Annotated in this window: 99 protein-coding genes and 3 tRNA genes (1 of these 102 cut by a window edge); 51 read left to right on the plus strand and 51 right to left on the minus strand. The window is 70.7% G+C overall.

Annotated features, from left to right (window positions below; translation table 11 throughout):
- Together OG714_RS32630 and hisG are read left to right on the plus strand one after the other, a co-directional pair.
- Positions 1–810, plus strand: partial view of a hypothetical protein gene (locus OG714_RS32630; RefSeq protein ID WP_406126390.1) — the 3' portion only. The gene continues 576 nt to the left of window position 1, outside the view; only the last 810 of its 1,386 coding nucleotides appear in the window; its start codon lies off the left edge, out of view; it ends in the stop codon at positions 808–810.
- Positions 811–874: 64 nt separating this feature from the next.
- Positions 875–1,723 (plus strand): ATP phosphoribosyltransferase, encoded by an 849-nt coding sequence (gene hisG, locus OG714_RS32635; RefSeq protein WP_406126392.1) that lies wholly within the window; start codon positions 875–877, stop codon positions 1,721–1,723.
- 486 nt (positions 1,724–2,209) lie between these two features.
- Here the strand turns inward: hisG and OG714_RS32640 are convergent.
- Positions 2,210–2,282: transfer RNA gene (locus OG714_RS32640), tRNA-Arg, on the minus strand.
- 322 nt (positions 2,283–2,604) lie between these two features.
- Here OG714_RS32640 and OG714_RS32645 point away from each other — a divergent pair.
- The 8 genes from OG714_RS32645 (at position 2,605) to OG714_RS32680 (ending at position 12,132) form a co-directional block, all read left to right on the plus strand.
- Entirely contained in the window at positions 2,605–4,212 is a 1,608-nt protein-coding gene (locus OG714_RS32645; RefSeq protein ID WP_406126394.1) for a dynamin family protein, read from the plus strand.
- A 3-nt stretch (positions 4,213–4,215) separates the two neighbouring features.
- The gene (locus tag OG714_RS32650; protein ID WP_406126395.1) at positions 4,216–6,213 is read left to right on the plus strand and encodes a GTPase; all 1,998 of its coding nucleotides are present in this window, start codon (positions 4,216–4,218) and stop codon (positions 6,211–6,213) included.
- A 176-nt stretch (positions 6,214–6,389) separates the two neighbouring features.
- Positions 6,390–6,881, plus strand: a complete 492-nt coding sequence (locus tag OG714_RS32655; RefSeq protein WP_406126397.1) for a single-stranded DNA-binding protein — start codon at positions 6,390–6,392, stop codon at positions 6,879–6,881.
- Between the two features lie 270 nt (positions 6,882–7,151).
- Entirely contained in the window at positions 7,152–8,564 is a 1,413-nt protein-coding gene (locus tag OG714_RS32660; RefSeq protein ID WP_406126398.1) for a Cys-Gln thioester bond-forming surface protein, read from the plus strand.
- Between the two features lie 74 nt (positions 8,565–8,638).
- Positions 8,639–9,256, plus strand: coding sequence for a hypothetical protein (locus tag OG714_RS32665; protein WP_406126400.1), 618 nt, complete (start codon positions 8,639–8,641; stop codon positions 9,254–9,256).
- 127 nt (positions 9,257–9,383) lie between these two features.
- Positions 9,384–11,048: an energy-dependent translational throttle protein EttA gene (gene ettA, locus OG714_RS32670; protein WP_406126402.1), complete on the plus strand. Its 1,665-nt coding sequence runs from the start codon at positions 9,384–9,386 to the stop codon at positions 11,046–11,048.
- 5 nt (positions 11,049–11,053) lie between these two features.
- On the plus strand, positions 11,054–11,467 hold the full coding sequence (locus OG714_RS32675; protein WP_406126404.1) for an acyl-CoA thioesterase: 414 nt from the start codon (positions 11,054–11,056) through the stop codon (positions 11,465–11,467).
- A complete protein-coding gene (locus tag OG714_RS32680) occupies positions 11,464–12,132 on the plus strand; it encodes a hypothetical protein (RefSeq protein ID WP_406126406.1) in 669 nt (222 codons plus the stop codon). The genes OG714_RS32675 and OG714_RS32680 overlap by 4 nt, the downstream gene beginning before the upstream one ends.
- 12 nt (positions 12,133–12,144) lie before the next feature.
- Here OG714_RS32680 and OG714_RS32685 read toward each other — a convergent pair whose 3' ends face one another.
- From OG714_RS32685 to OG714_RS32700, 4 genes are all read right to left on the minus strand, one after another.
- Complete coding sequence (locus OG714_RS32685; RefSeq protein ID WP_406126408.1) at positions 12,145–13,101, minus strand: ABC transporter ATP-binding protein; 957 nt, start codon at positions 13,099–13,101, stop codon at positions 12,145–12,147.
- Between the two features lie 61 nt (positions 13,102–13,162).
- Entirely contained in the window at positions 13,163–15,895 is a 2,733-nt protein-coding gene (locus tag OG714_RS32690; protein ID WP_406126409.1) for an FtsX-like permease family protein, read from the minus strand.
- A gap of 1 nt (position 15,896) precedes the next feature.
- On the minus strand, positions 15,897–19,124 hold the full coding sequence (locus tag OG714_RS32695; RefSeq protein ID WP_406126411.1) for an FtsX-like permease family protein: 3,228 nt from the start codon (positions 19,122–19,124) through the stop codon (positions 15,897–15,899).
- A gap of 175 nt (positions 19,125–19,299) precedes the next feature.
- A complete protein-coding gene (locus OG714_RS32700) occupies positions 19,300–19,704 on the minus strand; it encodes a globin (protein ID WP_406126413.1) in 405 nt (134 codons plus the stop codon).
- 85 nt (positions 19,705–19,789) lie between these two features.
- Here OG714_RS32700 and OG714_RS32705 point away from each other — a divergent pair, with 85 nt between their 5' ends.
- A complete protein-coding gene (locus tag OG714_RS32705) occupies positions 19,790–20,761 on the plus strand; it encodes a methyltransferase domain-containing protein (RefSeq protein ID WP_406126414.1) in 972 nt (323 codons plus the stop codon).
- Positions 20,762–20,788: 27 nt separating this feature from the next.
- Here the strand turns inward: OG714_RS32705 and OG714_RS32710 are convergent, their stop codons facing one another.
- From OG714_RS32710 to OG714_RS32775, 14 genes are all read right to left on the minus strand, one after another.
- Positions 20,789–22,798 carry an FHA domain-containing protein gene (locus OG714_RS32710; RefSeq protein ID WP_406126416.1) on the minus strand — a complete coding sequence of 670 codons (2,010 nt, stop codon included), beginning with the start codon at positions 22,796–22,798 and terminating at the stop codon, positions 20,789–20,791.
- Between the two features lie 61 nt (positions 22,799–22,859).
- Entirely contained in the window at positions 22,860–24,206 is a 1,347-nt protein-coding gene (locus OG714_RS32715; protein WP_406126417.1) for a vWA domain-containing protein, read from the minus strand.
- Between the two features lie 98 nt (positions 24,207–24,304).
- Positions 24,305–25,645: a protein phosphatase 2C domain-containing protein gene (locus OG714_RS32720; RefSeq protein WP_406126419.1), complete on the minus strand. Its 1,341-nt coding sequence runs from the start codon at positions 25,643–25,645 to the stop codon at positions 24,305–24,307.
- Complete coding sequence (locus tag OG714_RS32725) at positions 25,646–28,186, minus strand: tetratricopeptide repeat protein (RefSeq protein WP_406126421.1); 2,541 nt, start codon at positions 28,184–28,186, stop codon at positions 25,646–25,648.
- 26 nt (positions 28,187–28,212) lie between these two features.
- Positions 28,213–29,544 (minus strand): hypothetical protein, encoded by a 1,332-nt coding sequence (locus tag OG714_RS32730; RefSeq protein ID WP_406126422.1) that lies wholly within the window; start codon positions 29,542–29,544, stop codon positions 28,213–28,215.
- 66 nt (positions 29,545–29,610) lie between these two features.
- Complete coding sequence (locus tag OG714_RS32735; protein WP_406126423.1) at positions 29,611–30,672, minus strand: glutamate ABC transporter substrate-binding protein; 1,062 nt, start codon at positions 30,670–30,672, stop codon at positions 29,611–29,613.
- A gap of 14 nt (positions 30,673–30,686) precedes the next feature.
- The gene (locus OG714_RS32740) at positions 30,687–32,132 is read right to left on the minus strand and encodes a hypothetical protein (RefSeq protein ID WP_406126424.1); all 1,446 of its coding nucleotides are present in this window, start codon (positions 32,130–32,132) and stop codon (positions 30,687–30,689) included.
- Positions 32,133–32,317: 185 nt separating this feature from the next.
- Entirely contained in the window at positions 32,318–33,289 is a 972-nt protein-coding gene (locus OG714_RS32745; RefSeq protein ID WP_406126425.1) for an N-acetylglucosamine kinase, read from the minus strand.
- A complete protein-coding gene (locus OG714_RS32750) occupies positions 33,280–34,545 on the minus strand; it encodes a 6-phospho-beta-glucosidase (RefSeq protein WP_406126427.1) in 1,266 nt (421 codons plus the stop codon). Before OG714_RS32750 ends, OG714_RS32745 begins: the two co-directional genes overlap by 10 nt.
- Positions 34,546–34,551: 6 nt before the next feature.
- Positions 34,552–35,445 carry a carbohydrate ABC transporter permease gene (locus tag OG714_RS32755; RefSeq protein WP_406126428.1) on the minus strand — a complete coding sequence of 298 codons (894 nt, stop codon included), beginning with the start codon at positions 35,443–35,445 and terminating at the stop codon, positions 34,552–34,554.
- Between the two features lie 2 nt (positions 35,446–35,447).
- On the minus strand, positions 35,448–36,389 hold the full coding sequence (locus tag OG714_RS32760) for a carbohydrate ABC transporter permease (RefSeq protein ID WP_406126429.1): 942 nt from the start codon (positions 36,387–36,389) through the stop codon (positions 35,448–35,450).
- Between the two features lie 7 nt (positions 36,390–36,396).
- Positions 36,397–37,755 (minus strand): ABC transporter substrate-binding protein, encoded by a 1,359-nt coding sequence (locus OG714_RS32765; protein WP_406126430.1) that lies wholly within the window; start codon positions 37,753–37,755, stop codon positions 36,397–36,399.
- 105 nt (positions 37,756–37,860) lie between these two features.
- Positions 37,861–39,072, minus strand: a complete 1,212-nt coding sequence (locus OG714_RS32770) for an ROK family protein (RefSeq protein WP_406126432.1) — start codon at positions 39,070–39,072, stop codon at positions 37,861–37,863.
- A 223-nt stretch (positions 39,073–39,295) separates the two neighbouring features.
- Positions 39,296–40,129, minus strand: a complete 834-nt coding sequence (locus OG714_RS32775) for a hypothetical protein (RefSeq protein WP_406126434.1) — start codon at positions 40,127–40,129, stop codon at positions 39,296–39,298.
- Positions 40,130–40,513: 384 nt separating this feature from the next.
- Here OG714_RS32775 and OG714_RS32780 point away from each other — a divergent pair, with 384 nt between their 5' ends.
- Both OG714_RS32780 and OG714_RS32785 read left to right on the plus strand, forming a co-directional pair.
- Complete coding sequence (locus OG714_RS32780; protein ID WP_406126435.1) at positions 40,514–41,050, plus strand: hypothetical protein; 537 nt, start codon at positions 40,514–40,516, stop codon at positions 41,048–41,050.
- Positions 41,047–41,382: a hypothetical protein gene (locus OG714_RS32785; protein ID WP_406126437.1), complete on the plus strand. Its 336-nt coding sequence runs from the start codon at positions 41,047–41,049 to the stop codon at positions 41,380–41,382. The genes OG714_RS32780 and OG714_RS32785 overlap by 4 nt, the downstream gene beginning before the upstream one ends.
- Here the strand turns inward: OG714_RS32785 and OG714_RS32790 are convergent.
- Positions 41,363–41,539, minus strand: a complete 177-nt coding sequence (locus OG714_RS32790) for a DUF397 domain-containing protein (protein WP_406126439.1) — start codon at positions 41,537–41,539, stop codon at positions 41,363–41,365. The two genes, OG714_RS32785 and OG714_RS32790, sit on opposite strands and share 20 nt — an antisense overlap.
- Complete coding sequence (locus OG714_RS32795; RefSeq protein WP_406126441.1) at positions 41,536–42,417, minus strand: helix-turn-helix domain-containing protein; 882 nt, start codon at positions 42,415–42,417, stop codon at positions 41,536–41,538. Before OG714_RS32795 ends, OG714_RS32790 begins: the two co-directional genes overlap by 4 nt.
- Before the next feature lie 165 nt (positions 42,418–42,582).
- On the opposite strand from OG714_RS32795, the gene OG714_RS32800 reads away from it, so the two are divergent.
- From OG714_RS32800 to OG714_RS32815, 4 genes are all read left to right on the plus strand, one after another.
- The gene (locus OG714_RS32800; RefSeq protein ID WP_406126443.1) at positions 42,583–43,047 is read left to right on the plus strand and encodes an ATP-binding protein; all 465 of its coding nucleotides are present in this window, start codon (positions 42,583–42,585) and stop codon (positions 43,045–43,047) included.
- Between the two features lie 62 nt (positions 43,048–43,109).
- A complete protein-coding gene (locus tag OG714_RS32805; RefSeq protein ID WP_406126445.1) occupies positions 43,110–43,463 on the plus strand; it encodes a hypothetical protein in 354 nt (117 codons plus the stop codon).
- Entirely contained in the window at positions 43,456–43,707 is a 252-nt protein-coding gene (locus OG714_RS32810) for a hypothetical protein (RefSeq protein WP_406126447.1), read from the plus strand. Before OG714_RS32805 ends, OG714_RS32810 begins: the two co-directional genes overlap by 8 nt.
- A 41-nt stretch (positions 43,708–43,748) precedes the next feature.
- The gene (locus OG714_RS32815) at positions 43,749–44,060 is read left to right on the plus strand and encodes a hypothetical protein (protein ID WP_406126449.1); all 312 of its coding nucleotides are present in this window, start codon (positions 43,749–43,751) and stop codon (positions 44,058–44,060) included.
- 31 nt (positions 44,061–44,091) lie between these two features.
- Here OG714_RS32815 and OG714_RS32820 read toward each other — a convergent pair whose 3' ends face one another.
- A complete protein-coding gene (locus OG714_RS32820) occupies positions 44,092–45,186 on the minus strand; it encodes a mechanosensitive ion channel family protein (protein WP_406126451.1) in 1,095 nt (364 codons plus the stop codon).
- A gap of 348 nt (positions 45,187–45,534) precedes the next feature.
- Between OG714_RS32820 and OG714_RS32825 the strand changes: the two genes are divergently transcribed.
- Positions 45,535–46,071, plus strand: coding sequence for an HNH endonuclease (locus OG714_RS32825; RefSeq protein ID WP_033284586.1), 537 nt, complete (start codon positions 45,535–45,537; stop codon positions 46,069–46,071).
- A 92-nt stretch (positions 46,072–46,163) separates the two neighbouring features.
- Here the strand turns inward: OG714_RS32825 and OG714_RS32830 are convergent, their stop codons facing one another.
- Genes OG714_RS32830 through OG714_RS32840 form a run of 3 tightly spaced genes read right to left on the minus strand, consistent with a single transcriptional unit; the run spans position 46,164 to position 48,738 of the window.
- Positions 46,164–47,513: an ABC transporter permease gene (locus tag OG714_RS32830; RefSeq protein ID WP_406126453.1), complete on the minus strand. Its 1,350-nt coding sequence runs from the start codon at positions 47,511–47,513 to the stop codon at positions 46,164–46,166.
- Positions 47,510–48,208 (minus strand): ABC transporter ATP-binding protein, encoded by a 699-nt coding sequence (locus OG714_RS32835; protein ID WP_406126454.1) that lies wholly within the window; start codon positions 48,206–48,208, stop codon positions 47,510–47,512. The genes OG714_RS32830 and OG714_RS32835 overlap by 4 nt, the downstream gene beginning before the upstream one ends.
- Positions 48,205–48,738, minus strand: a complete 534-nt coding sequence (locus OG714_RS32840) for a PadR family transcriptional regulator (RefSeq protein WP_406126456.1) — start codon at positions 48,736–48,738, stop codon at positions 48,205–48,207. Before OG714_RS32840 ends, OG714_RS32835 begins: the two co-directional genes overlap by 4 nt.
- 184 nt (positions 48,739–48,922) lie before the next feature.
- On the opposite strand from OG714_RS32840, the gene OG714_RS32845 reads away from it, so the two are divergent.
- From OG714_RS32845 to OG714_RS32855, 3 genes are all read left to right on the plus strand, one after another.
- On the plus strand, positions 48,923–49,246 hold the full coding sequence (locus OG714_RS32845; protein WP_406126457.1) for a hypothetical protein: 324 nt from the start codon (positions 48,923–48,925) through the stop codon (positions 49,244–49,246).
- Positions 49,247–51,454, plus strand: coding sequence for a 4-alpha-glucanotransferase (gene malQ, locus OG714_RS32850; protein ID WP_406126458.1), 2,208 nt, complete (start codon positions 49,247–49,249; stop codon positions 51,452–51,454).
- 66 nt (positions 51,455–51,520) lie between these two features.
- On the plus strand, positions 51,521–51,799 hold the full coding sequence (locus tag OG714_RS32855) for a hypothetical protein (protein ID WP_406126459.1): 279 nt from the start codon (positions 51,521–51,523) through the stop codon (positions 51,797–51,799).
- Between the two features lie 91 nt (positions 51,800–51,890).
- On the opposite strand, the gene OG714_RS32860 is transcribed toward OG714_RS32855, so the two are convergent.
- Positions 51,891–52,460 carry a TetR family transcriptional regulator gene (locus tag OG714_RS32860; RefSeq protein ID WP_406126461.1) on the minus strand — a complete coding sequence of 190 codons (570 nt, stop codon included), beginning with the start codon at positions 52,458–52,460 and terminating at the stop codon, positions 51,891–51,893.
- A gap of 113 nt (positions 52,461–52,573) precedes the next feature.
- Between OG714_RS32860 and OG714_RS32865 the strand changes: the two genes are divergently transcribed.
- Entirely contained in the window at positions 52,574–54,007 is a 1,434-nt protein-coding gene (locus OG714_RS32865; protein WP_406126463.1) for an FAD-dependent monooxygenase, read from the plus strand.
- A gap of 45 nt (positions 54,008–54,052) precedes the next feature.
- On the opposite strand, the gene OG714_RS32870 is transcribed toward OG714_RS32865, so the two are convergent.
- Positions 54,053–54,547, minus strand: a complete 495-nt coding sequence (locus OG714_RS32870) for a MarR family winged helix-turn-helix transcriptional regulator (protein ID WP_406126464.1) — start codon at positions 54,545–54,547, stop codon at positions 54,053–54,055.
- A 144-nt stretch (positions 54,548–54,691) separates the two neighbouring features.
- Here OG714_RS32870 and OG714_RS32875 point away from each other — a divergent pair, with 144 nt between their 5' ends.
- The 3 genes from OG714_RS32875 (at position 54,692) to OG714_RS32885 (ending at position 57,876) form a co-directional block, all read left to right on the plus strand.
- Positions 54,692–55,636, plus strand: coding sequence for an EamA family transporter (locus tag OG714_RS32875; RefSeq protein ID WP_406126466.1), 945 nt, complete (start codon positions 54,692–54,694; stop codon positions 55,634–55,636).
- A gap of 19 nt (positions 55,637–55,655) precedes the next feature.
- The gene (locus tag OG714_RS32880) at positions 55,656–57,002 is read left to right on the plus strand and encodes a sigma-70 family RNA polymerase sigma factor (protein WP_406126468.1); all 1,347 of its coding nucleotides are present in this window, start codon (positions 55,656–55,658) and stop codon (positions 57,000–57,002) included.
- A 100-nt stretch (positions 57,003–57,102) separates the two neighbouring features.
- The gene (locus tag OG714_RS32885) at positions 57,103–57,876 is read left to right on the plus strand and encodes an SDR family NAD(P)-dependent oxidoreductase (protein ID WP_406132037.1); all 774 of its coding nucleotides are present in this window, start codon (positions 57,103–57,105) and stop codon (positions 57,874–57,876) included.
- A gap of 78 nt (positions 57,877–57,954) precedes the next feature.
- Here OG714_RS32885 and pepN (OG714_RS32890) read toward each other — a convergent pair whose 3' ends face one another.
- Positions 57,955–60,540 (minus strand): aminopeptidase N, encoded by a 2,586-nt coding sequence (gene pepN / locus OG714_RS32890; RefSeq protein WP_406126470.1) that lies wholly within the window; start codon positions 60,538–60,540, stop codon positions 57,955–57,957.
- A 112-nt stretch (positions 60,541–60,652) separates the two neighbouring features.
- On the opposite strand from pepN (OG714_RS32890), the gene OG714_RS32895 reads away from it, so the two are divergent.
- On the plus strand, positions 60,653–61,144 hold the full coding sequence (locus tag OG714_RS32895) for a DUF1203 domain-containing protein (protein ID WP_406126472.1): 492 nt from the start codon (positions 60,653–60,655) through the stop codon (positions 61,142–61,144).
- Positions 61,145–61,238: 94 nt separating this feature from the next.
- On the opposite strand, the gene OG714_RS32900 is transcribed toward OG714_RS32895, so the two are convergent.
- The gene (locus tag OG714_RS32900) at positions 61,239–62,255 is read right to left on the minus strand and encodes an aspartate-semialdehyde dehydrogenase (protein ID WP_406126474.1); all 1,017 of its coding nucleotides are present in this window, start codon (positions 62,253–62,255) and stop codon (positions 61,239–61,241) included.
- Positions 62,256–62,464: 209 nt separating this feature from the next.
- On the opposite strand from OG714_RS32900, the gene OG714_RS32905 reads away from it, so the two are divergent.
- Together OG714_RS32905 and OG714_RS32910 are read left to right on the plus strand one after the other, a co-directional pair.
- Positions 62,465–62,986 (plus strand): sigma-70 family RNA polymerase sigma factor, encoded by a 522-nt coding sequence (locus tag OG714_RS32905; RefSeq protein ID WP_406126476.1) that lies wholly within the window; start codon positions 62,465–62,467, stop codon positions 62,984–62,986.
- Between the two features lies 1 nt (position 62,987).
- Positions 62,988–63,812, plus strand: a complete 825-nt coding sequence (locus OG714_RS32910; RefSeq protein ID WP_406126478.1) for a hypothetical protein — start codon at positions 62,988–62,990, stop codon at positions 63,810–63,812.
- Between the two features lie 55 nt (positions 63,813–63,867).
- Here OG714_RS32910 and OG714_RS32915 read toward each other — a convergent pair whose 3' ends face one another.
- Together OG714_RS32915 and OG714_RS32920 are read right to left on the minus strand one after the other, a co-directional pair.
- The gene (locus tag OG714_RS32915) at positions 63,868–67,170 is read right to left on the minus strand and encodes a S8 family serine peptidase (RefSeq protein WP_406126480.1); all 3,303 of its coding nucleotides are present in this window, start codon (positions 67,168–67,170) and stop codon (positions 63,868–63,870) included.
- Positions 67,171–67,283: 113 nt separating this feature from the next.
- Positions 67,284–67,823, minus strand: coding sequence for a CGNR zinc finger domain-containing protein (locus tag OG714_RS32920; protein ID WP_406126482.1), 540 nt, complete (start codon positions 67,821–67,823; stop codon positions 67,284–67,286).
- 108 nt (positions 67,824–67,931) lie between these two features.
- Between OG714_RS32920 and OG714_RS32925 the strand changes: the two genes are divergently transcribed.
- The 6 genes from OG714_RS32925 (at position 67,932) to OG714_RS32950 (ending at position 74,182) form a co-directional block, all read left to right on the plus strand.
- The gene (locus OG714_RS32925; RefSeq protein ID WP_406126484.1) at positions 67,932–68,384 is read left to right on the plus strand and encodes a VOC family protein; all 453 of its coding nucleotides are present in this window, start codon (positions 67,932–67,934) and stop codon (positions 68,382–68,384) included.
- Between the two features lie 20 nt (positions 68,385–68,404).
- Complete coding sequence (locus OG714_RS32930) at positions 68,405–69,295, plus strand: pyridoxamine 5'-phosphate oxidase family protein (protein ID WP_406132039.1); 891 nt, start codon at positions 68,405–68,407, stop codon at positions 69,293–69,295.
- A gap of 10 nt (positions 69,296–69,305) precedes the next feature.
- A complete protein-coding gene (locus tag OG714_RS32935) occupies positions 69,306–69,764 on the plus strand; it encodes an NUDIX hydrolase (protein WP_406126485.1) in 459 nt (152 codons plus the stop codon).
- A 274-nt stretch (positions 69,765–70,038) separates the two neighbouring features.
- Positions 70,039–71,811, plus strand: coding sequence for a TIGR03767 family metallophosphoesterase (locus OG714_RS32940; protein ID WP_406126487.1), 1,773 nt, complete (start codon positions 70,039–70,041; stop codon positions 71,809–71,811).
- 98 nt (positions 71,812–71,909) lie between these two features.
- Complete coding sequence (locus OG714_RS32945; protein WP_406126489.1) at positions 71,910–73,058, plus strand: serine hydrolase domain-containing protein; 1,149 nt, start codon at positions 71,910–71,912, stop codon at positions 73,056–73,058.
- A 95-nt stretch (positions 73,059–73,153) separates the two neighbouring features.
- Complete coding sequence (locus tag OG714_RS32950) at positions 73,154–74,182, plus strand: aldo/keto reductase (RefSeq protein ID WP_406126491.1); 1,029 nt, start codon at positions 73,154–73,156, stop codon at positions 74,180–74,182.
- Between the two features lie 38 nt (positions 74,183–74,220).
- On the opposite strand, the gene OG714_RS32955 is transcribed toward OG714_RS32950, so the two are convergent.
- On the minus strand, positions 74,221–74,679 hold the full coding sequence (locus OG714_RS32955; protein WP_406126493.1) for a hypothetical protein: 459 nt from the start codon (positions 74,677–74,679) through the stop codon (positions 74,221–74,223).
- Between the two features lie 210 nt (positions 74,680–74,889).
- On the opposite strand from OG714_RS32955, the gene OG714_RS32960 reads away from it, so the two are divergent.
- Positions 74,890–76,098 (plus strand): glycosyltransferase, encoded by a 1,209-nt coding sequence (locus tag OG714_RS32960; RefSeq protein WP_406132040.1) that lies wholly within the window; start codon positions 74,890–74,892, stop codon positions 76,096–76,098.
- Between the two features lie 88 nt (positions 76,099–76,186).
- Here OG714_RS32960 and OG714_RS32965 read toward each other — a convergent pair whose 3' ends face one another.
- Positions 76,187–77,224 (minus strand): hypothetical protein, encoded by a 1,038-nt coding sequence (locus OG714_RS32965; protein WP_406126495.1) that lies wholly within the window; start codon positions 77,222–77,224, stop codon positions 76,187–76,189.
- A 206-nt stretch (positions 77,225–77,430) separates the two neighbouring features.
- Positions 77,431–80,043, minus strand: coding sequence for an aminopeptidase N (gene pepN / locus OG714_RS32970; protein WP_406126496.1), 2,613 nt, complete (start codon positions 80,041–80,043; stop codon positions 77,431–77,433).
- 136 nt (positions 80,044–80,179) lie between these two features.
- Here pepN (OG714_RS32970) and OG714_RS32975 point away from each other — a divergent pair, with 136 nt between their 5' ends.
- Complete coding sequence (locus OG714_RS32975; protein WP_406126498.1) at positions 80,180–80,830, plus strand: disulfide bond formation protein DsbA; 651 nt, start codon at positions 80,180–80,182, stop codon at positions 80,828–80,830.
- A 12-nt stretch (positions 80,831–80,842) separates the two neighbouring features.
- Here OG714_RS32975 and OG714_RS32980 read toward each other — a convergent pair whose 3' ends face one another.
- The 3 genes from OG714_RS32980 to OG714_RS32990 form a co-directional block, all read right to left on the minus strand.
- Positions 80,843–81,076 (minus strand): hypothetical protein, encoded by a 234-nt coding sequence (locus OG714_RS32980; protein WP_406126499.1) that lies wholly within the window; start codon positions 81,074–81,076, stop codon positions 80,843–80,845.
- A gap of 68 nt (positions 81,077–81,144) precedes the next feature.
- Positions 81,145–82,566, minus strand: coding sequence for an FGGY family carbohydrate kinase (locus tag OG714_RS32985; protein ID WP_406126500.1), 1,422 nt, complete (start codon positions 82,564–82,566; stop codon positions 81,145–81,147).
- Between the two features lie 310 nt (positions 82,567–82,876).
- Positions 82,877–83,917: a 2-hydroxyacid dehydrogenase gene (locus tag OG714_RS32990; protein ID WP_406126502.1), complete on the minus strand. Its 1,041-nt coding sequence runs from the start codon at positions 83,915–83,917 to the stop codon at positions 82,877–82,879.
- A 70-nt stretch (positions 83,918–83,987) separates the two neighbouring features.
- Here OG714_RS32990 and OG714_RS32995 point away from each other — a divergent pair, with 70 nt between their 5' ends.
- Complete coding sequence (locus OG714_RS32995; RefSeq protein ID WP_406126504.1) at positions 83,988–85,448, plus strand: FGGY-family carbohydrate kinase; 1,461 nt, start codon at positions 83,988–83,990, stop codon at positions 85,446–85,448.
- On the plus strand, positions 85,445–86,062 hold the full coding sequence (locus OG714_RS33000) for a histidine phosphatase family protein (RefSeq protein ID WP_406126506.1): 618 nt from the start codon (positions 85,445–85,447) through the stop codon (positions 86,060–86,062). The genes OG714_RS32995 and OG714_RS33000 overlap by 4 nt, the downstream gene beginning before the upstream one ends.
- Here the strand turns inward: OG714_RS33000 and OG714_RS33005 are convergent.
- The 8 genes from OG714_RS33005 to OG714_RS33040 form a co-directional block, all read right to left on the minus strand.
- Positions 86,034–86,198, minus strand: coding sequence for a hypothetical protein (locus OG714_RS33005; RefSeq protein ID WP_406126508.1), 165 nt, complete (start codon positions 86,196–86,198; stop codon positions 86,034–86,036). The two genes, OG714_RS33000 and OG714_RS33005, sit on opposite strands and share 29 nt — an antisense overlap.
- Positions 86,199–86,355: 157 nt before the next feature.
- A complete protein-coding gene (locus OG714_RS33010) occupies positions 86,356–86,991 on the minus strand; it encodes a superoxide dismutase (protein ID WP_406126510.1) in 636 nt (211 codons plus the stop codon).
- 77 nt (positions 86,992–87,068) lie between these two features.
- Positions 87,069–87,959 carry a TauD/TfdA dioxygenase family protein gene (locus tag OG714_RS33015; protein WP_406126512.1) on the minus strand — a complete coding sequence of 297 codons (891 nt, stop codon included), beginning with the start codon at positions 87,957–87,959 and terminating at the stop codon, positions 87,069–87,071.
- A 12-nt stretch (positions 87,960–87,971) separates the two neighbouring features.
- Complete coding sequence (locus OG714_RS33020) at positions 87,972–89,327, minus strand: LLM class flavin-dependent oxidoreductase (protein ID WP_406126514.1); 1,356 nt, start codon at positions 89,325–89,327, stop codon at positions 87,972–87,974.
- A 185-nt stretch (positions 89,328–89,512) separates the two neighbouring features.
- A complete protein-coding gene (locus tag OG714_RS33025) occupies positions 89,513–90,247 on the minus strand; it encodes an ABC transporter ATP-binding protein (RefSeq protein ID WP_406126516.1) in 735 nt (244 codons plus the stop codon).
- Complete coding sequence (locus tag OG714_RS33030) at positions 90,223–91,095, minus strand: ABC transporter permease (protein ID WP_406126518.1); 873 nt, start codon at positions 91,093–91,095, stop codon at positions 90,223–90,225. Before OG714_RS33030 ends, OG714_RS33025 begins: the two co-directional genes overlap by 25 nt.
- A gap of 5 nt (positions 91,096–91,100) precedes the next feature.
- Entirely contained in the window at positions 91,101–92,171 is a 1,071-nt protein-coding gene (locus OG714_RS33035) for an ABC transporter substrate-binding protein (RefSeq protein ID WP_406126520.1), read from the minus strand.
- A 275-nt stretch (positions 92,172–92,446) separates the two neighbouring features.
- Positions 92,447–93,646: an ROK family protein gene (locus tag OG714_RS33040; protein WP_406126522.1), complete on the minus strand. Its 1,200-nt coding sequence runs from the start codon at positions 93,644–93,646 to the stop codon at positions 92,447–92,449.
- 463 nt (positions 93,647–94,109) lie between these two features.
- Between OG714_RS33040 and OG714_RS33045 the strand changes: the two genes are divergently transcribed.
- Positions 94,110–94,691, plus strand: coding sequence for a biotin transporter BioY (locus tag OG714_RS33045; RefSeq protein ID WP_406126523.1), 582 nt, complete (start codon positions 94,110–94,112; stop codon positions 94,689–94,691).
- A gap of 210 nt (positions 94,692–94,901) precedes the next feature.
- Here OG714_RS33045 and OG714_RS33050 read toward each other — a convergent pair whose 3' ends face one another.
- Positions 94,902–95,642: an LPXTG cell wall anchor domain-containing protein gene (locus OG714_RS33050; RefSeq protein ID WP_406126525.1), complete on the minus strand. Its 741-nt coding sequence runs from the start codon at positions 95,640–95,642 to the stop codon at positions 94,902–94,904.
- A gap of 230 nt (positions 95,643–95,872) precedes the next feature.
- Here OG714_RS33050 and OG714_RS33055 point away from each other — a divergent pair, with 230 nt between their 5' ends.
- Positions 95,873–97,894: a serine/threonine-protein kinase gene (locus OG714_RS33055; RefSeq protein WP_406132041.1), complete on the plus strand. Its 2,022-nt coding sequence runs from the start codon at positions 95,873–95,875 to the stop codon at positions 97,892–97,894.
- A 32-nt stretch (positions 97,895–97,926) separates the two neighbouring features.
- Here the strand turns inward: OG714_RS33055 and OG714_RS33060 are convergent, their stop codons facing one another.
- Positions 97,927–99,363, minus strand: coding sequence for an amino acid permease (locus tag OG714_RS33060; RefSeq protein ID WP_406126527.1), 1,437 nt, complete (start codon positions 99,361–99,363; stop codon positions 97,927–97,929).
- 215 nt (positions 99,364–99,578) lie between these two features.
- Between OG714_RS33060 and OG714_RS33065 the strand changes: the two genes are divergently transcribed.
- Positions 99,579–100,064: a ribose-5-phosphate isomerase gene (locus OG714_RS33065; RefSeq protein WP_406126529.1), complete on the plus strand. Its 486-nt coding sequence runs from the start codon at positions 99,579–99,581 to the stop codon at positions 100,062–100,064.
- Between the two features lie 69 nt (positions 100,065–100,133).
- Positions 100,134–100,949: an Fpg/Nei family DNA glycosylase gene (locus tag OG714_RS33070; RefSeq protein WP_406126531.1), complete on the plus strand. Its 816-nt coding sequence runs from the start codon at positions 100,134–100,136 to the stop codon at positions 100,947–100,949.
- A 16-nt stretch (positions 100,950–100,965) separates the two neighbouring features.
- On the opposite strand, the gene OG714_RS33075 is transcribed toward OG714_RS33070, so the two are convergent.
- The gene (locus tag OG714_RS33075; protein WP_406126532.1) at positions 100,966–102,228 is read right to left on the minus strand and encodes a GNAT family N-acetyltransferase; all 1,263 of its coding nucleotides are present in this window, start codon (positions 102,226–102,228) and stop codon (positions 100,966–100,968) included.
- A gap of 162 nt (positions 102,229–102,390) precedes the next feature.
- Between OG714_RS33075 and OG714_RS33080 the strand changes: the two genes are divergently transcribed.
- Entirely contained in the window at positions 102,391–103,578 is a 1,188-nt protein-coding gene (locus OG714_RS33080; protein WP_406126533.1) for a PP2C family protein-serine/threonine phosphatase, read from the plus strand.
- On the plus strand, positions 103,575–104,030 hold the full coding sequence (locus OG714_RS33085) for an HD domain-containing protein (protein ID WP_406126535.1): 456 nt from the start codon (positions 103,575–103,577) through the stop codon (positions 104,028–104,030). The genes OG714_RS33080 and OG714_RS33085 overlap by 4 nt, the downstream gene beginning before the upstream one ends.
- A gap of 37 nt (positions 104,031–104,067) precedes the next feature.
- On the opposite strand, the gene OG714_RS33090 is transcribed toward OG714_RS33085, so the two are convergent.
- Complete coding sequence (locus OG714_RS33090; protein WP_406126537.1) at positions 104,068–105,210, minus strand: acyltransferase family protein; 1,143 nt, start codon at positions 105,208–105,210, stop codon at positions 104,068–104,070.
- A 303-nt stretch (positions 105,211–105,513) separates the two neighbouring features.
- Between OG714_RS33090 and OG714_RS33095 the strand changes: the two genes are divergently transcribed.
- On the plus strand, positions 105,514–105,708 hold the full coding sequence (locus OG714_RS33095) for a hypothetical protein (protein ID WP_026151384.1): 195 nt from the start codon (positions 105,514–105,516) through the stop codon (positions 105,706–105,708).
- 139 nt (positions 105,709–105,847) lie between these two features.
- Here OG714_RS33095 and OG714_RS33100 read toward each other — a convergent pair.
- Positions 105,848–105,921: transfer RNA gene (locus OG714_RS33100), tRNA-Gly, on the minus strand.
- Between the two features lie 176 nt (positions 105,922–106,097).
- Here OG714_RS33100 and OG714_RS33105 point away from each other — a divergent pair.
- The 5 genes from OG714_RS33105 to clpX all read left to right on the plus strand — a co-directional run bounded on the left by OG714_RS33105 (position 106,098) and on the right by clpX (position 110,881).
- Positions 106,098–106,174 (plus strand) — tRNA-Pro (locus OG714_RS33105).
- A gap of 217 nt (positions 106,175–106,391) precedes the next feature.
- The gene (tig, locus tag OG714_RS33110) at positions 106,392–107,759 is read left to right on the plus strand and encodes a trigger factor (protein WP_406126539.1); all 1,368 of its coding nucleotides are present in this window, start codon (positions 106,392–106,394) and stop codon (positions 107,757–107,759) included.
- A 341-nt stretch (positions 107,760–108,100) separates the two neighbouring features.
- Positions 108,101–108,703, plus strand: a complete 603-nt coding sequence (locus tag OG714_RS33115; protein WP_406132042.1) for an ATP-dependent Clp protease proteolytic subunit — start codon at positions 108,101–108,103, stop codon at positions 108,701–108,703.
- 49 nt (positions 108,704–108,752) lie between these two features.
- Positions 108,753–109,433, plus strand: a complete 681-nt coding sequence (locus tag OG714_RS33120) for an ATP-dependent Clp protease proteolytic subunit (protein WP_323185329.1) — start codon at positions 108,753–108,755, stop codon at positions 109,431–109,433.
- 161 nt (positions 109,434–109,594) lie between these two features.
- Complete coding sequence (clpX, locus tag OG714_RS33125; protein WP_033285988.1) at positions 109,595–110,881, plus strand: ATP-dependent Clp protease ATP-binding subunit ClpX; 1,287 nt, start codon at positions 109,595–109,597, stop codon at positions 110,879–110,881.
- 98 nt (positions 110,882–110,979) lie between these two features.
- Here clpX and OG714_RS33130 read toward each other — a convergent pair whose 3' ends face one another.
- A complete protein-coding gene (locus OG714_RS33130) occupies positions 110,980–111,978 on the minus strand; it encodes a hypothetical protein (protein WP_406126541.1) in 999 nt (332 codons plus the stop codon).
- A gap of 136 nt (positions 111,979–112,114) precedes the next feature.
- Here OG714_RS33130 and OG714_RS33135 point away from each other — a divergent pair, with 136 nt between their 5' ends.
- A complete protein-coding gene (locus OG714_RS33135) occupies positions 112,115–114,766 on the plus strand; it encodes a valine--tRNA ligase (protein WP_406126542.1) in 2,652 nt (883 codons plus the stop codon).
- The last annotated feature ends 136 nt before the right edge of the window (positions 114,767–114,902 follow it).

Genomic DNA, 114,902 nt, shown 5'->3' on the forward strand with positions numbered 1-114,902 from the left:
GACGTCTTCGCCGGGCTCACCCGGGCGCGCGGCGACGGGCCGCTGCACGTCTTCGAGGCCACCGCCAACCCGGCGGACCTCGACGGTGGCCGCCGGTTCTTCGTCGACATGATCCGCTCCGCGGGCCACGACATCAGCTGCGGGCTGATCACCGAGCTGGACCTCACCGACGACGGGGCCCACTTCCGGGGCACGCGGGTGGACGCCGTGTTCACCGCGTACACCTGGCACGAGACGAAGAACTTCGTGCCGCCCGCGCTGACCCGTGCGCTGATGGAGCTCGACACGGCCGGAAAGCTGGACTTCATCGGCTCGCCCGCCGCCGCGCTCCACGACAACAAGGCGAACCTGGCCCTGCTCCACGACCCCGATTTCCAGGGCCTGTTGACCGACGAGGAACAGGCCCTCGTCCGCGAGTACGTGCCGGTGACCTTCCGCTTGCGGCCGGAGACCCTCGACCGCGCGGTCGCCGCACGCGAGCGGCTGCTCTGCAAGCCCGCCTCGGCCTACGGCGGCAAGGACCTGGCCTTCGGCTTCCTGGCCGAGGACGACCGGTCCTGGGCGGCGGAGCTGCGGGAACGGCTCGCGGACCCGCGCGAGCGCCATGTGCTGCAGGAGCGGGTGCGGCCGTCCGTGGTCGGTCTGCCGGGCGTCGGGCCGTCCGGCGGGCGTGAAGTGGTGCTGGCACCGCTGGTGTTCGGCGGCCGCTTCGCCGGCGTCTTCATGCGCCAGGCTCCGGTGCGGCCCGGTTCGGCGATCAACGCGTCGAGCGGCGCGGAGTCGTCGGCGGTACTGACGCTGGGCGGTTAGCGCCCCTCGCCCTTGACCCCCGTTGTCCCTCGTCCGTCGTTTCTCACGAGAAGGAGACCGGCCCATGCTGCGCATCGCCGTCCCCAACAAGGGCTCCCTGTCCGGGCCCGCCGCCCAGATCCTGCACGAGGCCGGCTACCAACAGCGCAAGGACGGCAAACAACTGGTCCTCGTCGACCCCGAGAACGACGTCGAGTTCTTCTACCTCCGGCCCCGGGACATCGCGATCTACGTCTCGTCCGGCCGGCTGGACCTCGGCATCACCGGCCGCGACCTGCTGCTGGACTCGGGCACCAACGCCGAGGAGATCCTGCCGCTCGGCTTCGCCCGCTCGACCTTCCGGTACGCGGCCCGGCCGGGCACCGCGCGGGAGATCGCCGACTTCGACGGCCTGACCATCGCCACGTCGTACGAGGGCATCGTCGCCAAGCACCTGGCCGACCACGGGGTGGTCGCCTCCGTCGTCCATCTCGACGGAGCGGTGGAGACGGCGATCGAACTCGGTGTCGCCCAGGTGATCGCCGACGTCGTCGAGACCGGCGCCAGCCTGCGCAACGCGGGCCTGGCGGTCGTCGGCGAGCCGATCACGACGTCGGAGGCGATCGTCGTCCGCCGCGCCGGCGCGGACGCCTCCGACCCGGCTGTACGGCAGTTCGTCCGCCGCCTTCAGGGCGTCCTCATCGCCCGCGCCTACGTGATGATGGACTACCACTGCCGCGCCGGCCGGCTGGAGCAGGCGATCGCCCTCACCCCGGGGCTGGAGTCGCCGACCGTGTCACCGCTGCACACGGAGGGCTGGGTGGCCGTCCGCGCGATGGTCCCGGGCAAGGAGGCACAGCGGATCATGGACGGCCTGTACGAACTGGGAGCTCGGGCGATCCTCACCACCGCCATGCACGCCTGTCGGCTGTGATGCCCGAAGTCCGTTCGGCGGATGAGGAATCGACGACACGGGCCCAAGAACCGGGCGGCGAGGTGAACCGGCGTCGGGGCAGCCGGCCGGCCTGAGGTGACATGCGGTCGGGTAGCGCATGCCTACGGGGGCCGGATGGGGTACGTCGCCGGGTTCCTCGGCGGCAGCCGGTCCGGGCGGGACGGACGCTCGGGCGATAACTTCGCGTGCGCTCACGCCCCTTGGAGGGCGTGGCGCGTCGTCACCCCGGCCTGACGATCGCGGAGTTGCCGGACGGCCCGCGGACCTGGCCACTGACTCTGGCTGCTCCCAGCGCGGCGAGTGTCGCGGATGTCACCGTGTATGACGCGGATCGCGTCGATCAACCCGTGGTCCGTACGGGCCAGTTCGACGGGGGCTGCTCCGCCGCGCTCCCGCCGGCGTGCGCGAACTCGGCGCCGATTGGTGAAGGCCGCCTGAGCTGTGGAAACGCGGAATATGGCTGCGCGCCCCCGGCAGGACTCGAACCTGCGGCCAAGCGCTTAGAAGGCGCCTGCTCTATCCACTGAGCTACGGGGGCCGGGTGTGTGGCCTCGGTCGTGGTGTGCCCGGGTGTGGGCCGGTCCGTGACGTTGCCGGGGACAAGGATAGGGCTCCCGGGTCCTTGTCCCTGTTGCTTCACCTCCGTGGCTCGATGTGGAGGTTCAGTGAAGCGGTCCTGATAATCGCAGGCAGGTACGAATCGTGCATCGCTTTTGGTGCCCGGCGCCACGGGTGTTGTGCACTCGTTATGCCTGGACTGTGCCCATGCCCCAGTCATCCCTTCCGTCCGTTGTGTTCTGTCGGCGCGCAGACATGCTCATATGCTTCAGAATTACCCCAAAATTGGGCATTCTTCACATGTGGTGACCTTGGACGTACGGCCTCAGCTGCTCGACGCACTCTCCGCCCTGCGCGACCGTGTCGCCGCCGCACGCTTCCCGCTGCCCCTGGCGGGGGCTCCACGCGCGCGTGCCAATCGCGACGAACTGCTCGCCCAGCTCGACGACTATCTGGTGCCCCGCCTGAAAGAACCCGAAGCACCCCTGCTGGCCGTGGTCGGCGGCTCCACGGGTGCGGGGAAGTCGACGCTCGTCAACTCCCTTGTCGGGCGCCGGGTCAGCGAGGCCGGCGTGCTGCGGCCGACGACCCGTACACCGGTGCTCGTCTGCCACCCGGAGGACCATCACTGGTTCAGCGGCATGCGGGTGCTGCCCGACCTCACGCGCGTGTGGGTGCCCCATCAGGACCCGGGGGACGAGTTGCTCCTCCCCGGTGAGGACGGCATGCGTGTGCTGCGGATCGAGACCGCCGACACCCTCCCGCGCGGGGTCGCCCTCCTGGACGCGCCCGACATCGACTCCCTGGTGGCCGACAACCGGGTGCTGGCCGCCGAACTGATCTGCGCGGCCGACATCTGGGTCATGGTCACCACGGCCGCACGTTACGCCGACGCCGTGCCCTGGCATCTGCTGCGCACCGCCAAGGAGCACAACGCCACCCTGGTCACCGTCCTCGACCGGGTGCCCCACCAGGTGGTCTCCGAGGTGTCGCGACAGTACGGCGCCCTGCTCGCCAAGGCTGGCCTCGGCGACGTGCCCCGCTTCACGGTGCCCGAACTGCCCGAATCCGCCTGGGGTGGGGGGCTGCTTCCGGCCAGTGCCGTGGCGCCGCTGCGGAGTTGGCTCGTGCAGCAGGCCCAGGACCCGGGCGCCCGGCAGGAGTCGATGGCCCGTACGGCCTACGGCGTCCTCGACTCGCTCAAGTCGCGGATGCCCGAACTGGCCGGTGCCGCCGCCGCCCAGTACGCGGCCGCGCTACGGCTCACGGCCGCCGTCGACGGGGCGTACGACAGCGAGCACGCACGTGTGCGGGGGCGGTTGCAGGCCGGGGCCGTGCTCGCCGGGGACGCGCTGAAGCGCTGGCGCGCCTTCCCGCTCGACTGCTCGGCCGGCGAACTGCTCGACGCCCTCGCGGAGAGCCTCGCCGCACTCCTGCTGTGCGCCGTCACGGCCGCCGACGAGCGCGTGGACGACGCCTGGCGGCGCGAACCGGCCGCAGGCGCCCCCGAGCTCACCGACCGCGATCCGTCCCCGGAGAGCGCCGAACACCGCATCGGGATGGCCGTACGGCGGTGGCGGCGCGAGCTGGAGGAGTACGCCGAGGAGGAGATCGCCGACCTCGACCGGAGCATCGCGCCCGATCCCGAGGTGGTCGCCGCCCTGGTCGCCACCGCGCTGCTGGGCGGCCGCAGGGCACGGTCCGCGGGCGAAGGGCTCGCCGAACGGATCGGCGCCCACGGCGCGTTGCGGCTGCGCGACCGCGCCGGGCGGCTGCTCAACGACCACCTGGACCGGGTCGTGCACACCGAGCGCGAACGGCGGCTCGCCCCGCTCGACGCCCTCGACGTGCACCCCGAACCCCAGGCCGAACTCATCGCCGCGCTGTCCGTACTGCAGAAGGAGAGGTGACCGGTGACTGCCGTCACTGACCAGGACCACACGGACGAGATGGACCACACCGACCGCACCGCTCACGCCGATCACGGGGACGACGGCCGGGATGCCGACGCCCAGGACGAGCGCCCCGAAAACCCCTCTCCCGTAGAGGACGCGGAGGAAACGGGTGACCTGGAGGACGCCGACGACCACGCGCGTGTGCCGGCCGACGCCGACACCACAGGCCGTACGGAGTCCAAGGCGTCCGCGGACCCGGCGGACCCCGAGGAGTCGACCGGCTCCTGGGACGACGGGCTGATCGCGCGGCGGGTCAACGAGACCACGGCGGCACAGCAGGCCGCCGCCGTGGAGATCAGGGCCTCCCGGGCGCAGGCCGCGCACAGCGCGCACGCCGCACAAGCCGCCCACGTCCCGGCCCCGTTGGCGTACGACGGGCCGCTACGGTCCCGTCTCGACGCGTTGCGCGAACTCGTGGGGCTCTCCCGCACCCGGCTCGACAGCGGGACCCTCGCGGAGGCGGGCCGGGTGCTCGACGAGGCCGCCGCGCGGCGCAGGCTCTCCGGGCAGCACACCGTCGTCGCCATCGCGGGCGCCACCGGCAGCGGCAAGTCGCAGCTCTTCAACGCGCTCGCCGGAGTGGCCATTTCGGAGACGGGCGTACGACGGCCCACCACCGCCGCGCCCATCGCGTGCAGCTGGAGCGACGGCGCGGCCACCCTCATCGACCGGCTCGGCATCCCGGGGCGACTGCGCCGACGCCCCTTGCAGAGCGCCGAGATGGAGGCCCAGCTGCGCGGCCTCGTCCTGGTGGACCTGCCCGACCACGACTCGGCGGCCGTCGCGCACCGCGAGCAGGTCGACCGGGTACTGGCACTCGTGGACGCGGTCATCTGGGTCGTCGACCCGGAGAAGTACGCCGACGCGATCCTCCATGAGCGGTATCTGCGGCCGATGGCGGGCCACGCGGAGGTCATGTTCGTCGTCCTCAACCAGATCGACCGGCTCCCCGGGGAGGCGGCCGACCAGGTCCTCGACGATCTGCGGCGACTGCTCGACGAGGACGGGATCGCCCTGGGGGAGTACGGCGAACCCGGCGCGACCGTGCTCTCCCTGTCCGCGCTCACCGGGGACGGCATCCCGGAACTGCGCGAGGTTCTGGGCCAGTTCGTGGGGGATCGTGGAGCCGCCGCACGGCGAATTTCAGCCGATGTCGACGCGGCTGCGTGGCGGCTGCGGCCCGTCTACGCCACGGGGCGGCGCACCGGGCTCAGCGAGGAGGCGCGGGACGAGTTCGCCGCGCGGCTCGCGGACTCGGTGGGCGCCACCGCGGCGGGCGAGGCCGCCGAACGCGCCTGGCTGCGCAACGCCAACCGCGCCTGCGGCACACCCTGGCTGCGGCTGTGGCGCTGGTACAACGACCGGCGCGAACCCACCACCGGCCGGCTGCCGGTCCGCGCGCAGGCGGACGAGGAGGCCACGGCACGCCAGCGCGTCGAACAGGCGGTCCGTACGGTCGCCGACCGGGCCTCCGGCGGGCTCCCGGCGCCGTGGGCGCAGGCGGTGCGCGAGGCGGCCGTACGCGGGGCGCAGGGGCTGCCCGAGGCGCTGGACGAGCTCGCCGCGCGGGCCGGGCTGCCCGTGGGGCGGCCGCCGCGGCCGGGCTGGTGGCCGGCGGCCGTACTGGCGCAGGCGTCCATGACGATCCTCCAAGTCGTGGGCGGGCTCTGGCTGTTGGGCCAGATCATCGGGTTCATGGCACCGAACCTGGGCGTGCCGGTGCTGCTGATGGTGGCCGGCATCATCGGCGGCCCGCTCGTCGAGTGGAGCTGCCGGCTGGCGGCCCGCGGCCCCGCCCGGCGCTACGGCCTCGACGCCGAGCGGCGCTTGCGGGAGGCCGCGGCGGGATGCGGACGGGCGCGGGTGCTCGATCCGCTGGCCGCGGAGCTGCTGCGGTACCGGGAGGTGCGGGAGCAGTACGCGCGGGTCACGGGGGCGGGCGTCGGGGCCGGGTGAACCCCGGTCCGGACGTCGTTCCCTCGTCCGGGTGACGAGGTTTTCCACAGGTGGGCGGTGGTCCACAGCGCTCAGCGGGCCCGGCTCGGCGGAGGCAGTCTGACTGCAGCCGTACGGGACGGGCCCGTACGCGTTTCCGCCCGTCCCCGCGGGGCCGGGTCAGGGAGGGACACGCGATGAACGAGACGATGGTGTGCGCGGTGGGGAACGTGGCGACCCAGCCGATGTACCGGGATCTGGCGACGGGACCGTCGGCGCGCTTCCGGCTGGCGGTGACCGCGCGTTACTTCGACCGCGAGAAGAACGTGTGGACGGACGGCCACACCAACTTCTTCACGGTGTGGGCCAACCGCCAACTGGCCACGAACGTGGCGGCGTCGCTGTCGGTCGGTGACCCCGTCGTCGTCCAGGGACGGCTGAAGGTGCGGACGGAAGTACGCGAGGGACAGCCGAGCTGGTCCTCGGCGGACATCGACGCGGTGGCGATCGGCCACGACCTGGCGCGCGGCACCTCGGCCTTCCGCCGGGCCAACAAGCAGGAGACGGCGGCCTCTCCGCCCCGGCCCGAGCCCAACTGGGAGACACCGGGCGGGGATTCGGCCGCCGATTCCGCCACCGACGCCGATTCCGCCGACCAACACCAGGCGGAAACTCTTGTGGTGACGTGATGTCAGTGAATGCCCCGAGCTGATCGAACTGCGGCTTATCGATGAATGCGCTCCGAAAGACCCGGTGGATTTGTCGATAAGCCCTGCTCGCGAGCGATCTTGGGGATAACGATTCCGAGTCGGATCGGTTATCGGATGACCCGACCGGAGAAGGCGGTGCGCCCGCGTCCCTAGGATGCCGGGCATAGCTCGGGCACAGCTCCCGGCGCTTTGATTCTGCTGGTGGGACCGCGCCCCCACGTCGACGGGTCCTGCTCGAAGGGGAATTCCGTGTCATCTGCTTTGTCTGTGTTCTCCGCGCTGTCCCTGCGCGGCCGAGGCGCCGTGCGCTTCGTCGCCGCGACCTGGGCGTGCGGACTCGTCGCCGCCGGAGTGCTGGCCGCCGCCGGCCCGGCCGTCGCCGACGAGACACCGCAGACCCAGGGCGGGGCCACGGCGACCATAGGCGGGCTGAAGACGTACGGCGAGGCCGTGCTCCACGAGGACGGGGGCGACACGCGGGTCTCCGCGGGCCTGTTCGAGATGTCCGTGGACGGCGGCGGCACCCTCCAGACGTACTGCGTCGATCTCCGCAACCCCACCCAGCGGGACGCCAAGTACCACGAGACGGCGTGGAGCGGCACCTCGCTGGGCGCCAACAAGAGCGCGGGCAAGATCAGTTGGATCCTGCAGCACTCCTACCCGCAGGTGAACGACCTGGCGGCGCTCTCCGCGAAGGCCGGCACCAAGGGCCTGACCGAGAGTGACGCCGCGGCCGGTACCCAGGTGGCCATCTGGCGCTACTCGGACGGCGCCGACGTCGACGCGGTCGACCCGCAGGCCGAGAAGCTCGCGGACTACCTGGAGAAGAGCGCGCGGAACGTGGCGGAGCCGAAGGCCTCGCTGACCCTCGACCCGCCCGCCGTGTCCGGCCACCCCGGTGAGCGGCTCGGCCCGGTGACCGTGCACACCAACGCGAACGGGGTGACGGTCACGCCGCCCGCGGACGCCGCCACGACCGGGGTGCGGATCGTCGACAAGGACGGCAAGGTCGTCACGTCCGCGGCGGACGGCAGCCAGGTGTTCTTCGACGTGCCCGAGGACGCGGGGGCCGGGTCGGCCGACCTGACCGTGCAGGCCTCCACCACCGTGCCCGTCGGCCGGGCCTTCACCTCCGAGAGCAGAAGCCAGACGCAGATCCTCGCCGGTTCCAGCGAGTCGACGGTCGCCGCGGCCGTGAGCGCGAACTGGGCGGAGACCGGTGCCATACCGGCACTGTCGGCGCAGAAGAACTGTGCCGAGGGCGGCTTGGACATCACCGCGACCAACCAGGGCGACGCGACGTTCACCTTCGAGCTGATGGGCGTCGAGCACGGCATCGACGCCGGGAAGTCCGCGACGGTGACGGTCCCCCTCCAGGAGGACCAGGCGTACGACTTCACGATCACGGCGCCGAACGGATACGAGAAGCGGTTCACCGGGGTCCTCGACTGCCGGACGCAGAGCGACGCGGGCGGCGACGTGACGCAGACGCTCAGCGAACCGAGCCCCGCGACGGTGGGCGGCACCACCGTCGACACGAACCTCGCCGAGACGGGCGGCTCCGGCATCACCCCGATGATCACGGTCCTCGCCCTCGGCCTGGTCGGCATCGGCGCCACGACCCTCGTCCTGCTGCGGGACCGCAAGCCCGGCCAGGGCTGAGGAGACACCGGCCGGCGGCACTCCCGCCGGTTTCCCGGCGCAACTGTCGGCGCCCTCGGTGAGTCGTACCCGCCATGACCGAAGCACGGATACAGCACGGCGTGGGACTGTCGCCCGGCGCCTTCGCGGCGGCGGGCGTCGGGAGCCTGGCTCTCGCCGCCGTGGCGAGCTGGAGCGACCTCCTGCTGCTCGTGTGGGGGCGGGTGGTCCCCGGCTGGGAGGTGAGCGGTGTTCTCCTCGTGCTAGCGCTCGTTCTGTGGCGGACCTTCATCAGGGCGGCCCGCCGGGCGGAGGCCGTACGGCTCCCGGCGACGCGAGCCAGGTGGGTGCGGCCGGCGAGGAATCTGCTGATCGCCGTGGCGGTGTCCGGCATCGCGTGGGGAGCGCTGGGCGACCTGATCAACGAGGCGGAGTACCACGTGCTGCGCCCCACCGGACCCGGCGGCTGCACGGCCGTAGTACGGGAGACGTCGTTCCTCATGATCGGCGACGGCGAGGCGTACGCGGTGGGGCGCACCGGCCTGGCCTGGGGCGAGGCGGGCTCCTGGGTGGTCGACGACGGGTACCGGCCCGTCGCCGGCGGCACGTACGAAATGAAATGGGAGCGGGACGGGGGCCTGCTGCTGATCAGCGGTACGAGTACCGATCCGGTGATCCGAGGAGGTATGACCGACATCGACTGCGGGTGGTGAGACAGGGCGCCGACCGAAGCCCCAGCTCACAGCCCCCCGGCCAAACGAGTTACCACCCAAGCCGGGACCTCAGGCAGTATGGACTACATCTGCCCACTCCAGATTTCAAGCTGCCGGACGGTTTCTCTTGGCTGAGTACATCTACACCATGCGCAAGACGCGCAAGGCGCACGGCGACAAGGTCATCCTTGACGACGTGACGCTGAGCTTCCTGCCCGGCGCGAAGATCGGTGTGGTCGGGCCGAACGGTGCCGGTAAGTCCACCGTTCTCAAGATCATGGCGGGCCTTGAGCAGCCCTCGAACGGCGACGCGTTCCTGACGCCCGGTTTCAGCGTCGGCATCCTCATGCAGGAGCCGGAGCTGGACGAGACCAAGACGGTCCTGGAGAACGTCCAGGACGGCGCCGCCGAGATCATGGGCAAGCTCAACCGCTTCAACGAGGTCGCCGAGCTGATGGCGACCGACTACTCGGACGCCCTCCTCGACGAGATGGGCAAGCTCCAGGAAGACCTGGACCACGCCAACGCCTGGGACCTCGACGGGCAGCTGGAGCAGGCCATGGACGCGCTGGGCTGCCCGCCCGGCGACTGGCCGGTCGTCAACCTCTCCGGCGGTGAGAAGCGCCGCGTCGCGCTCTGCAAGCTGCTGATCGAAGCCCCGGACCTGCTCCTCCTCGACGAGCCCACCAACCACCTCGACGCCGAGTCGGTGAACTGGCTGGAGCAGCACCTCACGAAGTACGCGGGCGCCGTCGTCGCCGTAACTCACGACCGGTACTTCCTGAACAACGTCGCCGAGTGGATCCTCGAACTGGACCGCGGCCGTGCGATTCCCTACGAGGGCAACTACTCCACGTACCTCGACAAGAAGTCCACCCGCCTCAAGGTCGAGGGCCGCAAGGACGAGAAGCGCCAGAAGCGGCTCAAGGAGGAGTTGGAGTGGGTCCGCTCCAACGCCAAGGGCCGTCAGACCAAGTCCAAGGCGCGCCTCGCCCGTTACGAGGAGATGGCAGCCGAGGCCGACAAGATGCGGAAGCTGGACTTCGAGGAGATCCAGATCCCGCCGGGCCCGCGTCTGGGCTCCATCGTCGTCGAGGTCCAGAGCCTCTCCAAGGCGTTCGGCGACAAGGTCCTCATCGACGACCTGAGCTTCACGCTCCCGCGTAACGGCATCGTCGGGGTCATCGGTCCCAACGGCGCGGGCAAGACCACGCTGTTCAAGATGATCCAGGGCCTTGAGACCCCGGACTCCGGCTCCATCAAGGTCGGCGACACCGTCAAGATCAGTTACGTCGACCAGAGCCGCGCCAACATCGACCCCAAGAAGTCGCTGTGGGCCGTCGTCTCCGACGAGCTCGACTACATCAACGTCGGCCAGGTCGAGATGCCGTCGCGGGCCTATGTGTCCGCCTTCGGCTTCAAGGGCCCGGACCAGCAGAAGCCGGCCGGTGTCCTCTCCGGTGGTGAGCGCAACCGCCTGAACCTGGCGCTGACCCTCAAGGAGGGCGGCAACCTGCTGCTCCTCGACGAGCCCACCAACGACCTCGACGTGGAGACCCTGTCCTCGCTGGAGAACGCGCTGCTCGAGTTCCCCGGTGCGGCCGTGGTCATCTCCCACGACCGCTGGTTCCTTGACCGGGTCGCGACGCACATCCTCGCGTACGAGGGCGAGTCGAAGTGGTACTGGTTCGAGGGCAACTTCGAGTCGTACGAGAAGAACAAGGTCGAGCGACTCGGTGCCGACGCGGCGCGTCCGCACCGCGCCACCTACAAGAAGCTGACCCGGGGCTGATCTTCTTGCGCCACATCTACCGTTGCCCACTGCGCTGGGCGGACATGGACGCGTACGGCCACGTCAACAACGTGGTCTTCCTCCGCTACCTGGAGGAAGCCCGTATCGACTTCCTGTTCCGCCCGGAGAAGGACTTCCAGCAGGGGTCGGTGGTGTCGCGCCACGAGATCGACTACAAACGCCAGCTCGTCCACCGGCACACACCGGTGGACATCGAGCTGTGGATCACCGAGATCAGGGCGGCGTCCTTCACCATCACCTACGAGGTGAAGGACGGCGACCAGATCTATGTCCGGGCCTCCACGGTCGTCGTCCCGTTCGACTTCGAGACGCAGCGACCGCGCCGGATCACCGCCGAGGAACGGGAGTTCCTGGAGGAATACCGGGACGACGACGAGGACGAGGCCGTCGCGGCATGACGGTCCTGCACCTCGCCGACGAAGGGGAGGCGGCGGACTTCGCGGCCTTCCTCTCCCGGCTGCTCCACTACGACCGCGCCGCCGCGGTCCGCCTCCAGGCGGCCGGCACGGCCCTCGCGGTCTTCGGCCGGCCACCGTCCTTCGAGGTCCTCGCCGTCCGCGCGGTACGCCTCGCCAAGCCGTACGAGAACGGCCTCGACGTCACCCTCGACGTGACCGTCTCCGCCGGTGAACTCCTGGAATCCCTCGATGAGTTGGCGGCCACGGCCGGTGTACCGGCCGCGGTGACCGGCCCGCCGTGGGCCGGTGTCCTGCCCCCACGCGGCGGCTGGACGCCCGAGCCGGGCCTCCCGGGCCAGCAGGCGCTGCACGGGATGATCGCGGCCGGAGTCGCCGAATTCCGCTCCCGTACGCAGGAGTTGACCCCCGAGACCCGTACGCGCGCCGAACTCGACCGCGTCGGGCGGGAGATCTGGTCCCGCACGGTCGGCGACACCGCACTGCCGGTGCGCGCGGTCCACGCGGCACAGTCGCTCGGATTCCTGCGCCCCGGCGGGGAGTCGGGCCTCTTCTCGTCGGGCGCGTGGCTGCGCCTGCGCACGCCCTACGGCTCGATCGCCGTACGCAGGGCGGGACTTGGGGCACTGGGCGTCAGCGTGCGCTGAGCGCGCCGTCCGTCACTGCTGCTCGCTGTCGTCCGGCCAGACGCCGATGTGGTCCGCCTCCAGTTCCAGGGCCACCCGGTCGCGCATGGTCAGGGCTTCCGTGTATTCGGCCGGGAGTTGGAGCCGGCCCGCCCGGTCCAGCATGGCGTACTCCCTCGCCACGACGGTCTCGTGGCCCGTCGTCGCGTCGACCTGGCTGCGCCGGAGGACCTCCGTGGAGGTGCGGCCGTCGCGGATGGCGACCGTGCGGCGGACCTCGCCGGCGACCGCCTGGTCGTGGGTGACGATCACGATGGTGGTGCCCAACTGCTCGTTCGCGGTGCGGAACGCGGCGAAGACCTGCTCGGCGGTGTGGGAGTCGAGCTCGCCGGTGGGTTCGTCCGCGAGCAGCACGGCCGGGGCGTTGGCGAGGGCCACCCCGATCGCCACCCGCTGCTGCTGGCCGCCCGACATCTCCCGCGGGCGCCGGTCACGGCAGTCGGCGACCTCCAGCAACTCCAGGAGTTCCAGCGCGCGTTCGGCCTTCGCGCGGCGCCCGGAGCGGATGCCGGACAACTGCATCGGCAGGGCGATGTTCTGAGCGGCCGTCAGATAGGGGAGCAGATTGCGGGAGGTCTGCTGCCAGACGAACCCGACGACCTCGCGACGGTAGGCGAGCCGGTCCTTGGCGGTCATCGTGAGCAGATCCCGGCCGGCGACCCGGGCCGCACCGGCGGTGGGTGTGTCCAGCCCGGCGAGGATGTTCATCAGCGTGGACTTACCACTGCCCGAAGCCCCCACCAGCGCCATCAACTCGCCCTCCCTGACCAGGAGATCGAGCCCCTGCAACGCCTGGACCTCGACCCCGTCCGTGGTGAAGATACGGACCAGCCGGTCACAGGTGATGAGCGCGTCATGCCCGAAGGCGGGCCGGTTGCGGCTCTCGGTGGCGCGGGCGGCCAGGTCGGCGAGGGTGGGATTCGTGGTCATCGACGCTCTCCTAGGTCTTCTCCATATGAGCTGCCGCTCCCGCAGGAGACTCCGCTACGGCTCACCGCGCATCTCCCGCCCTCAACTCCCGTACGGAGCCCCGCCGTCCGGACCACCACGCCTGCACCACCGCGACGCCCACCGCCACCAGCAGCACCCCGATCGCGGGGACGGCCAGCGACACCGGATCGGTTCTCAACCGGGCCTCCCCGACCGGGCTCTGCGCCGAGGCCAGTGCCACCGACGTCAGGTCGAAGCCCGGGGCGAGCAGACGGATCGTCGCCCAGCCGGTGAGCGCGCCGCCCGCCGCCGCCAACAGGGCCTGGGGCAGGGACTCCAGCACCAGCAGACGGCGGCCCTGCGCTCGCGTGAGGCCCATCGTGCGGAGGCGGGCCAGCAGGGCGGCGCGTTCCGGGGCCGCGCGCAGCAGGGAGAGGAGCAGGGCCAGGACGGCATAACCGGCGCCCGCCAGCACCGCCGCCGTGTAGATGCGCTCGGCGCCGGACTGGAGGGGCGAGTCGACGTACCGGGCGCGTTCCTCGGCCCGTACCGTCACACCCGCCGAGGACCCGGCCGCCTTGCGCAGCGCGGCTCCGCTCACCTGGTCGCCGGTCACCAGCAGCGAGGTCGGCCGGGTCGCCGTACCGGACAGTCCGGCGCGGTCCACGACCAGGAAGTCGGCGCCGGCGACGGCCGGGGTCCCGTCCCGGACGAGCACGATCCGCACGGTGACGGCGCTGGTGTCCGGCAGCCGTACGAGGAAGGGGCGGGTGCCGTAGGCGGTCGCCACGGAGGGGGAGGCGAGGGCCGGGAGTACGGAGCCCGAGCCCGTGGGGCGCTTCAACTGGCTTTCGGAAAAGGCCCCCAGGCCTGTCCGGCCCGTCAACTCCGCGTAGCTGCCGGGGTCCACGCCCACGAGTGGCACCGCGTCCTGCCCGTCCCTCGGCTTCGCCTGGTCCGTGATGCTCACCTCGGTGAGCCCGCGCACCCCCGGCAACCGTCCTACCCTGCCGGGCAGTTCGGTGGGCAGGGGAGCGGTCGCGTCGAGGCGGGCGTCCGCCCCGACGGCGAGCAGCGCCGCATGGTCGCGTGCGTCGCTCACGCCCGCCAGTACCGAGCCGCCGAACGCGGCCGTGGTCAGCGCGGTGAGCAGGGCGAGCAGCGGCAGCACCGCGGAGGCGGAGGTGCGGCCCGCCCGGGCCAGCGACAGATGGCCCACCGCGCCCCGCAGTCGACCGGCCGGGCGGGCCAGTCGGCGCAGCAGCAGCGGATAGACCCGTACCAGGATCAGTGCGGCGATCACCCCGACCAACACCGGTGCCAGTGCGACCAGTTGATCGCCCGCCGGGCCCGACGTGCCGCGTCTGCGCAGGGCCTCCACCGCGCTGGACGCCACCACCAGCAGGGTGAGTTCGGCGACCGTGCGGCGCCGGGACGGACGTACGGTCGTCACGTCCTCGCGCGGGCCGTGGACGCGTACGGTCCGATGGGTCAGCGCGGCGCGTACGGGGAGTGCGGCGGACGCGGTGAGGGTGACCGCGAGGGCGGCGGCGACGGCGTAGGAGCGGCGGCCCTCGGGGATGGCGAGCAGCGCGGCGGTCAGGCCAAGTGCGCCTGCCGGTACGGCTGTTACGGCCGTCTCGGCGAGCAGGCGGGCGGTGAGGCCGCGCAGGGAGGCGCCCCGGGCGCGGAGCAGGGCGAGTTCGGTGCGGCGGCGGTCCGCGGTGAGGCCGCCCGCCATGAGCAGGACGACGACGGCGACCGTGCCGGTGCCGAAGGCCGCGACGGCGGTCAACGGGCGGATGCCGGAGCGGAGTTCGCCGAAGGTCGCGAACACGTCGTCGAGGCCGGTGCTCAGGTCGGTGTCGGGGGTGGTGAAGGTGCGGACCTGCTGGAGGCCGGGGCCCGACTCGAGTGCGGCGACGGCCCTCTTCAGGCCGGTCAGGTCGCGGGCGTGCAGGGTGGTCGGGTCGGGGGCCAACTGCCAGTACGGGCCCGGTTTCGCGCCGGTGCCGAGGAGGGCGGGGGCCGCGTCCTGGGCCAACAGCAGTGCGCCGAGCCAGTACTTCGGCTGCTCCGGCGTCGGCAGGACGACCAGGGTCGGGGTGCGCAGCAGCGGCTGGGCCGACCAGTAGGCGCCCGCGGGGTCGCGCGGGGTGAGGATGCCAGTGACGCGGACGGCGAGCGGGGCGCGGCCCTCGCCGGGTACGTGGATGACCGAACCCACCTTGATGTGCAGGCTGTTGGCGGTCGCGGCGGTGACGACGGCCTCGATCTCGGGGGTCTGTGAGGTGACTTGGCCCGACGTGCGCGGCAACCGGCCCTCCCGTACGGTCGCGTGGCCGGCGAGGTCGCTCTGGGTGGCGAGGTAGACCTGCGCGGGCAGGCCGTTCGGGCGCGGTATCCAAGGGTCCGGCACGGCGGGGTTGTCGGCGGGGCGCACGCCGTACGCGGACTGGGCGGGGTCGATGACGAGGGGACGGCCGACCACGCCGCGGACACGGTCGTACCGCGTGCGCAGCGCGTCGGGACGCAGGTCGGCCTCGCGCTGATCCTGCGGGAGCATCAAGTCCGGCTGTGTGTCCGAGAGTTGGATGGAGGTCCGGCCGGGTCCCGCCTGTCCGGCGGAGTTCCGCAGCCCGGCGTCCTCGTACCGGTCGAGCGCACGCGGGAACGCCGCGGCCAGACAGGCGGTCACCGCCACGAGCAACGCCAGCGCCCAGGCGGCACCGGGGGCGGCGCGCAGGCGGGTGCGGATCCAGGGGGCGGTCGCGGAGACGGGTGCGGCGTTCATGTCACTCACCTCCTTCCTCGCGGAGCGAGGTCGCCGGGTCGGTCCGCCGTAGTGCCAGCGCCGCTGTGACGACCAGTGGGGTCACCGTCACCGCCACGAGCAGCAACGTCACCCGTGCGACGGGCAGTTCGACCAGGACGCGCGGGACCGGGCGGGTGGCCTGGGCGGTGAGGACGATCAGCGGGATCACCGCCCGGGTCAGTACGGTCCCCAGCGCCACGCCCACCACGAGGGCCAGCGCGACCAGCACGCCCTGCTCGGCGGCGATCATCCGGGCCAACTGGCGGCGCGGGGCGCCCAGCGCGCGCAGCACGGCGAACTCGGCGCCGCGCTCCCGCAACGAGCCCGCCGCGCTCACCGCGAACCCGACCGCCGCGAGCGCCGCCGCCACCAGGGCCGCCGCGGCGAACGCGGCCTCGGGGCCGGCGCCGAACGGGTCGTCGCGCAGTTCCTGGGCGATCTCCTCCCGCACCACGACCTCCCCGGGATCGACGTCGGGCAGGGCGCGCACCGCCGCGGCCACATCCGTCGCGTCGCCCGGCGCCGTCCCCAGCCACCACTCGGTGGGCGTGACGCCGTCGACGAAGCGCGTCCCCAACACCCGGTCCACGGACCGGAGATCGACCAGCAGCGCACCGCCGTCGCCCTCCGCGGCATCACCCGTCGTCGGCAGTCCCCGCACCGCCGCCACGATCCGCACCGGCAGGTTCTCCCCGCCGAGCGTCACCTGCACCCGCTGCCCGGTGCGCGCGCCCGCCGAGGTAAGGAAGCGGTCGGTGGCGACGGCCGTGATCTCGGGTGCCGGGGGCTGCACGACCCGCAGCCGCACCGTGACGGCGGAGACCGTCCAGATGTCCTTGCCCGGGATGTATCCCGTGCCGTAGTCGACGGTCAGCGGCTTTGCCGAACTCACCTTCGGGGTGGGCGGGTTGGAGAGCGAGCCGTACGACTCGCTGGCCGAGGCCCGCCCCGTCCAGGCGGCCGGCAGCGGCAGCGGCCGGATCTTTCCCCCGGCGTCCGTGGCGCTCAACCCGCCGACCGTGAGCCGGTGTCGGGAGGAGTGCTCGCCGGGCTGGGGCATGTCGAGTTGCAGTCCGGTGAGGATCAGCGGGCCGGGTGACGCGGAGACGTCCGCCTTCAGGTCGTACTGCCGTCCGTCGGTGGGGAGTTGGCCGAGCGGTTCCTGGTACGGGGTGCCGTAGCGGTCCTCGACCGTGGCCGTGACGTCGACCGTGGTCCTCGGGCCCGTCCCGCCGATGCCCGCGCGCAGGGTGAACTCCGTTGTTCCCGCCGGGATTTCGGTGCCCGCCGTGGTTCCCCTCGGCCCCAGGCCGGCCAGCAGCGGGCCCACGGGACGGCCCGACGTCAGGTCCCGCCGCATCAGCACCGCGTCCGACACGTGGGCCGTGTCCAGGGCCAGCACGGTCGCCGTGCGGTCGCCCGAGAGGGACTGGGAGGTGCGGACGGCGGGGGCTGCCTCCCGTACGTGCGGGAGGTTCGCGTAGGTCTCCGTGCGGCCCAACCCGCCTTCCCCGGTGGCCAGTACGCGCACCGGCACCCCGGCCTGGAAGTCGGCCTGGTCGCTCTGCGAGCGGTTCCAGGAGGCGCTCTGCCCGATGGCGAGCATGCCCAGCGCCAGGGCGAGCACGAGCAGCAGGACCGGCCCGGCGCCGCGCATCGGGCGGCGGCTGAACTGCCAGCCCGCCAGCGCCAGCGGCAGCCCCCGCCCGGCGGTGGCCCGGCGCTCGGCGAGCCGTGCAACCGGCGGCAGCAGCCGTAGCGTCAGGACCGTGCCCGCGAGCAGGGCGAGCGCGGGGGCCGCGACCAGCAGGGGATCGATGCCCAGGGTCCCGGAGTTGTCGGCGCTGACGGCTCCCGAGGTCTGCCGGTTCAGCTGCCAGTAGGCGACCCCGGCCACGACCAGCAGGCCGATGTCCGCGCCCGCGCGCAGCGGAGCGGGCAGGGCGCGGGCCCGGCCGCCCTCGAAGGAGGACGTGAGCGCGGGGAGCGTCACCGCGAGCGCGCAGCCCAGGGCCACGGCCGCGGCGGCCGGCCACACCCCCGCCCGGCCGCTCGCCGGGGTGTCCAGGTGCAGGCCGATGCGCGCCAACGCGCCGTGCCCGGCCAGCAGTTCGGTGAGCGGCCCGGCCAGCAGCGGCGCAACTGCCGTCGCCGGTACGGCGAGCAGCAGCGCCTCCGCCGCCGACAGGCCCGCGATCCGCGCCCGTGAACCGCCGCGCGCTCGCAACAACCGGCTCTCGCCCGCCCGTTCGGCGCTCAGCAGCCGGGCCACGAGCAGGAGCGCGTAGCCCGCGAGCAGCGCGAGCTGGAGCGCGACGATCAGCAGCGTGGAGCGGGAGACGAGCAACGAGCGGTCGAGCCGGTCCAGTACGTCCGGCAGCGAGGTCGTCGCGGCGGTCGTCCCGCTCATCACGCTCGCCCCGCGCAGTGACGCGCCGCCCGTGCGGGCCGCCTCGCGCAGCGCGCCGATCCGCCCGGTCGTCACCGTGGAGAAGTCGGCCGACGCGAGCCACGCGGACGGCCCGGCGCTCAACCCGGCGAGGCTCGTGGAATCGGTGAGCAGCGGGCCGTAGGTCGTGAATCCGGCCGTGCTGAGGCCGCGGCCGCGCAGGTCGTCGAGGAGCCAGTAGGCGGCGCTCGCGACGGCGGGCCGGTAGACGCCGGTGACGAGGATGTGCGCCTCGGGGCCGCTGAGCCGGTTCGCGAGGGTGAGGCGGGTACCGGGTTTCACACCGAGGCCCTCGGCGGCGGTGCGCGGCAGCGCGACCTCGATGTCCCCCGAGCCGGCCGCACGCGGGAACCGCCCCGCCACCAGCCGCACCTGCGTCCGGTCCAGCGCCCCGAAGTAGGTGAGATCCGGGTCCCCGGACCGCTCGGCGCGCGGCTGGAGCGAACGCGGCAGCGCGTACGGCCCCGACCGCTTCAGCGTCCGCACGGTCACCGGCAGCCCGTCGAACGTCCGCCCGGCCGCCTTCCGTACGGCGGCGTCGGCGGCCGGACGGTCGGCCGGCGGGACGTCGGCCTTGACGATCAGGGCGGTGTCGGGGGCGTTGCGGGCGTCGTTCAGGGAGTGCTGGAGCGCCGCGTCGCCGATCGCGCCCGAGTAGGCGGTGAGCGTCGTGAGGACCGCCGTGGTCAGCAGGACGGTGAGCAGCGCGGCGGCCAGCAACAGGCGGTGCGCCCGCGCGCGCACCAGGACGAACCCCACCCGGCCCCCCGCCGTCGTCCGGATCTTCCCCGGCGATGCTGCCAGAGGGGACCGGCGGTGAGTAACCGTTTGCGACTACTGCTTGACCGGATTGTGACCGGATACCGGCGCCGTACGACCGGAATCCGACACTCAGTGAACGGCGGTCAGCCGACCGTGTCCGGTCCCGCCTTGTTCAGCCGGCCGTGTTCACCATCGAAGCGGCCGCGTACGTCAGGTAGTTCCACAACGTGTGCTCGTGCTCCTCGGACAGCCCGAGCTCGTCGACGGCGACGCGCATGTGCTTCAACCACGCGTCGTGCGCGGCCTGGTCGACCTGGAAGGGCGCGTGGCGCATCCGCAGCCGCGGGTGGCCGCGGTTGTCGCTGTACGTCGTCGGGCCGCCCCAGTACTGCATCAGGAAGAGGGCGAAGCGCTCCTCGGCCGGGCCCAGGTCGTCCTCCGGGTACATCGCCCTCAGCAGCGGGTCCCCGGCGACGCCCTCGTAGAAACGGTGGACGAGTCGGCGGAAGGTCTCCTCCCCGCCGACCTGCTCGTAGAAGGTCTGCTCCTGAAGCGTGCCGCGCCGAATCTCTTTCACGCTCCCATGGTCTCAGACCGGGTGACGGAGGACTTCGGACTTAGGACCGCTCGCCTCCCGGCCGCCGCCGCAGGACAGTGGACGTATGAGCGCACACGCTCTCGACAAGGACCTGGACGCCGTCGCCGTCTCCGCGCGGGCGGAACTGGTGCGGGCGATCGCGCTGAGCGGCGCCTGGGACGCGGACCCCGGGTGGCGGGCGGTCTTCGAGGCGGTGCCACGGCATCTGTTCGTGCCGTACTACTACGTCGGTGCCGTGGACGGAGACGGACAGGAGCGGGTGTGGCGGGACAGCCCCGACCCGCGCACCCGGGAACGCTGGCTGCGCGGGGCCTACGCCGACGTACCGCTCGCCACGCGGCTGCGGGACGGGGAGTTGGTGTCGTCCAGCAGTCAACCCTCGCTGATGGCGCGGATGTTGGTGGAGCTGCGGGTGACGGACGGCGACCGGGTCCTGGAGATCGGCGCGGGCACCGGCTACAACGCGGCGCTGCTCGCCCACCGTCTCGGCGACGACCTCGTGACCACCGTCGACCTGGAACCGGAGATCACCGACTCCGCCCGCACCCACCTCGCCGACGCCGGGTACCGCCCGACCGTCGTCACCGGCGACGGCACTCGCGGAGTCCCCGAACACGGCCCCTACGACCGCGTCATCGCGACCTGCGCCCTGACGACGATCCCGCCCGCCTGGCCCGCCCAGTGCACCCCCGGCGCCCGCATCCTGGCCCCACTGGCCACCGGCCTGATCGCCCTCACGGTCCGGGACGCGGACCACGCCGAGGGCACCTTCCTGCACACGGCCGCGTACTTCGTCCCCCTGCGCGGCACCGAACCCACCACACGGACCGAGATCCCCCACCGCCCCGGCGACCACGAACTGCTCCGCTTCCTGCTCACCCTCACCCACGGCGCGCTCGATCCGCGGGACGCCCGCGATCTGTGGGAGCAGGAAGGGAGGCCCGGGCGAGAGCGCTACGGCGTCACGGTCGCGGGTGGGCGGACGTGGGCATGGCTGGACGATCCGGAGAGCCCGCACACCTGGCCTCTCCGCTGACTACATCGCGGCACTTCCCAGCGGGGTTTAGCCCCGCCGAACCGTGATCGTCGTCCACGCCCCCACATGCACCCGGTCCCCGTCCTGCAACGGCACCGGAACGAACGGCTGGATCGGTTCCTCGCCGCCGTTGACCGTCGTACCGTTCGTCGAGTTCTGGTCGACGACCGCCCAGCTCCCGTCCGGCTGCTGGACCAGCACCGCGTGCTGGTGCGAGACACCCGGGTCCTCCGGCGGCACCGACAGGTCGATGTCGGGGGACTCGCCGGTGGAGTGCCGGCGGCGGCCGATGGTGATCTGGTTGCCGGTGAGCTGGCGTTGCTGCTCGGGGGAGTACGCGGGCAGGTTGAGCCCCGCGGCCTCCGGACCCGAGCGCTGCATCATCGCCATGAAGTACTCGCGGTCCGGGCCGATCGTCGCCAGCCACGTCGTCGGCTGCTGCTGGTACGCCTGACGGGGCGGGGGCGGGGCCTGGGTCGAACCGGGCTGCGGGTAGCCGTAGCCGCCACCGCCCTGACCGGGACCGCCACGGCCGCCGGGGCCACCAGGACCCCCCGGGCCACCGGGTCCGCCCGGGGAACCGGGGGTCGGCGGGGAGATCACCCAGTCGTCGTCACCGCCGCCGAAGGGCGAGCCGCCCTGCTGCGGACGGTTCGTCTCCTGCGGGAACCCGGGCGGGGCCGGCGGGGCGGACTGCTGGAAGGCCTGCGGAGCACCGCTGGTCGCACCGGGGCCCGCGGGGGGCGTCGGTCCGGGCGGCGGCGGGATCGGCCGCGAGGAGTCGGGGCCGAAGCCCGGAGGACCCTGCGGGTTCGAGGGCTCGTTGCCGAACGGTCCGGGCGGACCCTGCCGCTCGCCGCCGAAGACACCGGGACGACCGCCGCCGAACTCACCCTGGCCGGGCCGCTCGTTGCCGAACTGGCCGCCGGGACCGGGGGGTTGCTCGTTGCCGAACGGGCCGGGCCGGCCGGACGCCTCGTTGCCGAAGGGCGCGGGCGGGTTCGACGGTTCGTTGCCGAACGGCCGCGGCGGGCCGGACGGGTCGTTGTTGCCGAAGGGAGAGGGACCGCCGCCCTGCCGCTCGCCGCCGAAGGCCTGCGGGCCGGGTCCGCCAGGACCGCCGCCGGGTCCGCCTTGCCGCTCGTTGCCGAAGCCCTGCGGGCCGGGACCACCGGGGCCGCCCTGCCGCTCGCCGCCAAAGCCCTGCGAGCCCTGGCCACCAGGTCCACCGGGACCACCCTGGCGTTCACCGCCGAAGGCCTGCGAGCCGGGGCCGCCGGGCCCACCCTGCCGCTCGCCACCGAAGCCCTGCGAGCCGGGACCACCGGGGCCACCAGGCCCACCGGGTCCGCCTTGCCGCTCGCCGCCGAAGCCCTGCGGGCCAGGCCCGCCAGGACCGCCGCCGGGTCCGCCTTGCCGCTCATTGCCGAAGCCCTGCGAGCCGGGACCACCCGGTCCACCGGGCCCACCCTGCCGCTCGCCACCGAAGCCACCGGGACCGTTCGGCCCACCAGGACCACCGGATCCACCAGGTCCTCCGGGACCCCCGGGTCCACCGGAACCCACGGGCGCCCCAGGTCGCCCCGTCGGCTCGTTGCCGAACGGGGGTATGGGCTCCGCCGGCCGGTTCATCTGCGAGGGCCGCGATCCCTGGTACTCGTAGGGGTCACCGCCGTACGACTGACCGGGACCGGGACCAGGCGGCGGAGGCTGCTGCTGGAAGCGGGACGCCGGGCTCGGGCCGGGGCCGGGCGTCGTGGGGCGCGGCGCGGCCGGGGTGTACGACGTCGCCGTGTTCGTGAGGAAGTTCCACCGGCACTCCTCGCAGAACGGCGCACCGCCCTCGCGGGGCGTGCGGCACTGCGGGCAGAGCTCCGCCTCGGCGGACGGGCCGCGGCCGGGCGCGGGCGGCGGGAAGCCGTAGCCGCCGCCGGGGGGCGGGGGAGGGGGCGGGGGCACGGCACCGGCCATGCGGTGACCGCAGACCTCGCACCAGTCGTCGGAACCCGACTGGTGTCCGTTCGGGCAGGTCGGCATGTCGGCGCGTCCCCCTTTCGCACAGGGTTGTTCTGGGTCTCACGGAGTCGTGCTGGCTAAGTCACTTCTTTACACGAACAGTCTTTGTGGACCGTGTTTCGAGAGTCATCTCGTCGGCCTCCGCGACCTTCGCCTTCAGTCGCACAGTACCCGCCGCGGCATCGACCACGTCCACCACCTTCGCAAGCAGTTTCGCAGTATCCGCGTTTCCGGAGACGCTGGCGAGCTGAACGGCCCGTCCTAGTTTGGCCGTTGCTCCATCGACATCACCCGATTTGCGGAGATCCAGCCCTTGTTGGATGACTTGTGCCAGTTCGGCCTGGCCGGTGTAGTGCGCGACCTGCGGGTTGATGGACGTGGACGCCACCATGTCGTCGGTCCACACGGCCTTCACCAGGCCCTGGGCGCCCAGGTTTTGGGTACTTCCGTCGGGCTGCGGGACGACCAGCGAGACCCGGGCGGCGAGCATCTCCTGGCCGATGCCGGCCTCGGGGACCTCGACGCACACGTGGTAGTCACGGGACTCGTCTCCCCAGGACCCGGTGGGGTAGTCCCCGGCGCGGGGGCCCGCCTCGGTGCGGCGGTCGGTCAACTCCTCGACCCTGGGCGCGACTTGCTTGACGAACTTGATGGCCGTGCCCACCGGCGTCCACAGTCGCAGCGCGACGTCCGCGACCTCCTTGCCCATCGCCGTCTCCATCATCTTCGTGAAGTCGGTGGCGAGGTTGGCCGGGTCGGCGACGATGTCGGCGGTGCCGAGCAGCGCGGAGGCGATCCCTGTGACTTCTTTCACTTCCCAGTCGGTGCCGACGCCCCGCGCGTCACAGGTGAAACGCCCGGCGCAGGAACCGAGGGCCGCCTTCAGGTCCTCCGGCGCCTCGTGCTCGTTGCGGCCGTCGGTCAGCAGGATGCCGTGGCGTATGGACACGTCCGCCGACGACAGCAGCCGGTCGGCGAGGCGCAGCCAGGTGCCGATGGCCGTGCCGCCGCCCGCGCTCAGCTTGCGCAGCGCGTGCTTGGCCTGCTCGCGGGTGGTGGCATCGGCGACCGCGAGCCGCCCGCTGCCCGGATAGACCTCCTTGGCGACGTGCGTGCCGCCGATCACCGCGAAGTGCACCCCGTCGCGCAGGGTGTCGATCGCGGCGGCCGTGGCGTCCCGGGCGTTGCGCATCTTGGTCGGCGGGTAGTCCATCGACCCCGAGCAGTCGACCATGATCGCCACGGCCGCGTCCGGGCCCTGCCCGGCCGAGTACAGGTGAGGCGCCGCGACCGGGCTCCCGATGGTGCCACCGCCGGTCGAGGTCACCGTGACGATCGCGTTGACCTCACGCCCGCCCTCCGGCAGGTACTCGTTCTGGTACACGTCGACCGAGAACTGTGGCACGTTCGACTTCGAGAAATTGGCCATGCCTACTCTGATCCCCCTCAAGTACCCCACCTGGATGGGGCGATGACTATATGCGGACCGGTCCCCACCGGTCCGAGGCCGCCCCCGTTTGTACGGCCTCAGCCGTTTACTGCCCCTTGCGGCGGGGCGGGGAACGGCACGACGGCCACTGTTACGTTGTCGTGGCCCCCGCCGTCCAGCGCGTGGCCGACCAGGACCTGGGCGCTGTGCAGCGGACGGACCGCCGCGTCGACGGGAACGACCTCGGCCATCTCCTCGGCGGACTCCGCGTAGTTCCACAGTCCGTCCGTGCACACCACCACCACACCCGGCCGGTCGGGCTTGAAGGAAGCGGTGTGCGGCTCCAGTTCGTACGCGTCCGCGCCGAGCCAGCCGGTGATCGCGTGGGCGCGCTCGTCGGCGTAGGCCTCCGCCTCGCTCATCAGGCCCGCGGCGACCATCTGCGCCGCCCACGAGTCGTCCTCGGTGAGCCGGGCCGGCGGTGAACTGCGGTCCACCGGGATCCAGTAGGCGCGGCTGTCGCCGACCCAGCCGACGACGAGGAGGGTCGGGGTGACGACGGAACCGACCAGCGTGCAGGCCGGCGCGTTCTGGTGCGGGGCGTGCTCGCGGGCCGTCGCGGGCTCCTGGGCAAGGGAGTTGACCGCGTGCGAGGCCGCGACGATCGCCTCGTGCATCGCCGACTGCGGATGCGTGCCCTGCGGCAGCGCGGCCAGCAGCGACTCACCGGCCTTCTGCGAGGCGGCCAGCGAGGCCGCGTCGGGCCGCGTCGCCGACGACACCCCGTCACACACGACCGCGACCAGCGCCGGCGCCCCGTCGGGCAGCACACACTGTCCTACGGCGAAGGCGTCCTCGTTGCGATGGTGGCGCAGCCCGCGGTCGCTGACCGCCGCGAGCGGGCCCAACTCCTGCTCCATGTGGTCGCGTTCGCGGGGCTGGGCGTGCCCGCAGTTCTCGCAGTAGCCGTCCGGGTCCACCCGGCCCGAGCGGCAGGCCACGCACACCTTGGTGCCCTCGGCCGGCGTCGGCGGATCGGCGGCGACCCGCGGGTCCGGCGCCTGCAACGGGTACTCGTCGGGCTCCGGCGGCCGGTCGAACCGTACGCCCGTGGCCGGGGAGAGCGGCGAACCGGTGGGCTGCGGCGGGGCGTTGGACGGCAGGGGGATGCCGCCCGAGTCCGTGCCTGGCAGGTCGGTGGGCAGATGGACCGTCGGCGGGGTCTCGGCGCCTTCCGGCTGGGGTACCACGGGCCAGTCCACGTCCACGGCCTCCTCGGGCGGGTGCGCCGAGCCGTTCATGGTGAGCGTCGGGTGGTCGTCCGGCGGCGCGGGCACGGCGGACAGGTCGTAACCGCACGCACCGCAGAAGCGGTCACCCGACTCGAGCGGCTCTTCGCAGCTCGGGCAGGCGGCGAGCTGGGGCATCTGCGACATCAACTACACCCACGTCCGGGGGCGGTAACGGTTGGCACGTTCCACCAGGTCGATCCTCTCCTCGCCGTCCCGTGCCAGCCGGGCCAGCGTGCGGTACGAACGCTCCAGGCCGAAGCGGAGTCCCCGCTCGTCCAGTTCGCTGCCGAGGAGCTCCCGCCGCGTGAGCGGCACGGAACCCTGGCCTCCGGAGAGTATCCAGTCGAGGGCGCGGCCGAGGACCTCGGCCGACAACCGCTCGCGCCGGACCGCGTCCAGACCGTATCCCTCCAGCGCTTCCACCTGTCCGGCGGCCGCGGTCAGATCGTCCAGGAACGGCGTGTCGTCGGCCGTCGCGGCCCGCTCCCGCAGCCGCGCCCGTACGGCGGCCACGCGTGCGGCCGTGTAGTGGATCGACGCCTCGGGCACCGACTCCAGCGTCCGTACGGCGCCCGGCCGGTCGCCGGTCGCGAACTGGACGCGGGCCAGGCCGAAGGCCGCGCTGACATAGCTCGGGTCGGTCGACCACACCAGGCGGTAGTACTCGGCCGCGTTGTCCAACTGCCCCAGCACCTCGGCGCACAGGCCGAGCGCCAGCTTCGGCGCGGGCTCGCCCGGGAAGGCGTCGTAGATCGCGTCGAAGGACAGCGCGGCGGCTTCGTGGTCACGGGTCGCCAGCGCGGCCACGCCCGTGTACCAGACCACCCGCCAGTCGTCGGGCCGCTCGTCCTCCAGCTTCGCGAGGGCGTCCAGCGCGGTGTACGAGTCGCCGTTCTCAAGCCACGCGCGGATCTGGCGCAGCCGGGTCTCCACGGACGGCGACGGCGCGGACGCGAGGGCGCCCAGCAGTTCGGTCGCCGCGGTCGTCATCAGGCCCGCCAGGAAGCCCGCATTGGGGTCGGTCGGGTCGACGTGCGGCACCGGCAGGGCGAGCGCCATGACGGGGGAGTCGACCTCCTTGACGGTGCTCGGCGCGCTGCCGTTGAGCACCGTCAACGCCGCGCTGCCGCGGGGGCGTTCGGCAAGTGCCGTGCCGGGGCGGCCACTTGGGGTCCGCTTGGGCGGCTGCGCCGCTCTCGCCCCCAGCTGTGACACATCACCGACCAGGGTCGGGAACAACTCCGTGTCCGTGACCTGGAGTTCGGGGCCGAACAGGGTGGACAGGGACGGGCGGGCCCGCCCGGTCTGCAGCGAGACGACCTCGCGCAGCACACCCGTCAGCTGCTCGGCCATCTCCTGCGCGGAGGCGAACCGGCGGGCCGGGTCGGGGTCGGTGGCGCGGACCAGGAGCCGGTAGAACGACTCGTAGCGGCGGAAGACCTCGATGTTGTCCGGGTCGGGCAGGGAGTCCACGAAGACGTTCGTGTAGCCCTGGAAGTCGAAGGTCATCACCGCGAGCGTGCGGGCGACCGTGTACAGGTCGCTCGCCACCGACGGGCCGACCTCCGCGACCTCCGGCGCCTGATAGCCCACCGTGCCGTAGATGGCCGACTCGTCGTCGTCCATCCTGCGCACCGCGCCCATGTCGATCAGCTTGAGCTGGTCCTCGGTCTGGATCGCGTTGTCGACCTTGAAGTCGCAGTACAGCAGGTTGCGGCTGTGCAGGTGGCCGAGCGCCTCCAGGGCCTCGATGCCGTACGCGCAGGCCTGCTCCACCGGCAGCGGATCGCGCTTCCCGCCTTCTGTGCGGCGGTCGTTGGCGATCTCCTTGAGGGACTTCCCGCCGACGTACTCCATGACGATGTACCCGTCCAGCGAACCCGTCCGCTGGTCCAGGTGCTCCACGAAGTTGTAGATCCGCACGATGTTGGCGTGCTCGATCTCGGCGAGGAAGCGCCGCTCGGAGATCGCGGCCTCCATCGCGTCCTGGTCGCCGGTGTCGAGGAGACCCTTGAGGACCACCCAGCGGTCGGAGACCGCGCGGTCCACGGCGAGATAGACCCAGCCCAGGCCGCCGTGCGCCAGACAGCCCGCGACCTCGTACTGGCCGTGCACGACGTCGCCCTCGGCCAGCTTCGGCGAGAACGAGTACGGGTTGCCGCACTTGGTGCAGAAACCCTCCGTGCGCCCCGGGCTGTCACCGCGGGAACGCCCCACCGGCGCACCGCAGTCCGAGCGCGAGCAGAACCGCTTGCGCTCGGGCACCTCCGGGTTCTCCAGCACCATCCCGCGCGGGTCGGGCCGCGGCACCGCCGGCACCTGCACCAGGCCGACCCCGAGCCGGCCCCGGCTGGAGGTCCCGGACGACGAGCCGGAGCTGCGCACCGACACCGAACGGCCGGTGGACCGGCCCGACTCCGAGCGCGAGAGCCGTCCCGACACCGAGCGCCGTGACTTCGCCGACTGCGACGACGTACGCGAACTGCGGCTGCTGGTACGGGAACTGCCGCTCCCCGCCCCCCGCGAGCCCTTGCCGCTGGTCATCCCGGTGGGCGGTGAACTGATCGCGCCCTTCGCCGACACCACCGGCGCCAGACCGCACGTGTCGCAGTACAGCTCGCCGCCGCCGACGTCCTCGTACGACCCCTCGCAGCCCGGCCGTTGACACTTCTGCTGTGTCTCACCCATGACCGACCCCGCTTCTCCCTCGTCACTCACGCGCCCGGCCCCCTCAGGTCCTCGGGACCGCCCTGCGGCTGTGTCCGCGGAGCGTTGAACTGCTCGGCCGCCGCGTGCTGGTAGCGCAGCACGGCCTGTTCGGCGACGCGCAGGTCGCAGGGCGCGCTCCACAGCATGCGGCGCGCCGCGTCGTACCGCTCGATCAGCAGCGGGTCCTCCGCGAGGCCGTGCCGGGCGACCTTCGCCTTGTACGCGTCGAGGCGGCCGCGCAGCTCCGCGCGGACCGCGAGCGGCTGGGTGACCGCGGTCAACGACTCGCGGGCGCGCAGCAGTTCGTCCTCCGCCTTCTGCTCCAGGGACTCCAGGAGCGGGGACAGCCGGTGCCACTGGGCGTGTCTGCGGTACTCGGCGGCCGTCGACAGCTGCTCCTGCAGTACGGTCGGCGGGCCGCTGACGACCGGCACCTCCGTGGCGGCGATCTTCGCGAGGACTTCACCGCGCGCGTTGCGCGCCTCGGCGAGGGTGCGGTCCGCGCGGGACAGCACGTCCCGCAGCTTCACCAGCCGCGCCTCCGCGTCCTGCCGGACGGTCAGCACGGCGTCGATCTCGCGGCGTACGTCCTCCAGGGCGCGCGCCTCCCGGTCGTAGACCGTGGTGTCCGGGCGGCCGCCGCCGGGGGCCGAACTGCCCTGCGCCCGCACCCAGAAGGCCAGCGGGTCGGAGATCACGCGCTCGCGCAGCTCGGTCAGGACGCGCGTGATGCGCTCCAGGTCGTCCCCCGCCGGGTGTTCGCCCGGGCGGACGCCGACGGAGTGGGCGAGCTGGCGGGTGCGCTGCAACTCCGCGGCCAGTAAATCGATCCGGGCGGGCAGCGCCGACCACACCGCGTCGGAGGTGACGACCATGTCCAGCGAGTTCGCGTACAGGTCGTTCATCTCGTCGACGAGCGCGGTCAGCGAGAACTGGTGGCTCAGCTTGCTCGAACCACCGGTCAGCGTCGGCATGTTGGCCGTCGCCGTGGTGGAACCCGCGACCGTGACGGACTCGCCGCGCAGCAACTCGGTCAGCTCGACCAGGTCCTCACGGCTGGACCAGCGGCGCCGGGAGCGGATGCTCTGCGCGGCGCGGAACGCGTCCGTGTACGCGTCGAAGTACGCCCACAGCAGCGTGATCGCGGCGTCCGCGGACGCCCAGCGCTCCTTGGTCGTGCCGGTCAGCTCGGCGCCTTCGAGGAGTCTGCGGCCCGCGTGGTCCTGAAGGGCGAGGAGCGAGGTCTCGATGGCCTCGTGCTCCGCGCCGAGCCGCGCCAGCGCACGGTCCACCTCGTCCCGGTCCATTACCGGCCCGGGGGGTCCCGTGACGCCCATCGATCACCTCTCGCTGCGTTGTGTTCCGTGGAAAGTCCGTTGGGTGGTTCGGTGGTCGACGGTCCGTCACTTGTAGTGGGGGGTGGGCGGGTCGGCGGACGGCGAGTCCGCGTGCAGGGTGGGCAGCAGCCATTTCGTGTACGACGCCCGCCAGCCGGTGGGGCTGGTGCGGTAGGTCTCCAGTATTCGGTTGACCCGGCGCACCAGGTCGTCGGCGCTCTTGTTCATCGCCACGCCGTAGTACTCCTTGGTGAACGTGGTGCCCTTCAGCTCCACCGTCGGGTCCTGTGCGGCCTGGCTCGCGGCGAGCGCGCCGTCGGTCACCACCGCGTCCGCCTGGCCGAGCTGGAGCTGCACCAGGCAGTCCAGCTGGTTGGCGACGGGGGGCAGGATCTTCACGCTGGCGGGCAGCTTGCCGCTCGCCTTGTCGTCGGTCAGCCGGTCGTTCGCCGTGGAGCCCGACGCGGAGCAGACGCGCTTGCCGGCCAGGGTCTTGTCGTAGCCGGTGATCGTCGACGTCTTCGGGGCGAGGACCTGCTGGCCGGTGAGGAAGTACGGGGCGGAGAAGGCCACTTGACCGGCCCGGGTGCAGGTGATCGTCATGGTGCGGACCACCATGTCGACCTGCTTGTCCTGGACCGCCGGGATGCGCTGGTTGGTCGGGATGGCCAGGAACTGGACGCTGTTGGCGGTGTACGAGTCGCCGAAGATGTTCTTCGCGATCGCGGTGACCAGGTCGATGTCGAAGCCCTCCAGGTCACCGGAGGAGCTGTTGGGGTTGCGGTAGCCCCAGCGGTAGCTGTTCTGGTCGATGCCCACCTTCAGCACACCGCGTGCCTTGATGGCGTCGATGGTGGTGCCGTCGGCGTCCGACGGGGGCGGGCTCTGGTCCTGGACGGTGCTGTCGTCGCACTGGGGGGCCTTGGCCTGGATGCCCTGGACCGTCCGCTGTCCGCCGAGCTGCGCACCGCCCTCGCCGCGCGACTGCGTGAGCGGCAGCAGCAGGACGAAGGCGACCGCGAGGACGCAGACGACGGCCATCGCACCCACCCCGCCCCAGCCCCGCAGACCGGCCCGCACCCGTCGTACAGCGCTCAGCCGGCGAAAAAGGTCACTCCGTGCGCGCATCGTCACGCCCCCTTTCACCGGTACTCCGACAGCCTGCGGCCGATGCCCAGGACGGCCCCGGCCGCACCGAGCACCGCGAGCACCGCGGCCCCGACGGTGAGGCCGGTCATCGCGTCCAGGCCGTCACTCGCGGACTGCCTGAACTCCTTCGTCTCCTGCGTCAGTGCCTTGTTCAGCGAGTCGTCCACGGCCTTGAAGCACTCGCCCGTCGCGTCCTTCTTGCCGATGACGCCGTTGCGGGCTTCGTCGTAGCGGCCCAGCTCGTTGTACTCGCTGACCTTCTTGTGGCGGGCGATCCACACCGTCATGGAGCTGTTGGCGACGGCGACGGGCTCGCGGCCCGCGGAGTTGTCGGCGAGCGAGTCGGCCAACTTCAGGCCCTTGCCCAGCGCGGCGATCTCCTGGTCGTATCCCCAGTCGTAGGTGTCCACGACCTTCTTGTTCGGGAGCGTCGTGGTCTCCGCGCCGCGGCTGACCAGCGTGAGGTTCTCGTCGCTGCGTGCCTTCAGGGAGGCGATACGGGCGTCGTGCAGCACGTTGAGCGACTTGACCCCGTGGTCGTACGAGTCGTTGAGACCCGCGCGGGCGACGGTGTGGCCGACGACCACCCACAGCAGGACGACCGCGGTGGTGGCCGAGGCGGCGACCAGGCCGCCGTTCAGCACCCGGTTCGTGCGCTGGTAGTTGCGCCGCTGGGCCCAGGCCAGGCCGCCGAGCGCGAGGAGCCCGAGGGCGATCGCGAACCAGGGGTACGGCGTCGCGTTCCCGTAGTCCGCGCTCAGCCGCAGGTTCTCCGCCTTGTAGAGCTTCTCGGCCTTCGGGAGCATCTGGTTCTGCATGGTGTCGTTCGCGGCACGCAGATAGGCGCCGCCCACCGGGAAGCCCTGCCGGTTGTTGGCGCGGGCCGACTCGACCAGGCCCTTGTACTGCGGCAGCCGTTCGTTGAGCTCCTTGATGAGGGCCGCGGACGACGAGCCGGGGTCGGTGTTGGCGGCCGCGGTGACGAGCTTCTGGGCGGCCGTGCGGATGTCCAGTTCGTACTGGCTGCGGGTCGCCGTCGTCTCGTCCGGACCCGCCAGATAACCGCTGGCCGCCATCGTGTTGGCGTCGGCGAGCGAGCGGTATATGTCGGCCGCGTCGGAGCTGAGCGGCTGGCTGTGGTGGAGCACGTCGCCTGCCGCCGTCGCCCGGCTGTCGGTCTGCCAGGCGGCGACCGCGCCGAACGCGACCACCAGCAGGGCCAGCAGCGCGCCGATGGCCCGCAGCCGTCCCGGCTCGGTGGTGGCGGCCGCGCGCAGCCGGTCGACGGCCTCGGCGAAGGCCGTACGGCGCGCGGGTGTCGCGTCCGGCGTACGCCGGGGCGCGGGCGCCCCCGCCCGGCCCGGCTGCTGCGGCAACGCCGGCATCGTGGGCACGGCGGTGCCCGGTGGCGCCGCGCTGCTCTTCGGCGGTTGTGTCACTGCTGACCTCCCCCAGGGTCATCCCGTCGCCGCAAGTATCGCCGCCAGGACTGACATTCCGCACGGGCCTTCACTGGATCTTGATCGGATCGCAGCGCAGTCACCGGATTTCCGGCACCACACAACGCCCCGCACCGCCCCCTTGTCCATGAATACGCCGTGGGAATCTGTTCGGTTCCCGGGTGTCAGTGCTCGTAATGTGCCCTGGCCCGCGCGTGTGCCTCGGCCACGGCGCCCACGTGGTCCAGGCCCAGCAGGACGGCGCCGAGGACCGGCCGCGCGGTGACGACCGTCGCCACCGCCTTGGGCGCCTTGGCGGCCAGCAACTCCCTTATGCGGTCGTCCAGTTGGGGATGCCGGGCGGCGAGGACGCTGCCGCCGAGCAGCACCGGCGCCTCCTCGTCGAGCAGCTCCAGGCGGGTCAGCGCGACCGTGGCCATCGCCACGACCTCCTCCGCCATCCGGTCCACGATCGAGCGGGCGACCGGGTCGCCGTCCGCCGCCGTCGCGAACAGCACCGGTGTCAACTCGTGCCGGCGGTGGTGCGCGACGTGTTCGAGATGCAGGGCCTCGATGAGGTCGTACATGGAGTGCAGGCCGAAGTACGCCGGGAGCGTACGCGCCAGGGCCGTGGGACCACCGCGGCCGTCCTCCGCGCGGGCGGCGTGCCACAGGGCCTCCTCCGCCAGGCCCCAACCCCCGCCCCAGTCACCGGAGATACGGCCCAGCGCCGGAAAGCGGGCGGTGCGGCCGTCGGGGCGCATGCCGACGCAGTTGATGCCCGCCCCGCACACCACGGCGACACCGCGCGGCTCGGGGATGCCCGCGCGCAGGATCGCGAACGTGTCGTTGCGCACCTCCACACCCGTGCCCCACGCGCGTGCGTGCAGCGCGGCCGCCAACTGCTCCTCCTCCACGGGGAAGTCGGCGTTGGCGAGACAGGCCGACACATGGTCGACCGCGTTCACCCCGGCGTCCGCGAAGGCGCGGGCGACCGCTTCCCCGAGGGCGTCCAGGGCCGTCCCGATGCCCACGACCGGCGGCCGGAACCCGCCGCCGCGCGCGGTGGCGAGGACTTCCCCGTCGGCCGCCACGACCGCGACGTCGGTCTTGCTGTTGCCCGCGTCGATGGCGAGGACACTTGCGGTCAGGCCCACGCGAGGTGCTCCCGGTTGTGCGCGATCAGCTGGTCGGTCAGGGCTTCGGCGTACTCGTACTGCCCGATCAGGGGATGCGAGAGCAGCGCCCGGAACACCCGGTCCCGGCCCCCGCGCAGCGCGGCCTCCAGAGCGAGGTCCTCGTACGCCGTCACGTTGGCCATCAACCCGGCGTACAGGGGATCGACTTCCGCTACGGCGAGGGGCGTCGCGCCCTTGGCGCCGACGGCGGCCTGCACCTCGATCACGGCGTCGTCCGGCAGGAACGGCAGCGTCCCCTTGTTGTACGTGTTCACCACCTGGTAGGGGCTGCCACCCCCGCCGAGCAGCGAGGCCGCGAGGTCGACGGCGGCCTCGGAGTAGTAGGCCCCGCCGCGCTTGGCGAGCAGCGCGGGCTTCTCGTCGAGGGCCGGGTCGGCGTACATCTTGAGCAAGTTCCGTTCCATCTCGGCCACTTGGGAGGCCCGGGACGGCTTCGTCCGCAGTTCCCGTACGACCTCGTCGTGCGCGTAGAAGTAGCGCAGGTAGTACGACGGGACGACGCCGAGCCGGTCGAGCAGCACCCGGGGCAGGCTCAGGTCGGCGGCGATGTCGTCGCCGTGTTCGCCGAGCAGCTTGGGCAGCACGTTCTCGCCCTCGGGACCGCCGAGCCGCACACCGGTCTCCCAGGTGAGGTGGTTGAGGCCCACATGGTCGAGGTGCACATCGGCCGGGGTGACACCGAGGAGTCCGGCGAACTTCCGCTGGAAGCCGATCGCCACGTTGCACAGGCCGACCGCCTTGTGGCCGGCCTGGAGCAGGGCGCGGGTGACGATCCCCACCGGGTTGGTGAAGTCGATGATCCAGGCGTCCGGGTTCGTACGGCGGACCCGTTCCGCGATGTCGAGGACCACCGGCACGGTCCGCAGCGCCTTGGCGAGGCCGCCCGCGCCGGTCGTCTCCTGGCCGACGCAGCCGCACTCCAGCGGCCACGTCTCGTCCTGCTCGCGGGCCGCCTGGCCGCCGACGCGGAGCTGGAGCAGCACCGCGTCGGCGCCCTCGACACCGGCGTCCAGGTCGAACGTCGTGACGATCCTGCCGGGATGCCCCTGCTTGGCGAAGATCCGGCGGGCCAACCCGCCCACCAGTTCCAGGCGTTCGGGCGCCGGGTCGACGAGGACGAGTTCCTCGACGGGCAGGGTGTCCCTCAACCGGGCGAAGCCGTCGATGAGTTCGGGTGTGTAGGTCGAGCCTCCGCCGACCACGGTGAGTTTCATACCTGGTTAACCCTTCACTCCGGTGAGCGTGACGCCCTCGACGAACGCCTTCTGCGCGAAGAAGAACACGAGGATCACGGGGGCCATGACCAGCACGGTCGCGGCCATGGTGAGATTCCAGTCGGTGTGGTGCGCGCCCTTGAACGACTCCAGGCCGTAACTCAGCGTCCAGGCACCGGGGTTCTCGGACGCGTAGATCTGCGGCCCGAAGTAGTCGTTCCAGGCGTAGAAGAACTGGAAGAGCGCCACGGCCGCGATCCCCGGCTTGGCCATCGGCAGCACGACCCGCAGCAGCGTCTTGAACTCGCCGCAGCCGTCGACCTTCGCCGCGTCCAGGTACTCGTTCGGGATGGTCATCAGGAACTGCCGCAGCAGGAAGATCGAGAACGCGTCCCCGAACGCCATCGGGATGATCAGCGGCCACAGCGTGCCCGACAGGTCCAACTGCTTCGACCAGAACAGGTACATGGGGATGATGACGACCTGCGGCGGCAGCATCATCATCGAGATGACCAGCATCAGGGACAGATTCCGGCCCTTGAAGCGGAACTTGGCGAGCGCGTACGCCACCGGGATCGACGACACGACGGTCAGGACGGTGCCGAGACCGGCGTAGATCAGCGTGTTCTTCCACCAGGTCAGGAAGCCCGGAGTGTCGAACACCTTGCGGTAGTTGCCCCACTCCCAGGTGTGCGGGATCAGGTCGCGGCTCAGGGCCTGGCTGTCGCTCATCAGCGAGGTCAGGAACACGAACACGAAGGGGAGCGTGAAGAAGAGCGCGGCGGCGACGCCGAGCGAGTGGACGGCGATCCACTCCATGAGCGCCTTGCGGCGGGCGGTGCGCTCGGCGGGGGTCACCGGCGCCCTCAACTCCACGGGCTTGTCGAGTACTTGGGCCATGGTCAGTCACCTGCCAGGTTGAGGCCGCCCCGGCGCCGCATCAGGAACGCGGTGAACACCATCGACAGGGCGAACAGGACGAGTGCCACCACGCAGGCCGAGCCGTAGTCGAAGCGCTGGAAGCCGAGGTTGTAGACGAGCTGGGGAAGGGTGAGCGTGGACTTCTCCGGGTAGCCGGGCTCGAACTGCGTGCCGGCGCCCTGGATGACGCCGGACGCGACCTTCCCGGCGATGAGGGGCTGTGTGTAGTACTGCATGGTCTGGATCACGCCGGTGACGACGGCGAACATCACGATCGGCGAGATGTTCGGCAGCGTGACGTACCGGAACCGCTGCCAGGCCGACGCACCGTCCAACTCGGCTGCCTCGTACTGCTCCTGGGGCACGTCGAGCAGCGCGGCCATGAAGATGACCATGAGGTCGCCGATGCCCCAGAGGGCGAGCAGGGTGAGCGCCGGCTTGGACCAGGCGGGGTCGTTGAACCAGCCCGGGGCCGGGATGCCGACCTTCTCCAGGATCGAATTGACCGGTCCGGTACCGGGGTTGAGGAGGAACGCGAACGCCATCGTCGCCGCGACCGGCGGGGCGAGATACGGCAGATAGAAGAGGGTCCGGAAGACACCCGTGGCCGTCTTGATCTTGGTGATCAGCAGCCCGACGCCGAGGCCGAACACGACCCGGAGCGAGACCATCACCACGACCAGCCACAGCGTGTTGCGCATCGCGGGCCAGAAGTACGGATAGTTCTTGAAGACGTACGTCCAGTTCTTCGTCCCCACCCACGTCGGCGGCTTGAAGCCGTCGTAGTGCATGAACGAGAAATAGACCGTCGAGATCAGCGGATACGCGAAGAAGACCGCGAAGCCGATCAGCCAGGGCGACATGAAGGCGAGAGTGCGAAGCGCCGACCTGCGGCGCTTCGACGCCAGAGTGACTGTGCTCATGCTGGGGCTACTTCGCCTGCGCGATGTCGGTGTCGATCTGCTTGGCGGTGCTCTTCAGGGCGGAGTCCAGGTCCTTCGCCTTGCCGCTCTCGTAGTCGTATCCGAGGTTCTGGATCGTCGTCAGATACACACCGCCGTTGATCGAGGCGGGAGAGGTCGTCGAGTACTGGTTCGACGCGATGTCCAGGAACGTCTTGAAGCGCGGGTCGTACTTCAGCTTCGGGGACTTGAGGGCGGCCAGCGTCGAGGGCACGTTGTGGATGGCGTTGGAGAAGTCCACCACCGCGTCCGTGTCCGTGGTGATGTACTTGACGAACTCCCAAGCGGCGTTCTGCTTCTTGCTGTTGGCGGCGATCCCGGTGATCGTGCCGGTGATGTAGCCCTTGCCGTACTGGGCGGCCTGGTCGTCCGGCACGGGCAGCGGGGCGACGCCGATGTCCAGCTTCGGATTGGCGGCTACGGCCATCCCCAGCCGCCACTCACCGTCGAGCTGCATCGCGACCTGACCGGTGTGGAAGGGGTGCTTGTCGCCCCACTCGTCACCGAGCGTGGAGCGGTAGCTCTCCAGCTTCTTGAATCCGCCGAGTTCGTCGACGAGCTTCTTCTGGAGGGTGAAACCGGCCTTGAACGCGGGGTCCGTGGCGAGCGCCGACTTGCCGCTCTTGTCGAAGTACGTCGGCGAGAACTGCGCGAAGATGTGCTCGGTCGTGGTCTCCCAGCCGTGGTAGTCCGGCATGAACCCGAGCTGCGAGTACGAGTCGCCCTTGGAGATCGTCAGCTTCTTGGCGTCGGCCTCGAATTCGGACCACGTCTTGGGCGGGCTGGTGATGCCGGCCTTCTTGAACTCCGTCTTGTTGTAGTAGAGCCCGTACGCGTCGCCCAGCAGGGGGGCGGTGCAACGGTTTCCGTCGAACTGGGTGTACTCGTTCATCGCCTTCGGGAACGTGGTCTCCGGGTCGATGCCGTCCTTCTTGAAGAAGGGGTTGAGATCGACCAGGGCGCCCGACGAACAGAACTTGCCGACGTTGTTCGTGGTGAACGACGAGATCACGTCCGGGGATTTGCCGCCACCGGTGCGCAGCGCCTGGTTGATCTTGTCGTCGGTCATGTTGCCGACGACGTTCACATGGATGTTGGGGTGCGCCTTCTCGAACCCGGCGACCAGCGACTTCACGGCATTCAGCTCGGAGGCCGCGCTCCAGGCGTGCCAGAAGTTGATGGTGACGTCCTTCGACGCGTCGTCGGAGGCGCCGGACGAGGACTGGCCGGTACAGGCGGTGGCGAGCAGGGCGATGGAGGCGGACGCGGCGAGCGCGACAGCCGCTTTCCGGGAGGTTATGGGTGTTTTCCGGGATGTTCCGGGCATGGCGAGATCTCCCAAGGGCGGGGCGGGGCAAGGTGGTTGGGGGAATCCGGGTGGGACGAGGTGAGCTGAGGCCGGTCTGGGGGAACCGGGGGCGGCCGGGTGGGATCAGCGCGAGGTGTCGAAGACCTCGTCACGGGTGGTTGCCAGCGCGCTCTCCAACGCGCCGCGCAACACGGGGTGTTCATGGACGTCGCCGACGACGAGCCGCGGCCGCGACGCCGCCAGCTCCTCCAACTCGGCCTGGACGAGGGCACGGAGAGGTTCGCCGCCGGCGGCCAGCGAGCCACCGCTGAGGACGACGAGTTCGGGGTCGAGCACGGAGACGAGCGAGGCGAGACCGGTCGCGAGGTGGGTCGCGTAGATCTCCAGGAGCCGCCGCTGGGGCCCGCTGGTGTGGTCGGCGGCGGTCGCGACGAGGGCGGCGGCGACCTCGGCGTAGGGGCCCGTCGGGATCTCGGTGATGCCGAGTTCGCGGGCGAGCCCGGGCAGGGCCTGGGATCCGGCCAGCGCCTGGTAACCACCGCTGTTGGCCTTGGTCACCTGGCGGACCAGGGGCGCGCCCGGCACCGGCAGGAAGCCGACCTCGCCCGCGCCGCCGGTCCAGCCGCGGTGCAGCCGGCCGCCGAGGACCAGGGCGGCGCCGAGACCGCCCTCGTTCCACAGCAGCACGAAGTCGCCGTGCCCGCGCGCCGCGCCGAGCCGCTGCTCGGCTATGGCGACGAGGTTCACGTCGTTCTCGTACTCCACCGGCATCGGCAGCGCGGCGGCGAGTTCGTCGAGCAGCGCGGGGGAGTGCCAGCCCGGCAGGTGCGAGGCGTAGCGCAGCCGGCCGGTGTTGGGGTCGAAGGCGCCCGGGGTGCCGATGACGAGGCGGTGGACGTCGTCCCGGGCGAGCCCGGCGGCCTTCACCGCCCCGTCGAGGGCGTCCGTCACCTGCCGTACGACGGGCTGGGCGGGCCGCCGGCCCGGGGTGGCGAGTTCGAACTCGCCCACTGTCCGACCGGTGACGTCGGCGACGGCGGCGCGGATGCGCTCCGGCGTGACGTCGAGCCCGGCGGCGTGGGCGGCGCCCGGATTGACCACGTACAGCTGGGCGTTGGGGCCCGGCCGCCCCTCGCTCGTCCCGGTGGCGAGGACGAGCCCCGCCGCTTCGAGCCGGGCGAGCAGCTGGGAGGCGGTCGGCTTCGAGAGGCCGGTGAGCTTCCCGATCCGGGTACGGGAGAGCGGGCCGTGCTCCAGGAGGAGGTCCAGGGCGGCGCGGTCGTTCATGGCGCGCAGGACGCGGGGAGTGCCCGGGGTACCGGAGGTTCCTGCCATGTCGTACGCCACCTGCCTTCGAACTCTCGAAGTTCCGAACTCGTGAACTTCCGAACCGCACAGCCTGTCATGTGATCATTGTTAGGAAAGTTTCCTATTGGGTGGGAGGAAGGTAAGCCCAGGACGAAGGGGGCGTCAATAGACACCGCCCCCGAGGCAACAGACTCGTTACCTGCGGGGGCGGTGGGAGGGTGCTGGTGGTGCCCGGCGTCCTGCCGACGTCCTACTTGACGTCGATGAAGTCACCGGCGGCGGTGACCGCGCCGGTGGTGGAGGTGCCGGCGAAGACGTAGCGGAAGTAGCCGTCCTGCGCGGCCTTCACGGTCGCCCTCAGGGCACCGCTCGTGCCGGTGGTGACCGTCTTCACGGTGGTGTAGGTGCTCGAACTCTTCGCCCGGAACTGCAACTTGGCCGGCTGCGAGACATAGCCGGTGTACTTGCCGGTCTCCCAGTTCGCCCGCGTCAGCGCGCCGGTGACCGTGATGGTCTTTCCCTTCTTCACCGGCTCCGGGGAGGCGTTGGCGGTGAGCTTGGCGGCGCGCTGGATCTTGACCTTGCCCTTGTTGCCCCAGGCCGCGAAGTCGGTGGAGTAGCTGATCTGGTCGTCCGAGTCGTCCAGGTCGGCGTCGATGCGGGCGTAGACACCGGCGACGTTCCAGGTGGTCGCGTCGGCCGTCTCGTACAGGCTGTCCCCGGGGTCGATCGTGACCGTGTCGGAGCAGGCCTCGGTGACCGTGGTGTCCGTCGTCGCGGTCGTCGTGCACGTCGGGGACATGCCGGCGTCGAGCTCGTTGTCGGAGGCCACGAGTCCGCCGCGGTAGAGCATGACCCCGGCGAACGTCTTCTTGTAGTCGATCGTCACGTCGGACGGCCGCGTCAGCGTGTACGTGACGGGCACCTTCACCGTCGCGGTCGTCCCTACGACGATCGCCTTCCCCTTGTTGACCGTCACCGCGCTGAAGACCAGGGCCGGCGTAGCGGCCTGCGCGAGCGGCGCGGCCAGCCCGGTCAGGGCCAGGGCGCCGGTCATCGCGGCGCCGATGGCGAGTTTTCTCATGCGTGTCCCCACATTCGAAACGGACCCCTGGGCATTGCGCTCCAGAACAAGGGCCCGCCGTAGGGCGACCTTAGGCATGGGGGGCCTGCGATGAAAATGAATTGAACCTGTGAAGGTAATCGCGTCACGGCTTCGTCACGATGGGTAAAGCCGCAGGTGGGGGCGGGTGGCGGAGATTCATCTGATCTGCCGGAATTGCGAGGCATGTTGGGTGCTTTTCGGCCTCTACGGCCACGCCCCCGAGGCCGATTCGTGATGTGGACGGACCCGCCCTGCCAGCCACCTCACAGATTCCTGACTTTTGATCAACCTCGTTTGCGAGAGGCAGGGAACGGGGTGCGGGGCATGAAGGTGTGGGTGAGGTGCTGGCGGGAGGCGGCATGCGTGATCGCCGTACCCGCGGTGATCCGGGTCGGCTTCGAACTCTGGGACCAGGGCGGACGCGCCTGGGGCGCGATAGGCGGGGTGTTGGCGGCCTGGGCCGCCGTCAGCGTCGTATGGGCCGCCGCGGCATGGCTGTTGCTATGGCGGCGGGCCCGTGCGGCGGGCATCTTCCTCACCCCGGATGTCCTCGCCGGCCGCCAGACCCGCCAACTCCGCGCGCTACGGCCCTCCGCGGGCTGGTCCGACCGCATGCGCACGGAACTGAAGGCGTCGGGCCGCGCCTCCGTCACCGCGGAGAAGGGTCGCGAGGAGATCTGGTTCCATTGGTGCCCGGGCCGCCGCGATCGCGCTGTCTGGGGCTCGATCACCTTCGACGAACCTTCGGGGACGGTCCGGCTCGATCTGCGGGACGGCGCGGCGTACACAGGGGGCGGGGAGTTGCGCAGAGGGGCGGCGTTCGTCGCGTTGTGCCAACTGGCCCGGGAGTTGGGGCTGGTGGAGGCCGAGAGCTGGTGGAGGGGCGGGGACCAGGCGTGACATTCGTCGAAGACGTCCTGAGCGGTCGAGCATCGCTTGATGACATCTACGCGTATCGGGACCGGTGGGACGAGACCGAGGGCGACGGTGTGGAGTACCACGCCTTCCTCGGACTCCGCTGGCCCGAATACGCGATGTACGTGGAGGACGACGACGTCCTGGGCCACGTCGTCGAAGCGCGCCGGCGGGGCGGCCAGGATCTGCGCACGTACCTCGCGTCGCGCAAGGACGTGAGCCCTAGGTTGGCCGAGCTGTGGAGTCTCGGTGAGCGGTATGCCGAGGAATGGGCTTGCTGCGCGGGTGACTTGGGCGTCAGTGCAGCGCCGCCGTGAACTTCGTCCAGGTGGTGGGGGCCAGGCGGAGTATCGGGCCGTCGGGGGTCTTGGAGTCGCGGATGGCTATCGTGCCGGGGATGTTGCGGGCGACTTCGAGGCACTCGCCGCTTCCACTGCTGTAGCTGGACTTCACGAAGTCGAAGCCGTTCGTCACTGCATGTCCTCGCTGATGCTCTCGATCAGGCTGAGCGAGTCCTTGGGGGCCAGGCTCAGTCGTGCCGTGCGTTCGAAGAACGAACTGTACGTCGAGCTTTCAGCGTCGTTCTCGACCCACACGGTAGCGGCGATGCTGTCGACGTGAACCACGTCCACCGCCTCGGACTCGGCGAAGGAGATGATGTTGAACGAGCCTGCCATGCAGGCGTGGCCGCCGGCCCGGAAGGGCAGCACCTGGAGGCGGACATTGGGGAGTTGAGCCGTCTTCAGCAGGTTCTGCAACTGTGCGCGCATCACCTCGGGCCCGCCGACCTGCTGTCGTAGCGCGCCTTCTCCGATCACCGCGTAGACCTGGAGTGGCTCGGCCGCCGACAAGCGAGCCTGACGCCTCATACGGACGTCGACGAAACCCTCGATCTCGTCGGGGTCCTGCCACAGCCCCTCGCTGACGACCACCCCTCGCGCGTACTCGGGTGTCTGCAACAGGCCGGGCACGAAAGCCTGTTGCCAGGTCCGCACGCGGGTCGCCACATCCTCCATCGCGATGTACTCGGCCATGGCCTCTGCCTGCGGCGAGTGCTGCCACCATCCCTTGGCCTTCCGGCGCTCGCGGTCGAGCTTCGCCAACTCCAGCAGCCGGGCTACGGATTTCGACTCGTCCAGTCCGTAGAACTCGCACAGCACCCGGATGTCGGGATCCCGCATGGGCACCCAACCCCGTTCCATCTTCACGATCTTCGAGTTGGTCGCGCTGATGGTCTCCGCGGCCTGTTGCTGGGTCTTTCCAGCGGCGTCACGCAGGCGCAGCAGCTCGCTACCGAGCTTGCGTCCCAGCACAGTTGACGCCCTGTTTCCCAGTTCAGCTGATCGGTTCACGGCCCAAGTGTCGCTCTGTCGCCGTCGTGAGTCGACGACTTTCGAGTGTCGGAGACAATTGTCTCCGAACGACTTGTGCCCGAGCTAAGTGGATCGCTACGGTCGGTGCTCGTCAGCTAACTCTGCGGCGCTCATTGGTGAGCCGACCGCACTCGGAGGTGCGCCATGACCGAACCCCCCACCGCTCGCGACGCCGACCCCGTCCCCCACGAGGACCGCCTCGACTACACCCCCCTCGCCCGCAGCGTCACCCTCGCCCGTCGCCGCGCCGCACGGCTCGTCACCGAGTGGGGGTACCCCGCCCTCGCCGGTGATGTCGCTCTCGTCGTGTCCGAGTTGATGACCAACGCCCTGTTGCACGGCAGCCTGCGGGACCGGCTCATCCGGGTGCGGATCACAGTCACCGGGATCACCCTTCGCGTCGAGGTCAGTGACCCGCGCGGCGAACGCCTGCCGAGTCCGTGCCCCGTAAGTGACACGGATCAGTTCGGCCGGGGATTACTCCTGGTCGGAGCCCTGGCTCACCGCTGGGGATGGGAGCCCCGGTCCGTCGGCAAGACCGTGTACGCGGAGTGGGTGCTCGGGGCTGACCCCGCCGTGGGCAATCCACTCGTGGGCGTGAGGGAGTGACGGGAATGGCGTTAGCGTGGGCACGTGCCACAAGGGCGCTCGGTGAGCGGAAGGGGCGGCCGATGACCATGCCGTACGCGGAGGGGGGCACTCCGCTGATCCCCCGTCCCGACCTCACACTTCCGGCACTTCGGCAGGCCGTGGCCACCGTCGTCCCCTCCCGCCTCCCGGAGTTCTTCGAGGACGTGCAGAAGGCGTTCGTACGGGCCGGCGACGAGGACAGCGTCGTACCGATCCGCATGTTCTACCGGGAGTGGGGCGTGGTCGTCGAGATCGAACGCCACCCGGAGACGGCACGCCGCCTGCACGCCGCCGAGCAGGCGATCAACAGCGCCGACCCCGCCGTACGCGACCGTGCCATCCGCGAGGCCGGCGAGATCGTACGGGCGGCCCACCGCGAGGTCGCGGGTGGCTGACTGGCGCTGGGAGCTGTTCCAGGACGACCTGCTGGACGGACTCCCGGATGCGGCACGCGCCGAGACGGAACGGCTGGCCAACGAGATCGCCGTACGCGAGTCCATGGTCTTTCTGGAGGGCGCCGCCTACACCGGGCCCGGTCCCGGAGTACGTACCGAGACGCGCGGGCTGCTCATGCTCACCTATCTGACGGACGTGCGGGGGGAGCGGATCGTGGTGGTTCAACTGGGCTGGTTCGGCTAGCGCTTCACCAGCCGCGCGACAGTGATGAGTGAGGGCAACAGGTGAGCGAGCAGTCCTGGTACGGCGTCCGGTGTGTGTTCCGGCATCGCGAACTCGGCGTCTACGAAGAGCGGTTGACCCTGTGGCGGGCGTCCTCGCTCGACGAGGCGGTCAGCCGTGGGGAGTTGGAGGCGCACGAGTACTGCGCGGACCTCGACGGCGTCGAGTACACCGACTTCGCCGAGGCGTACCGGATGTTCGGCGAGCCGGGGGAGGGTGCCGAGGTCTTCTCCCTCATGCGGGAGAGCGGGTTGCCCGCCGGCGACTATGTGGGGCGGTTCTTCGCCACGGGGGCGGAGCGGACGGGGAGTTGAGGCGTGGCCCCGGCCTCGACTCCCTGTACCCCTACCGCATCCCCGGCCGCTGCGAGGAAAGCGGCGAAGTATTCGCCACCTGAGGCGAGTCCGAGTTCGAGTAAACCGACGGCGCCGCGACCGCCTCCGTCGGGTCCGCCACGTCGTCCACCGGATCCGCCGTCGCCCCGCCCACGATCCGGATGTTCGCCTCGTCGAAGGCCCGCTTCACCCGCCAGCGCAGCTCCCGCTCGACGGTCACCGACTTGCCCGGCATGGTCTTGGCGGAGAGGCGGACGACCATCGAGTCGATCAGCACACTGTCCAGGCCGAGGACTTCGATGGGGCCCCAGAGCAGCTCGTTCCAGGGTTCTTCCTTGCTCATCTTCTCCGTGACGGAGTCGAGCGTGGCCTTCACCCGGTCCAGGTTCTCGGAGGCCTTCACGGTGACGTCGACGCCCGCCGTGGCCCAGCCCTGGGAGAGGTTGCCGATGCGCTTGACCTCGCCGTTGCGGACGTACCAGATCTCGCCGTTGTCGCCGCGGAGCTTGGTCACGCGGAGGCCGACCTCGATGACCTCGCCGGAGGCGACGCCCGCGTCGATCTGGTCGCCGACGCCGTACTGGTCCTCCAGGATCATGAAGACGCCGGAGAGGAAGTCCGTGACGAGGTTGCGGGCGCCGAAGCCGATCGCCACGCCCGCGACACCGGCGGACGCGAGGAGTGGGGCGAGGTTGATCTCGAACGTGCCCAGGACCATCAGCGCGGCCGTGCCCAGGATCACGAAGGACGCCACCGAGCGGAGGACCGAGCCGATCGCCTGGGAGCGCTGGTGGCGGCGCTCCGCGTTGACGAGGAGTCCGCCCAGCGCCGTACCGTCCACCGACCCGACGGTCCGGTTCATCCGGTCTATCAGCTTGGTGATCGCCCGCCGCACCGTCATTCTCAGCACCGTCGCGATCACCAGGATCAGCAGCACCCTCAGACCGATCGCCAGCCATGTGGACCAGTTCTGCTCGACCCAGCTCGCCGCGTTGGTCGCGCTCTCCTGGGCGTCCTGGAGCGAGGGTACGGTCACCGCGGTCTCCGATGGGCTCGGAGTGGGCGACGGCGTAGCGGCGGCCAGTAGGACGGCGGACAAGGACACGGCAGGTACCTCCAGGTGCTGCGGTCCGCCCCCGGCGCTGCGGTCAAGGTCGTACACGTCTTCGTACACGCGGTTCTAGGTCACGAATAGGTCACCGTAGGGGCAGGCCCACCACACTATCGGGGCATCGTGTGTGGATCGTTGCCGTGTTCGGGGGAGAGGCTGTGCTCAGCCGGGAATGAACAGGTGGGACCAACCCACGGCCGTCCCGGGCCCGCATCACATGTGGTCGAAAACACTCCCAGCCCGTTACCGGGACATGGTGGCGCTTCCACCAGGCATGAGGGGAGACTGACTACAGATCGTCCCGGCGCGAGCCACGCGCCGCCGACGCACAAGGAGGCATCCGTGCCGCATGTCCTGGTCCTCAACGCGTCGTACGAGCCACTCGGCGTCGTACCGCTCCGCCGCGCGCTCGTCCTCGTCCTGGAGAACAAGGCAGTCTCCCTTGAGGAATCCGGCGCCTTTATGCACAGCGCAACCGTCACAGTCCCCGCACCCAGCGTGGTCCGGCTCAAGCGATTCGTACGGGTTCCCTACCGGGGGCCCGTTCCTCTTACCCGCCGGGCGCTCTTCGCGCGTGACGGGGGCCGGTGCATGTACTGCGGTGGCGTCGCAACCAGCGTCGACCATGTCATTCCGCGCAGCCGCGGGGGCAAGCACGCGTGGGACAACGTGGTGGCGTCCTGCCGCCGCTGCAACCACACGAAGGCCGACCGACACCTCTTCGAGATCGGCTGGCGGCTGCGCCACAAACCCGCCCCACCCACCGGCCTGGCCTGGCGCATCATCGGGACAGGTCACAGGGACCCGCGCTGGCTGCCGTACTTGCAGCCGTACGGCGCGGAGGACGCGATGGCCCGGATCGACGGCATCTCCGCCTGACGATCCGGGCTTTTGTGTACCCACTCCCAGTGAGTACGGCGGCACAGCGGCACGGTCCGGCCCCGGGAACCCCCGTTCCCCGGGGCCGGCCGTCATGCGTACCGCAGCTCGCCCGGCCGCACCGACCGCCGCAGCAGCGGCAGTGACGTGGCAGCCGCCAGCAGGCAGGCCGCGTACACGCCGACCGGGACCAGCAGCGCGCCGTACGGCACCGGCACGTCCGCGTGCGCCGAGACGGCGGCGCTGTACCAGAAGCTGATCGCCGTGCCGCCGAGGCCCGCCACCGCGATCGCCGGGAGCAGCGGCAGCGCGGTCTCCAGGAGGAGCGCGCGGGCCAGTACGGCGTGCGGCACCCCGGCCGCCGCCTGTGCGGCCAGGCCCCGGCGCCGGGTGGCGAGGGACTCGGCGGTGCCCACGGCCAGGGCCGTCAGGACGAGCGCGAGGGCGACGAGGATCGCGGCGGCCGTGAGGTCGATGCCCGTCGTGTAGTACGACATGCGCGTGCCGAGATGGCCCGTGCGGTGCCTCTGGTCCAGGTCCGCGAGCAGGATCTGCCGTACGCCCGCGAAGCCCGAGCCGACGACCGTCACCAGCACCAGTGCCGCGTGGGTGCGGGCGGTCGACCAGGGGTCCTCGCGCATCCGCTCCGCCGCGATCAGCAGCGCGGGGCGACCGGTGCCGGCCGCGAAGCCCTCACCCAGTTGGCGGGACGAGGCCCCGGACAACCAGATCGCGATCAGGCTGATCAGTACGGCCAGCACGAACACCGTCACCGGGACGAGGCCGAAGGAGACGGGGCTGCCGAAGATGGGGGTCAGCGCGATCGCCACCGCCGTCACCGCGAGCAGCTTGGTCGCCGTACCGAACAGCCGGCCCGGCCCCCGCACCGGCCGCACCCGCCGCACCCGGCCCAGCGGATCCGCCACCACCCGGCGCAGCGCCACCGCGCTCACCACCGCGCCCAGCACCGGCACGGACACGGCGACCAGCACGACACCGGCCCAGTTCACGGCGTACGGCAGCAGCGGTACGACGGCCGCCGTCGCCACCACCGCACCGGCCAGGCACGCGAGCCCCGACTCCAGCGCCGCGATCCGCCGCACCTGCCACGGCGCGGCCCCCGCCAGCCGCAGCGCGGCCAGCCGCCGGTCCCGGTGCACCGCCCCGATCCGCGCACACTGCCCGAGGAACCCGAGCACCGGGATGAGCAGCAGACCGAGCGCCAGACTCACGTTCCGCCGGTCACCGGGGGAGTCGAACAGCCCGGACCCGAAGGACACGGCCTGGAACCCGTCCAACGACCGCAGCGCTACGACGGCCAGTCCGATCCCCGTCGTCAGCGCGGCCCCGAACGCCGTGAGCCCGACCCGCCACCACTCCCGCCGGTCCGAACCCCGGGTCAGCAGCCAGGCCAGCCGCAGATCCGCGAGCAGCACGCTCATACCGCCACCCCCGCCGTCGCCACGGTCCCGTCCGTCAGCCGGATCTCGCGGTCCGCGTACGCCGCGACCTGCGCGTCATGGGTGATCAGCAGAACCGCCGTACCGGCCTCGCGGGCCGTGGTGACCAGGGCCGTCATCACCTGCTCGCTCGCCAGGGAGTCCAGCGCGCCCGTCGGCTCGTCCGCGAAGACGACCTTCGGGGAAGTGACCAACGCCCGGGCGAGCGCGACCCGTTGGGACTGGCCGCCGCTCAACTCGCCCGGCCGCGACGCGCCCTGCCCGCGCACCCCGAACCGCTCCAGCCACTCCCCGGCGCCGGCCCGGGCGTCCGTACGCGAGGCACCCGCGAGCAGCAGCGGCAGCGCGACGTTGTCGACGGCCGTCAGCTCCGGTATCAGCTGGCCGAACTGGAAGACCACCCCGAACTCCGTGCGCCGCAGCTCGCTCAGCCGCTTCTCGGGCAGCTCGTCCAGCCGCTCCCCGGCGTACGTCACCGTCCCCTCGTCGGGGCGGACGATCCCGGCCAGGCAGTGGAGCAGCGTGGACTTGCCGCTGCCGCTGGTCCCCGTGACGGCGAGGATCTCGCCGGCGCCCAGGTCGGCCGAGGCGCCGCTCAGCGCCCGGGTCCTGCCGTGCGTCTTGGTGAGGTCACGGGCCGCGAGGAGCGGCACCGCCGTACCCCCGTTGTCGCTCATGCTGTGTCGACCTCCGCGGTCAGAGTGGTCAGCCGGGCCGCCGTCGTCGCCATCCAACGGAGTTCCGCGTCAAGGTGGTTGAGGGCGTAGTCCGCCGAGAGCACGGTCGCCAGGTCGGAGCCCTTGGCGGTCTTGACCGCCGTCAGCTCCCGCATCCGCTCCATGTGGGCGGCGCGTTGGGCCCGCAGATACGCCTCCGGGTCGCCGTCGGCCAGGATCGAGACGACGACTTTCGCGAAGATCTCGTTCGTCACGAAGGGCGCGGGCGGCGCGATCTCCCCTGCCCAGTGGGCGAGTTCACGCGAACCCTCCGCCGTCGAGCGGTACGCCGTGCGCTCCGGGCCGCCGTCCGATCCGGTGCCGTCGACCTCCGCGAGACCGTCCCGGACCAGGCGCTGCAAGGTCGTGTAGACCTGCCCGTAGGCCAGCGGGCGAGCCTGCGGGAAGCGTTCGTCGTGGCGTCGCTTGAGGTCGTAGCCGTGGCTCGGTCCTCCGGCGAGCAGGCCCAGCAGGATGTGGCGGGTACTCATGGCGCTCAGTATGCACTGGATACATGTACTGAGTGAATAGTGATCAGCAGGAAAAGCAAGGGGAGTGGGGGGAGGGAGTGGCCGCAGTGCCACCCGTACCCCAACCTGGAGGTCTGCCGTCGCGCCCACTGGGTAGGGCTGCGGTAACCCGCCCGCACGCCCGACACGACAAGGAGGCCCCCCTGTGGCCGCAGCATCGGCATCGCTTCCGCGCCCGGCCCGCTCCAAACGCACCCCGGAGCCGGCCGCCGACCTCGCCCCCGATCTCGCACCCGACCTGTTCTTCGTCGACTCCGAGGGAGCCTGGGCCGAGACCCCGCTGACCAGCGAACCGCCGCTGGCCGACGCCGAACCCCTCACCAGCGAGCCCCCGCTCGCCGACGCCACCCCGCTCACCAGCGAGTCCGCGACCATGGACGCGCCGCTCACCAGCGAGACCGTCGCGTTCGACGACCCGATGAGCGGTGAGGTCGCCCCCTTCGCCGACCCGGACCCGACGAGGCCCTAGATGACCGCACCCCGGCCGGCGGACACCCTCGGCGAGGACCTGTCCCGGCTCGCCGAACTGCACGGCGTCGCCACCGCCTACAGCCCCTCCCCGGACCGCGCGGTCCCCGCCTCGGCCGTCGCGGTCGTCGCCGCGCTCGCCGCCCTCGGCGTCGACGCGAGCACCCCGCGGGCCACCGCCGCCGCGCTCGCCGCCCGCCAACAGGAGCTGGCCGAACGGTTGTTGCCGCCCACCGTCGTGGGCCGGTACGGGAGTACGCCCGCCGCGCTCGACGCGCTGCCCGAAGGCACCGTGCTGCACATCGACACCGAGCAGGGCGAGTCGCAGGCGAGCGCCGAGCAACTACCGCCCGGCGTCCACCACTTGACCGCCACCGCGCCGGACGGCCGCAGCGCCGAGGTCCAACTCGTCATCGCCCCGGACCGGTTGCCCACGCCCACCGGACGGTCGTACGGGCTGATGGTGCAGGTCTACTCCCTCCTCTCCCGGCACTCCTGGGGCATGGGCGACCTCGGTGACCTGGGTGAACTCACCGCCTGGGCCGGGCGATCGCTCGGGGCCGGGTTCGTGCAGGTCAACCCCCTGCACGCGGCCGTGCCGGGCGCGCCCACCGACCCGTCTCCGTACCGCCCGTCCTCGCGCCGCTTCCCCGACCCGGTGTATCTGCGGGTCGAGGACGTCCCCGAGTTCGCGTACGTCGGGGAAGCGGAACGGGAGCGGCTGCGCGGGCTCCTCGAACGCGCCGCCCGACTGCGCGAATCCGTCCTCGACAAAGGCGCGTTGATCGACCGCGACGCCGTGTGGGAGCTGAAGCGGGAGGCGCTGGAACTCGTCCGCGAGGTCCCCCTCGGCCCCGGACGACGGGCCGCCTACGTCGACTTCCTCGCCCGCGAGGGCGAGGCGCTGGAGGACCACGCCACCTGGTACGCCCTCGCCGAGGTGCACGGCTCGAACTGGCGGGAGTGGTCGGCCGCCCTGCGCGACCCGCGCTCACCCGAAACCGCCCGCGCCCGCGCCGAGTTGATGGACCGCGTCGACTTCCACTGCCGCCTCGCCTGGCTCACCGACGACCAACTCACCGCCGCGCAACGGGCCGCACGGGAAGCGGGCATGCCGATCGGGGTCGTGCACGACCTCGCCGTCGGGGTGCATCCCGACGGCGCCGACGCCTGGGCCCAACAGCGGTACTTCGCGGCCGGCATGTCGGTCGGCGCACCCCCGGACGCCTTCAACTCCCTCGGCCAGGACTGGGGGTTGCCCCCCTGGCGCCCCGACCGCCTCGCCGAGTCCGGCTACGCCCCGTACCGCCGCCTGCTCCGCGCCCTCTTCCGCTACGCCGGCGCCCTCCGCATCGACCACGTCATGGGCCTCTTCCGCCTGTGGTGGGTCCCGCAGGGGCACCCGCCCACGGAGGGCACCTACGTCCGCTACGACGCCGAGGCCATGCTCGCCGTCCTCGCGCTGGAGGCCTCGCGCGCCGGGTCGGTGGTGATCGGCGAGGACCTCGGGACCGTGGAACCGGGTGTGCGCGAGACCTTGCAGGAGCGCGGGGTGCTCGGTACGTCGGTGCTGTGGTTCGAGCGGGACTGGGAGGGCGACGGGCGTCCGCTCGCGCCGGAGAAGTGGCGGGACGACTGCCTCGCCACCGCGACCACCCACGACCTGCCGCCCACCGCGGCCCGGCTCACCGGCGAACACGTCGAACTCCGCGACCGGCTCGGCCTGTTGACCCGGCCGGTGGAGGAGGAGCGGATCGAGTCCGCCACCGACGTGGGGGAGTGGCTGGCGCTGCTGTCCGGGCTCGGCCTCTACGAACACGCCGAGGGCGGCGGCCGGCCCGCGTCCGAGGAGGAGGCCGAGATCCACGCCGTCCACCGTTTCCTGCTCCGCACCCCGGCCCGCATGATCGGCGTCTGGCTGCCCGACACGGTCGGCGACCGGCGCCCGCAGAACCTGCCCGGCACGTGGGACCAGTATCCGAACTGGCGCCTTCCCGTCGCCGACGCGGAGGGGCGGCCGGTGACGCTGGAGGAACTGGCCGCGTCGCCACGGCTGCACGCGCTGGTGGATGTGTTGCGGGCGGGGCTGGGGGACGGGGCAGGGGACGGTTCGGGAGACGGGGCAAGAGACGGTTCGGGAGACGGCTCAGGAGGCGGTCCGGGCGACACGGAGGCGGGTCCGGGGGACGGTGGCGACGGGGGTCCGTGAGGCCCGGGCGCCCCATACGGCACCCCCGGGCGCGCGGCTCGTTCGGGCGTTCGCTACTTTGGCGGTGTGGACAAGAAGAACGCCCTGCGCGCCGGCGCCCTGGCTGCCGGTACGACGCTGATGATGCTGCTCATGACGTCCCCCGCGCTCGCGCTCACCCGCGACGACGGTGACGACCCGGGCCACGGCCTGAGCGTCGTCGACACGCTGGGGCTCTATGTCCTGTGCCCGCTCGCCCTGTTCGCGGTCATCGCGGGCCTCGTCATGGCGCTGGACAAGTCCAAGGACCGCGCGCCGAAGGCCAAGTCCGGCAGGACCGGCACCGCCGTCGACGCCAAGGTCTGACCTCACCTCTTCCGGAAGGCGCCCACATCACCCACAGCGGTGAGGCGGGCGCCTTCGGCATGTCCTGCGGCAGGTTCCCCGGCGGGTCCGCTCACGGGCTCGGTGCCGTGAGATAGCGCTGCACCGTGGGCCCGAGCCAGGCCACGACCTCCTCGCGGGCCAGCGCCACCGTCGGCGGGAAGCGCAGTACGTAGCGCGTGAGCGCGAGCCCCAGGAGCTGGGAGGCGACCAGCCCGGCACGCGCCGGGGCCTGCTCCGGGTCGGGGCACGCCTGCCGCGCGACCGGCATCACCTGGTCGCGGAAGATCCCCTGCATCCGCTCGGCCCCGCCCTTGTTCGTGGCGCCGACCCGGAGCATCGCCGTCAGCTCCTCGTTCTCCTCCCACATGGCGAGGAAGTGCGTCACCAGCGCCCGCCCGACCTCGTCCCGCGCGGTCGAGGCCAGGTCCGGCAGCCGCAGGTCGTAGGAGACGGCCGCCGCGAACAGGCCCTCCTTGTTGCCGTAGTAGCGCATCACCATCGACGGATCGATCCGCGCGTCCTTGGCGATGGCGCGGATGGTGGCGCGTTCGTAGCCGTCGGCGGCGAAGCGCTCGCGGGCGGCTTCGAGGATGGCGGTGCGGGTGGCGTCGGAGCGGCGGGGGCTGGTGCTGTCGTCCATGCCAACAAGCGTAGGCCAACACGTGTTGACAGTCCAAGGGTCGGGTTTTATGTTGGTCAACGAGCGTTGGTCAACAAGTGTTGGCAAACAGTCGTTGGCATCTGGAGGCCACCATGAACGGCACCGTCATCGTCGTCGGCTCCGGCCCCACCGGCCTGCTCCTGGCCGGTGACCTTGCCACCGCCGGCGTCCCGGTCACCGTGCTGGAGAAGCGCCCGCGGAAGATCAGCAACCTGTCCCGCGCCTTCGTCCTGCACGCCCGCGCCCTGGAGCAGCTCGACGCCCGAGCCCTCGCCGACGAACTCGAAGCCGTGGGCCAGCCCCTCGACCGGCTCCGCCTGTTCGGCCGCCTCACCGTCGACCTGACCACGCTCCCCTCCCGCTTCAACCACCTCCTCGTCGTCCCGCAGTACGAGGTGGAGAAGGCGCTGCTGCGGCGCGCGGTCGAGGCGGGGGCGGACTTCCGGTACGAGACCGAGATGACCGGGCTGGCGCAGGACGCGGACGGTGTGACCGTCGAGGTGCGCGGGCCCGGCGGGGAGACCGAGGCGCTGGGCGCGGCGTACGTCGTCGGGGCGGACGGGATGCGCAGCGCGGTGCGGGACGCGGTCGGGCTGCCGTTCCCGGGGTGCTCGGTGATCCGTTCCGTGGTCCTCGCGGACGTACTGCTCGACGAGAAGCCCGAGACCCTGCTCACCGTGGCCACCGTCGGCGACGCCTTCGCCTTCATCGCACCCTTCGGCGACGGCTATTACCGCGTCATCGGCTGGAACCGCGCCCATGATGTCGCCGACGACGAGCCCCTGGACCTCGACGAGGTCAGGGAGATCACCCGGCTCGCCCTCGGCCGTGACTTCGGGATGCGCGACGCCCGCTGGATGTCCCGCTTCCACAGCGACGAACGCCAGGCGCCCGCCTACCGGGTGGGCCGTGTGTTCCTCGCGGGCGACGCCGCGCACGTCCACACGCCGGCCGGCGGCCAGGGCATGAACACCGGCCTCCAGGACGCGGCCAACCTCGGCTGGAAGCTGGCCGCGGTGATCGGCGGCCACGCGCCCGGGGCCCTCCTCGACACCTACCAGGCCGAGCGCCACCCCGTCGGCAGGTCGGTCCTCCGCAGCAGTGGCGGCATCGTCCGCCTCGCCATGGCCAAGCGCCCCTGGACCCTCGCCCTGCGCGCCGCCCTCACCACGGTCCTCGACCACGTGGCCCCGGCCCGTCGCAAGGCCCTCGGCCAACTCACCGGCATCGGCTACACCTACCCGGCACCCCGAGGTGCCCACCGCCTTGCCGGCACCCGGGTCCCGGACGTGACCCTCGCCGGCGGCGGCCGCATCTACGAGGCGCTGCGCGGCGGCCGCTTCGTGCTGATCGCCCCGGAGCCGTACGAGGACCAGGGCACCCGCAAGGACCGGCTGGCCGTGGAGCGCTGGGCGAGCGGCCGTCGTACGGCGCTGCTGGTGCGGCCCGACGGGTATGCGGCCTGGGCGGCGGACACCGCCGAACCGGCCGCGATCGAGGCGGCACTCGCCGAGTACGTCGGCTGAAGGGTGCCGAAGAGGCCAACGGGTCTGCCGGGAACGGTACTTGGGCTACCGCTCGGTCGTCGTCAGCAACTTCCTGAGCAGGTCGGCCAGTTGGGTGGCCTGTTCGGGGGTGAGACCGGAGAGGGCCGCCGTCTGGGTGGCGAGGCCGGAGCCGACCGCCTCGTCGATCAGGGTCAAGCCCTTCTCCGTCAGGGTGACTTGGAGGCCTCGGCGGTCGTGCGGGTCGGGGGAGCGGCGGAGGAGGCCGGCCCGCTCCAGTTTGTCGAGGCGGCCGGTCATGCCGCCCGTGGTGAGCATCAGGGTCGCGGAGAGCTCGCGTGGCGAGAGGGTGTACGGCTCGGCGGCCCGGCGCAGGGTCGCGAGGACGTCGAACTCGCCGCGTGAGATGCCGTACGGCACGTACGCCTTCTCCATGCGGTCGCCCATGGCCCGGGAGAGCCGGAAGATCCGCCCGAAGACCTCCATCGCGGCGGTGTCGAGGTCGGGCCGCACCGCCGCCCACTGCTCGACGATCGCGTCGACGGGGTCCTTGTCGTTCATGGGGTGAGTATCCGCCGGTCAGCAGGTCGGTCGCAAGAAAGTGGATCACGGGTTAGTGGCTTGACGCTAAGTTGCTTAGTTGTAAGCTAATCACCGTCGACCTACTTCGGTCTTCGCCGGCCCCTGCTGAAAGGCGCGTCTCCCATGGCCAGTCGCCCGGCCCTGACGGCAGCCCTCACCGCCCTCGCCCCCGTCTCCTGGGGCACCACCTACGCCGTCACCACCCAGTTCCTCCCGCCCGACCGCCCGCTCTTCACCGGCCTGATGCGGGCTCTCCCCGCCGGGCTGGTGCTCCTCGCGCTCGCCCGTGTGCTGCCGCGCGGTGCCTGGTGGTGGAAGGCGACGGTGCTCGGCGCGCTGAACATCGGCGCCTTCTTCCCGCTGCTGTTCCTGTCCGCGTACCGGCTCCCCGGCGGCATGGCGGCGGTCGTCGGCTCGATCGGACCGCTGCTCGTCGTGGGCCTCTCGGCAGGTCTGCTGGGGCAGCGGCCGACGGCCCGGAGCGTGCTCACGGGCGCGATCGCGGCCTTCGGCGTCAGTCTCGTCGTACTGAAGGCGGCCGGAGCGCTCGACCCGGTCGGCGTGCTCGCGGCCCTCGCGTCCACCGCTTCCATGTCCACCGGCACCGTCCTGACCAAGCGGTGGGGACGCCCCGACGGCGTCGGCCCGCTGGCCCTCACCGGGTGGCAGCTCACCGCGGGCGGGCTGCTGATCGCGCCGGTCGCCTTCCTGGCCGAGGGAGCGCCGCCCGCGCTCGACGGGCGGGCGGTCGGCGGCTACCTGTACCTCGCGCTGGCGAACACGGCGATCGCGTACTGGCTCTGGTTCCGCGGCATCGGCCGGCTCACCGCGACCCAGGTGACCCTCCTCGGGCCGCTGTCCCCGCTGACCGCGGCCGTCGTGGGCTGGGCGGCGCTCGGGCAGGCGCTGACGCCGCTGCAACTCGCGGGGATGACGCTGGCGTTCGGCGCGACGGTGTTCGGGCAGATCGGTACGCGTACCCCGCGCGTTCTCGTCCGGGGGGTAGCGTCACGCGGGAACGGCGTGACGGAATGCCGTGCCGTGGCACCCGTGACGCAATCCTCGTGACGCAAGGCCGGAGGCGCTCGTGGCCGCAGAGTTCTGCCCCAGTTGTGGCAAGCCGCTCACCGCACGGGCGGGCCGTACCGGCCGGCGTTCCGTGTACTGCTCCGCCGCCTGCCGGCAGAAGGCCTACCGGGACCGGCAGGGGAGCGAAGGGGTCGACGGGACCGGTGTCGACGGGCTGATCAGGGAGATCGGACGGCGGGTGGAGGAGCTGGTGCCGCAGCCGCCTTCCGTCTTCTACTCCGGCGTGACGGAACTGTCGTCGTCCGTCGCGCGGCTCCGGCGGGTGGCGCGTACGGCGCGGGACACCGCTCAGGAATCCGTCACGCCCACGTCCGTTACGGAAAGCCCAGCCGTCACGGGAAGCCTCCCCGTCACGGAACCCCAAGTCCCCGTCGAAGAAGGCGACTTCGCAGCCCTCGTCGAGTCCCACCGCCGGGAGATCCAGGTCCACTGCTACCGCATGACCGGGTCGTACGACGACGCCGAGGACCTGGTGCAGGAGACGTTCCTGCGGGCCTGGCGGGCCCGGGACACCTTCGAGGGCCGGGCCGGTGCCCGCACCTGGCTGTACCGCATCGCCACCAACGCCTGCCTGGACTTCCAGCGCCGTACGGCCCGCCGCCCGAAGCGCTACGAACCGTTGCCCGGCATGAACCACGGCGGCGGGGAGCCACCCGCCCGTATCACGTGGCTACAGCCGTACCCCGACGACGAGTTGCCCTCCGCCGAGGAGCAGCCGGAGGCCGCCGCGGTCTCCCGCGAGACCCTCGAACTGGTCTTTCTGGCCGCCGTCCAGCATCTCCCGCCGCGCCAGCGCGCGGTGTTGGTGCTGCGGGACGTGCTCGGGCTGACCGCCGTGGAGACCGGCGAGGCGCTCGACATGACCGTGGCCTCGGTCAACAGCGCGCTGCAACGCGCCCGCCCCACCCTGCGCGACCGGCTGCCCGGCCGGCGCGCCGACTGGACGACCGCCGAGCCCACCGAGCACCAACGCACCGTCGTCAAGCGGTACATGGCCGCCGCCGAGAGCCTCGACCTGTCCGAGGTCGCCGCGCTGCTCAGCGAGGACGTCACGCTCACCATGCCGCCGAACCCGTTCTGGTTCACCGGCCGGGACGCGCTCGTGGAGTTCCTGAGTGTCAGCCTCGACGCCGACTCGCCCATGTTCCTGGGACATTGGCGCCACCTGCCCGCCCGCGCCAACGGCCAGCTGGCGGCCGGGGGTTACGTCCGCCGCCCCGGTACGACCGTCTACCGCGCCCAGGTCCTCGACGTGCTCCGCTTCGACGCCGACGACCGGATCGCCGAGATCACCTCCTTCGAACCGCACCTGTTCCCGGCCTTCGGACTGCCCCTGCGGCTGTGACCGACGGGCGGTGAGCGGTGAGCGATGAGTGGTGGGCTCCTTGTGCGTCTGTACTGCCGACACGAACGACACGAACATCACGACCCGCAAGGAGATCACCATGCTGCTCACCGACAAGACCGCGGTCATCTACGGCGCCGGCGGCTCGATCGGCGGTGCGGTCGCCCGCGCCTTCGCCGCCGAGGGAGCCCGCGTCCACCTCGTGGGACGCACCCGGGAGACGCTGGAGGCCGTGGCCGCCCCCATCAAGGACGCCGGTGCCAAGGACGTCGAGGTGGCCGTCGTCGACGCCCTCGACGAGACGGCTGTGGAGGAACACCTCGCCCGCGTCGGCGACATCGACGTGTCCTTCAACCTCGTCTCGCGCGGCGACGTCCAGGGACTGCCGATCACCGACATGCCCGTCGACGCCTTCCTGGCGCCGGTGATCAACGGCACCCGCGCCAACTTCATCACCGCCCGCGCCGCCGCCCGCCGCATGGCCGAACGCGGCAGCGGTGTCGTCCTCACCCTCAACAGCGGTTCCGCGCACGGCAGTCCGATGATGGGCGGCACCGGTCCCGCCGACGCGGCGACGGACAGCCTGGTGCGCAACCTGGCGATGGAACTGGGCCCGCGCGGGGTGCGCGCCGTAGGGCTGTGGGCCGCCGGCATCCCCGAGACCCTCACGGTCGAGAAGCTCGGCAAGGTCAACCCCGACCTCAACGAGGCGGCGATCCAGGGCATCCTCGACCACCTGTCGAGCCTGCGCATGACCCGCCGCAACCCCACCCTCGCGGAGATCACCGCGACCGCCGTCTTCCTCGCCTCGGACCACGCGGCGAGCATCACCGGCACGTTCGTGAACGTCACCGGCGGGATGTTCCCGGGCTGACCGGGACGGTCCCGGACGGAGGGGACGACGAAGGGCGCCCGGCGGATCACCGGGCGCCCTTCGTCGTCGTAGAACCGGTTACGAGGCGGCCGTGTCCGCGGCCTGGGCCTTCAGGGCGCGCTCGACGCCCGAGCGGGACTCCGAGACCAGGCGGCGCAGGGCCGCGTTGGGCTCGGCGGTCGTCAGCCAGGCGTCGGTGCGGTCCAGGGTGTCCTGGGAGACCTGGATCGACGGGTAGAGGCCGACCGCGATCTGCTGGGCGATCTCGTGCGAACGGGTGTCCCAGGCCTCCTTGACGGCGGCGAAGTACTTCTCCGTGTACGGCGCCAGCAGTTCGCGCTGGTCGGTCTGGACGAAGCCCGAGATCACCGCTTCCTGAAGGGCGTTGGGAAGCTTGTCGGACTCGACGACCTGCGCCCAGGCCTCCGCCTTCGCCTCCGCGGTCGGGCGGGCGGCACGGGCGGTCGCCGCGTGGCGCTCACCGGCGGCCGTCCTGTCCCGCTCGTGCTCGGAGGCGATGTCCTCCTCGTCGAAGTGCCCGACCGCCACGAGCCGCTCGACGAACGCCCAGCGCAGCTCGGTGTCGACGGCAAGACCCTCGATCGTCGTCGCGCCGTCCAGGAGGGCGTCCAGCAGGTCCACCTGCTCCGGGGTGCGCGCGGTCGCCGCGAACGCCCGCGCCCAGGCCAGCTGGTGGTCGCCGCCCGCCTCGGCGGAACGCAGGTGCGCCAGCGTGGCGTCCGTCCAGCGGGTGAGCAGGGCGTCGCGGGTGGCCGGGTCGGCGTACAGCTCGATCGCCAGCTTCACCTGCCGCTGGAGCGACTGCACGACGCCGATGTCGGACTCCTTGCCGATGCCCGACAGGACGAGCGACAGGTAGTCACGGGTGGCGAGTTCGGCGTCCCGGGTCATGTCCCAGGCCGAGGCCCAGCACAGGGCGCGGGGCAGTGAGGACTCGAAGTCGCCGAGGTGCTCGGTGACGAACGCGAGGGACTGCTCGTCGAGGCGGACCTTCGCGTACGACAGGTCGTCGTCGTTGAGCAGCACCACGTCCGGACGACGCTTGCCCACCAGCTGCGGTACGGCGGTGAGTTCGCCGTCCACGTCCAGCTCGACGCGCTCGTCGCGGACCAACTTGCCGGTGTCCTCGTCGAGTTCGTACAGGCCGACCGCGATGCGGTGCGGGCGGAGCGTCGGCTCGCCCTTGGCGCCGGCGGGCAGCGCCGGGGCCTCCTGGCGGATCGCGAAGGCCGTGATGACGCCGTCCGCGTCCGTCTCGATCTCCGGGCGCAGGATGTTGATGCCGGCGGTCTGCAGCCACGCCTTCGACCAGGCGCTCAGGTCACGGCCGGAGGTCTCCTCCAGCGCGCCCAGCAGGTCGGACAGGCGCGTGTTGCCGTACGCGTGACGCTTGAAGTACGCCTGGACGCCCGCGAAGAACTCGTCCATGCCGACGTACGCGACGAGCTGCTTCAGGACGCTCGCGCCCTTGGCGTACGTGATGCCGTCGAAGTTGACGAGGACGTCGTCCAGGTCGCGGATCTCGGCCATGATCGGGTGCGTGGACGGGAGTTGGTCCTGCCGGTACGCCCACGTCTTCATCGAGTTGGCGAACGTGGTCCACGAGTGCGGCCAGCGCGAGTCGGGCGCGTACGCCTGGCAGGCGATGGAGGTGTACGTGGCGAACGACTCGTTCAGCCACAGGTCGTTCCACCACTCCATGGTGACGAGGTCGCCGAACCACATGTGGGCCAGCTCGTGCAGGATCGTCTCCGCGCGCACCTCGTACGCGGCGTCGGTCACCTTGGACCGGAACACGTACTGGTCGCGGATGGTCACCGCGCCCGCGTTCTCCATCGCGCCCGCGTTGAACTCCGGGACGAACAGCTGGTCGTACTTCTTGAAGGGGTACGCGTAGGCGAACTTCTCCTGGAACCAGTCGAATCCCTGCCGCGTGACCTCGAAGATCGCGTCCGAGTCGAGGTACTCGGCGAGCGAGGGCCGGCAGTAGATGCCCAGCGGCACGCTCTGCCCGTCCTTCTCGTACACGCTGTGGACGGAGTGGTACGGCCCGACGATCAGCGCGGTGATGTACGTCGAGATGCGCGGCGTCGGCTCGAACACCCAGGTGTCGTCCCGGGGTTCGGGCGTCGGGGAGTTGGAGACGACGGTCCAGCCGGAGGGCGCCTTCACGGTGAACTGGAAGGTGGCCTTGAGGTCCGGCTGCTCGAAGGACGCGAACACGCGGCGCGCGTCCGGCACCTCGAACTGGGTGTACAGGTACGCCTGTTGGTCGACGGGGTCGACGAACCGGTGAAGCCCTTCACCGGTGTTGGTGTAGGCGCAGTCGGCGACCACGCGCAGGACGTTCGGTCCCTCCAACAGCCCGGCCAGGGCGATCCGCGAGTCCTTGAAGACCTCGTCGGGGTCGAGCGGGTCGCCGTTCAGCGTCACCTCGTGGACCGTCGGGGCCACCAGGTCGATGAAGGACGCGGCACCGCCTTCGGCACCGGCCGCCGCTACGTCGAAGCGCACCGTCGTCGCGGACCTGTAGGTCCCGCCCTCCTGCGCGCCGGAGAGGTCGAGATCGATCTCGTACGAGTCAACGGTGAGCAGCGTTGCCCGCTGCTGCGCCTCTTCGCGAGTCAGGTTTGTGCCAGGCACGCGGTCATCTCCTCGTTATGTGTGGGTTGCGCCATCCTTCCACGGGACCTGCGGAGAACGCGATGTCCGGTTCCCGCCGGTGAGCGGGGCGGACGAGCGCGAGCCTGGGTCCATGACGACGTACACGGCACGACCCATCGACCCCACGGTCCTGAAGGAGCTGCGCTCTGCTGACGATGCGGGGCGCCGAATGGTTCCCGTACTCGATAAGGAGGGAGGCGCTCCGCTCCGCTGCTGCCTGCGCCGCAGCGATCCGGGGGAGCGGATCGCCCTCGTCTCGTACGCCCCGCTGCGCCGCTGGGCTGCGGAAACGGGCGCGCAACCGGGGGCGTACGACGAGCAGGGCCCGGTGTTCATCCACGCGGAGGAGTGCGCGGGGCCCGCGGCCGGCTCCGGGTATCCCTTCGCGAACGCCCACCGCACGGTCCGGCGTTACTCGGCCGAGGGCCACATCCTGGGCGGCGAGCTGGCCGGCACCCTCGACGACGCCTTCCAGAGGGCCTTCGACGACCCGTCCGTGGCGCTGGTCCACGTCCGGGCCGTCGAGTACGGCTGCTTCCTCTACGAGGTACAGCGACCCAAACTCAGCCCCTCCGGCGTTTGAGGAGCGGGGTCCGGGGCGGAGCCCCAGAGGGATGGGACGGGCAGGGGCGGCGGGGGCGAAGAAAACCCGCCCCCGCCGCCCCACGCACCCGGCGTCAGCCCTTCAGTTCCACCGCCACCAGCTCCGCGATCTGCACCGCGTTCAGCGCAGCGCCCTTGCGGAGGTTGTCGTTGGAGATGAACAGGGCCAGTCCGTGCTCGACCGTCTCGTCGGCGCGGATGCGGCCGACGAAGGACGGGTCCTGGCCGGCCGCCTGGAGAGGGGTCGGGATGTCGGTCAGGGCGACACCCGGGGCGCCGCCGAGCAGCTCCGTCGCGCGCTCGACCGAGACGGGGCGGGCGAAACGGGCGTTGACCTGGAGGGAGTGCCCGGAGAAGACCGGGACGCGGACGCAGGTGCCGGAGACCTTGAGCTCCGGGATCTCCAGGATCTTGCGGGACTCGCTGCGGAGCTTCTGCTCCTCGTCGGTCTCGTGCAGACCGTCGTCGACGATCGAACCCGCGAGGGGGAGCACGTTGAAGGCGATGGGCCGCTTGTAGACCTGCGGCTCGGGGAAGTCGACCGCGCCGCCGTCGTGGGTCAGCTTGTCCGCGTCGGCGACGACCTTCAGCGCCTGCCCGTGCAACTCGGCCACACCGGAAAGACCGGAACCGGACACCGCCTGGTACGTGGCGACGACCAGCGCCTCAAGGCCCGCCTCCGCGTGCAACGGCTTCAGGACCGGCATCGCGGCCATCGTCGTGCAGTTCGGGTTGGCGATGATGCCCTTGGGGCGGTCGATGATCGCGTGCGGGTTCACCTCCGAGACGACCAGCGGGACCTGCGGGTCCTTGCGCCAGGCGGAGGAGTTGTCGATGACGACCGCGCCCTGCGAGGCGACCTTCTCGGCCAGCGCCTTCGAGGTCGCGCCGCCCGCGGAGAACAGCACGATGTCCAGCCCGGAGTAGTCCGCGGTCGCCGCGTCCTCCACCGTCACGCCGTCCAGGACCGTCCCCGCCGAACGGGCCGAGGCGAACAGACGCAGCTCGGTGACCGGAAAGTTCCGCTCCACGAGGATCCTGCGCATGACCGTGCCGACCTGACCGGTGGCTCCGACGATTCCGACCCTCACAGCGACTCCCTTACCTGTTCCTGTACGTCTGCGGCTTTTCCATCATCCTGCCGATCCTGGTGCGCCTGTCCAATTCTTTGCCGCGCATGCCCGAGGAGTGGGACGCCGCCCGGGCCGGTGTGACGTACGCCTCCGACCGTTTCCGGGCTCCGCCGAACGTTTCCGGGCCCTGTGGCGTCGTAGAGGAAACGCGGTGAGGGGGGTGGCTTGTGCTGCGCAGAAAGGCCCGCCGGGTCCAGGAGGACGACGATCCTCTGGACGCGGCCCAGGAACGGCGGGTGCGGGCGGTGCTCGCGCTCGGCGGGGTGCCGCAGACGGATCTGCCGGACGGCGTCCAGCAGGTACGGCTGCGGCTGCTGGAGCGGGCGGCGAAGGGCGACGAGGCGCCGCGCGACGTCTCGGCGTGGGCGGCGGTCGTCGCCTCGAACCTCGCCATGGACTGGCACCGCGCCAAGCGCCGTCAGGAGCGGGTGGGGGAGCGGCTGGCCTCCCTGCGCCAGCTGGAGCACCCCTCGGGCGAGGACACGAGTGTCCTGTCCATGGCGGTGGCGCAGGGCCTGGACGAACTGCCCGACCAGCAGCGTCAGGTCCTCGTCCTGCGGTTCTTCGCCGACCTGCCCGTGCGCGGGATCGCCGAGGAACTCGGCATCCCGGAAGGCACGGTCAAGAGCCGGCTGCACTCCGCGGTCCGCGCCCTGCGCGACCGCCTGCACGAGGACGAGGTGGTGTGACGTGACCGCCGAACGGGATGAGAACGAGTACGACGGCAACGAGTACGCCGGCATGGACGCGCTGATGGCCGCGATCACGGACGAGCCCCTGCCGGACGCGGCCCGCGCGGACGCCGGGTTCATGGCCGAGCACACCATCGCCACGGCCGAAGTGGCGCTGTTGAGGGAGCAGTTGGGGCTCATCGGCCATGCGCTCGCCGAACCGCGACCGGAACCTGAAGCCGCACCGAGGCGGAAGCCGAAGCCGAAGTCGGCGCCGAAGTCAGCGCCGAAGCCGGTGCGGGGGGTGCGCCCCGCCCGCCGCCACCCCGGCCTGCGCGCCCTCGCCTACGGCAGCCTCGCGCTGGCGGTCGTCGCCACGATGATCACCGGGCTCTCCTGGCTGGCCGCGCACAACGGGGGCATGAACGCCGACTCCAGCAGCAGCGCGGACCAGGGGGCGAAGACCAGCACCGGCTCGGCGCCGGAGACGGGCTCAGCGGCCCCGGGCGCGCTGTTCGACCCGGAGCTGTACGTGGCCTGCTCCCGCCTCCTCGTCGAGGGGACGGTGACCGAGGTGAAGCCGGGCTCCGACCCCCGCAAACGGATCACGCTCGCCGTCACCCGCTCCTACCGGCCCGCCCACGGCCCGGCCGACGTCACGGTCGTGCTGGCCGCGGGGGCGCAGCCGGCGCCGCGCCAGGGGCAGCACGTGCTGGTCGGGGTCCCGAAGGGCTCGGACACGGCGACCCTCTGGACCGTCGGCGACGAGGCGGTCGCCACGGACAGTGCCGCGATCGTCGAGGCGCTGGCCGCACCCGGCACCACCACCTGCCCGACCGGCTGACAACGAGAAGGGCGGGCGCCCGTACGGACGCCCGCCCCGGTTGTCGCCTGTGGTGCTACGACGTGACCTTCTCGATCTTCACGCTGCCCAGGCCCGCGACCGTGCCGCGCGCGTTGACCAGCTGGACCTGGCCGAAGAACTCGCGTCCCGCGGGAGCGGGGGCCAGGGCGGTGACGCTGCCGGAGACGGTCGCCGAGGCGCCCGTGGCGAGCTTCACCGGCGTCGCACCGTCGACGGTGACCGTGCCGAGCGCCGGGGAGAAGAACACGTCCCGGTAGTCGTACGCGGTCGAGCCCGACGGCACCGAGTAGCCCACGACCTCGACCGTGTAGGTGCCGGCGGCCGGGTTGGCGACCGAGACCGCCTCCTCCGAGTCGCCGTCGGCGGACTGGCCGACGACGCCTCCGGCGGAGTTGTACACCGTCAGGTCCAGGTCGGCCGCCGTGTCCGAGACGTTGCCGATGGCGACGTCCAGGGAGGTGGCGCCGGCGGGGACGTCGACCGTGGTGGTCTGGGTGACGCCCTCGGTGATGGTGGGCCGCGCGCTCAGCGAGGAGCCGAGCGGGCCGCCCTTCAACGTGCCGGTGAGGGCCGCGTAGTTGTTCGTCACCTTCCAGGAGGCGGTGGCCGGGACGCCGACCTTCGCCTCGGGCACGGTCACGGTCTCCGGGTCGAAGGCCGCGCCGAGAACGGTGGCGTCCAGCTTGTACGGGTTGTCGAGCAGCGGCGAGGTGCGGCGCGCCTCGACCTCGATCTCCCAGACGCCGGCCTGCGGGTCGGCGTACGACCGGACGTCGGGCTTGCAGCCGTTGCCGTCCAGGTAGTTGTTGTAGCAGTACGGGGTGCCGGTGTCCTCGACCGGAACGCCGTACGGGTGGATCGAGATGAACCGCGTCTGGCTCTTGTCCTTCAGCCCGCCGATCGCGACCTCAAGGGCCTTGGCGCCCTCGGGGACGGTCACGAAGTACGACTGCGTGCTGTTGCGCTGCACCGAACTCGCGGTGGAGTAGGTGTAGTTGACGGGCGACGCGACCACGACCGTGGTGAGGATCTGCTTGTCGATCCCCTCGGTCTTCGGGTCGTCGACCTCCAGGATCGCGCTCTTGATGCCCGAACTCCTGGGCGCCGCCTGCACCTTGACGGTGACCGGCTGGTTCAGCGGGAGCTTGACCTCGTCCGAGCCGACGATCCGGAAGGTGTCACCGGCGTTGTTCTCGAAGTGCAGCTCGTGCCGAACGGCCTTGTCCGCACCGGTGGTTCGCGTGATGGTGACGTCGTACGTCTTCTTCGCGCCGGCCTTGAGGCCGCCCTCGCGGTCGTAGAGACCGGTGCCGAAGCCGGGCGTCTTGAGCGCGAAGTCGATCGCGGTGTCGACCGGGGCCTTCACCGTGTACTCGTGCGCCGTGGCGTCGTCCTTGATGGACTTCCACGCGTCCACGATGTTGATGAGGCCCGCGCCCTCCTCGTACGCCTGAACACCCTTGATGTGATCGGCCGTTGAGGTCAGCGCCGTGCGCAGGGTCGCCGGGGTGAGGGCGATGTGCTTCTGCTTCGCGGCGCTCAGCAGCAGCGCCGAGGCGCCCGCGGCCTGCGGGGAGGCCATCGAGGTGCCCTGGAGCATCGAGTAGCCGGCCGGCAGCGTGTAACCCGCCTCGGGGACCGGGGAACCCGGCAGCCAGGTCTGGGTCGAGTTGATCGCGGCGCCGGGCGCGACGAGCGTCGGCGTGAAGCCGCCGTCCTCACGCGGACCGCGCGAGGAGAACGGCAGCAGCTGGTACTTCTTCTCCACCTGCGAGCCGTAGTTGGCCGCCCACGTCTCCTTCGAGATCGAGGCGCCGACCGAGATCACCTTGTCGGCCAGGCCGGGGTCGCCGATCGTGTTGGCGCCCGGACCGGAGTTGCCGGCCGAGATCACGAGCTGCACGCCGTAGGTGTCGATGAGGCGCGTGTACAGCTCGGCGCGCGCGTTGTTGCCGTCGTTCAGCGCGGGCAGGCCGCCGATCGACATGTTGACGATGTCGACACCGCGGTTGGCGACGAGGTCGATCATGCCCTCGGTGAGCGCCACGTTGGTGCAGCCGCCGGACCAGGTGCAGGCGCGCGAGGAGACGAGCTTGGCGCCCGGCGCCTCGCCGTTCATCTTGCCGCCGAACAGGCCGTTCGCCGCGGTGATGCCGGCGACGTGCGTGCCGTGCTCGGACTCGATGACGCCGATGTTGACGAAGTCGGCCGTCTTGCCGACCCAGGACCCGCCGTACGGGTCCATGGGGACGTCCTTGCTGATCTGCACCACGAACGGCTGCCGCTCGACGACGTCCGTCGCCGGGTTGTCGGTACCGAAGTAGCCGACCTGGTAACCGTCCTTGTACGGCTTCATCGGCGCGTCGTCGGCGAAGTCGTGGTTGTTGTTCAGGTCGACCGTCACCGTGCCGGCCGCCGGGTCGTACAGGACGCCCCACGAGTCGGTGGTGTCCCCGTCACGGTTCGCGTCACCCGCCGCGTCACCGCCGGTGGTGTACGACTCCTTGAACGTGCTGATCTCGTACGACCCCGCCGGCGCCGTCCAACTCAGGCCGCCGTAGGTGAAGTTGGGGCCGGAGACGGCCGTGATCATCGGGCGCCAGGTCTGGTCGCCGTCGACGATCGGGTCGGTCGAGGTGACCCAGTCGACGATCTTGCGCTCGCCGGTGGTGGTCTTCTGCAGCGCCGGGTGGCCGAGGTCGACGCCGGAGTCGAGGATGCCGATGGTGATGCCGCGGCCGTCCGCCTTCGGGTTCTTCTTCACGAAGTCGATGGCGCCCGTCTCGAAGGACGGGTTGTACGGGTTCTCGGCGGGGGTGTTCTTGTTCGGCGCCGGGTAAGTCTTCGTCGCCGTGGCCTTGTTGGCGCTCTTGGCGGCCTTCGCGGTGTCCGCGCTCGGCGTCGGATCGTCGAGGGCGATCTCCTGCCGGAGGTCGATGGCGTGCACCGAGGACAGCTTCGCGGCGGCGGCGATCGCCGAGTCCGCCTTGCCGGTCGGGACGGTGGCGCGGACGTAGCCGAGCTTGTCGTAGGTGCGGCCCACGGAGCCGCCCTTGACCGCGTCCAGCTGCTGGGCGACCTGCTCGGTCGCGCCCGGCGCGGTGGCGATCATCATCGTGACGTTCTTGTCGCCGTCGGCCTTGGCCGTGGCGAGCAGATCGGCGTCGTCCGAACCGAGTTTGGCGGCGGCGGACTTGACGGTGCCGTCCGCGGGTGTGGTCGCGGACGGTGCGTCGGCGGAGAAGGCCATGGGTATGGGCCCGGCCGCGGAGAGCGCGGCGACGAGACCGGCGGCCACGGATATTCGGGCCACGCGTCTCTGGTGGGAGAGGGTCATCGGCATCCCTTGTAGGTGAAGAATCCAGTGCCGGACGAGGGCACAGCTTTACCCAAGGGACGGTTGTTTGGGAAGTGTTGACCGAAACGCTATGAACGTATGGGGAAAACCCCCTATTCGCTCCGCGGGTTCGAACGTGCGTAGTGGCGGGACGCCTTCGCGCGGTTGCCGCAGGCCGCCATCGAGCACCAGCGGCGGGTGCCGTTCCTCGACGTGTCGAAGAAGCGCAGGACGCACGCCTCGTGGGCGCAGCGGCGGATGCGGTCGGGGGCGGTGGCGAGCAGCTCCAGGTAGTTGCGGGCGGCGAGCCAGCCGGGGCCCCACCGGGGGTCGCCGAACTCGGGGATCTCGCCGGGGCCCTCGGCGGTGAGCGTGGCCCGGATCCGGCCCTGGTCGAGGACGAGGTCGAGGTCCTCGGTGCGGGAGCCGTCCACCGCCGCGTGCAGCGCGTCGCGCGCGATCGTGGTGTGCAGCAGGGTGACCGGGTTCGCCTCGAACCGCTTGTCGAGCCCGGTCGAGCCGAGCCATACGGCGAGCCCGCCGGGGCTGGAGAGCAGGTCCTGCATCGTCCCGTCCCGCATCCACCGCGTGTTGAGCAGGTCGAGGGCGAGCGGCTCGCCGATGAGCGGCCGGGGGTCCGGGCTGGTGGTCATGGAGAAGCTCCCTTCTGATCTAACCGGTCAAGACTACGTGAACGGTTGACCCGGTCGATTCTAACCACTAACATCATCGACAACGGTTATATCGGAGGAAGGCTCTTCATGACCCTGCACACCGGCCACGTCGGCCTGAACGTCACCGACCTCGACCGTTCGCTCGCCTTCTACCGCGACGTCCTCGGCTTCGCGGTCCTCGCCGAGGGCAAGGACGACGACCGCCGCTACGCGTTCCTGGGCGACGGCGACGGCGACGGCCGCCCCGTCCTCACCCTCTGGCAGCAGGCGCGGGGGCCGTACGACAGCGACCGCGCCGGCCTGCACCACCTGGCGTTCGCGGCCGACTCGATCGAGCGGGTCCAGCGGTACGAGGAGGCGCTCAAGGCCTATGGCGCCGAGTTCGCGTACGAGGGCGTGGTCGCCCACCGCGAGGGCGCGGCCTCGGGCGGCATCTTCTTCCACGACCCGGACGGCACCCGCCTGGAGATCTCGGTGCCGGCCGGCGCGGAGGACGCCCCGGCCCCGAACGCCGACGCCCCGACCTGCGGCTTCTTCTAGCCGTGGAAGCCACTGAGGCCATGGGCGCCTATCACGCGGGCTCCCGCGCCGTGCAGGACCGGGTGGGGGTGCGTGAATTCGCCGACCACGTCGGCCGGATCATCGGCCAGGGCATCAAGCCCGTGGCCGCCGCCTTCCTCGAACTCCAGCCCCTCCTGATCCTGGGCGCCGCCGACCCCGCGACGGGCCGGGTGTGGGCCTCACCGCTCACCGGCGCCGCCGGCTTCGTACGCGCGACGGGCCCGCACCAGATCTCGATCACCGGCGGCACCCGCCCCACCGACCCCCTGACCCCGGCCCTCGCCGAGGCGCGGGACCTCCCGGTCGGCACGATCGCCCTCGACCCCCGCACCCGCCGCCGTATGCGAGTCGACGGCCGACTCCGGCGTACGGCACGGGGGTTGGCGATCGAGGCGGAGCGGGTGTTCTCCAACTGCCCCAAGTACATCCAGCGGAGAGAGTCCTACGAGACGGTCGCCGACCGCGAGCCCGACCCGCTCCGGCACAGCACCGAACTGACCACCTCCCAGGCCGAGTTCATCGCGGCGGCCGACACCTTCTTCCTCGCCACCGTCCACGAGCACGGCGCCGACGCCAGCCACCGGGGCGGCAACCCGGGCTTCGTACAAGTGACTTCACCCCGCGAACTGGTCTGGCCGGACTACACGGGCAACGCCATGTTCCTGAGCCTGGGCAACCTGCTCGCCGACCCGCGCGCGGGACTCCTCTTCCTCGACTGGACCACGGGCACGACCCTCCAACTCACCGGCGAGGCAAGGACGGAGTTCGACGAGGACGGGGAGCGCAGGGTGCGTTTCGCCGTCACCGAGGTAGTCGAGAGCGCCGCCGCGATCCCACTGCGCTGGTCCGCGCCCGAATACTCACCTGCCAATCCGGACCCGGCACATTAATGTCTGCCGGATGCGCAAGAAGCTGAGAGTCGCCGCCTACGCCGTCTGCGTCCGGGACGGACAGCTCCTGCTCGCCCGGTCACCGGCAGCGGGCGGGGGCTACGAGTGGGTGCTGCCCGGCGGCGGCATGGACCACGGCGAGCACCCGAACGACACGGTCGTACGGGAGCTGGAGGAGGAGACCGGTTACCACATCGAGGTCACCGGTCTCCTCGGCATGGACTCGATCCACCATGTCATCCCGTGGAGCTACCGGCGCAAGGTGGACCACCACGGCGTCCGGATCGTCTACGAGGCCAGGATCGTCGGCGGCGAGCTGCGCGACGAGATCGGCGGGTCCACCGACATGGCCGCCTGGCATCCGCTGGACGACGTACCCGGCCTGACCCGGGTCCGGTTGATCGACGTGGCGCTGCGGCTGTGGCGGGAGCGGCCGGCGGTCGGACGGGTCGAGCACTCCCCGAAATAGCTCCGGATCGGCTCCGGAATAGCTTCAGTACCCCGGCAGATGAACACGGAGTAGCCGCTTCCAGGCGGCTCGACGAGCGTTCACGAACGCACAGGGGGCGCCAAGATCCACGTACGGTGATCGGCGCCACGCGTTGCCGTCTCGTTTACGCGCAGGTCATCCCCGATGCCAAGCATCCAGTACGAGCGGGAAGTTCGCGACCGCGATCGAAAACCGATCGCCGCGAACACCCGCGACCACTGCCGACGCAGTTCGTACTCGGGGAGATCGCGCCATGTCGCGCACACGCTCTGTCGCCAGCTCCGCGCTGGGGGTCAACCGCCGTACCGTCCTCGCCGCCACCGCGGCCGTGTCCGTCTCCGCGGGCGTCGGATACGCCCTACGGCCCACCGACAGCCAGGCCGCCACCGCAACCGTCGATGCCGCCAACGCCGCCGCCGAGGCGCCCGTCGCGCACTCCCGCCCGGCGCCGGCCGCACCCCTCACCCCGTACACCAAGGGCACCACCCTCGCCACGGTCGCCGCCCCGCGCACCCACTCCGGCTACCGCCGGCTCGGCGACGGCGCCGGGTGGAAGCGCGTCGTACGCGCCGACCTCGCCGCCGCCAAGTCCGGGCGCGCGGGCCGCCGTACGGCACTCGCGTCGTTCGTGCAGTTCACCGACCTGCACCTGATGGACACCCAGCACCCGCTGCGCCTGGAGTACCTGCGCTCGACCGACAAGCACGCGTGGCGCCCGCACGAGGCGCTGACCGTGCAGGGCGGGATCTCGCTGGTCGAGCGGGTCAACGCGCTGCGCGGTGCCCCGGTCACCGGCTCCCCGCTGCACTTCGTGATGACCACCGGCGACAACACGGACAACAACGCCAAGTCCGAGCTGGACTGGTTCATGAAGATCATGAGCGGCGGGCGCTTCACCCCCAACACCGGCGACCCGCGCCACTACGAGGGCGTCATGAACAGCGGCCTCAAGCTGTACTGGCAGCCCGACTCCACGCTGCGCGACGGCGACAAGCAGGTCGGTTTCCCGCACCTCAAGGGCTTCCTGGCCGCCGCGATCCGCGAGGTCCGCAGCCCCGGCCTCAACCTGCCCTGGTACTCGACGGTCGGCAACCACGACGCGCTCCCGCTCGGCTGCTTCGGCTCGCACGCGGACCCGTACCTCACCGAACTCGCCATCGGCGGCAAGAAGTTGATGACGGCGACGGCGGCCGAGGCGAAGAAGCTGCAGAACTCGATCCGGGACGCCAAGGACCCCAAGGGCACCGGCTACCGCGACTTCCTCAAGGCGCACGCCCGCTCCGCGCGCTCGATCACGCCGGACGAGACCCGCGCCCCCTACACCTCCGCCGAATACCTCAAGGCCCACCTCGACCCGGCCTACCAGGGCCTCGGCCCGGTCGGCCACGGCTACTCCTCCGCGAACGTCGACGCGGGCACCCAGTACTACGCGTTCCGCATCGCCGACGACGTGATCGGCATCAGCCTCGACACCACGGACGCGGGCGGCCACTACGAAGGGTCCATCGGGGCAACGCAGTTGAGGTGGCTCGACAAGACACTCCGCGACAACAAGGACTCGTACGCGGTGATCTTCAGCCACCACACCAGCGACACGATGGACAACACCCGCCCCGACCCGGCCCACCCCACCGAGCGCCGCTACGAGGGCTCGGCGGTCGTCGCCCTGCTCGGCAGCCACCCCAACGTGCTGGCCTGGGTCAACGGCCACATCCACCGCAACGTCATCACCCCGCACGCGGCGCCCGACGGCCGCAGCTTCTGGGAGATCTCCACCGCCTCGCACGTCGACTATCCCCAACTCGCCCGCGTCATCGAGCTGGTGGACAACAAGGACGGCACGCTCTCCCTCTTCACCACGCTCATCGAGTCCGCGGCCCCGCACCGCACCGACTTCTCCGACCTCACTCAGACCGGCCTCGGCGCCCTGTACCGCGAACTGTCGTACAACGCACCGGGTTCCAGCACGGCGCTGGGCGGCGCCGCGAGGGACCGCAACACGGAGCTGCTCCTGAAGAAGGGCTGAAACTCACTCAACTGGCGTACACCCGGGCAACCTTGGCCACATGCCCTCGGGTCCCTCCCCCCGACCGAGCCGAACCGGGCTCGACGAAGGGGGAAGGCATGAGAGTTCGTACGGCACTCATGGCGACGACGGCGGTGGCGCTGTCCGTCGCCCTGGCGGGACCCGCGACGGCGGCGGAGCCCGTCGGAAAGGGCCAGGACCACACCGCCACCCGTAAGGCCGTCCAGGCGGCCGTCGACATCGGCGTCCCCGGCGTCACGGCGACGGTGAAGGACCGCCGCGGCACCTGGTCGACGACAGCCGGTGTGGGCAACCTCCGCACCGGCAAGCCGCGTTCGGCCGACGACCGCTACCGGGTGGGCAGCATCACCAAGACGTTCGTGTCGACGGTGATCCTCCAACTGGAGGCGGAGGGACGCCTGTCGCTGGACGACAAGGTGGAGAAATGGCTGCCGGGCGTGGTCCACGGCAACGGCCACGACGGCACCAAGATCACCCTCCGCGAGCTCCTCAACCACACCAGCGGCATCTTCAACTACACGGCGGACGACGACTTCGGCACCGCGTACTTCACCAGGGACGGCTTCTTCCAGCACCGCTACGACACGAAGACCGCGGCCGACCTGGTGGCGATCGCGATGTCCCACAAGCCGGACTTCGCCCCGGGCACGTCGTGGAACTACTCCAACACGAACTACGTACTCGCCGGGATGGTGATCCAGAAGGTCACGGGCCACTCGTACGAGTCGGAGATCCGCCGCCGCATCATCAACCCCCTTCACCTGAAGGCGACTTCACTCCCAGGCACGAGAGTCACGGTCCCGCAACCGAGCGGCCACGCGTACAGCAAGCTGGCACGAACACCGACGGGCCCGACGTACGACGTCACGAACCTGAACCCGAGCATCGCTTCTTCGGCGGGCTCACTGATCTCCGACTCCTCCGACCTGGACCGCTTCTACGGGGCGCTGCTGCGGGGCGAGTTGCTGCCGCCGAAGCAGCTGAAGGAGATGAAGACGACGGTGGCGACGGGCGAGGGCGGCGACGCCACGCGCTACGGCTTGGGCCTCGCCGACATCACCCTGCCCTGCGGCGTCCATGTCTGGGGCCACGACGGCGGCATCCACGGTTCGTCGTCCGTGGCGGTGACGACGGCGGACGGGCGGCATTCCCTGGCGTTCAACTTCAACGGGGACTGGTCGGGGGACGCGGGGGCGGTGGTGGTGGGGGAGTTCTGCGGCAAGTAAGGGCGCCGTGGGCGGGCTCGCTTGCGTAAGCGGAACAAGGTTCCATATGCTGTTCCGGAACCTTGTTCCGCTTCCCTGTCCTCCTGAGGAGAGCCATGCACTACCGCACACTGGGCCGCACCGGCATCAAGGTCAGCCCCTACTGCCTGGGCGCGATGATGTTCGGCGCGATCGGCAACCCCGACCACGACGACTCCGTCCGGATCATCCACAAGGCGCTGGACGCGGGCGTCAACTTCGTCGACACCGCCGACGCCTACTCGCGCGGCGAGTCCGAGGAGATCGTCGGCAAGGCGCTCAAGGGCCGCCGCGACAACGTCGTACTGGCGACGAAGGCGCACCTCCCGATGGGCGACGACCCCAACGAGCGTGGAAACTCCCGGCGTTGGCTGGTCCGCGCGCTGGAGGACTCCCTGCGCCGTCTCGGGACCGACCACGTCGACCTGTTCCAGATCCACCGCCCCGACCCGGACACGGACGTGGAGGAGACCCTCTCGGCCCTCACGGACCTGGTGCGCGCGGGCAAGGTGAGGGCGGTCGGCACGTCGTCCTTCCCCGCCTCGGACATCGTCGAGGCGCAGTGGGTGGCGGAGCGACGCGGCCTGGTCCGCTTCCGCACGGAGCAGCCGACGTACTCGATCCTCAACCGGGGTATCGAGCGCGAGGTACTGCCCGTCTGCGAGCGCTACGGCATGGGCGCGCTGGTCTACAGCCCGCTGGCGGGCGGCCTGCTCACCGGCCGCTACCGCAAGGACCGGCAGGCCGACACCCACCGTTCCGCCTTCGGCTTCAAGCACCTCGCCGACGAACACCGCCTCGACACGGTCGAGGAGCTCGTGGCCCTCGCCGAGAAGGCGGGGCTCCCGCTCACCCACCTGGCCATGGCCTTCGCGATCGCCCACCCCGGCGTCACCTCGGCGATCATCGGCCCCCGCACGATGGCCCACCTCGACGACCTGCTCGCGGGCGCGGAGACCGTCCTGTCCGACGAACTCCTCGACGCGATCGACGAGTTGGTGCCGCCCGGCACGGACGTCGGCACGCTCGACATGGCGTACGCCCCGCCGGCCGTCCAGCGGTCCGGGCTGCGCAGGCGTCCGGCCGGGGAGCGCACGGCGGCCTGACCGACGGGAACAGGGCCGGTGTCGAGGCCGGGAGCCGTCTACGCGTCCAGCTCGATACCGCGAGGGGCCTTGCCGTCCTTGTGGCGGTTGACGAGGAGCAGAGCGGAGCAGCCGACGGCGCAGGCCAGCCCCGCGTACAGCAGGGGCGAGGCCCAGGGCCACACCATCTCGGTGCTGTACCCGCTGCTCCAGTGGCAGCTGACGGACAGCGGGAAGCTGTCCACGTGCACCGATGTGAGCGTGAAGTGGCCCGGGGTTTGCGAGCGCACGCCGTCCGGGGCCCTGTCCGCGCACACGTCGAGCGGGTTCGTGTAGGCGAGGCCGTAAACGGTTCCGGCCCCGTAGGCGATGATCGCGGCCCCCGTCCCGATCACCGCCCAACGGGCCGGCCACGAGGGCTTCCTCCTGCTCGCCCACAACGCGTACGGAACCGCCCCGAAGGCGACGAGGAAGACGCTGATCACGGGTGGGCCGAAGATCGCGAACAGGGACACCATGAGCCGAAACTACGTTACCCGCGGTACCCGGCTATCCGGTGCCGGCGGCCAATTGACCCCCGGATAACCAACCGGACCCAGACACGAGACGCCCAGTTCATTCGGACGAAATGTCCGTGCCGCCTCATAACGGCTAACCCGCTGTTCACGGGGATGGCTCGATTCATACGCAAGGCGGGTGGTCGTGTGCGCGCTAGACACGAGCTGCACGTGCTGTCGGTCTACGAGGGGTTCTTCTCCGGAGGAGCCCGCATCGTCCACAGCGACGTCGTACTGGGACTGGTGGAGGGCGGCCAGCACCATACGGTGCTCAGCATCCACGGAGAAGTACACCGAGAAGCAACCCGGCAGGCCATGGAGAACGACGCCTGCTATCAACAGCTGACCGCGGCCGGCGTCGGCGTCTCCACCCTCGGCCGCAGCTTCGGCGGCGGTGACGACCAGGCCACGGTGGGGTTCACCGGGCCCGAACTCGCCGACGCCGCCCGCGCCCTGGCGGACGCCGACGTCGTCCTGTCGCTCAAGGAGCAGCCGCTCTCGCTGCTCAACCAGGCGGGCCTGCCCCGCCGCCCCGCCGTCGTGTGCCTGCACCGTTCGGACCCCGAACACTCGGGCACCGCCCTCGACGAACTGAAAGCCGCCATCGCCGACGGCAAGGTCGTCGCCTGCGTCTGCTGCGCGGAGTCCACCCGCGACGCCTACCAGGCCGCCGGCATCCCGCCCGAGGTCCTCCACGTCATCCCCAACGGCGTGGACCTGCTCCGCTTCCGTCCCGATCCCGCCCGGCGGCTCGCCCTGCGCGCCTCCCTCGGCGTCCCGGACACCGCCCCCGTCGTCGTCTTCGCGGCCCGCTACGCCACGATGAAGAACATCCCGCTCTTCCTCCGCGCCGCCCACGAGTGGCTACGGCGCGAACCCGCCGGGCATGTCCTCATGTGCGGCGCGGGCATGACCGGCCACGACCAGCCCGCCCTCTCCGCCGACATCGACGACGCCTTCGGGGAGGACCGGGAGCGACTCACCAGCCGGCTCCATCTCCTCGGCGTACGGCGGGACATGGAGACCGTCTACGCCGGGTCGGACGTCGTCGCGCTGACGTCGTCCTTCGGCGAGGCCGCGCCCCTCTGTCTGATCGAGGGCATGATGTGCGGGGCCGTACCCGTCGCCACCGACGTCGGCGACAGCGCGTCCATCGTCGCCGGGCACGGCATCATCACGCCCCCCGACCCGGACGCCGTCGCGTCGGCCTGGACCGAGGCGGTCGTCGGCCGCGCGGAGTTCGCCAAGGCCCACGCCCGCAGCCGCGAACGCTTCAGCCGTACGCGCATGATCGCCTCCTACGCCGCCCTCATCGACGGCCTCCACGCGGGACACACGACGACGAGCGCCGCCCCGCCGCCGTTGCCCGAGCCCCTGTAGGCACATAGGAGGAGAGGACATAGGAGGAGGGGCCACCGACCCCCCGGTGGCCCCTCCTCTCCCCTCCTGATCCCGCCCCGGTCCGTCACTACCGGGGCAGCACCACGACATACGCGGCCGGATCGCGGTCCGCCGACGCCATGAGCGCCGTACGGACCACCGCCGCCTGCTGCTCCATCGCGTCCCGGAGCTTCTTCGGGGTGATGTGGACGACCGTGATGCCCAGCCGCTCCAGGTGCTCGCGCTTGCGGGCGTACTCCGACCACAGCGCGTCCTCGTCCTGGCGCGGTGCACGGGTGTCCAGCTCCACGGCGACCGCCTGCTCGGGCCAGTACGCGTCCAGGCCGCCCAGGTGCGGGCCGCCGGGCAGGCGCAGGTCGACGTTCCACACCGGGTCGGGGAGGCCGTGCTCGCTCACCATCCGGTAGAGCCGGTCCTCCGCGATCGCGCGGCCCTCGGCCAGCAGCGAGTCCACCGCGTCCACCACGTGCGGGCGGCTCAGCAGCTTGGCGTTGTTCAACTCCCGTACCACCGCGGCCGGTTCGCAGTGCCCGCCGCGCACCGCCTCGGTGAGCAGCCCGCGTACCGCGTTCGCGTCCGACAGTTCGGCCACCGCGTCCGCGAGGGCCCGCGGCACCGGGGCGACCGGAACACCCTTCACCTGCTGCGCGGCGGGGAGCGACGCGGTGCGGACGATCCGCGCGCAGCCCGTCGAGCGCAGCCGGCGCATCCGGGGGACCAGGACGTCGATGTGCTTGAGGGAGGGCAGCTCCGGCGCCGACGTGAAGCCGTGCAGGGTCAGCGCCGCCAGGCCCGTGAGCATCGTCTCCGTGTACGTCGGCCGGTGCGGCCCCTCCGCGCCGGGCTGGACCGGGACCCCCGCCGTCCGCTCCCGCGCCGCGTACATCAGCACCGCGTGCAGCCGCTCCTCGCCGGTGGGCGGGCCGGAGTGCAACAGGACGACGCCGGGGAGGAGTTGCTGCCACGGCCCGTCGGGACGGCACTGCTCGTTCACCTCGGCGGCCGGGACGCCGTGCGCCCGGAGCTGAGCCGTCGTCAACACGCGGCGGTGCACCTCGGAGAGGTGGCTGAGGGGGCGGGGGGAGAGCGGGGTGTTGTGGTTCATGCAACGGGGTTTCCCGCGCCGGATCCGGTCCCTAACCGCTGTTACACGCCCGTCGACAAATCCGGACAACGCGGTACTAAAGGACAGGCGTTCGGATGCCGAGTAGGCGCCGAAAACCCCTGGTCCGGATGGGGTGGACCAGGGGTTACGGCTGCGATTACCTGTATTCAGTAACGGTCACTCAGAGGCCAATCGCAGGCCAAGGGTCAGCCCTGAGCGCCCCGCCCCTCGTTGTCCGCAGCCTGCGCCCGCAGTGCCCGCGCCAGGTCGTCCCGCGACTCCAGCACCAGCCGCCGCAGCGCCGGCGCCGCCCCTTCGTGGGACGTCAGCCACGCGTCCGTCGCGTCCAGCGTCGCCTGCGCGTCCGCCGCGGCCGGATGCGCCGGGAACAGCCCCCGCACCACGTCCACGCCGATCTGGATCGACCGCTCCGTCCACACCCGCTCGATCGCCGCGAAGTACTTCTCCGTGTACGGCGCGAGCAACTCCCGCTGCGACGGCTGCGCGAACCCCGCGATCGTCGCCTCGACCAGCGCGTTGGACAGCGCGTCCGACTCCACGACCTGCGCCCACGCCTGCGCCTTGACGGCCGCCGAGGGGCGGGCGGCGAGACAGCGGACCTGGTGACGCTTGCCGGACGCGGTGTCGTCCCGGGCCAGCTCGGCGGCGACCACGGCCTCGTCGGCGGCGCCGTGCGCGGTCAGCGGCTCCAGGAACGCCCAGCGCAGCTCCTGGTCGACGGCCAGGCCCTCGATCTTCTCCGTACCGTCCAACAGGGCGTGCAGCAGCGCCAGTTCCTCCGGCGCCGACGCCACCGACGCGAAGAAACGCGCCCACGCCAGCTGTTGCTCGCTGCCCGGCTCGGCGTCCCGCAGATCCCGCAGCGCGATGTGCGCCAGGATCTTCGCACCGGTCTCGCGCCACCACGGCGGCGAGTAGTTCACCAGCGCCGAGTTCGCCCAGGCGTGCAGCATCTGGAGGACACCGATGTCGCTCTCCCGGCGCCCGAACTGCGCCACCAGGTCGATGAAGTCGGGCGCCAGCAGCAGCGCGTCCCGCGTCATGTTCCACAGCGCCGACCAGCACAGCGCACGCGCCATCGGGTCGGTGAGCGCGCCGAGGTGCTCGCGCAGGGTGGCCAGCGAGGTCGCGTCGAAGCGGGTCTTGCAGTACGTGAGGTCGTCGTCGTTGACGAGCACCAGCTCCGGGGCGTCCGCACCGGCCAGCTCCACCACGACCGTCCGCGGACCGTCGACGTCCACCTCGGCCCGCTCGTACCGGACGAGCCGCTTGCCCTCCATCCGGTAGAGGCCCACCACCACGCGGTGCGGGCGCAGCTCGGGGTGCGACTCGGCCGCGTCCTGGAGCACGGTCAGCTCGGCGACACGGCCGCCCTCCACGTCCAACACCAGCTGCGGAGTGAGGGAGTTGACCCCGGCCGTCTGGAGCCACGACCGCGACCAGGACGCCATGTCCCGCCCGCTCGTCTCCTCCAGCACCGACAACAGGTCACCGAGGCGCGTGTTGCCGTACGCGTTCCGCTTGAAGTAGCGGCGCGCGCCCTCGAGGAACGCGTCCTGGCCGACGTACGCCACCAACTGCTTCAGTACGGAAGCCCCCTTGGCGTACGTGATGCCGTCGAAGTTGAGCTTCGCGTCCTGGAGGTCGCGGATGTCGGCGGTGATGGGGTGCGTGGAGGGGAGCTGGTCCGCGCGGTACGCCCACGCCTTGCGGCGGTTCGCGAAGGTGATCCACGCGTCGGTGAAACGGGTCGCGCCGACGTTCGCGAACGTGCCCATGAAGTCGGCGAACGACTCCTTCAGCCACAGGTCGTCCCACCACTCCATGGTGACGAGGTCGCCGAACCACATGTGCGCCATCTCGTGCAGGATGACGTTGGCCCGGCCCTCGTACGACGCCCGCGTCACCTTCCCCCGGAAGATGTACTCCTCGCGGAACGTGACGAGCCCCGGGTTCTCCATCGCGCCGAGGTTGTACTCCGGCACGAACGCCTGGTCGTACTTCCCGAACGGGTACGGGTAGTCGAAGTGGTCGTGGAAGAAGTCCAGCCCCTGCTTCGTCACCAGGAACACGTCGTCGGCGTCGAAGTACGGCGCCAGACCCTTGCGGCACATCGCGCCGAGCGGGATCCGAAGCGTCGTACCGTCGTCGAAGGTACGGGAGTAGGAGTCCGTCACGTAGTGGTACGGGCCCGCCGCGAACGCCGTGATGTACGTCGAGATCGGCTTCGTCTCCGCGAACTTCCATACACCGTCGGCCAGTTCGCCGACACCGTTGCTCCACACCGTCCAGCCCTCGGGGGCCCGCACCTCGGCGCGGAACGGCGCCTTGAGGTCCGGCTGCTCGAAGTTGGCGAAGACCCGGCGCGCGTCGGCCGGCTCGTACTGGGTGTAGAGGTAGATCTCGCCGTCCTCGGGGTCGACGAAGCGGTGCATGCCCTCGCCGGTACGCGAGTACGCGCACTGCGCGTCGACGATCAGCTCGTTCTCGGCGGCCAGGTCCTCCAGCTGGATCCGCGTGCCGTCGAAGACCGCGCCCGGGTCGAGGTCCTTGCCGTTCAGCGAGACGGCGGTGACGGCCGGTGCGATCAGGTCCGCGAAGCTCGCCGCGCCCGGCTCGGCGCAGCGGAACCGGACCGTCGTCACGGACCGGAAGGTCCGCGGCCCCGCCGCGGTGCCCTCGCCCCCGGCGGAGTCACCCACCGCCGAGCGCAGGTCGAGGGACACGTCGTACCCGTCGACGGACAGCAGGGCGGCCCGCTCACGGGCCTCGTCGCGGGTCAGATTCTCACCGGGCACGGAGGCACTCCCTCGGATGGCGTTCGCTGTGCGGTCAGGGCCGATCCTGCCATGTGCCCCTGACGCCGGGCACCCGGGAATGAGGTGGGCAGGAGCGGTGTTGCCGTGGGGAAACGGCCGTATTCCGAGGAGCGTCATGTCTGAGACCGCCAAGACCCCCGTGGACTTCTGGTTCGACCCCCTGTGCCCCTGGGCCTGGATGACCTCCCGGTGGGTGCTCGAAGTGGAGAAGGTCCGGGACATCGAGGTCCACTGGCACATCATGAGCCTGGCGGTGCTCAACGAGCCCCGGCTCGACGAGCTGCCCGAGGAGTACCGCGAGCTGCTCGCGACCAAGGCGTGGAAGCCGATCCGCGTGGTCACCGCCGCCTGGCAGAAGCACGGCTCGGACATCCTCGGCCCGCTCTACACCGCGCTCGGCACCCGCATCCACAACAACGGCGAGGGCCCGACCATCGAGGCCGTCGCCGGCGCGCTCGCGGACGTCGGCCTGCCCGCCGACCTGATCGACTACGCCGACCAGGAGGACTTCGAGTTCGACGCCGAGCTGCGCGCCTCCCACAAGGAGGGCATCGACAAGGTCGGCCAGGACGTCGGCACCCCCGTCATCGCCGTCCCCGGCCCCGACGGCGAGCAGATCGCCTTCTTCGGCCCGGTCGTCACCCCCGCCCCCAAGGGTGAGGAAGCGGCCCGCCTCTGGGACGGCACGATCGCGGTCGCCTCGGTCCCCGGTTTCTACGAGATCAAGCGCTCGCGCACGAAGGGCCCGGACTTCAGCAACCTGTAAGCACGACGGCGCTCACTCCGGGGCGGCGGCCTTCTCCTCACGGAACTTCTCGGGGAGATCACCGCCGCCTCGCGCGTTGTACGCCGGCTGGTACCGCACGCAGCCCTTGACGGCGCAGCGCCACAGATCGCCCACGTAGTGCCGGGGCCCCTTCTCCTCACGGACGGCGGCCTTCTCGGCGTCGGCCATCTTCTGGAAGTCCTGCCACCCGTGACAGTTCGGGCACCACCGTCGAAGCACCGTCATGAACTCCTCCTCGCCACGCACGGCCAGGCCGGTAGTACACCGCGAATCGCGGGCGCCCGCCCCCGAAATCACCGGCTCCGGTGGCGCGCAGCCGTCAGCCGCGCGAGATGGTCCTCGAACCCCTTGGCGTAGAACGCGGCCCGCCCAGCGTCCGGCTCGACCACTTCCGTCGGCCGCGTCCACGCCCCCGCGTCCAACGGAACCCCGTACCGCTCGGCCGCCGCGAGCACCGCGCCCCGCGCCCCCACCTCGCCCTCCACGACCCGCAACGGCCGCCCCAGCACATCCGCGAGCAGCCGCATCCAGGCCGGGCTGCGCGTACCCCCGCCGCACACCGCCAGCGACCCCGTCAGGCCCGCCGCCTCCAGACAGTGCCGGGCCGCGTAACCGATGCCCTCGCAGGTCGCGCGGATCAGGTCGGCGGGCGTCGACTCCAGGGAAACGCCGGTGAGTTCGGCGCGCAGACGGGGCTCGACGAAGGGCGCGCGCTCACCGGACGGCGCGAAGTACGGCAGCACCCGCACCCCGTTCGCGCCCGGCGGGGTCGCCGCGAGCAGCCCGTCGACCTCCTCGTGCCGGACGCCCGTCGTCGACAGCACCCAGTCCAGGGCCGCCGTACCGACCATCGCCGGCATGGCCCGCAACCAGTGCCCCGGCCGGTCGAGGGAGATGTACAGCCCGGCCGGTTCACCGCTCAGGTCCAGCTCCGTGGTCGCGACGAGACTGGCGAGACACGTCCCGACGATCAGCAGCCCGTCACCCGGTTCCGTCACCCCCGCGCCCAGCGCGCAGGCGGGCAGGTCGTACGGCCCGTTCGCGATCCGGGTCCCCGCCGGCAACCCCTCCCCACGCGTCTCGGCCGTGGCGACCGGATCGGCGACCGGGGCCAGCAGCCGCCGTCGTCGGGTCAGCCCGAGAAGCTCGACGACACCGTTGTCGTACGACCGCGTCCGGGGGTCGAGGAACGGCATCGACGCGTCCGACACATCGGTGGTCGCCCGCGCCCCGGTCAGCCGCTGGAACACCATGTCCTTGCAGTACAGGGCGGTGGCGGCCGCGTCCAGCGAGGCGGGCTCGTGCGCCGCGAGCCACGCCAGCAGCGGCCCCGGACACCCGGGGAACATCGCGCTCCCGGTCCGCCGGAACACCGTCTCGAACGTCCCGTCCGCCAGCCACTGATCGAGCAGTTCGTGCGCCCGCCCGTCCATCCAGGACGCCGCCGCCCGCACCGGCCGCCCCTCCGCGTCCACCAGCCACACCCCGTCCCCCTGCCCGGTGAGCCCGGCGAGCTCGAACGGCCCGTCGACCTCCGCCGCGAGTTCGTCCAGTACGGCGACGACCGCGCCGTAGACCTCGTCCATGTCCTGCTCGACGAACCCACCGCGCATCGACAGCTCAACCGGCCTTGCGGCTACGGCGAGTTGACGCCCGGTGCCGTCGAAGGCGGCGGCCTTCACCGTGGACGTGCCGACATCGATTCCGACGTACATGTGGGGGCCTCCTGGGGGTGGGGGTGTGGGTGGGTGATGTGAGGTGCGGGGTGGAGGTGGGCCGGTGTGGGGATGGTGTCGCGTGGGTGGGCCGGTGTTGGGCAGGTGCCGCGTGGGTGGGCCCGTGTCGGGTAGGCACCGTGCGCGTACCTCTTTTGGTTCGGTCGCCTTCGGGGCGCTGGGAGCCGGTGTCGAGAGCCCCACCGTGCTCGGCGCTGCGCGCCTCCGCGCGCTGGGTCTCTCGACACCGGCGCGCCCCTACGGCTCCCTCTCGGCCGTCGGCGTGGGGACAGTCCAACTTGGTGGGCCCTCAACCGAGTTGGTGTGCGAGAGGCTCCCGGCGTGCCCAGTGGCCGACTTCCCTCGCCGCTATGCGTGCCGCCTTCTCGGCCACTGCCCGTGAGGCGCCGCCCAGGTGAGGCGTGAGGACCAGCCTGTCGGTGAGGCCGAGGAGTCTCGAACCGGCGGGCAACGGCTCGCGCGCGTAGGTGTCCAGCGCGGCAGCCGACACCTGCCCGCTCTCCAGCGCGTCGCACAACGCCTCCTCGTCCAGCAACGGACCCCGCGCCACGTTCACCACCACCGCACCCGGCCGCAGCAGCGCCAGCTCGCGGGCGCCGATCAGACCACGCGTCTCGGGGGTCAACCGGGCGTGCAGGGTGATGACTTGGGACCGGCGGAGGAGTTCGTCCAGCTCGCCGACCCGGAGCCCGTGGATCTCGCCGTGCACATACGGGTCGTACACCATCACCCGCGCCCCGAACGCGCAGAGCACCCGGGCCACCCGGCTGCCGACGGCCCCGTACCCGACGAGCCCGACCGGCAGATCCTCCAGCTCCAGCCCGCTGTGCTCGTACGTGTAGTAGGCGGCCCCGGCCTCCCAACTCCCCTGCCCGGCAAGGAGTTCATGGGCCTGTGGAATGCGGCGGAGCGCGGACAGCATCATGCCGACGGTGAACTCGGCGGTCGCGGCGGCGTTGCGGCCGGGCGCGAAGCACACCCGTACGTCGTGGGTCTTCGCCGCGTCCAGGTTGACGTTGACGGGCCCGCCCCGGCACACGACGACCAGCCGCAGATCCGGGCAGGCATCGAGCACGCGCTCCGTGACCGGGCCCATTTGGGTGACCAGCACCTGGCCGCCGCTGCTCCGCAGGGCGTCGATCAACTCGTCCTCGGCATCGCTGGCTTCCTCCACCTCGGCGACGGCCCCGAAGGGCTCCAAGGGCCAGCCGAGCGTCAACTCGCTCACAGTGAAAGGGTGTTCGCGCAGTTCCTCGGCGATGGCCGTCGCGATCAGCGAAGGCAGTACGAAATGGTCACCGGCGGCGACGACACGCAGGGTCTCGGTCATCGTGGGGCTCCCTCCCTCTCCGCCACGATGAACGGGGAATGCCGAATGCGTAACCCCGTGGGAGGTCCGGATGATGTTCGAGGGTGAACCCGAGGCGTGGCTGGGGATCGACCTGGGCACGCAGAGCGTCCGCGCACTGCTGGTCACGGCCGACGGCACGGTCCTCGGCGCGGGCACCGCCCCGCTGACCAACCACCGGGACGGCGGCGTACGGCACGAACAGGATCCGGGGGAGTGGTGGGAGGCGGTGTGCGCGGCGTCCCGGGCCGCGATGTCCTCGCTGAGGGGACGAGGGGCGTCAGGGGTACGGATCGGCGGGCTCGCGGTGTGCGGCACCTCCGGGACGGTCCTGCTGACGGACACCCAAGGCCGCCCGCTCACACGGGGGTTGATGTACGACGACGGGCGCGCGGTGGAGGAGGCGGCGCGGGTCGGGATGCAGACGAGCTGGGCGCTGCCGAAGGCCTTGTGGCTCTTGGGCGCGTACGGCCCCGGACGGGTGACTCACCAACCCGACGTGATTACCGCCCGGTTGACGGGCGGCGGCGGGACGGTCTCGACCGACTCCAGCCACGCCCTCAAGACGGGCTACGACGCGGAGCGCGAGGCATGGCCGCCCCAACTGGCCTATTTGGGTGAGGTGTTGCCGGGGGTGGTCCGCCCCGGCACCCGGCTGGGCGAGGTTTGCCGGACCGCCGCCGAAGCGACCGGCATCCCCGCCGGTACCCCGGTCATCGCGGGCATGACGGACGGCTGCGCGGCCCAGATCGCGTCGGGGGCGTTGCGCTCCGGCGCCTGGAACTCGGTACTGGGCACCACCCTGGTCCTCAAGGGCGCGTCCGCGAGCCCCGTCCGGGACGACGCCGGAGTGGTCTACAACCACCGCGCACCGGACGGCAGTTGGCTACCGGGCGGGGCGTCGAGCGTGGGCGCGGGCGCACTGCCGGTGGGGCCGGACCCGTCGGAGATGGACATCCGGGCGGCCGAGTACGAACCGTCGGGCGCCCTGACGTACCCGCTCTCCTCGCCCGGCGAACGCTTCCCCTTCGTCGCCCCGCAGGCCACGGCGTTCACGCTGGGCAAGCCGGCCTCGGAAGCGGACGGTTGGGCGGCGGTACTGCAGGGCGTGGCGTTCACCGAGCGCCTGTGCCTGGACTACCTGCACCACCTCGGCGCCCCGATAGACGGCCCCCTCACCTTCACGGGCGGCGCAGCCCGCAGCGCGTACTGGAACCAGCTCCGCACCGACATCCTCGGCCGCCCGGCCCGGGTACCGGAACAGATCGAACCGGCCCTGGGGATGGCGGTGTTGGCGGCGTACGGAACGGGGACGGGCGGCATCGCTCTGTCGGATGTGGCCGACCGTATGGTCGGCATCCGCACGGTCCTCGCCCCCCGCGCGTCCCACACGGCCCGCTTCATCGAACCGTACGCTCGCCTGGTGGACGAACTGGAGACCCGAGGCTGGCTGCCGACCCCGCTCGCGACCCACACCCGCACCCGCCTGAACGAGGACACGATCGACTCATGAGCACCACCCTCCTCCTCGCCCGCCACGGCCAGACCATCTGGCACGCCGAGAACCGCTACGCCGGCATCAGCGACGTCGCCCTGACGGACACGGGGGTCGCGCAGGCGGAAGCCCTGGGCCACTGGGCAGCAGCCCACCCGGTGGACGCGATCTGGACGTCCCCCCTGTCCCGAGCCGTCCTCACGGCGGCCCCCGCGTGCCGGGCCCTGAACCTCACCCCCCACACCGAACCCGCCCTGCGCGAATGCGACTTCGGCGTGGTGGAGGGCCGTACCCTCGCGGAGTTCGAGACGGAGAACCCCGAGGCGGCGGAGGCGTTCCGCACCGACCCGGTGGCCCACGCCTTCCCCGGCGCCGAGGACCCGACGGCAGCAGCAACGCGCGGCGCGACCGCGCTGCACCGCATCGCGGCCGCCCACCCCGATCAACGCGTACTGGTCGTCGCCCACAACACCCTGCTCCGACTGGTGCTGTGCCGGTTGCTGGGGATTCCGCTCAGTGAATACCGGCGGGTGTTCCCGAGACTGCGGAACGCCGCGGTGAGCGAACTCCGGGTACAGGAGGGGACGGTGGCGCTGTTGTCGCTCAACGTGCCGTGCGGGGAGGAGGGGTGACGGGAGCGGTCCCCGCATCGAGCGCCGCGACGTGGGTCGCGGCCACCTCGGTCACCGTGCTCTGCCGGTTCAGCACCCCGTGCACCTCGGCCTGGCCGATACCCAGTGAGCGCGCCGCTGTTCGCGTGCTGTCCATGGCTCCGAGTCCACGACCTCCAGCCGCTGGAGTTGCAAGACAGGGATGCGGAAAGAAGGGAGGGGAAGGCCCCCCGAGTCACGTCCTCGGGGGGCCTTCCTCTTCATGTGCCCGCCCGCGTGAAAGGTGAGAAGACGATCACGAGGCAGGACGCTTCCTATGCGGAGAGGATCGTCCGGCGGGACCTCGCCGCCTCGTAACGCCTCGCCACGTCCTGCCAGTTGACGACCGCCCACATCGCGTCGATGAAGTCGACCTTCTGGTTCCGGTACTGGAGGTAGAAGGCGTGCTCCCAGGCGTCGAAGACGAGGAGGGGGGTCGAGCCCTGGCCGACGTTGCCCTGGTGGTCGTAGACCTGCTCGACGATCAGTCGGCCGCTCAACGGCTCGTGGGCGAGGACGCCCCAGCCCGAACCCTGCGTCGTCGCGGCGGCCTTGGTGAGCTGGGCCTTGAAGCCGGCGAAGGAGCCGAAGGAGTCGGTGATGGCGTCGGCGAGGCCGCCGACGCCATCGGCCGCGAGGGGTTCGCCGCCGCCGTCACCCGTCATGTTGTGCCAGTAGATGCTGTGCAGGATGTGGCCGGAGAGATGGAACGCCAGGTTCTTCTCCAGCCCGTTGACCGAACCCCACTGCTCCTTGTCGCGTGCCTCCGCCAACTGCTCCAGCGAGTCGTTGGCTCCCTTGACGTAGGCCGCGTGATGCTTGTCGTGGTGCAGCTCGATGATCTCGGGGCTGATCACGGGGGCGAGCGCGGAGTAGTCGTAGGGCAGGTCGGGCAGCGTGTAGACGGGCATGGCGGATCGATCCCCTTCGAGCCTCTTATTGCACATAGGTTGCAACTACAACCTAGCAGCGAAAAGGCTCCGTGTGGCTACTCCGCCACCGACGTGTAGTGCGACGCGTCCCCCTCGATCGAGTAGCTCTCCTTGCCCTCGATGCCGACCGGGATGTCGCCGGCGACGGTGACGCGGTTGAGGCGGCGGGGCTGGTTGTCGTAGTTGTCGATGGCGTAGTGCTGGGTGATGCGGTTGTCGAACAGGACGAGCTGGTTGGGGGACCAGCGCCAGCGCAGGATGTTCTCCGGGCGGGTGACGTAGGACTGGAGGAGGTCCAGGATCTTGCGGGACTCGCCCGCCGACAGGCCGGCGATCCGCTGCGCGAACCCGCCTGTGAACAGGCCGCGTTCGCCGGTCAGCGGATGGACGCGGACGACCGGGTGGACCGTACGGAACTTGATCGACGTGAACTGGGCGCGCTGGGCGGCCCGTTCGGCGTCGATCGACTCCTCCGGTACGGCGTAGTCGTAGTCGTTGGTGTGCTCCGCCCAGAGGGTGTCCGCCAGGACGCGCAGCGGTTCGGGCAGGTCGCGGTACGCCGCCGCCGAACTGGCGATCAGGGTCTCGCCGCCGTACGGCGGGATCGTGATGCTGCGCAGGGTGCTGGCCTGGGGCGGGTTGAGGACGAAGGTCACGTCCGTGTGCCAGTGGTTGGCGCGGCCACGCTCGCTGTCGACGGGCAGGACGTTCGGGGCGCCGTCGACCGCGGGCACCGTGGGGTGCGCGGTGGTGAGGTCGCCGAAGTGGCGGGCGAAGGCCTCCTGGCCCTCGTCGTCGAGGTGGACGTCGTCGAAGACCAGGGCCTTGTGGACGTTGAGGGCCTCGCGGATCGCCGTCACCTGCTCGGCGTCCAGCGGCTTGCCGATGTCCACGCCCGACACGCGGGCGCCGATGTTCGCGGTGACCTTCTGGATCTCGATGGACATGGTGAAGTCCTTTCAGACGAGGGCGGGTTGGGTGGGCCGGGTGGTGGGTCGGGTGTATTGGTTGGCCGGGCGGGGGAGGCCGTAGCGCTCCCGGAGGGTCGTGCGCGGGCCGTACTCCGTGCGGAGCAGGCCGCGGATGCGGAGGATCGGGACGACGTGGTCGACGAAGGCGTCGAGGCCGGACGGCAGGACCGCGGGCATGATGTTGAAGCCGTCGGCGGCACCCTGCGTGAACCAGGACCCGATCGCGTCGGCCACCTGCTCCGGCGTACCGGCGAAGGTGAGATGCCCGCGCCCGCCACCGAGCCGGCCGATGAGTTGTCGTACGGTCAGCCGGTCGCGGCGGGCCAGTTCGACGACGAGTGTGTAGCGGCTCTTCGCGCCCTCGATGGAGCCCTCGGGAGGCAGATCGGCGGGGAGCGGGGCATCCAACTCCAGCGTGCCGGGCGGTAGTTGCAGGAGTCGCTCCAGGCGGTCCACGCCGTGCGTGTGCACGATGTGGTCCTCCAGCAGCCGTTCGTTCGCGCGTGCCTCGGCCTCCGTCGAACCGAGCACCGGGACGATGCCTGGCAGCACCTTGATGTGCTCGGGGTCCCGACCGGCCGCCGCCGTACGGGACTTGAGGTCCTTGTAGAAGGCCTGCGCGTCGGCGAGGGTCTGCTGCGCGGTGAACACCGCCTCCGCGTACCGCGCCGCGAACGCCTTGCCGTCCTCGCTCGAACCCGCTTGCACCAGCAGGGGGTAACCCTGCGGTGAACGGGGGACGTTGAGGGCTCCCTCGACACTGAAGTACGTCCCCTGGTGACGCGGAGGGTGGATCTTCGCGTCGTCGCCCCACACGCCGGCCACCTTGTCGGCGACGACCGCGTCGTCCTCCCAGCTGTCCCAGAGCTTCAGCGCCACATCGAGGAACTCGGCGGCCCGCGCGTACCGTTCGGCGTGCGCTGGCTCGTGCTCCAGACCGAAGTTCCGGGCGGCCTCCGCACCGGCGGTGGTGACGATGTTCCAACCCGCCCTGCCGCCACTGATGATGTCGAGCGAGGCGAACTTACGGGCCAGGTTGTAGGGGGAGTTGTACGACGTGGACGCGGTGGCGATCAGGCCTATGTGCTCGGTGGCCGTCGCCAGCGCGGTGAGGAGAGTGAGCGGTTCCAGCGCTCCGGCCGGGCGTTGGGCGAGGTTGCTCCACAACTGCGGCCCGTCCGCCAGGAAGAGGGAGTCGAAGGTGCCACGCTCCGCGATCCGGGCGAGGTGTGTGTAGTGGTCCAGCTCGACGTGGGCGTACGGGTTGCTCTCCGGGAGGCGCCAAGAAGCCTCGTGGTGACCGGTGTTCATGAGAAAGGCGTTGAGGTGGAGTTGGCGGGGCATGCCAGGTCCTTTGGGTGGGAGTTCCGGGTGCGTGAATCGGCCCGTGGGGCGACCTCTCGGCGAAGGCCGGCATTTCTCAGCCTGTTGGGGGTCCCCCCTCTGGGGGAGTTTGAGGACGAGGCCCCTTCAGGGCCGATGGGGGTCTGGGGGCGCAGCCCCCAGCAGACGGCACGAGCAGCCGACGCTCACCGGGAATCCGACGTCACACCGAGCGCCGTCAACAACCGCTCCCGGTACTCCGCACGCGGCACCTCGGGGTCGATGGCCAAGTCGAGCCCGATCCGCCCCTCCTCCAGCACCAGCACCCGGTCCGCGAGGACGATCGCCTCGTCCACGTCGTGGGTGACCAGCAGCACCGAGGGCCGATGCCGTTCCCAGAGCTCGCGGAGCAACACGTGCATCCGGATGCGGGTCAAAGCATCCAGCGCCCCGAACGGCTCGTCCGCCAGCAGGAGTTCGGGCTCGCGGACGAGCGACCGGGCCAGCGCCGCCCGCTGTGCCTCACCCCCGGACAGCTCGTTGGGCCAGGCTCGCTCACGCCCGGCGAGCCCCACTTCGGCAAGGGCCTCGCGGCCCTTCGCGGCCGCTTCCTTGCCCTCCGTCCCCAGCAGCACGTTGTCGAGAACCCGCCGCCAGGGCAGCAGCCGGGAGTCCTGGAACACCACCGACACCCGTTCAGGGGCGGTGAGTTGACCAGTCCCTACGACCTCGTGGTCGAGCCCCGCGATGGCCCGCAGCAACGTGCTCTTGCCAGAACCGCTGTGCCCGAGCAGGGCGGTGAACTGTCCCGCGGGCAGATCCAGATCGATTGCGTCGAGAACCGTACGGCCATCGAACGACCGTGTAAGCCCCCGGAGTTGGACCGCAGAAACCACAGGGACGGCAGGCGCGGTGGTCAGTTGCTGAGTGTGCGGCGCCATGACAGCACCCTCCGTTCGACGAGACGGACCGCGCTGTCGGAGACCAGTCCGAACACGCCGTAGATCAGCAGGCCGACGAGGATGACGTCCGACTGGCCGTAGTTCTGGGCCTGGAACATCATGTAGCCGAGGCCGCTGGTGGCGTTGATCTGCTCCAGGACCACCAGGCTCAGCCAGGAGCCGGTCACCCCGAGGCGCAAGCCCACGAAGAAGCCGGGCAGGGCGCCGGGGATGACGATCTGGCGGACGAACTGGAGCCTCGACAGGCCCTGGACCTCGGCGAGTTCGACGTAACGGTGGTCGATGCCGGACAGCGCGGCGTGCAGGTTGAGGTAGATCGGGATGTAGACGACGATCGCGATGATGGCGATCTTGAAGGTCTCGCCGATGCCCAGCCAGAGGATGAACAGCGGGATCAGACCCAGGGTCGGGATCGCCCGGTTGAGCTGCACGGTCCCGTCGATCAGCGCCTCGCCGATCCGGCTCAGCCCGGCGGCCAGCGCGAGGACGACACCGGCGGTGAGGCCGAGCGCGAAGCCGTAGGCGGCGCGTTCCAGCGAGGTCAGCATGTCCGTGGGCAGCGTGCCGGACGTCCACAGCCGGCCGGCGGTCCGCAGCACCGTCCAGGGCGCCGGGATCGCGGCCGGGTCCAACTGCCCGGCGGCGGAGGCGACGGCCCACAGGGCGAAGAAGAGGGCGGGCCCGACGACCCGGGAGGCGGGCAGCCGTTTGCCGGGGGCGAGCCCGCGCCGCCGCCTGCGTGGTGCTTCGGCGACACCCTCAACGGCGGTCACCGGTACGGAGGTTGCGGCGGACGTATCCGTCGTCCGGGACGTGGAGGTCGTCATGGCCGTCACTTCCGGTACTCCGCCGCCACGGCCTTCGCCGCGATCCCCTCGAAGCGCCGGTCGAAGAGCGAGTCCACCGTGAACTCCTTCACGAAGCCGCCCTCCGCGAGCAGATCGGCGGTCTCCTGCTCCCACTTCACGGCCTCGTCCCAACTCGGCGGGAACAACGGCTTGTTGGCGAGAGCGGTCACCGACTTTGCCTGCGCGAGGGTCAGGTTCTGCGTCTTGACGTAGAACTCCTCGTTCCAGGTGTCCGGGTGCTCGTACTGCCAGACCTGCCCCCGCGCCCACTGCGGGATGTACGCGGCGATCGCGGCCGCCTTCGCCGGATCCGCCAGCACGGCGGACGGCGCCCACAACAGATTGAGCAGGTCTACGACATCGGTCGTGATCGCGCGGGCGCCCTTCGCCTCGTACTGCTTGAGGTACGCCGGTGCCTGGCTGTTGGCGAGCGGGGCGACGTCGACCTGGCCCGACTGGAGAGCCGTGAAGAACTGGTTGCTGGTCAGCGGGACCAGTTTCACCTCGTCGTACTTCAGCCCGGCCTCCTTCAACGCCCGCAGCAGGACGACTCCTTGGGCCTGCCCCTGCGAGAACGCCAGCTTCTTGCCCTTGAAATCCGCGACCGTGCGGATGTCGCTCCCGGGCTTGGTGGCGAAGAGGTAGTTGGGCTTGCGGGTGACGTCGATCGCGACGATCTTCGCGTCGTAGCCCTGGTAGTGCGCCTGGATCGGCGGGATACCCGCGTTGTTGGCGAGGTCCAGGGACTTGGCGCGGAACGCGTTGATGACATCGGGACCGGCGCCGATGTTCACCCAACTCGACACGGTGAACGGCAACTTGGGCAGTTTCGCCAGCTTGAACTGGAGCTGCTGGGTGTTCAGGTACGAGGAGATCTTCAGACTCGTACCGGACGGGACCTTCTCGGCGAGCGGGGCGGACAGTCCGGCCCCCGACTTGGCGGCCGCGGCACTGCTCGTGGCACAGCCGCTGAGGCCGGCGATGCCTGCGGCGGCACCGAGTACGGAGGTGAGGAAGAGCCGCCGGTCGACGCCGGGCGCACGGGAACGAGGCATGGGAGGACTCCCTGATCAAAGTCATGGGAACGCGGAAAATGCATGCGGATCGCACACGGATCGCAGGCAGAATTCACGGCCGGAGAAAGCCGGAGAAGGAAATTCAGGCAGGATGAGACCGGCGCCCGGGGCGCGTCAACGGGTCAGCAACAAGAAGTGCGACAACTCATCTGCAGGCTCATGACCAGGATGTTCCCGGTCATGCGCGCCCCCTGTCAACATTCCGAGTTTCTGAATTAAATACGCCCCGGTGAAACGCTAGGCCACGTGCTCGGTCACACGCTCAACGGATCCCGGTACAGCACATCGAGCATCACCGAACCGCCCGCCACCGCGAGCACGGAATCCGGAAAACTCGTCGGTACGACAGCCGACGCCCGCGCGTCCCCGACCTCCTCGCGCAGCGCGCGCAGGCAGTCCTCCCGCCGTACGACCCCCAGCTCGGTGACGACCACCGTCTCCGGGTTGAGGATGTCGAGCAGCAGCCCGACCGCCCGCCCCACCATCCGCGCCCGCTGCGTCAACAGCCGTACGGCGACGGGGTCTCCGCACTCGGCCGCGGCCACGACATGGGTCGGGTTCACCCCGTCGACGATCCCCGCCTCCCGGGCCCGGCGGCACAACGTCCGTTCGCTCAGCTCGACTTGGAGGCAGCCGACGCGCCCGCAGTCGCACGGTTCCGTGCCGCCGCGCAACGGCAGATGGGCGATCGCGCCGGCCTGCGAGCGGGGACCGTGGTGCACCTCGTCGTTGGTGGCGAAGGCCGCGTCGACCACATTGCCGACGAAGAGATGCAGCACGCTACGGCTGCCGCGGGCCCGCCCGAAGAGCCGCTCGCCGTTCACCAACGCCCTCGCGTGGCCGTCGACATGGACAGGCAGTCCGGTGCGGGCGCCGAGCAGTTCGCGTACCGGCACGTCCCGCCAGCCCAGCAGCGGATGTTCGACGATGGTCCCGGAGTCCCGGTCGACCCAGCCGCCGGCGGCGACCCCGACGCCCAGCGGGGTGGTCCCGGCCGCCTCGGTCAGCAGGGCGTCCAGCCCCTCGGCGGCCCGCGCCAGCACCAGGGACGGGTCGGTGCTGTCGTGCCCGATCCGCCGCTCGGCCACCACTCGCCCGCGCAGATCGAGCAGGGCGACCGTCGTATAGGGCACCGCCACATGGACTCCGCCCACAACGAATCGTGACGCGTCCAGGTCGACGGGCACATGGGGTCGGCCCACACCCTTCGAGCGTTGGGGTGTGGCGGACTCCCGTATGAGCCCGAGTTCGGCGAAGCGGGCGCAGTAGTCGGTGACCGACGCCGGGGACAGCCCGGTCAGCCGGGAGATGGTGCTGCGGGCCACCGGGCCGTGCTCCAGCACCGAGCGCAGGACGACGCTCGCGTTGGTGCGCCGCCGGTCGCTGTCGGCGGCGCGCGGTACGGGGGAGTGGGGGGAGTGGGAGGCGAGAAGGGGTGCCGCGGTACGGGGCATGGGGATCTTCCTCGGGAACGGGTCCGACAGTGCGCCGTCGTCTTGTGCATCTCACGCGAGACATACGTCGAGGCGCACCGGATCCGCTCCGCCCGCCTCAGGGGCGGTAACAGGTCGCCGCGGCCTGGCGTCGCAGGTCGACGTAGCGACGCGACGCGAAGTTCCGGGCCTGGGCAACCATGCGGTCGAAGCTAGCAAAGCGGTTCACGGCTGCCCAGACGGTGACCGGTGTGCGAGACGGCACGGATGCCGGTGCGCGAGGCGGCAACGGCGCCGGTGTGCGGGACGGCACGAGGTCCGGGTGACCGGCATCACGCCCGGGCGCGTGTAACAGGCATCCTTTGTCCGGAGCCCACCAAGTCCCCGACGAACCCTTTGTCGAACGCTGACGGTGATCGGACCGAGGGCCCCGGGATAGCGTCACAAAGTCCCCCTGTACCCCCGTCAACCTGCGGAGTCCCCCTTGAGTACCGCCGTCGCCACCGCCCGCCCGGGCCAGGTCCTGGCCGACCTGCTGCCCGCCTCCCGCGTCCGGGACATCGCCCTCGTGCTCGGCGGCGCCGCGCTCACCGGCCTCGCCGCCCAGCTCGCCGTGCCCGTGCCGGGCTCCTCGGTCCCGGTCACCGGCCAGACCTTCGCCGCACTGCTCGTCGGCACGTCCCTCGGCGCCGGCCGCGGCTTCCTCTCGCTCGCGCTGTACGCGCTGCTCGGCCTCGCCGGCGTGCCGTGGTTCGCCCAGGGCACCTCCGGGAGCGGCGCCTCCTTCGGCTACATCGTCGGCATGCTGCTCGCGTCCGCCGCCGTCGGCGCCCTGGCCCGCCGCGGCGCCGACCGCTCGGTCCTCCGCATGGCCGGCACGATGCTGCTGGGCGAGGCGATCATCTACGCGATCGGCGTCCCGTACCTGGCGCTGAGCCTCGACCTCTCGACGAGCGCCGCGCTCGCCGCCGGCCTCACCCCGTTCCTCATCGGCGACGCCCTGAAGGCGACCCTGGCGATGGGCGCGACGCCGACGGCCTGGAAGTTCGTCAACAAGCAGAGCTGACAAGGCAGTTACCGCGGAAGAGGTTCGCCGGGTCGTAGAACGACTTGAGTCCGGCGAGCCTCTTCCGCGTTTCCACGTCGTACAGCCCCTCGGAGGCACCCGGCAGCCCGTGCCCGGCGGCCTGGGCGCCGACCGGCAGGAGAAGGGGAGGGCCGGGTGCTCCCGCGACCCGGCCCTCCCCCTCTCGCTCCCTCTCGCCCTCTCCCTTGCCTAGCCTTCCAACGGCCGTTGCCTCGGCCGCCGTTGTGACCAGTACAGGCCCGCCGCGCCCGCCGCGATCAGCGCCGCGCCGGCCGCGCCCAGGGGGAGCACGTCTTCGCCGACCCCTGTCCTGGGCAGCGTGTCGCCGCCCGGTGCCACCGGCTTGTTGTCGGTGCCGAGCAGCAACGGGGTGGCCGGGGCGTTCGGCGACGGGTTCGTCGTACCGAACGGGACCGGGCCCTGCTGCCAGAACGTCTTCTTGCCGTCGGCGGACATCACCGGCAGGCAGATCTTCCCGGCCTTGCTCAGGTCGTACGTCGCGTCGACGGCGTACGACTTCGACTTGCCCGCGGCGAGAGCGCCGACGGAGCACTTGAATCCGCTGTTCGAACCGGGCGGCAGATCCTTTTCCCCGATCGCCGAACAGCCCTGCACATTGGTGACCTTGAGGCCGTCGAAACCGACGACCAGGAGATTGAGATCACCGCTCGCCTTGGTCCCCTCATTCTTCACCGTGGCGGTGATCGCCGTCTTTTTCGAACTGTTGTCGACCGAGATCTTCTCCGGCAGCAGCGTGGTCAGTTTCACCCCCGCCGGAGCCGCGTCCATCGCCTTTCCGCCTTTGCCGCTCCCCGGTCCCTGGTCATCCGCCGAGGCGGTGAAGGAAAGGATCATCACCGCCGAGAAAGATGCCGTGAGCAGCGAACCTGTGACGGCCGTGGCGATGGCCGTCGCACGACGAGAACTCATGTTCGTCCCCCTTGTGTTCCCCTGTATCCCCCTGCGACTGTGCCTGAATTCGCAGTACTTGAAGAGGTACCACAAGATTTCTCCGCACTATGCTGGTACGGCATGAAGTGTGACCATTGTGGGGGTGCAGCGGATTGCCGGGGAATACGGGGAACGTGAGGAGCGGTGGCACTCCGGGGCTATTGGTGACCGGGCGCTATCGGCTGGTCGAGAGTATCGGCCAGGGGGGAATGGGGCGGGTGTGGCGAGCCGCCGACGAAATGCTCGACCGGCAGGTCGCGGTCAAGGAAATGCGCATCGACGGCCTCGACGCGGAGGACACCCGCACCCGCCGTGAGCGCACCCTGCGCGAGGCCCGGGCGACGGCCCGCATCGACCACCCCAACGTCGTGCGTGTCTACGACGTCGTGGACGAGGGCGAACGCCTGTGGATCGTCATGGAGTTGGTCGCCGGCCGCTCCCTGGAACGCGTGCTGGCGGACGACGGCGCACTCGGCCCGCGCGAGGTGGCCCGCATCGGACTCGGCCTGGTGGCCGCCCTGCGCCAGGTGCACGCGGGAGGCGTCCTGCACCGCGACATCAAACCCGGCAACGTACTCGTCGAGCACCGCGGCCGACGCGTCGTGCTCACCGACTTCGGCATCGCCGCGATCCAGGACGCCACGGCGCTCACCGTGGTCGGCATGCTCGTCGGCTCGCCCGACTACATGGCACCCGAGCGCATCTCGGGCCGGCCCCAGGGACCGCCCTCGGACATCTGGTCCCTCGGCGCGACACTCTGCGCCGCACTCGGCGGCCGCTCACCGTTCTCCCGGGACACAACACTGGCGACTCTGCACGCGGTTCTGTACGAGGAGCCCGAACTCCCGTCGGCTGCGGGGCCGTTGCACGACATCCTCGCCGCGCTGCTGCGGAAGCAGCCTGAGGACCGGCCGGGGCTGGATGAGCTGGAGCGGGCTCTGGTGCCGCTGGCGTCTCCGCCGGCGGGACCGGAGGAGCCGGAGGAGCCGGAGGAGCCGGAGGAGCCGGAGGAGCCGGAGGAGCCGGAGGAGCCGGAGGGTGACGAACTGGCCGCTGGGGACGCGGAGTTGGAGGTCCATCAGGAGACATCGCCCGAGGGCTTTCAGGAGACGCCACCCGGGGGCTGTCAGGAGACACCGCCCGAGGTCTATCGAGAGTCGCCGACCCCGGCCTTCCTGGCGCCGTCACTCGTCCGTGCGGCACGAGATCCCCGGCTCTACGACCCCGATCCCGACCTCGACCCAGTCCCCGGCCCCCACCCCGTCGAGGACGCGATACCGACGCAGCGTCCCGCCGTAGAAGAACCGGCCTCCGCCGCCGAGGCCGCCTCCGAGTTGAGCTCCGAGGCCTCGTCCAACAACTCCCGGCGCACTGCCCTACGCAAGGCAGGCGTCTCCCTCGTACGCGCCGAACAAGCCGAAGCGCTGACCCAGCGAAAGCCCGCGCCCAAACCGTCCCGGCCGCCCGCTCCCCGTCCGGCACCACCACGTGTAGCCCTCGGCCCGCACCCGGCCCGCGCGCCCCGCCCCGCCGCTCTGCCGCCCGGCGGTGAACTCCCGGGCCCCGCGCGGCCGTTCACCCCCGAGCGCACGCACCGCATCCGTCGCCGTACCGGACTGATCGCCGCCGCGGCCGTGGTGGTCGCAGGTGCAGTCGTCGGGACGATCCTCGCGAACTCCGGTGGCTCGTCCGGCACTTCATCCACTCCATCCGCTTCGGCGACTTCGGCCGAACCGTCCGCCTCCGCCTCCGCCTCCGTATCCGTATCCCCGTCTCCCACGGTCGAGGGCACCTACCGCCCCCCGACCCTGCCCCCGGGCACGCACCGAGAGGCGGGCGGGTTCGCGTGGGCGACGCCCGCCGGGTGGCGGCGGGATCTGAAGACGGGGGCCGAGGTCCACTACACGTCACCGGACGGGAGCCAGGAGCTGGTCGGCAAGTCGGCGCTCGCCCGGGGCGACCTGATGGAGACCTGGGAGGCCTCGGAGCTGAGCGCGCGCAAGGGGCGGGACTACCGGAAGATCCGCCTCGACAGGACGACGTTCCGCGGTCACCCGGCGGTGAGTTGGGAGTACACGTTCACGCTCAAGGGCGTCCCGTGGCACGCCCGGCTGCTCGGTTTCGACGAGGACGGGAAGTCGTACCAGATCAACACCTGGTACCAGCCGGGCGTGGAGACCCAGGCCCTGAAGACCTACGACAAGGTCAGGAACAGCTTCGTCGTGCTGTGAAAATCGTCAGCGAACTTCCTTGGCGGACTTCCTCAGCCCACGGACACCTTGTCGGTGTCCGTATCCGTGTCGGAGACCGCGGCCGTGACCGCCTTCCCGCCCCGCACCCGCTCCTTGACCACGGAGACCGCCACCACGGCCAACGCGACGAGCAAGGACAGCAGAACGGTCGTACGGCCGCTGCTCTCGCCCTTGGTGTCGGTGAGCATGTAGCCGAGGACGAACACGATCAGGGCGATCGTCGCCCAGGTCAGATACGGGTACAGCCACATCTTCACGACGAGCTTCTCGGGCGACTCGCGCTCGATGATCCGGCGCATGCGCAGCTGGGACGCGCAGATGACCAGCCACACGAACAGGGCCACCGCGCCCGAGGAGTTGACCAGGAAGAGGAAGACGGTGTCCGGGAAGGCGTAGTTGAAGAACACGGCGACGAACCCGAAGACGACGGAGGCGATGATCGCCGCCATCGGTACGCCACGGGACGTGGTGCGGGCGAACGCCTTCGGCGCGTCACCGCGGCCGCCGAGCGAGAAGGCCATGCGGGAGGCCGTGTAGAGGCCGGAGTTGAGGCAGGACAGCACCGAGGTCAGCACGATGAAGTTCATGATCTGACCGGCGTGCGCGATGCCCAGGGAGTCGAGGGCGGCGACGTAGGAGCCCTGCGCCTTGATCGACGGGTCGTTCCACGGGAGCAGGCAGACGACGACGAAGATCGAGCCGAGGTAGAAGATGCCGATGCGCCAGATGATGCTGTTGGTCGACTTGGTGACCGCGCGCTGCGGGTCCTCGGACTCACCGGCGGCCAGCGTGGCGATCTCGCTGCCCATGAAGGAGAAGACGACCAGCAGGACACCGGTCAGGATCGCGCCGGGACCGTTCGGCAGGAAGCCGCCGTGGTCGGTGAGATTGCCGAGGCCCGCCTTGTCGGTGTGGGCGCCGGGCAGCACGCCGAAGACCGCCAGCGCGCCGACGACGATGAACGCGCCGATCGCCACGACCTTGATCCCGGCGAACCAGAACTCGAACTCGCCGTAGGAGCCGACCGATACGAGGTTCGTGGCGGTCAGCACCACCATCACGATGAGCGCCCAGCCCCACTGCGGTACGGCCGGTATCCACCCTTCGAGGATCTTGGCGCCGGCGGTCGCCTCGACGGCGAGCACGACGACCCAGAAGAACCAGTACAGCCAGCCGATCGAGAAACCGGCCCAGCGGCCGAGCGCGCGGTCGGCGTGCGCGGAGAACGAGCCGGAGGTGGGGTTCGCGGCCGACATCTCGCCGAGCATGCGCATCACCAGCACCACGAGCGTGCCGACGAGCGCGTAGGAGAGAAGGATGCCGGGTCCCGCGGTCGCGATGCCCGAACTGGAACCGACGAACAGGCCGGCGCCGATGACGCCGCCGATCGCGATCATCGAAAGATGTCGGTTCTTGAGTCCTGCCTGGAGGCCGGAACCAGAAGTCATGGGGGGATTTCCTTTACGCCGGTTGGGATGCCGGTGGGGGGTGCTCGTACGAGCGGCGTACGAGTCGGTCCAGTGAATCGGAGGTAAAGGAATTCCTGAACCTTTGAATCCAGATCGTTACTTGAGGTTTCCTTGAGGTTGCCAGGCGTTGCCTGTATTTAACGTGGTCGGGCCCCGGAGCTGCTTCCCGGAAACAGCCGTGTCACACTCGACGCATGCGCGTGTATCTCGGCTCCGACCATGCGGGCTTCGAACTCAAGAACCACCTCGTCGAGTGGCTCAAGGACGCGGGCCATGAGCCCGTCGACTGCGGGCCCCACATCTTCGACGCCCAGGACGACTACCCGCCCTTCTGCCTCCGCGCCTCCGAGCGCACGGCCGCCGACCCCGAGGCCCTCGGCATCGTCATCGGCGGCTCCGGCAACGGCGAGCAGATCGCGGCGAACAAGGTGAAGGGCGTGCGTGCGGCCCTCGCCTGGAGCGAGGAGACCGCGTCGCTCGGCCGTCAGCACAACAACGCGAACGTCGTCGCGGTCGGTGCGCGGATGCACACGGAGGAGGAGGCGACGAAGTTCGTCGAGATCTTCGTCGGTACGCCGTTCTCCGAGGACCCGCGGCACATTCGCCGCATCGACATGCTGGCGAAGTACGAGGCGACGGGGGAGCTGCCGGAGATTCCGGCGCACCACCCGCAGCAGTAGGCACGCTTTTCAAGGCCCACCCGTCAACTGACCGAGACGGGTGGGCAGGTGGGAAAGGGAGTTCGTCAGGTGCCAGAGGGGCACACGATTCACCGGCTTGCGCTGGACTACGGCGGTCACTTCACCGGCCGAGCCGTACAAGTCACCAGTCCCCAGGGCAAGTTCAGCGACGCCGCCGCGCTGCTGAACGGCACGGAACTCACCCGCACCGAAGCCCACGGCAAGCATCTCTTCCTCGGTTTCCGTGACGGCGAGTGGATCCACATCCACCTCGGTCTGTTCGGCAAGGTCAACTTCGGCGGAGCCCCCGCACCCCCGCCCACCGACACCGTCCGCCTGCGCCTCGCGAACGACACGTCGTACGTCGATCTCCGCGGCCCCACGACCTGCGCCCTGATCACGGACACCGAGAAGCAGGCGATACACGACCGCCTCGGCCCCGACCCCCTGCGCCCGCCGGAGGACACCGACCCGAGCGCGGCGTACCGGCGCATCTCCCGCAGCCGTACGACGATCGCGGCCCTGCTGATGGACCAGAAGGTCATCGCGGGCGTCGGCAACGTCTACCGAGCCGAGGTGCTCTTCCGGCACGGCATCGACCCGTACCGCGCGGGCAAGGACCTCACGCCCGCCGAGTGGGACGCGATCTGGGCCGACCTCGTCGAGCTGATGCGCGAGGGCGTCCGCAACAACCGCATCGACACCGTCCGCCCCGAACACACCCCCGAGGCGATGGGCCGCCCGCCGCGCGTCGACGACCACGGCGGCGAGGTGTACGTCTACCGCAGGGCGAACCGCCCCTGCCACATCTGTGGCGGCGAGATCCGCACCGCCGACCTCGCCGCCCGCAACTTGTTCTGGTGCCCCGACTGCCAGAAGCCGTAGGGCTGTTACGGATGGTCTAGAACCCGTGCGGCAGCCAGGGCGCGACCGTCGACCCGAACGCCAGCGAGGCCTCGGCCAGCGCCCCCGCCCGCAGCTCCCGCACCCGGCCGGCCCCCGCGAGGGACGCCAGGGACACCCCACCGAGATAGGCGGCGCCCAACTCCCGTACGGACAGGGCGAGATCGGCCGGCTCCTCCGTGCGCTTGCAGGAGGCGGTGCCCTTCGCGTCGCCGGTGAGCCGCCAACGCCCCTCGTTCCAGGGGCAGAAGGCGTCCTCGACCTCGAACACGACGTCCACGGGCGCCTGGTAGGCGCGCGCCTCCAGCGCGGCCCCCAGCTCCACCAGCCGTACGTGCAGCGAGTCCACCTGCCGGATACCGCACCGGCGGATGTCGGAGACCAGATGCTGCCAGGCGTCGTCGACGGGACGGCTGCGCAGCGCGATCTTCCGCGTCAGGTCGATGTCGAAGAGGAACCGCCACAGCGCCGCGTACGACGCCGGGTCCAGCGCCTCCAGATCACGCAGCAGGACTGTCCCCTTGGGACCCTGGACGTCCCACTCGGGCTTGACGAAGTACCGCGTGTAGCCGACGACTTCACCGTCCCGCTCGGCGACCACGCACCGCAGCGGCGAGGACCCCTCCCGCTCGCTCTCCGGGTCCAGCAGCGGCAGGTCCTCCCACCCGGGCCGCCGCGCCGTCATCCCCGGCCGCCCGGCCACCAGCCGCGCGTACACCGCCTCGCACTGGTCGCGTACGGCGGCGGGCTCGGCGTAGCGCAGGCGCACGTCGTCCGTCCCCGGCGGCACCGAGAGCCGCACCCGGTCGGTGTCGATCTCGGCGGTCGTCCGCATCGTCGCGGTGCCGTAGCCGAACCGGCCGTAGATCACCGGCTCGGAGGCCGTCAGGACGGCCAGCGGCTCGCCCCAGGACCGTACGTCGTCCAGCTGCCGGCGCATCATCGACGTCAGGATGCCCCGGCGCCGGTGCGTGGCGGCCACGCTGACCATCGTGACGCCGGCCGCGGGCACCGAGGCGCCGCCGGGCACGGTGAGCCGGAAGCTGAACGCGCCCGCCGTCCCCACGCACGCGTCCCCGTCCCAGACGCCGAGGAAGCGGTCGAACTCGGTGAGCCCCTGCCACAGCTCACGCTCCTCGGGCGACTCCGGGACGCCACCAAAAGCGTTGACAAGGTTGTCGTACCAGGTGTTCCACTCGTCCTGGCGCAGTACCCGCAGCTCGGTCGGCTCGGCCGGTGTGTTTCTCGCAACTGTCCCCATGAGCCATGCCTACCAGGGCATTGCGGGACGAGCCAGGGAATTTCCGCCGGGCGCCACCGCGAGGGCCTCCGGTGAAGTTCACTGTGAAGTTGAACCTCGCAGGGGGGACAAGTGGGACCTCCCGTGCCAAGCGGCTGGTCGGATGGATAGGGTCCCGAACTAATGGCAGCAGGACGAGAGCGGCGCGCGGAGGCCGACACGTTCATGGCCCGGTTGAGGAAGCTGGTTCACCGGGTCCGCACCGGCCTGCGCAGAAGTGCCGTCGACTACTTCCGCGGGGACGGCTCGGACTGGGTCGCGCTGGCCGGGCTGCTGATCACGATCCCGGTGATCGTGGCCATGACCCTCGCCAACCCGGTGTGGTGCTCGCCGAACGCGCTGGTCCTCCCGATCGTCGCGGGCGGCCTGCTGCTGCGCCCCGCGAGCCTGCTCGGTCTGTACGCGGCGGCGGCCACCGGCCTGATCGTGGAGTCGGTGAAGCTCGGCCCGTACACCGAGGGCCCGGCGCGGGTGACCCCGGGCGTGGTGCTCGTGGTGGCCGCGTGCGGTTTCTTCGGGCTGCTGATCGCGCAGTTCCGCAGCCGGGTGGGCGTGCCCTGGCGGCGCGGCGGCACCATGCTCTTCGACCTGCGCGAACGGATCAGGGTGCAGAGCAAGCTCCCGCAGCTGCCGCAGGGCTGGCACCGGGAGATGGCGCTGCGGCCGGCGGGCGGCCAGTCGTTCTCCGGGGACTTCGTGGTCGCGGCCCGGACGAACGGTGGTCGGACCATGGAGGTCGTCCTCACCGACGTCTCCGGCAAGGGCATGGACGCGGGCTCACGCGCCCTGCTCCTCTCCGGCGCCTTCGGCGGCCTGCTCGGCTCGCTGCCCCCGCACGCGTTCCTCCCCGCAGCCAACGGCTATCTGCTCCGCCAGGACTGGGACGAGGGCTTCGCGACCTCGATCCACCTCGTCCTGGACCTCGACTCCGGCGACTACGAACTCTTCTCCGCAGGACACCCGCCGGGCCTCCAGCTCAGCGCGGGCAGCGGCCGCTGGGAGGAGAAGGCGGCGGAAGGGCCACTGCTGGGTGTGTACGACGGCGCGCAGTTCGACCCTGTGAAGGGATCGCTGCGGCCCGGGGACGTGTTGATGCTGTTCACAGACGGTCTGGTGGAGACCTCCGACCGGGACATCGTCGAGGGCATCGACCGCCTCACCGGCGAGGCCGACCGCTATGTCGCCGGCGGCTTCCACGGCGCCGCCTGGCACCTGATCGAGGCGGTCGCCAAGGACGTCAACGACGACCGGGCCCTGCTGCTGGTCTGCCGCGAGGGCCCCACGGCGGCCGCACAGGCCCTGCCCCGATGACCGGCTTCCTCACCCCGGCCGAGGTCGAGACCCTCGCCCGCGCCGCCCACGAGGGCCAGACCGACAAGGCGGGCCGCCCCTACGCCGAGCACCTCCAGGCGGTGGCCGAGGGCGTACGCGCGCGTGGCGGCGACGCCGAGCAGATCGCGGCGGCCTGGCTGCACGACTCCGTGGAGGACGACGCACTCACCGAGCGGTGGCTGAGCGAGGCCGCGCTGAGCCGTCGTACGAAGGACATCGTGCTGGCGGTCACCAAGCGGGCGGGGGAGTCCCTGGAGGCGTACGCGGGGCGCGTTCTCGCGACCCCCGGCGCACTCCTCGTGAAGGAGGCGGACCTGGCGCACAACGCGGACCCGGCCCGCCTCGCGGTCCTCGACGAACCGACCCGGAGACGACTGACCGAGAAGTACGCACGGATGCGCGCACTCCTCGGCCTGAGCGTCCCTGACTAGGCGTCCCCGACCAGCGTCCCTGATCAGGCGTCCCTGATCAGGCGTTGACCGTCTCCCGCGCGGCCTGTTGTCCGTGCGGCTGCTCGAACTGCTCGCGGCCGCGGGCCAGTTCGGCCGCGTCGCGCTTGAACGCCCACTCCATGTCCGGCTCGATCACGAAGCGGAACACCCGGCGTACGGGCGGCGTGCACAGCAGGGTGACGGCGGTGACCGCGAGACCGGTCACCAGGGCGACGCCGTACGGCCGGTGCAGCCAGGCGTGGTCGTACAGGCCCGCGTAACCGGCGCCCTTGATCAGGAAGCCGTGCAGCAGATAGCCGTACAGGGTGCCCGCGCCGAGCGCCGTGAACCAGGTCCTCCGGCTCGGCACCCAGGAGTAGAAGCCGGCGGTCAGCAGCAGCGAGCAGCCGAACATCGCGAGCATCATCACGGGCCCGACCCACCAGGGCGCGCCGAACTCCTGCGCGGAGTCGTGGTGGTAGAACCAGCTCGCGTTCATCCGCGGCACCGCCCACCAGCCGAACAGCACCGCGCCCGCGAACACCGGCACGGACAGGATCCGCATCCCACGGCGGCGCACCAGCTGGAAGTGCTCGGGCTTCAGGACCAGGCCGAGCACGAAGTACGGCAGGAACTGCGCCAGCCGCTGCAGATCGAAGTCGTCGGTCATGGCCGGGGTGCAGGACGCGAGCATGGCGATGCCGAGGGCGATCGGCAGCGGGTGGCGGACCAGTTTCCAGATCGGGGTGGTCAGCCGCCAGATGAACAACGCGCAGAGGAACCAGGTCAGATACAGCGGATCGAGGAGCGTGATCCGCTGGTGCGGGTCGTCGTTGGCGTAGCGGCTGAAGAGCGAGTACGCGATCTCGAAGACGATGTACGGCAGCGCGACCCCGGTGAGGAGCCGCTTCAGGCGGGCGGGGCTCATGTCGAAACTGCGGGAGAAATAGCCGGAGATGACGATGAACGCCGGCATGTGGAAGCTGTACACGACCATGTACAGCCCCTGAAGCACCCTGCTGTCGCCCTTCAGGGGCTCCCAGGAGTGCCCGATGGCGACCAACAGGATCGCCAGGTACTTCGCGTTGTCGAAGAACGCGTCACGCGGTTTGGTCTGTTCGTTCTTTTCGTTCTGTTTGCTCTGTTCGTTCTGGCCCGGGGGCGTGTCAGCGTGGAACATCTGAGGCACCCTAGCGTTGCCTGTGGGAATCGGTGAAACCATCGGACGCGCGTCCGGAATCTGTTCACGATGTCACGATTCATCCCGATCAAAAGGCGCAAAAGGGCACACGGGGAAGGTCTGTTCGTGTGCGCATGCCAATAGTGCGAACGAACTGCGAACGCGTCTCTTCCGAACCTTTGCGACCAACGATGCGTCACCCGCCGCATACGTGGGCCGCGTTGGTGGCACGATGGTTCTGGCGGGGTGCGCGGGTTGCGACCCCGGGCCGGGAGTGCGGACCGACCGAGGGTGTGATCAGTTGTGGCCATTTCACTGTCTGTGGTGCTGCTGTTGGCGATCATCCTGGTGGTGTTGATCCGAGGGGGATCGATCAAGGCGGGCCCAGCCATAGTCGCGATCCTCTTCGGCTTCTTCCTCGCCTCGACCGGCATGGCGCCATCCATCAACCGGTTCATAAACTCGCTGGCGGAGACGATCAACTCGATCAGCTTCTGAGATCCGAGATCCGAGATCCCCGATCCGAGATCTACGATCTGCCATCTGATCGGCTTCTGAGTCCTGACCGGGGTCGAGACCCCGGGAACGACTCAGGGCCAGGTCGAGGAGTGATCCTCCGGCCTGGCCCTGAGATGTCTGGAGCGGGCGACGGGAATCGAACCCGCGTAGCTAGTTTGGAAGACTAGTGCTCTACCATTGAGCTACGCCCGCACGCGACGCGCCGCAGGTCAGAAGACCGCGGCACAGAAGGCATCGTAGCGGTTCGGGCGGCCTCCGCGCACACCGCATTCCCCATGCCCCTCCCGGCGCCCCGGCGCTCGCCCCGGCGCTCGTGAAATGCGGCGGCTCCACCGCCTGCGGGCATGTACCCTACGTGTCGCACCAGACGGGGTGTGGCGCAGCTTGGTAGCGCGTCCGCTTTGGGAGCGGAAGGCCGTGGGTTCAAATCCCGCCACCCCGACCACCTGCCGGACCTTCGGGACCGGTACCACCGGACCTCCGGGACCGGTACCACACGAGTACCTCGCCAGATCGCCTTTTGGGGGGTCTCGTCGCTGCGGCTACTATGCAAGCTGCGCGCCCGTGTGTCTCTCACACTCTGAAGTCCTCCGGGCGACCAGAAACCGCCGGACCTGTCTGGGTCCGCAACCCAAGAAGTCAGCCCCCAAGGAGACCGAACCGTGAAGAGCGCCGTGGAGACCCTGAACCCGACCCGGGTTCGGCTCAGCATCGAGGTGCCCTTCGAGGAGCTCAAGGACAGCCTCGACGCGGCGTACAAGAAGATCAACCAGCAGGTCACGGTGAAGGGCTTCCGGAAGGGCAAGATCCCGGCGCGCGTCATCGACCAGCGGTTCGGCCGCGGTGCGGTCCTGGAGGAGGCGGTCAACGACGCGCTTCCGAAGTTCTACACCGAGGCGGTCAACGAGGCGGAGCTCAACCCGCTCGGCCAGCCCGAGGTCGACATCACGGAGCTGAAGGACGGCGAGACGCTGAACTTCACCGCCGAGGTCGACATCCGCCCGACCATCGAGATCCCGGACTACTCGGGCATCGAGGTCGAGGTCGACGCCGTAGAGGTCAGCGAAGAGGACATCGACGAGTCCGTCGAGCAACTCCGCGAGCGCTTCGCGGCGACCTCCCCGGTCGAGCGCGCCGCCGTCGACGGTGACGTCGTCACCCTCGACCTGGAGGCCAAGGTCGACGGCGAGGTCCTCGAGGACGGCGTCGCCGAGGGCGTCTCCTACACCATCGGTTCCGGCGAGCTGCTCGAAGGCATCGACGAGGCCGTGACCGGCCTGGAGGCCGGTGGCGAGGCCACCTTCGCCTCCGAGCTCAAGGGCGGCTCCGCGGCCGGCCAGGAGGCCCAGGTCACCGTCAAGGTCACCCAGGTCGCCGCCCGCGAACTGCCCGCGCTGGACGACGAGTTCGCACAGCTCGCCTCCGAGTTCGACACCCTGGAGGAGCTGCGCGCGGACAGCCGCAAGCGCCTCGAGAACATGAAGCAGTACGACCAGGCCACGCAGGCCCAGGAGCGCGTCCTGGAGAAGCTGCTGGAGCTCGTCGAGGTGCCCGTCCCCGAGAAGCTGCTCGAGGACGAGATCAACACCCGCAAGCACAACCTGGAGCACCACCAGCTCGGTCAGATGGGCCTCGACCTCGAGAAGTACCTCGAGATCCAGGGCAAGACGGCCGAGGAGTTCGACACCGAGACCAAGGACGCCGCGGTCAAGGGCATCAAGACGCAGTTCGTCCTCGACGAGCTCGTCAACAAGGAGAAGCTGAACGTCAACCAGGAGGAGCTCACCGAGCACCTCATGCGGCGCGCGGCCTCCTCCGGCATGTCCCCCGACCAGTTCGCCCAGGCCGTCGTCGAAGGCGGCCAGGTCCCGCTCCTGGTCGGCGAGGTGGCCCGCGGCAAGGCCCTGGCGGTCGTCGTGGAGGCGGCCACGGTCAAGGACACCAACGGCGAGGTCGTGGACCTCGACGACGAGGACGACGAGACGGCGGAGACGGCCACGGAGACGGCTGAGGCCGCTACCGAGGCGTAATTAGCCGAACGAGGGGCCCCGGGGATGCGACAAGCCCCGGGGCCCTTTGTCATACCGTCCACGGGGGCGCCCTGAAGGGGCGCGGGGAACGGCGCGACAAGCCCTCACCGACCCGCAGCCCCGATAACAAGCGCACCCACCCCACCCCAGGGGATTCTGCTCAGGCCAGCGCAGCGCGATGTGCTGACAGCGAACAGTTCCCTTTGCGGGATTCTCCGAAGGGACCCGCGCGTTAGGGTCCATGAATACGAGGGCAGGGGAGTCCCCGTTGCCCCCGGCAGTACACGTGAGACGGCCCGGCGCCGTCGTAAAGACGAGCAGGTGGATACGTGACGAATCTGATGCCTACAGCCGCCGGCGAGCCCTCTATCGGTGGCCTCGGCGACCAGGTCTACAACCGGCTGCTCGGTGAGCGGATCATCTTCCTCGGCCAGGCGGTCGACGACGACATCGCCAACAAGATCACCGCGCAGCTCCTCCTCCTTGCCGCCGACCCCGACAAGGACATCTACCTCTACATCAACAGCCCCGGCGGCTCGATCACGGCCGGCATGGCGATCTACGACACCATGCAGTTCATCAAGAACGACGTGGTGACCATCGCCATGGGCCTCGCCGCCTCCATGGGCCAGTTCCTTCTCAGCGCGGGTACCCCGGGCAAGCGCTTCGCGCTGCCGAACGCCGAGATCCTGATCCACCAGCCCTCCGCCGGCCTGGCCGGTTCGGCCTCCGACATCAAGATCCACGCGGAGCGGCTGCTGCACACCAAGCGGCGCATGGCCGAGCTCACGTCCCAGCACACGGGCCAGAGCATGGAGCAGATCACCCGCGACTCGGACCGCGACCGCTGGTTCGACGCGCTCGAGGCCAAGGAGTACGGCCTCATCGACGACGTGATTCCCACGGCCGCCGGTATGCCGGGCGGCGGCGGTACCGGGGCCTGAGGCCCCAGACAGCCCCCAGCCGACCGCCTCAGCCCCTAGGAGAGAGACAGTGAACGACTTCCCCGGCACCGGCCTGTACGACCGCGCACGCGCCGAATACACGGCCCCCGCCGCCGAGTCCCGTTACGTGATCCCCCGCTTCGTCGAGCGCACCTCGCAGGGCGTCCGTGAGTACGACCCGTACGCGAAGCTCTTCGAGGAGCGCGTGATCTTCCTCGGTGTCCAGATCGACGACGCGTCGGCCAACGACGTCATGGCGCAGCTGCTGTGCCTGGAGTCGATGGACCCCGACCGCGACATCTCGATCTACATCAACAGCCCGGGCGGCTCCTTCACGGCCCTGACTGCGATCTACGACACGATGCAGTTCGTGAAGCCCGACGTCCAGACGGTCTGCATGGGCCAGGCGGCGTCCGCCGCCGCCGTCCTGCTGGCGGCCGGTACGCCGGGCAAGCGCATGGCGCTGCCGAACGCCCGCGTGCTGATCCACCAGCCCTACAGCGAGACCGGCCGGGGCCAGGTCTCCGACCTCGAGATCGCGGCCAACGAGATCCTCCGCATGCGTGCCCAGCTGGAGGACATGCTGGCCAAGCACTCGACCACCCCGCTGGACAAGATCCGCGAGGACATCGAGCGCGACAAGATCCTCACGGCCGAGGACGCCCTGTCGTACGGCCTGATCGACCAGATCATCTCCACCCGGAAGATGAACAACGCCGACGTCCGCTGACCCGGACCCTGTATCGTCCACCACCCCTCGGCACGGTCCACGTGGAAGTGAACCGTGCCAAGGGGGGCCCGAACGGGGGGCCCGGCAAGGTACCGTCGGACATAAGGCAGCACCAGGAGCCGCTGGACCTAGGCGTCTCCCAGGCGAAGGGGAAGCACACCGTGGCACGCATCGGTGACGGCGGCGATCTGCTCAAGTGCTCGTTCTGCGGCAAGAGCCAGAAGCAGGTCAAGAAGCTCATCGCAGGGCCCGGTGTGTACATCTGCGACGAGTGCATCGACCTCTGCAACGAGATCATCGAGGAAGAACTCGCGGAGACGAGCGAGGTCCGCTGGGAGGAACTTCCCAAGCCCCGCGAGATCTACGAGTTCCTCGAGGGGTACGTCGTCGGCCAGGAGTCGGCGAAGAAGGCACTCTCGGTCGCGGTGTACAACCACTACAAGCGCGTCCAGGCAGGTGAGAACGGCGGCGGCCAGAGCCGCGAGGACGCCATCGAGCTGGCGAAGTCCAACATCCTCCTGCTCGGCCCCACGGGCTCGGGCAAGACCCTCCTCGCCCAGACCCTGGCCCGCATGCTGAACGTGCCGTTCGCGATCGCCGACGCAACCGCGCTCACGGAGGCGGGCTATGTCGGCGAGGACGTCGAGAACATCCTGCTGAAGCTCATCCAGGCCGCTGACTACGACGTCAAGAAGGCCGAGACGGGCATCATCTACATCGACGAGATCGACAAGGTGGCTCGCAAGAGCGAGAACCCGTCGATCACTCGTGACGTGTCGGGCGAGGGCGTCCAGCAGGCCCTGCTGAAGATCCTGGAGGGCACGACGGCCTCGGTCCCGCCGCAGGGCGGCCGTAAACACCCCCACCAGGAGTTCATCCAGATCGACACGACGAACGTCCTGTTCATCGTGGGCGGCGCCTTCTCGGGTCTGGAGAAGCTCATCGAGTCCAGGGCCGGCGCCAAGGGCATCGGCTTCGGCGCGACGATCCGCTCCAAGCGGGAGTTGCAGGCCAAGGACCAGTTCGAGGACGTCATGCCCGAGGACCTGGTGAAGTTCGGCATGATCCCCGAGTTCATCGGCCGCCTGCCCGTCATCACCTCGGTCCACAACCTGGACCGCGAGGCCCTGCTCCAGATCCTCATCGAGCCGCGCAACGCACTCGTCAAGCAGTACGAGCGCCTCTTCGAACTCGACGGTGTGGAGCTGGACTTCGAGCGCGAGGCCCTCGAAGCCATCGCCGACCAGGCCATCCTCCGCCAGACCGGCGCCCGCGGCCTGCGCGCCATCATGGAGGAAGTCCTCCAGGGCGTCATGTACGAGGTCCCGTCCCGCAAGGACGTGGCCCGGGTCGTCATCACGGCGGACGTCGTCCTGTCGAACGTCAACCCGACCCTGATCCCGCGCGACGCCCGAGGCCGCGGCCCGGGCGAGCAGAAGACGGCGTAGCCGACAGTCTCCGTACGACACGAAGGGTGCCCGGTCAGTCAACTGACCGGGCGCCCTTCGTAGTTGAGGCCTCCGGGTCGTACCCGAGGCCTCCGGGGCTAGATCTTCACCCGGACTTCCTTGCGCAGCTTGGTGGTCATGTCGACGGCGGTGTCCTTCGACACGTCGGCCGTGTTGTCGCCGGGGGAGACCATGGCGATGGTGCTGTAGTCGGCCCAGGCGCAGAACCAGTCGGTCTGCTGCTTCTTGGTCAACTGGTTGGTCGCCTTGGTCGCCTGGCACTTCATGACCGCGCCGTCGACGTCGACCGACTCGGGCTGCCCGACCAGTTCGCTCCCGCCCGTCGAGCTGCTGCTGGAGGAGTTGCTCTCCTTGACGTCCTTCTGGATGTCCGCGAAGAACGCGTCCAGGGCCTTCTGCGGATCGGCGATCTTGCCGTAGGCGCCGATGACTGAGATGCCCTTGGCCGTGAGCAGCTCGGTCTGGCTGGGCGCGGTGGTGGGGTCGTCCGGGTCGTAACCGCTCAGGTCCGCCGTCGAGTAGGCGCCGAAGACGGCGGTGCCGTTCTTGACGCCGCTCTTCTCCAGGTCCTTCACGGTCGACGAGCCGCTGTCGCTGGTGTCGCCGTCCTTGGTCGCCCGGTTGTAGTCGCCGAGCACCTTCGCCGGCGTCGTCAGCTTGTGGGCACCGTCGTCCGTGAGACCGGACGCCCCGCTGTAGCCGAGGACGAAGTACACGCCCACACCGATGGCGGCCACGACCGCCACCGCGCCGATGATGAGCCCGGTCTTCTTCTTCCCGCCGGGCGCCGGCGGCTGCGGAACGCCGTACGGGGGCTGCCCGTAAGGGGGTTGGCCATACGGCGCCTGCTGGCCGTACGGCGGCTGCGGCTGGCCGTAGGCCCCCTGCGAAGGCTGGGGCTGCTGCGGGTAGCCGTACCCGGGCTGGGCGGGGGGAGCCTGCTGGGGGTAGCCGTAACCGGGCTGGGGGGCGCCCTGCGGCGCCTGCTGGGGAGGCTGCCCGTAAGGACCCGGCTGACCGTACGGACCGGGCTGCTGAGGCTGCCCGCCGTACGGGCCCGGCTGGTTGTAGCTCATTTCTGGGTTCCCCTCCAGATGCTTATGTGATCCCGACATCCTGGCCCAGTCACAGGAAGCGCAGAGCATCGGGGGGCGCACCGTTACAGAACAAACGCGTTTCGGGACACCCCCGCGACACCCCTAAACTGGGCCCGTGACCGAGAACGCTCAGCAGCAGCCACCAGCGCCCGACTCCGAACTGCCGACCCAGTACGCGCCGGCCGATGTAGAGGGGCCGCTGTACGAGCGCTGGGTGGAGCGGGGTTACTTCGAGGCGGACGCGAAGAGCGAGAAGCCGCCGTACACGATCGTCATCCCGCCGCCGAACGTCACGGGCAGCCTGCACCTCGGGCACGCCTTCCAGCACACGCTCATGGACGCGTTGACCCGTCGTAAGCGCATGCAGGGTTACGAGTCGCTGTGGCTGCCGGGCATGGACCACGCGGGCATCGCCACCCAGAACGTCGTCGAGCGCGAGCTCGGCAAGGAGGGCAAGTCCCGGCACGACCTGGGCCGTGAGGCGTTCGTCGAGCGCGTCTGGCAGTGGAAGGACGAGTACGGCGGCAAGATCCTCGGCCAGATGCGCCGGCTCGGCGACGGCGTCGACTGGAGCCGCGAGCGCTTCACCATGGACGAGGGCCTGTCCCAGGCCGTCCAGACCATCTTCAAGCGGCTCTACGACGACGAGTTGATCTACCGCGCCGAGCGCATCATCAACTGGTGCCCGCGCTGTCTCACCGCGATCTCGGACATCGAGGTCGAGTACCAGGACGACGACGGCGAGCTCGTCTCCATGAAGTACGGGGAGGGGGACGACACCATCGTCGTCGCCACCACCCGCGCCGAGACGATGCTCGGCGACACCGCCGTCGCCGTCCACCCGGACGACGAGCGGTACAAGCACCTGGTCGGCCGGCACATCAAGCTGCCGCTCACCGACCGCACCATCCCGGTCGTCGCCGACACCCACGTCGACCCCGAGTTCGGCACCGGCGCGGTCAAGGTGACCCCGGCCCACGACCCGAACGACTTCGCCATCGGCCAGCGGCACGACCTGGAGTCGCTGACCGTCATGGACGAGCGCGGTGTCATCACCGTCCACGGCCCCTTCGAGGGTCTGGACCGCTTCGAAGCCCGCTCCGCGATCGTCGCCGCGCTGCGCGCCGACGGCCGGATCGTCGCCGAGAAGCGGCCGTACGTCCACTCCGTCGGCCACTGCTCGCGCTGCAAGACGACCATCGAGCCGCGGTTGTCCATGCAGTGGTGGGTCAAGGTCGCCCCGCTCGCGAAGGCCGCCGGCGACGCGGTCCGCGACGGCCGCGTCAAGATCCACCCCCAGGAGATGGAGAAGCGCTACTTCGACTGGGTCGACAACCTCCACGACTGGTGTATTTCACGGCAGTTGTGGTGGGGGCACCGCATTCCCGTCTGGTACGGCCCCGACGGCGAGGTCGTCTGCGTCGGCCCCGACGAGGAGCCGCCCAGCGGTGAGGGCTGGACCCAGGACTCCGACGTCCTGGACACCTGGTTCTCGTCCGGTCTGTGGCCCTTCTCGACCCTCGGCTGGCCCGAACAGACCCCGGATCTCAAGAAGTTCTACACAACGGACGTCCTGCTCACCGGCCACGACATCATCTTCTTCTGGGTCGCTCGGATGATGATGTTCGGCCTGTACGCGATGGACGGCGAGGTCCCCTTCAAGACCATCGCGCTGACCGGCCTGGTCCGCGACCAGTTCGGCAAGAAGATGTCCAAGTCCTCGGGCACGGCGGTCGATCCGCTGGACTGGATGAACGCGTACGGCTCCGACGCCGTCCGCTTCACGCTGGCTCGCGGCGCCAACCCCGGCACCGACGTGCCGATCGGCGAGGACTGGGTCCAGGCGTCCCGGAACTTCGCCAACAAGATCTGGAACGCCACGCGCTTCGCGCTGATGAACGGCGCCACGATCGAGGGCGACCTGCCGCCCGCCGAGCAGCTGTCGGCCACGGACCGCTGGATCCTCTCCCGTCTCAACAAGACGGTGTCCCAAGTCGACGCGCTCTACGACGACTTCCAGTTCGCCAAGCTTTCGGATGCCCTCTACCACTTCGCGTGGGACGAAGTCTTCGACTGGTACGTCGAGTTGTCCAAGACGACGTTCATCGCGGGCGGCGAGCCGGCCGAGGTCTCCAAGCGCGTCCTGGGCGAAGTCCTCGACGTCACCCTGAAGTTGCTGCACCCGATCGTCCCGTTCGTCACGGAGACGCTCTGGACCACGCTCACGGGCGGCGAGTCGGTCGTCATCGCGGACTGGCCGAAGGCTGTGCTGGTTCCTGGGGCTGACGCCCCGGGTGGCTTCCGTGACGCACCGGCCGAGAAGGAGATCGAGACCCTCCAGCAGGTCATCACCGAGGTCCGCCGTTTCCGCGCCGACCAGGGCCTCCAGCCCGGCCAGCGCGTCCCGGCCCGCCTCACGCTGGACGGCACGGCACTGGCCCCCCACGAGGCCGCCATCCGTCAACTCCTGCGCCTCCAGCCGGAAGGCGACGACTTCGCGGCGACGGCGACCCTCCCGGTCGGCGGCGCCACGGTCGCCCTCGACCTCTCCGGCACGATCGACGTCGCGGCGGAGCGGAAGCGCCTCGCGAAGGACCTCGCCGCCGCCGAGAAGGAGAAGTCCCAGGCAACGGCCAAACTCGGCAACGAGGCATTCCTGGCCAAGGCCCCGGACAACGTGGTCGACAAGATCCGCGGCCGCCTGTCCAAGGCGGACGAGGACATCGCCCGTATCAAGGCCCAGCTGGAGAGCTTGCCGCAGGCGTAGGGATCCGTAGCCAGGTGAAGGGCCCCGGTGCTTTTTAAGCGCCGGGGCCCTTCATTCCCCAGGGGCGCGGGGAACTGCGCGACCAGCCCCCACCGGGCCCGCAGACGAACGAACCGCCCAACCTCCGTAGACTGAC

Source organism: Streptomyces sp. NBC_00989 (assembly GCF_045162655.1).
Lineage (GTDB): Bacteria > Actinomycetota > Actinomycetes > Streptomycetales > Streptomycetaceae > Streptomyces.

Excerpts from the sequence above, each read along its gene's own strand:
- OG714_RS33055 (WP_406132041.1), top strand. The coding sequence starts at position 95,873 with ATGGGGCGGGTGTGGCGAGCCGCCGACGAAATGCTCGACCGGCAGGTC.
- OG714_RS32840 (WP_406126456.1), bottom strand. The coding sequence starts at position 48,738 with ATGAGTACCCGCCACATCCTGCTGGGCCTGCTCGCCGGAGGACCGAGC.
- OG714_RS33015 (WP_406126512.1), bottom strand. The coding sequence starts at position 87,959 with ATGTCCATCGAGATCCAGAAGGTCACCGCGAACATCGGCGCCCGCGTG.
- OG714_RS33035 (WP_406126520.1), bottom strand. The coding sequence starts at position 92,171 with ATGCCTCGTTCCCGTGCGCCCGGCGTCGACCGGCGGCTCTTCCTCACC.
- OG714_RS33090 (WP_406126537.1), bottom strand. The coding sequence starts at position 105,210 with ATGTTCCACGCTGACACGCCCCCGGGCCAGAACGAACAGAGCAAACAG.
- OG714_RS33080 (WP_406126533.1), top strand. The coding sequence starts at position 102,391 with ATGGCAGCAGGACGAGAGCGGCGCGCGGAGGCCGACACGTTCATGGCC.
- OG714_RS32975 (WP_406126498.1), top strand. The coding sequence starts at position 80,180 with ATGTCTGAGACCGCCAAGACCCCCGTGGACTTCTGGTTCGACCCCCTG.
- OG714_RS32860 (WP_406126461.1), bottom strand. The coding sequence starts at position 52,460 with ATGGACGACAGCACCAGCCCCCGCCGCTCCGACGCCACCCGCACCGCC.
- OG714_RS32945 (WP_406126489.1), top strand. The coding sequence starts at position 71,910 with ATGAGAGTTCGTACGGCACTCATGGCGACGACGGCGGTGGCGCTGTCC.
- OG714_RS32715 (WP_406126417.1), bottom strand. The coding sequence starts at position 24,206 with ATGGCCAATTTCTCGAAGTCGAACGTGCCACAGTTCTCGGTCGACGTG.
- OG714_RS32685 (WP_406126408.1), bottom strand. The coding sequence starts at position 13,101 with ATGACCACGAATCCCACCCTCGCCGACCTGGCCGCCCGCGCCACCGAG.
- OG714_RS33005 (WP_406126508.1), bottom strand. The coding sequence starts at position 86,198 with ATGGACAGCACGCGAACAGCGGCGCGCTCACTGGGTATCGGCCAGGCC.
- OG714_RS32760 (WP_406126429.1), bottom strand. The coding sequence starts at position 36,389 with ATGAGCACAGTCACTCTGGCGTCGAAGCGCCGCAGGTCGGCGCTTCGC.
- OG714_RS33050 (WP_406126525.1), bottom strand. The coding sequence starts at position 95,642 with ATGAGTTCTCGTCGTGCGACGGCCATCGCCACGGCCGTCACAGGTTCG.
- OG714_RS32925 (WP_406126484.1), top strand. The coding sequence starts at position 67,932 with ATGACCCTGCACACCGGCCACGTCGGCCTGAACGTCACCGACCTCGAC.
- OG714_RS32920 (WP_406126482.1), bottom strand. The coding sequence starts at position 67,823 with ATGACCACCAGCCCGGACCCCCGGCCGCTCATCGGCGAGCCGCTCGCC.
- OG714_RS32735 (WP_406126423.1), bottom strand. The coding sequence starts at position 30,672 with ATGCGCGCACGGAGTGACCTTTTTCGCCGGCTGAGCGCTGTACGACGG.
- OG714_RS33075 (WP_406126532.1), bottom strand. The coding sequence starts at position 102,228 with ATGGGGACAGTTGCGAGAAACACACCGGCCGAGCCGACCGAGCTGCGG.
- OG714_RS32710 (WP_406126416.1), bottom strand. The coding sequence starts at position 22,798 with ATGCCGACCTGCCCGAACGGACACCAGTCGGGTTCCGACGACTGGTGC.
- OG714_RS33025 (WP_406126516.1), bottom strand. The coding sequence starts at position 90,247 with ATGGCGCCGCACACTCAGCAACTGACCACCGCGCCTGCCGTCCCTGTG.
- OG714_RS33000 (WP_406126506.1), top strand. The coding sequence starts at position 85,445 with ATGAGCACCACCCTCCTCCTCGCCCGCCACGGCCAGACCATCTGGCAC.
- OG714_RS32755 (WP_406126428.1), bottom strand. The coding sequence starts at position 35,445 with ATGGCCCAAGTACTCGACAAGCCCGTGGAGTTGAGGGCGCCGGTGACC.
- OG714_RS32940 (WP_406126487.1), top strand. The coding sequence starts at position 70,039 with ATGTCGCGCACACGCTCTGTCGCCAGCTCCGCGCTGGGGGTCAACCGC.
- OG714_RS32965 (WP_406126495.1), bottom strand. The coding sequence starts at position 77,224 with ATGAACCACAACACCCCGCTCTCCCCCCGCCCCCTCAGCCACCTCTCC.
- OG714_RS32935 (WP_406126485.1), top strand. The coding sequence starts at position 69,306 with ATGCGCAAGAAGCTGAGAGTCGCCGCCTACGCCGTCTGCGTCCGGGAC.
- malQ (WP_406126458.1), top strand. The coding sequence starts at position 49,247 with ATGACCGCACCCCGGCCGGCGGACACCCTCGGCGAGGACCTGTCCCGG.
- OG714_RS33030 (WP_406126518.1), bottom strand. The coding sequence starts at position 91,095 with ATGACGACCTCCACGTCCCGGACGACGGATACGTCCGCCGCAACCTCC.
- OG714_RS32865 (WP_406126463.1), top strand. The coding sequence starts at position 52,574 with ATGAACGGCACCGTCATCGTCGTCGGCTCCGGCCCCACCGGCCTGCTC.
- OG714_RS32895 (WP_406126472.1), top strand. The coding sequence starts at position 60,653 with ATGACGACGTACACGGCACGACCCATCGACCCCACGGTCCTGAAGGAG.
- OG714_RS32875 (WP_406126466.1), top strand. The coding sequence starts at position 54,692 with ATGGCCAGTCGCCCGGCCCTGACGGCAGCCCTCACCGCCCTCGCCCCC.
- OG714_RS32830 (WP_406126453.1), bottom strand. The coding sequence starts at position 47,513 with ATGAGCGTGCTGCTCGCGGATCTGCGGCTGGCCTGGCTGCTGACCCGG.
- OG714_RS32725 (WP_406126421.1), bottom strand. The coding sequence starts at position 28,186 with ATGGGTGAGACACAGCAGAAGTGTCAACGGCCGGGCTGCGAGGGGTCG.
- OG714_RS32985 (WP_406126500.1), bottom strand. The coding sequence starts at position 82,566 with ATGTACGTCGGAATCGATGTCGGCACGTCCACGGTGAAGGCCGCCGCC.
- OG714_RS32835 (WP_406126454.1), bottom strand. The coding sequence starts at position 48,208 with ATGAGCGACAACGGGGGTACGGCGGTGCCGCTCCTCGCGGCCCGTGAC.
- OG714_RS32870 (WP_406126464.1), bottom strand. The coding sequence starts at position 54,547 with ATGAACGACAAGGACCCCGTCGACGCGATCGTCGAGCAGTGGGCGGCG.
- OG714_RS32950 (WP_406126491.1), top strand. The coding sequence starts at position 73,154 with ATGCACTACCGCACACTGGGCCGCACCGGCATCAAGGTCAGCCCCTAC.
- OG714_RS33040 (WP_406126522.1), bottom strand. The coding sequence starts at position 93,646 with ATGCCCCGTACCGCGGCACCCCTTCTCGCCTCCCACTCCCCCCACTCC.
- OG714_RS32765 (WP_406126430.1), bottom strand. The coding sequence starts at position 37,755 with ATGCCCGGAACATCCCGGAAAACACCCATAACCTCCCGGAAAGCGGCT.
- OG714_RS32995 (WP_406126504.1), top strand. The coding sequence starts at position 83,988 with ATGATGTTCGAGGGTGAACCCGAGGCGTGGCTGGGGATCGACCTGGGC.
- OG714_RS32705 (WP_406126414.1), top strand. The coding sequence starts at position 19,790 with ATGAGCGCACACGCTCTCGACAAGGACCTGGACGCCGTCGCCGTCTCC.
- OG714_RS32690 (WP_406126409.1), bottom strand. The coding sequence starts at position 15,895 with ATGAACGCCGCACCCGTCTCCGCGACCGCCCCCTGGATCCGCACCCGC.
- OG714_RS32680 (WP_406126406.1), top strand. The coding sequence starts at position 11,464 with ATGACGGTCCTGCACCTCGCCGACGAAGGGGAGGCGGCGGACTTCGCG.
- OG714_RS32930 (WP_406132039.1), top strand. The coding sequence starts at position 68,405 with ATGGGCGCCTATCACGCGGGCTCCCGCGCCGTGCAGGACCGGGTGGGG.
- OG714_RS32665 (WP_406126400.1), top strand. The coding sequence starts at position 8,639 with ATGACCGAAGCACGGATACAGCACGGCGTGGGACTGTCGCCCGGCGCC.
- OG714_RS33010 (WP_406126510.1), bottom strand. The coding sequence starts at position 86,991 with ATGCCCGTCTACACGCTGCCCGACCTGCCCTACGACTACTCCGCGCTC.
- OG714_RS32980 (WP_406126499.1), bottom strand. The coding sequence starts at position 81,076 with ATGACGGTGCTTCGACGGTGGTGCCCGAACTGTCACGGGTGGCAGGAC.
- OG714_RS32730 (WP_406126422.1), bottom strand. The coding sequence starts at position 29,544 with ATGGGCGTCACGGGACCCCCCGGGCCGGTAATGGACCGGGACGAGGTG.
- OG714_RS33065 (WP_406126529.1), top strand. The coding sequence starts at position 99,579 with ATGCGCGTGTATCTCGGCTCCGACCATGCGGGCTTCGAACTCAAGAAC.
- OG714_RS32990 (WP_406126502.1), bottom strand. The coding sequence starts at position 83,917 with ATGACCGAGACCCTGCGTGTCGTCGCCGCCGGTGACCATTTCGTACTG.
- OG714_RS32955 (WP_406126493.1), bottom strand. The coding sequence starts at position 74,679 with ATGGTGTCCCTGTTCGCGATCTTCGGCCCACCCGTGATCAGCGTCTTC.
- OG714_RS32800 (WP_406126443.1), top strand. The coding sequence starts at position 42,583 with ATGACCGAACCCCCCACCGCTCGCGACGCCGACCCCGTCCCCCACGAG.
- OG714_RS32770 (WP_406126432.1), bottom strand. The coding sequence starts at position 39,072 with ATGGCAGGAACCTCCGGTACCCCGGGCACTCCCCGCGTCCTGCGCGCC.
- OG714_RS32750 (WP_406126427.1), bottom strand. The coding sequence starts at position 34,545 with ATGAAACTCACCGTGGTCGGCGGAGGCTCGACCTACACACCCGAACTC.
- OG714_RS32655 (WP_406126397.1), top strand. The coding sequence starts at position 6,390 with ATGAACGAGACGATGGTGTGCGCGGTGGGGAACGTGGCGACCCAGCCG.
- OG714_RS32775 (WP_406126434.1), bottom strand. The coding sequence starts at position 40,129 with ATGAGAAAACTCGCCATCGGCGCCGCGATGACCGGCGCCCTGGCCCTG.
- OG714_RS33020 (WP_406126514.1), bottom strand. The coding sequence starts at position 89,327 with ATGCCCCGCCAACTCCACCTCAACGCCTTTCTCATGAACACCGGTCAC.
- OG714_RS32915 (WP_406126480.1), bottom strand. The coding sequence starts at position 67,170 with ATGACCCTCTCCCACCAGAGACGCGTGGCCCGAATATCCGTGGCCGCC.
- OG714_RS32885 (WP_406132037.1), top strand. The coding sequence starts at position 57,103 with ATGCTGCTCACCGACAAGACCGCGGTCATCTACGGCGCCGGCGGCTCG.
- OG714_RS33115 (WP_406132042.1), top strand. The coding sequence starts at position 108,101 with ATGCCTACAGCCGCCGGCGAGCCCTCTATCGGTGGCCTCGGCGACCAG.
- OG714_RS32805 (WP_406126445.1), top strand. The coding sequence starts at position 43,110 with ATGACCATGCCGTACGCGGAGGGGGGCACTCCGCTGATCCCCCGTCCC.
- OG714_RS33085 (WP_406126535.1), top strand. The coding sequence starts at position 103,575 with ATGACCGGCTTCCTCACCCCGGCCGAGGTCGAGACCCTCGCCCGCGCC.
- OG714_RS33060 (WP_406126527.1), bottom strand. The coding sequence starts at position 99,363 with ATGACTTCTGGTTCCGGCCTCCAGGCAGGACTCAAGAACCGACATCTT.
- hisG (WP_406126392.1), top strand. The coding sequence starts at position 875 with ATGCTGCGCATCGCCGTCCCCAACAAGGGCTCCCTGTCCGGGCCCGCC.
- OG714_RS33130 (WP_406126541.1), bottom strand. The coding sequence starts at position 111,978 with ATGAGCTACAACCAGCCGGGCCCGTACGGCGGGCAGCCTCAGCAGCCC.